104 protein-coding genes and 1 pseudogene are annotated in these 114,361 nt (G+C 72.9%); 46 read left to right on the top strand and 59 right to left on the bottom strand.

All coding sequences use genetic code 11. The features are described from left to right. Positions 1-492, top strand: coding sequence for a GNAT family N-acetyltransferase (locus O7546_RS24405; protein ID WP_194801314.1), 492 nt, complete (start codon positions 1-3; stop codon positions 490-492). A 20-nt stretch (positions 493-512) separates the two neighbouring features. Here the strand turns inward: O7546_RS24405 and O7546_RS24410 are convergent, their stop codons facing one another. After that, positions 513-794, bottom strand: coding sequence for a hypothetical protein (locus O7546_RS24410; protein WP_194801315.1), 282 nt, complete (start codon positions 792-794; stop codon positions 513-515). A 166-nt stretch (positions 795-960) separates the two neighbouring features. On the opposite strand from O7546_RS24410, the gene O7546_RS24415 reads away from it, so the two are divergent. From O7546_RS24415 to O7546_RS24425, 3 genes are read left to right on the top strand one after another with little or no spacing between them, the layout of a single operon-like run. Further along, positions 961-1,320, top strand: a complete 360-nt coding sequence (locus O7546_RS24415; protein WP_128137275.1) for a GntR family transcriptional regulator — start codon at positions 961-963, stop codon at positions 1,318-1,320. After that, a complete protein-coding gene (locus O7546_RS24420; RefSeq protein WP_194801316.1) occupies positions 1,317-2,195 on the top strand; it encodes an ABC transporter ATP-binding protein in 879 nt (292 codons plus the stop codon). Before O7546_RS24415 ends, O7546_RS24420 begins: the two co-directional genes overlap by 4 nt. Continuing rightward, entirely contained in the window at positions 2,192-2,887 is a 696-nt protein-coding gene (locus O7546_RS24425) for an ABC transporter permease (RefSeq protein WP_194801317.1), read from the top strand. The genes O7546_RS24420 and O7546_RS24425 overlap by 4 nt, the downstream gene beginning before the upstream one ends. Positions 2,888-2,959: 72 nt before the next feature. Here the strand turns inward: O7546_RS24425 and O7546_RS24430 are convergent, their stop codons facing one another. The 5 genes from O7546_RS24430 to O7546_RS24450 form a co-directional block, all read right to left on the bottom strand. Continuing rightward, positions 2,960-3,523, bottom strand: a complete 564-nt coding sequence (locus O7546_RS24430; protein ID WP_194801318.1) for a dihydrofolate reductase family protein — start codon at positions 3,521-3,523, stop codon at positions 2,960-2,962. Between the two features lie 115 nt (positions 3,524-3,638). Next, entirely contained in the window at positions 3,639-4,013 is a 375-nt protein-coding gene (locus O7546_RS24435) for a DUF6193 family natural product biosynthesis protein (protein WP_269697634.1), read from the bottom strand. A 65-nt stretch (positions 4,014-4,078) separates the two neighbouring features. Next, the gene (gene ychF, locus O7546_RS24440) at positions 4,079-5,164 is read right to left on the bottom strand and encodes a redox-regulated ATPase YchF (protein ID WP_194801320.1); all 1,086 of its coding nucleotides are present in this window, start codon (positions 5,162-5,164) and stop codon (positions 4,079-4,081) included. A 61-nt stretch (positions 5,165-5,225) separates the two neighbouring features. Continuing rightward, complete coding sequence (locus O7546_RS24445; protein ID WP_194801321.1) at positions 5,226-5,969, bottom strand: peptidase E; 744 nt, start codon at positions 5,967-5,969, stop codon at positions 5,226-5,228. A 30-nt stretch (positions 5,970-5,999) separates the two neighbouring features. After that, entirely contained in the window at positions 6,000-6,512 is a 513-nt protein-coding gene (locus O7546_RS24450; RefSeq protein ID WP_194801322.1) for a MarR family transcriptional regulator, read from the bottom strand. Positions 6,513-6,605: 93 nt separating this feature from the next. On the opposite strand from O7546_RS24450, the pseudogene O7546_RS24455 reads away from it, so the two are divergent. Next, positions 6,606-7,379: pseudogene (locus tag O7546_RS24455) on the top strand (EamA family transporter); the annotation flags it as partial. A gap of 98 nt (positions 7,380-7,477) precedes the next feature. Here O7546_RS24455 and O7546_RS24460 read toward each other — a convergent pair. Next, on the bottom strand, positions 7,478-7,942 hold the full coding sequence (locus O7546_RS24460; protein WP_228532298.1) for a hypothetical protein: 465 nt from the start codon (positions 7,940-7,942) through the stop codon (positions 7,478-7,480). A gap of 242 nt (positions 7,943-8,184) precedes the next feature. On the opposite strand from O7546_RS24460, the gene O7546_RS24465 reads away from it, so the two are divergent. From O7546_RS24465 to valS, 5 genes are all read left to right on the top strand, one after another. Next, positions 8,185-9,636 (top strand): AlkA N-terminal domain-containing protein, encoded by a 1,452-nt coding sequence (locus O7546_RS24465; protein ID WP_194801324.1) that lies wholly within the window; start codon positions 8,185-8,187, stop codon positions 9,634-9,636. Next, positions 9,633-10,145, top strand: coding sequence for a methylated-DNA--[protein]-cysteine S-methyltransferase (locus O7546_RS24470; RefSeq protein ID WP_194801325.1), 513 nt, complete (start codon positions 9,633-9,635; stop codon positions 10,143-10,145). Before O7546_RS24465 ends, O7546_RS24470 begins: the two co-directional genes overlap by 4 nt. Positions 10,146-10,182: 37 nt before the next feature. Then, complete coding sequence (locus O7546_RS24475) at positions 10,183-12,003, top strand: ABC transporter ATP-binding protein (RefSeq protein ID WP_194801326.1); 1,821 nt, start codon at positions 10,183-10,185, stop codon at positions 12,001-12,003. Positions 12,004-12,089: 86 nt separating this feature from the next. After that, positions 12,090-13,922 carry an ABC transporter ATP-binding protein gene (locus O7546_RS24480; protein ID WP_228532317.1) on the top strand — a complete coding sequence of 611 codons (1,833 nt, stop codon included), beginning with the start codon at positions 12,090-12,092 and terminating at the stop codon, positions 13,920-13,922. Positions 13,923-13,992: 70 nt separating this feature from the next. Continuing rightward, the gene (valS, locus tag O7546_RS24485; RefSeq protein ID WP_194801328.1) at positions 13,993-16,557 is read left to right on the top strand and encodes a valine--tRNA ligase; all 2,565 of its coding nucleotides are present in this window, start codon (positions 13,993-13,995) and stop codon (positions 16,555-16,557) included. 50 nt (positions 16,558-16,607) lie between these two features. Here the strand turns inward: valS and O7546_RS24490 are convergent, their stop codons facing one another. From O7546_RS24490 to O7546_RS24510, 5 genes are all read right to left on the bottom strand, one after another. After that, positions 16,608-17,045, bottom strand: a complete 438-nt coding sequence (locus tag O7546_RS24490) for a hypothetical protein (protein ID WP_194801532.1) — start codon at positions 17,043-17,045, stop codon at positions 16,608-16,610. Between the two features lie 150 nt (positions 17,046-17,195). Beyond that, positions 17,196-17,906, bottom strand: a complete 711-nt coding sequence (locus O7546_RS24495) for an ABC transporter permease (RefSeq protein WP_013288490.1) — start codon at positions 17,904-17,906, stop codon at positions 17,196-17,198. Further along, positions 17,906-18,865 (bottom strand): ABC transporter ATP-binding protein, encoded by a 960-nt coding sequence (locus O7546_RS24500; RefSeq protein ID WP_194801330.1) that lies wholly within the window; start codon positions 18,863-18,865, stop codon positions 17,906-17,908. The genes O7546_RS24495 and O7546_RS24500 overlap by 1 nt, the downstream gene beginning before the upstream one ends. Next, positions 18,862-19,740 carry an ABC transporter permease subunit gene (locus tag O7546_RS24505; protein ID WP_194801331.1) on the bottom strand — a complete coding sequence of 293 codons (879 nt, stop codon included), beginning with the start codon at positions 19,738-19,740 and terminating at the stop codon, positions 18,862-18,864. Before O7546_RS24505 ends, O7546_RS24500 begins: the two co-directional genes overlap by 4 nt. After that, positions 19,733-20,647 carry an ABC transporter ATP-binding protein gene (locus tag O7546_RS24510; RefSeq protein ID WP_194801332.1) on the bottom strand — a complete coding sequence of 305 codons (915 nt, stop codon included), beginning with the start codon at positions 20,645-20,647 and terminating at the stop codon, positions 19,733-19,735. The genes O7546_RS24505 and O7546_RS24510 overlap by 8 nt, the downstream gene beginning before the upstream one ends. 162 nt (positions 20,648-20,809) lie before the next feature. Between O7546_RS24510 and O7546_RS24515 the strand changes: the two genes are divergently transcribed. The 4 genes from O7546_RS24515 (at position 20,810) to galT (ending at position 26,049) form a co-directional block, all read left to right on the top strand. Continuing rightward, positions 20,810-22,357, top strand: coding sequence for a glycosyltransferase family 2 protein (locus O7546_RS24515; RefSeq protein ID WP_269697636.1), 1,548 nt, complete (start codon positions 20,810-20,812; stop codon positions 22,355-22,357). 128 nt (positions 22,358-22,485) lie between these two features. Further along, positions 22,486-24,015, top strand: a complete 1,530-nt coding sequence (cysC, locus tag O7546_RS24520) for an adenylyl-sulfate kinase (protein ID WP_194801334.1) — start codon at positions 22,486-22,488, stop codon at positions 24,013-24,015. Between the two features lie 175 nt (positions 24,016-24,190). Beyond that, positions 24,191-24,979, top strand: a complete 789-nt coding sequence (locus O7546_RS24525) for a DeoR/GlpR family DNA-binding transcription regulator (RefSeq protein WP_194801335.1) — start codon at positions 24,191-24,193, stop codon at positions 24,977-24,979. Further along, a complete protein-coding gene (galT, locus tag O7546_RS24530; RefSeq protein WP_281600080.1) occupies positions 24,976-26,049 on the top strand; it encodes a galactose-1-phosphate uridylyltransferase in 1,074 nt (357 codons plus the stop codon). The genes O7546_RS24525 and galT overlap by 4 nt, the downstream gene beginning before the upstream one ends. Before the next feature lie 199 nt (positions 26,050-26,248). Here galT and O7546_RS24535 read toward each other — a convergent pair whose 3' ends face one another. Next, positions 26,249-27,466, bottom strand: a complete 1,218-nt coding sequence (locus tag O7546_RS24535) for an NADP-dependent isocitrate dehydrogenase (RefSeq protein ID WP_120573189.1) — start codon at positions 27,464-27,466, stop codon at positions 26,249-26,251. Between the two features lie 139 nt (positions 27,467-27,605). Between O7546_RS24535 and O7546_RS24540 the strand changes: the two genes are divergently transcribed. Next, positions 27,606-28,412, top strand: a complete 807-nt coding sequence (locus O7546_RS24540; RefSeq protein ID WP_281600081.1) for an MBL fold metallo-hydrolase — start codon at positions 27,606-27,608, stop codon at positions 28,410-28,412. 127 nt (positions 28,413-28,539) lie between these two features. On the opposite strand, the gene mdh is transcribed toward O7546_RS24540, so the two are convergent. Both mdh and O7546_RS24550 read right to left on the bottom strand, forming a co-directional pair. Then, positions 28,540-29,490: a malate dehydrogenase gene (gene mdh, locus O7546_RS24545; protein ID WP_013288499.1), complete on the bottom strand. Its 951-nt coding sequence runs from the start codon at positions 29,488-29,490 to the stop codon at positions 28,540-28,542. A gap of 98 nt (positions 29,491-29,588) precedes the next feature. Then, positions 29,589-30,452, bottom strand: a complete 864-nt coding sequence (locus O7546_RS24550) for a bifunctional methylenetetrahydrofolate dehydrogenase/methenyltetrahydrofolate cyclohydrolase (protein WP_194801339.1) — start codon at positions 30,450-30,452, stop codon at positions 29,589-29,591. Positions 30,453-30,845: 393 nt separating this feature from the next. Here O7546_RS24550 and O7546_RS24555 point away from each other — a divergent pair, with 393 nt between their 5' ends. From O7546_RS24555 to O7546_RS24575, 5 genes are all read left to right on the top strand, one after another. Beyond that, positions 30,846-32,444: an ABC transporter substrate-binding protein gene (locus tag O7546_RS24555; RefSeq protein WP_281600082.1), complete on the top strand. Its 1,599-nt coding sequence runs from the start codon at positions 30,846-30,848 to the stop codon at positions 32,442-32,444. Positions 32,445-32,532: 88 nt separating this feature from the next. After that, a complete protein-coding gene (locus O7546_RS24560; RefSeq protein WP_135241983.1) occupies positions 32,533-33,471 on the top strand; it encodes an ABC transporter permease in 939 nt (312 codons plus the stop codon). Further along, positions 33,464-34,420, top strand: a complete 957-nt coding sequence (locus O7546_RS24565) for an ABC transporter permease (RefSeq protein WP_187691290.1) — start codon at positions 33,464-33,466, stop codon at positions 34,418-34,420. The genes O7546_RS24560 and O7546_RS24565 overlap by 8 nt, the downstream gene beginning before the upstream one ends. Before the next feature lie 6 nt (positions 34,421-34,426). Next, positions 34,427-35,464 carry an ABC transporter ATP-binding protein gene (locus O7546_RS24570; RefSeq protein ID WP_194801342.1) on the top strand — a complete coding sequence of 346 codons (1,038 nt, stop codon included), beginning with the start codon at positions 34,427-34,429 and terminating at the stop codon, positions 35,462-35,464. Further along, the gene (locus O7546_RS24575; protein WP_194801343.1) at positions 35,448-36,476 is read left to right on the top strand and encodes a dipeptide ABC transporter ATP-binding protein; all 1,029 of its coding nucleotides are present in this window, start codon (positions 35,448-35,450) and stop codon (positions 36,474-36,476) included. The genes O7546_RS24570 and O7546_RS24575 overlap by 17 nt, the downstream gene beginning before the upstream one ends. A gap of 223 nt (positions 36,477-36,699) precedes the next feature. Here O7546_RS24575 and O7546_RS24580 read toward each other — a convergent pair whose 3' ends face one another. The 3 genes from O7546_RS24580 to purN all read right to left on the bottom strand — a co-directional run bounded on the left by O7546_RS24580 (position 36,700) and on the right by purN (position 39,420). Beyond that, positions 36,700-37,077, bottom strand: coding sequence for a hypothetical protein (locus O7546_RS24580; RefSeq protein WP_281600083.1), 378 nt, complete (start codon positions 37,075-37,077; stop codon positions 36,700-36,702). Between the two features lie 151 nt (positions 37,078-37,228). Further along, complete coding sequence (purH, locus tag O7546_RS24585; protein WP_281600084.1) at positions 37,229-38,803, bottom strand: bifunctional phosphoribosylaminoimidazolecarboxamide formyltransferase/IMP cyclohydrolase; 1,575 nt, start codon at positions 38,801-38,803, stop codon at positions 37,229-37,231. Then, on the bottom strand, positions 38,800-39,420 hold the full coding sequence (gene purN / locus O7546_RS24590; RefSeq protein ID WP_281600085.1) for a phosphoribosylglycinamide formyltransferase: 621 nt from the start codon (positions 39,418-39,420) through the stop codon (positions 38,800-38,802). Before purN ends, purH begins: the two co-directional genes overlap by 4 nt. A gap of 179 nt (positions 39,421-39,599) precedes the next feature. Here purN and O7546_RS24595 point away from each other — a divergent pair, with 179 nt between their 5' ends. Together O7546_RS24595 and O7546_RS24600 are read left to right on the top strand one after the other, a co-directional pair. Continuing rightward, positions 39,600-39,893 (top strand): CD225/dispanin family protein, encoded by a 294-nt coding sequence (locus O7546_RS24595; protein ID WP_194801347.1) that lies wholly within the window; start codon positions 39,600-39,602, stop codon positions 39,891-39,893. Positions 39,894-39,928: 35 nt separating this feature from the next. Further along, positions 39,929-40,465, top strand: a complete 537-nt coding sequence (locus O7546_RS24600; RefSeq protein WP_281600086.1) for a hypothetical protein — start codon at positions 39,929-39,931, stop codon at positions 40,463-40,465. Between the two features lie 73 nt (positions 40,466-40,538). On the opposite strand, the gene O7546_RS24605 is transcribed toward O7546_RS24600, so the two are convergent. Further along, positions 40,539-41,825, bottom strand: a complete 1,287-nt coding sequence (locus tag O7546_RS24605; RefSeq protein WP_194801349.1) for a DUF6350 family protein — start codon at positions 41,823-41,825, stop codon at positions 40,539-40,541. 159 nt (positions 41,826-41,984) lie between these two features. On the opposite strand from O7546_RS24605, the gene O7546_RS24610 reads away from it, so the two are divergent. Continuing rightward, positions 41,985-42,254 (top strand): DUF4190 domain-containing protein, encoded by a 270-nt coding sequence (locus O7546_RS24610; RefSeq protein ID WP_135241993.1) that lies wholly within the window; start codon positions 41,985-41,987, stop codon positions 42,252-42,254. Positions 42,255-42,310: 56 nt separating this feature from the next. On the opposite strand, the gene sucD is transcribed toward O7546_RS24610, so the two are convergent. The 3 genes from sucD to O7546_RS24625 all read right to left on the bottom strand — a co-directional run bounded on the left by sucD (position 42,311) and on the right by O7546_RS24625 (position 45,237). Next, on the bottom strand, positions 42,311-43,198 hold the full coding sequence (sucD, locus tag O7546_RS24615) for a succinate--CoA ligase subunit alpha (protein ID WP_194801350.1): 888 nt from the start codon (positions 43,196-43,198) through the stop codon (positions 42,311-42,313). A 2-nt stretch (positions 43,199-43,200) separates the two neighbouring features. Beyond that, positions 43,201-44,379 (bottom strand): ADP-forming succinate--CoA ligase subunit beta, encoded by a 1,179-nt coding sequence (sucC, locus tag O7546_RS24620; RefSeq protein ID WP_013288514.1) that lies wholly within the window; start codon positions 44,377-44,379, stop codon positions 43,201-43,203. Between the two features lie 453 nt (positions 44,380-44,832). Then, positions 44,833-45,237 (bottom strand): cobalamin B12-binding domain-containing protein, encoded by a 405-nt coding sequence (locus O7546_RS24625; protein ID WP_013288515.1) that lies wholly within the window; start codon positions 45,235-45,237, stop codon positions 44,833-44,835. Between the two features lie 402 nt (positions 45,238-45,639). Here O7546_RS24625 and O7546_RS24630 point away from each other — a divergent pair, with 402 nt between their 5' ends. After that, the gene (locus O7546_RS24630) at positions 45,640-46,350 is read left to right on the top strand and encodes a M23 family metallopeptidase (protein ID WP_281600087.1); all 711 of its coding nucleotides are present in this window, start codon (positions 45,640-45,642) and stop codon (positions 46,348-46,350) included. 251 nt (positions 46,351-46,601) lie between these two features. Continuing rightward, positions 46,602-47,375 (top strand): M23 family metallopeptidase, encoded by a 774-nt coding sequence (locus tag O7546_RS24635; protein ID WP_281600088.1) that lies wholly within the window; start codon positions 46,602-46,604, stop codon positions 47,373-47,375. Between the two features lie 58 nt (positions 47,376-47,433). On the opposite strand, the gene O7546_RS24640 is transcribed toward O7546_RS24635, so the two are convergent. The 3 genes from O7546_RS24640 to pcrA all read right to left on the bottom strand — a co-directional run bounded on the left by O7546_RS24640 (position 47,434) and on the right by pcrA (position 51,899). Next, positions 47,434-48,873: a hypothetical protein gene (locus O7546_RS24640; RefSeq protein WP_194801353.1), complete on the bottom strand. Its 1,440-nt coding sequence runs from the start codon at positions 48,871-48,873 to the stop codon at positions 47,434-47,436. After that, entirely contained in the window at positions 48,870-49,400 is a 531-nt protein-coding gene (locus O7546_RS24645; RefSeq protein ID WP_269697639.1) for a SigE family RNA polymerase sigma factor, read from the bottom strand. Before O7546_RS24645 ends, O7546_RS24640 begins: the two co-directional genes overlap by 4 nt. A gap of 105 nt (positions 49,401-49,505) precedes the next feature. After that, positions 49,506-51,899: a DNA helicase PcrA gene (pcrA, locus tag O7546_RS24650; RefSeq protein ID WP_194801355.1), complete on the bottom strand. Its 2,394-nt coding sequence runs from the start codon at positions 51,897-51,899 to the stop codon at positions 49,506-49,508. A 277-nt stretch (positions 51,900-52,176) separates the two neighbouring features. Between pcrA and O7546_RS24655 the strand changes: the two genes are divergently transcribed. Beyond that, positions 52,177-52,524 (top strand): chorismate mutase, encoded by a 348-nt coding sequence (locus O7546_RS24655; protein WP_194801356.1) that lies wholly within the window; start codon positions 52,177-52,179, stop codon positions 52,522-52,524. A gap of 73 nt (positions 52,525-52,597) precedes the next feature. On the opposite strand, the gene O7546_RS24660 is transcribed toward O7546_RS24655, so the two are convergent. From O7546_RS24660 to O7546_RS24690, 7 genes are all read right to left on the bottom strand, one after another. Continuing rightward, positions 52,598-53,614 carry a dipeptide ABC transporter ATP-binding protein gene (locus O7546_RS24660; protein ID WP_194801357.1) on the bottom strand — a complete coding sequence of 339 codons (1,017 nt, stop codon included), beginning with the start codon at positions 53,612-53,614 and terminating at the stop codon, positions 52,598-52,600. Beyond that, on the bottom strand, positions 53,607-54,635 hold the full coding sequence (locus O7546_RS24665) for an ABC transporter ATP-binding protein (protein WP_194801533.1): 1,029 nt from the start codon (positions 54,633-54,635) through the stop codon (positions 53,607-53,609). The genes O7546_RS24660 and O7546_RS24665 overlap by 8 nt, the downstream gene beginning before the upstream one ends. A 25-nt stretch (positions 54,636-54,660) precedes the next feature. Continuing rightward, positions 54,661-55,644, bottom strand: coding sequence for an ABC transporter permease (locus O7546_RS24670; RefSeq protein ID WP_269697640.1), 984 nt, complete (start codon positions 55,642-55,644; stop codon positions 54,661-54,663). Between the two features lie 75 nt (positions 55,645-55,719). Continuing rightward, positions 55,720-56,646, bottom strand: a complete 927-nt coding sequence (locus O7546_RS24675) for an ABC transporter permease (protein WP_194801359.1) — start codon at positions 56,644-56,646, stop codon at positions 55,720-55,722. A 146-nt stretch (positions 56,647-56,792) separates the two neighbouring features. Then, positions 56,793-58,436, bottom strand: coding sequence for an ABC transporter substrate-binding protein (locus O7546_RS24680; protein ID WP_281600089.1), 1,644 nt, complete (start codon positions 58,434-58,436; stop codon positions 56,793-56,795). Between the two features lie 584 nt (positions 58,437-59,020). After that, positions 59,021-59,698, bottom strand: a complete 678-nt coding sequence (locus O7546_RS24685) for a response regulator transcription factor (RefSeq protein ID WP_030501521.1) — start codon at positions 59,696-59,698, stop codon at positions 59,021-59,023. A gap of 1 nt (position 59,699) precedes the next feature. Further along, positions 59,700-60,950 carry an ATP-binding protein gene (locus tag O7546_RS24690; RefSeq protein ID WP_194801534.1) on the bottom strand — a complete coding sequence of 417 codons (1,251 nt, stop codon included), beginning with the start codon at positions 60,948-60,950 and terminating at the stop codon, positions 59,700-59,702. 178 nt (positions 60,951-61,128) lie between these two features. Here O7546_RS24690 and O7546_RS24695 point away from each other — a divergent pair, with 178 nt between their 5' ends. The 3 genes from O7546_RS24695 to O7546_RS24705 all read left to right on the top strand — a co-directional run bounded on the left by O7546_RS24695 (position 61,129) and on the right by O7546_RS24705 (position 64,806). After that, positions 61,129-62,988 (top strand): PspC domain-containing protein, encoded by a 1,860-nt coding sequence (locus O7546_RS24695; RefSeq protein ID WP_269697641.1) that lies wholly within the window; start codon positions 61,129-61,131, stop codon positions 62,986-62,988. Then, the gene (locus O7546_RS24700) at positions 62,985-63,404 is read left to right on the top strand and encodes a hypothetical protein (protein ID WP_194801363.1); all 420 of its coding nucleotides are present in this window, start codon (positions 62,985-62,987) and stop codon (positions 63,402-63,404) included. The genes O7546_RS24695 and O7546_RS24700 overlap by 4 nt, the downstream gene beginning before the upstream one ends. Positions 63,405-63,558: 154 nt before the next feature. After that, the gene (locus O7546_RS24705) at positions 63,559-64,806 is read left to right on the top strand and encodes a phosphatidylserine decarboxylase (RefSeq protein WP_194801364.1); all 1,248 of its coding nucleotides are present in this window, start codon (positions 63,559-63,561) and stop codon (positions 64,804-64,806) included. A 57-nt stretch (positions 64,807-64,863) separates the two neighbouring features. Here the strand turns inward: O7546_RS24705 and O7546_RS24710 are convergent, their stop codons facing one another. The 3 genes from O7546_RS24710 to O7546_RS24720 all read right to left on the bottom strand — a co-directional run bounded on the left by O7546_RS24710 (position 64,864) and on the right by O7546_RS24720 (position 68,136). Next, positions 64,864-65,778, bottom strand: coding sequence for a phosphatidylcholine/phosphatidylserine synthase (locus O7546_RS24710; protein WP_281600090.1), 915 nt, complete (start codon positions 65,776-65,778; stop codon positions 64,864-64,866). A gap of 345 nt (positions 65,779-66,123) precedes the next feature. Beyond that, positions 66,124-67,035: an NUDIX domain-containing protein gene (locus tag O7546_RS24715; protein ID WP_281600091.1), complete on the bottom strand. Its 912-nt coding sequence runs from the start codon at positions 67,033-67,035 to the stop codon at positions 66,124-66,126. Between the two features lie 153 nt (positions 67,036-67,188). Beyond that, positions 67,189-68,136, bottom strand: coding sequence for an NUDIX domain-containing protein (locus O7546_RS24720; RefSeq protein ID WP_120573154.1), 948 nt, complete (start codon positions 68,134-68,136; stop codon positions 67,189-67,191). Positions 68,137-68,280: 144 nt separating this feature from the next. Here O7546_RS24720 and O7546_RS24725 point away from each other — a divergent pair, with 144 nt between their 5' ends. Then, positions 68,281-68,625 carry a PspC domain-containing protein gene (locus O7546_RS24725; RefSeq protein ID WP_194801367.1) on the top strand — a complete coding sequence of 115 codons (345 nt, stop codon included), beginning with the start codon at positions 68,281-68,283 and terminating at the stop codon, positions 68,623-68,625. Positions 68,626-68,631: 6 nt separating this feature from the next. On the opposite strand, the gene guaA is transcribed toward O7546_RS24725, so the two are convergent. After that, positions 68,632-70,188: a glutamine-hydrolyzing GMP synthase gene (guaA, locus tag O7546_RS24730; protein WP_269697642.1), complete on the bottom strand. Its 1,557-nt coding sequence runs from the start codon at positions 70,186-70,188 to the stop codon at positions 68,632-68,634. A gap of 80 nt (positions 70,189-70,268) precedes the next feature. Beyond that, entirely contained in the window at positions 70,269-71,951 is a 1,683-nt protein-coding gene (locus O7546_RS24735) for a GMC family oxidoreductase (RefSeq protein ID WP_194801369.1), read from the bottom strand. Between the two features lie 141 nt (positions 71,952-72,092). Here O7546_RS24735 and O7546_RS24740 point away from each other — a divergent pair, with 141 nt between their 5' ends. Further along, entirely contained in the window at positions 72,093-73,193 is a 1,101-nt protein-coding gene (locus tag O7546_RS24740) for an LCP family protein (RefSeq protein WP_194801370.1), read from the top strand. 3 nt (positions 73,194-73,196) lie between these two features. Here O7546_RS24740 and O7546_RS24745 read toward each other — a convergent pair whose 3' ends face one another. From O7546_RS24745 to guaB, 4 genes are all read right to left on the bottom strand, one after another. Then, positions 73,197-74,654, bottom strand: coding sequence for a M1 family metallopeptidase (locus O7546_RS24745; protein ID WP_269697644.1), 1,458 nt, complete (start codon positions 74,652-74,654; stop codon positions 73,197-73,199). Between the two features lie 87 nt (positions 74,655-74,741). Continuing rightward, positions 74,742-76,136 carry a M1 family metallopeptidase gene (locus O7546_RS24750; RefSeq protein WP_269697645.1) on the bottom strand — a complete coding sequence of 465 codons (1,395 nt, stop codon included), beginning with the start codon at positions 76,134-76,136 and terminating at the stop codon, positions 74,742-74,744. Between the two features lie 98 nt (positions 76,137-76,234). Continuing rightward, on the bottom strand, positions 76,235-77,353 hold the full coding sequence (locus O7546_RS24755; protein ID WP_013288539.1) for a GuaB3 family IMP dehydrogenase-related protein: 1,119 nt from the start codon (positions 77,351-77,353) through the stop codon (positions 76,235-76,237). Positions 77,354-77,383: 30 nt separating this feature from the next. Continuing rightward, entirely contained in the window at positions 77,384-78,946 is a 1,563-nt protein-coding gene (guaB, locus tag O7546_RS24760) for an IMP dehydrogenase (RefSeq protein WP_194801373.1), read from the bottom strand. A gap of 196 nt (positions 78,947-79,142) precedes the next feature. Here guaB and O7546_RS24765 point away from each other — a divergent pair, with 196 nt between their 5' ends. Continuing rightward, positions 79,143-79,547, top strand: coding sequence for a DUF5319 domain-containing protein (locus tag O7546_RS24765; RefSeq protein WP_194801374.1), 405 nt, complete (start codon positions 79,143-79,145; stop codon positions 79,545-79,547). Positions 79,548-79,559: 12 nt separating this feature from the next. Here the strand turns inward: O7546_RS24765 and O7546_RS24770 are convergent, their stop codons facing one another. Further along, positions 79,560-80,378: a response regulator transcription factor gene (locus O7546_RS24770; RefSeq protein ID WP_194801375.1), complete on the bottom strand. Its 819-nt coding sequence runs from the start codon at positions 80,376-80,378 to the stop codon at positions 79,560-79,562. A gap of 252 nt (positions 80,379-80,630) precedes the next feature. On the opposite strand from O7546_RS24770, the gene O7546_RS24775 reads away from it, so the two are divergent. Next, on the top strand, positions 80,631-81,014 hold the full coding sequence (locus O7546_RS24775; protein WP_194801376.1) for a WhiB family transcriptional regulator: 384 nt from the start codon (positions 80,631-80,633) through the stop codon (positions 81,012-81,014). 136 nt (positions 81,015-81,150) lie between these two features. Here the strand turns inward: O7546_RS24775 and O7546_RS24780 are convergent, their stop codons facing one another. From O7546_RS24780 to groES, 3 genes are all read right to left on the bottom strand, one after another. Then, positions 81,151-82,758, bottom strand: a complete 1,608-nt coding sequence (locus tag O7546_RS24780; RefSeq protein ID WP_194801377.1) for a molybdopterin-dependent oxidoreductase — start codon at positions 82,756-82,758, stop codon at positions 81,151-81,153. A 124-nt stretch (positions 82,759-82,882) separates the two neighbouring features. After that, on the bottom strand, positions 82,883-84,526 hold the full coding sequence (gene groL, locus O7546_RS24785) for a chaperonin GroEL (protein WP_194801378.1): 1,644 nt from the start codon (positions 84,524-84,526) through the stop codon (positions 82,883-82,885). Between the two features lie 70 nt (positions 84,527-84,596). Beyond that, complete coding sequence (groES, locus tag O7546_RS24790) at positions 84,597-84,911, bottom strand: co-chaperone GroES (RefSeq protein ID WP_018222648.1); 315 nt, start codon at positions 84,909-84,911, stop codon at positions 84,597-84,599. Positions 84,912-85,165: 254 nt separating this feature from the next. Here groES and O7546_RS24795 point away from each other — a divergent pair, with 254 nt between their 5' ends. The 7 genes from O7546_RS24795 (at position 85,166) to O7546_RS24825 (ending at position 92,423) form a co-directional block, all read left to right on the top strand. Further along, positions 85,166-86,365, top strand: coding sequence for a class I SAM-dependent methyltransferase (locus O7546_RS24795; protein ID WP_269697646.1), 1,200 nt, complete (start codon positions 85,166-85,168; stop codon positions 86,363-86,365). Between the two features lie 56 nt (positions 86,366-86,421). Then, on the top strand, positions 86,422-86,901 hold the full coding sequence (ybaK, locus tag O7546_RS24800; RefSeq protein WP_194801380.1) for a Cys-tRNA(Pro) deacylase: 480 nt from the start codon (positions 86,422-86,424) through the stop codon (positions 86,899-86,901). 204 nt (positions 86,902-87,105) lie between these two features. Next, positions 87,106-88,209: a substrate-binding domain-containing protein gene (locus O7546_RS24805; protein ID WP_120573139.1), complete on the top strand. Its 1,104-nt coding sequence runs from the start codon at positions 87,106-87,108 to the stop codon at positions 88,207-88,209. Between the two features lie 102 nt (positions 88,210-88,311). Then, positions 88,312-89,124: an ATP-binding cassette domain-containing protein gene (locus tag O7546_RS24810; protein WP_120573138.1), complete on the top strand. Its 813-nt coding sequence runs from the start codon at positions 88,312-88,314 to the stop codon at positions 89,122-89,124. Further along, positions 89,121-90,380: an ABC transporter permease gene (locus tag O7546_RS24815; protein ID WP_194801381.1), complete on the top strand. Its 1,260-nt coding sequence runs from the start codon at positions 89,121-89,123 to the stop codon at positions 90,378-90,380. Before O7546_RS24810 ends, O7546_RS24815 begins: the two co-directional genes overlap by 4 nt. A gap of 31 nt (positions 90,381-90,411) precedes the next feature. After that, complete coding sequence (locus O7546_RS24820; protein ID WP_194801535.1) at positions 90,412-91,587, top strand: ROK family protein; 1,176 nt, start codon at positions 90,412-90,414, stop codon at positions 91,585-91,587. 98 nt (positions 91,588-91,685) lie between these two features. After that, the gene (locus O7546_RS24825; protein WP_194801382.1) at positions 91,686-92,423 is read left to right on the top strand and encodes a DUF4142 domain-containing protein; all 738 of its coding nucleotides are present in this window, start codon (positions 91,686-91,688) and stop codon (positions 92,421-92,423) included. A 53-nt stretch (positions 92,424-92,476) separates the two neighbouring features. Here the strand turns inward: O7546_RS24825 and O7546_RS24830 are convergent, their stop codons facing one another. The 6 genes from O7546_RS24830 to tsaB all read right to left on the bottom strand — a co-directional run bounded on the left by O7546_RS24830 (position 92,477) and on the right by tsaB (position 98,452). Next, the gene (locus tag O7546_RS24830; protein ID WP_194801383.1) at positions 92,477-94,237 is read right to left on the bottom strand and encodes an ABC transporter ATP-binding protein; all 1,761 of its coding nucleotides are present in this window, start codon (positions 94,235-94,237) and stop codon (positions 92,477-92,479) included. Beyond that, the gene (locus tag O7546_RS24835) at positions 94,234-95,940 is read right to left on the bottom strand and encodes an ABC transporter ATP-binding protein (RefSeq protein WP_194801384.1); all 1,707 of its coding nucleotides are present in this window, start codon (positions 95,938-95,940) and stop codon (positions 94,234-94,236) included. The genes O7546_RS24830 and O7546_RS24835 overlap by 4 nt, the downstream gene beginning before the upstream one ends. Before the next feature lie 70 nt (positions 95,941-96,010). Next, positions 96,011-96,265: a hypothetical protein gene (locus O7546_RS24840; RefSeq protein WP_091426737.1), complete on the bottom strand. Its 255-nt coding sequence runs from the start codon at positions 96,263-96,265 to the stop codon at positions 96,011-96,013. 17 nt (positions 96,266-96,282) lie between these two features. Then, the gene (gene tsaD, locus O7546_RS24845) at positions 96,283-97,329 is read right to left on the bottom strand and encodes a tRNA (adenosine(37)-N6)-threonylcarbamoyltransferase complex transferase subunit TsaD (protein WP_194801385.1); all 1,047 of its coding nucleotides are present in this window, start codon (positions 97,327-97,329) and stop codon (positions 96,283-96,285) included. Positions 97,330-97,334: 5 nt separating this feature from the next. Further along, entirely contained in the window at positions 97,335-97,778 is a 444-nt protein-coding gene (gene rimI / locus O7546_RS24850) for a ribosomal protein S18-alanine N-acetyltransferase (protein WP_194801386.1), read from the bottom strand. Further along, positions 97,775-98,452 (bottom strand): tRNA (adenosine(37)-N6)-threonylcarbamoyltransferase complex dimerization subunit type 1 TsaB, encoded by a 678-nt coding sequence (gene tsaB, locus O7546_RS24855; protein ID WP_194801387.1) that lies wholly within the window; start codon positions 98,450-98,452, stop codon positions 97,775-97,777. The genes rimI and tsaB overlap by 4 nt, the downstream gene beginning before the upstream one ends. Before the next feature lie 171 nt (positions 98,453-98,623). Between tsaB and O7546_RS24860 the strand changes: the two genes are divergently transcribed. Continuing rightward, complete coding sequence (locus tag O7546_RS24860) at positions 98,624-99,352, top strand: helix-turn-helix transcriptional regulator (protein ID WP_194801388.1); 729 nt, start codon at positions 98,624-98,626, stop codon at positions 99,350-99,352. Here O7546_RS24860 and ung read toward each other — a convergent pair. After that, entirely contained in the window at positions 99,341-100,039 is a 699-nt protein-coding gene (ung, locus tag O7546_RS24865) for a uracil-DNA glycosylase (protein WP_194801536.1), read from the bottom strand. The genes O7546_RS24860 and ung overlap by 12 nt on opposite strands. 180 nt (positions 100,040-100,219) lie before the next feature. Here ung and O7546_RS24870 point away from each other — a divergent pair, with 180 nt between their 5' ends. Then, positions 100,220-101,602 carry a lipase family protein gene (locus O7546_RS24870; protein ID WP_194801389.1) on the top strand — a complete coding sequence of 461 codons (1,383 nt, stop codon included), beginning with the start codon at positions 100,220-100,222 and terminating at the stop codon, positions 101,600-101,602. On the opposite strand, the gene tsaE is transcribed toward O7546_RS24870, so the two are convergent. The 4 genes from tsaE to O7546_RS24890 form a co-directional block, all read right to left on the bottom strand. Next, positions 101,599-102,081 (bottom strand): tRNA (adenosine(37)-N6)-threonylcarbamoyltransferase complex ATPase subunit type 1 TsaE, encoded by a 483-nt coding sequence (gene tsaE / locus O7546_RS24875; protein ID WP_194801390.1) that lies wholly within the window; start codon positions 102,079-102,081, stop codon positions 101,599-101,601. The two genes, O7546_RS24870 and tsaE, sit on opposite strands and share 4 nt — an antisense overlap. Continuing rightward, positions 102,078-103,163 carry an alpha/beta hydrolase gene (locus tag O7546_RS24880; RefSeq protein WP_194801391.1) on the bottom strand — a complete coding sequence of 362 codons (1,086 nt, stop codon included), beginning with the start codon at positions 103,161-103,163 and terminating at the stop codon, positions 102,078-102,080. Before O7546_RS24880 ends, tsaE begins: the two co-directional genes overlap by 4 nt. Beyond that, a complete protein-coding gene (gene alr / locus O7546_RS24885; RefSeq protein ID WP_194801392.1) occupies positions 103,160-104,278 on the bottom strand; it encodes an alanine racemase in 1,119 nt (372 codons plus the stop codon). Before alr ends, O7546_RS24880 begins: the two co-directional genes overlap by 4 nt. An 84-nt stretch (positions 104,279-104,362) precedes the next feature. Further along, on the bottom strand, positions 104,363-105,832 hold the full coding sequence (locus O7546_RS24890; protein WP_281600092.1) for an NAD(P)H-hydrate dehydratase: 1,470 nt from the start codon (positions 105,830-105,832) through the stop codon (positions 104,363-104,365). Positions 105,833-106,048: 216 nt separating this feature from the next. On the opposite strand from O7546_RS24890, the gene O7546_RS24895 reads away from it, so the two are divergent. Beyond that, positions 106,049-106,351, top strand: coding sequence for a type VII secretion target (locus O7546_RS24895; RefSeq protein ID WP_194801394.1), 303 nt, complete (start codon positions 106,049-106,051; stop codon positions 106,349-106,351). Further along, complete coding sequence (locus O7546_RS24900; protein ID WP_281600093.1) at positions 106,348-107,967, top strand: alpha/beta hydrolase; 1,620 nt, start codon at positions 106,348-106,350, stop codon at positions 107,965-107,967. Before O7546_RS24895 ends, O7546_RS24900 begins: the two co-directional genes overlap by 4 nt. Before the next feature lie 65 nt (positions 107,968-108,032). Here the strand turns inward: O7546_RS24900 and glmS are convergent, their stop codons facing one another. Beyond that, positions 108,033-109,946 carry a glutamine--fructose-6-phosphate transaminase (isomerizing) gene (glmS, locus tag O7546_RS24905; protein ID WP_135242042.1) on the bottom strand — a complete coding sequence of 638 codons (1,914 nt, stop codon included), beginning with the start codon at positions 109,944-109,946 and terminating at the stop codon, positions 108,033-108,035. Positions 109,947-110,218: 272 nt separating this feature from the next. Here glmS and O7546_RS24910 point away from each other — a divergent pair, with 272 nt between their 5' ends. Next, positions 110,219-111,163, top strand: a complete 945-nt coding sequence (locus tag O7546_RS24910) for an MmpS family transport accessory protein (RefSeq protein ID WP_194801396.1) — start codon at positions 110,219-110,221, stop codon at positions 111,161-111,163. A gap of 31 nt (positions 111,164-111,194) precedes the next feature. Beyond that, positions 111,195-112,379 carry a pyridoxal phosphate-dependent aminotransferase gene (locus tag O7546_RS24915; RefSeq protein WP_281600094.1) on the top strand — a complete coding sequence of 395 codons (1,185 nt, stop codon included), beginning with the start codon at positions 111,195-111,197 and terminating at the stop codon, positions 112,377-112,379. A gap of 44 nt (positions 112,380-112,423) precedes the next feature. Here O7546_RS24915 and glmM read toward each other — a convergent pair whose 3' ends face one another. Together glmM and rpsI are read right to left on the bottom strand one after the other, a co-directional pair. Continuing rightward, positions 112,424-113,779 (bottom strand): phosphoglucosamine mutase, encoded by a 1,356-nt coding sequence (gene glmM, locus O7546_RS24920; RefSeq protein WP_194801398.1) that lies wholly within the window; start codon positions 113,777-113,779, stop codon positions 112,424-112,426. Between the two features lie 116 nt (positions 113,780-113,895). Then, positions 113,896-114,360 (bottom strand): 30S ribosomal protein S9, encoded by a 465-nt coding sequence (gene rpsI, locus O7546_RS24925; RefSeq protein WP_018784602.1) that lies wholly within the window; start codon positions 114,358-114,360, stop codon positions 113,896-113,898. Position 114,361 lies beyond the last annotated feature (1 nt).

Below are 114,361 nucleotides of genomic sequence, written 5' to 3' on the forward strand. Positions count from 1 at the left end.
ATGACAGTCACCGTCGTCGCCATGAACGACTCGCACGCCGACGCCGTGCTGGAGATCTACCGCCTCGGCATCGACGAGGGCAACGCCACGTTCGAGACCGCGCCGCCGGACTGGGCGCGGTTCACCGCCACCCGGATGCCCGGCCACCGCTGGGTGGCGCTCGACGAGGCCGGCGACGTGCTCGGCTGGGCGGCCTGTTCGGCGGTCTCCGAGCGCAGCGTCTACGCCGGGGTGGTCGAGCACTCCGTCTACGTGCACCCGCGGGGGCGCGGACGCGGGGTCGGCCGGGCCCTGCTGGAGGCGCTGATCGCCTCCACCGAGGCGGCCGGGATCTGGACCATCCAGTCCGGCGTGTTCCCGGAGAACACCGCGAGTCTCGCGCTGCACGCGGCGTGCGGCTTCCGCGTCGTCGGCACCCGCGAGCGGGTGGGCCGCCACCACGGCACCTGGCGCGACGTGACCCTGATCGAGCGCCGCAGTCCCCGAATCTGACCCCTTGGTCACCGGGTCGGTCAGGCGCCGACCAGGTGACGGCGCACCAGGGCGTCCCGCTCCAGGACCAGGTCGATCATCTGCCAGAACTCGGCGATCCGGGGATGGGTCAGGCCCTCCTCGCGGCTGAGCTTGCGGCCGAAGACCGGGCTGTCATCCGCGACCTCACCACCGTTGACGAGCGTCGCGGCCGGCCCCGGCGAGCCGGCCACCGGCCCGAGCCGGCAGCCGAACGTGACGTGGTCGTCGAAGTCGTCGCGGCCCCAGCTGCCCAGGATCGCGTCGATCCAGACCTCGTGCACGCCGTCGTGGTGGTAGCAGCTCGCGAAGTAGACGGCCGCCGTCGCGCCGTCGGTGCGGATGTGGGCCCGATCCTCAGTGTCACGGCGCGAACCCTAGCGAGGACTTGACGGTTCTGCCGCCCAGGTGCGATGGTTAGTTACATGAGTAATGAACCAAAGAACCGGGATGGATGACGGCCGGCCGATCTTCGTCCAGATCGCGGAGCTGATCGAGAACTCGATCATCGACGGGACGTACGCGGAGGAGACCCAGGTGCCGTCGACGAACGAGCTGGCGGCGTTCCACCGGATCAACCCGGCGACCGCCGCCAAGGGGATCAACCGCCTGGTCGATGACGGGCTGCTCTACAAGCGCAGGGGGATCGGAATGTTCGTGGCAACGGGGGCCGTCGAAACACTCCGGGAACGCCGCCGGCGCGAGTTCTCCGACCAGTACGTGCGGCCCCTCATCGAGGAGGCACGCAAGTTGGGCATCGGCACCGAGGAGCTGAAGAAGCTCATCGAGACAGGGGAGGAACAGCGATGAGCGTCGTGGCGGCAGCCGGCCTCACGAAGCGGTTCGGCGACGTGACCGCTCTCGACGACGTCACCTTCACGCTGACCGGAAACAAGATCTACGGCCTGCTCGGCCGCAACGGCGCCGGGAAGACGACGCTGATGCAGCTGATCACCGGCCAGAACAGCGGCACCAGCGGCGACCTCACGCTCTTCGGCGAGCGCCCGTACGAGAACGAGCGGGCCCTGTCGCAGGTGGCCTTCATCAAGGAGAGCCAGACTTACCCGGCCGCCTACCAGGTCCGGCACGTCCTGAGCCTGGCCAAGCGGCTGTTCCCCAACTGGGACGAGGACTTCGCACAGTCCCTCGTGGACGACTTCGACCTGCCGCGCAAGCGCAACGTGCGCAAGCTGTCCCGCGGCATGCTGTCCGCGCTGGGCGTGACGATCGGCCTGGCCGCACGCGCGCCGCTGACCTTCTTCGACGAGCCGTACCTCGGTCTCGACGCGGTCGCCCGGCAGCTCTTCTACGACCGGCTGCTCGCCGACTACGCCGAGAATCCACGCACCGTCGTGCTCTCCACCCACCTCATCGACGAGGTGGCCGACCTGATCGAGCACGTGCTGCTGCTCGACCGCGGCAAGCTGCTGCTCGACGCACCCAGCGACGAGTTGCGCGGCGAGGTGATGGAGGCGTCCGGCCCGGCCGCGGTGGTGGACGAGTTCGCCGCCGCGTACCGGGTGCTGCACCGCGAACAGCTCGGCGGCGCGGTCCGCGCGTCGCTGCGCGGGTCGTTCGACAACGCCGAACGGATGCGCGCCAAGAAGCTCGGCATCGACCTGGCGCCGGTGTCGCTCCAGCAGGCAGTGGTGCGCCTGACGACGGAAAGGACGAAGACCCGATGACTCGCATCCTCGACGTCGCCCGGATGCACACCATCGCCTGGATCGGCCAGCTGGCCTGGCCGTGGGGCATCATGGCCATCTCGCTCGGCGTCAACCTGCTGATCTTCGCCTCGATCGACGAGGCGGCGCCGGGCAAGAACACCACAGGCGGTCTGGCCAGCCTCTACATCGTCTGCTCGATCGTCGCCGCCGCCTCGATCAGCCAGGTGTTCCCGTTCGCGCTCGGCATGGGCGTCACCCGGCGCACCTTCTACCTCGCCACGGTGCTCGTCAACGTGGTGCAGGCGGTCGCCTACGGCGTCCTGCTCTACCTGCTCAACCTGATCGAGGGCGCCACCGGCGGCTTCGGGATCGAGCTGCGGTTCTTCCGGATCCCGTACATCGACGTCGACAACGGGCTGTTGCAGATCGCCGTCTACGCGGTGCCGTTCCTGTTCCTGAACTTCCTCGCCGTCTTCGTCGCCGTCTGGTACGTCCGGTTCGGCATGAACGGCCTGCTCGGGGCCGGCGCGGCCCTGATCCTGGTGACCGGCCTGCTCGTCGCGTTGATCACCTGGCAGGGATGGTTCGGTGACATCTGGCAGTGGCTGAGCAGCCAGCACCAGGTCAGCCTGCTGGTGGGGTGGCCCGCCCTGATCGCCGCTTTGGCCGCGCTCGGCGGCATGGCGGCCATCCGCCGGGCGAACGCCTGACGGTACGCAGACGGCGACCGCCGGTCCGCGAGACGCGGGCCGGCGATCGTCCGTGCGATGGGTTCCGGGCTCTCAGCGCCTGGTCTCGTACCTGGTCAGGAGCACGCCACCGGAGAACGTCCGGGTCTCCACCAGGGTCAGGTTCACCCAGTTGTCCAGGGCGGCGAAGAACGGCTTACCGCCACCCACCAGGACCGGGTGGGTGGCGAGCACGTACTCGTCGATCAGCCCGCCCCGCATGGCCGCCGCGGCGAGGGTGGCGCCACTGATGTCCATCGGACCACCGTCCTCGGCCTTCAGCCGGCTGATCTCGGTGACCGCGTCGCCGGTGACCAGGCGGGTGTTCCAGTCGACCGGCCTGGTCGTCGAGGAGAACACCACCTTCGGCATGTCCCGCCAGCGACGGGCGAACTCGGCGTGCGCCGCTGTGACGTCCGGCTGCTGATCGGCGGTCGGCCAGTGGGAGCTCATCGCCTCCCACAGTCGCCGCCCGTAGAGCGCCGTGCCGGTCGCCGCCACCCGGTCGGACCACCACTGGAACCACTCGTCGCTCGGCACACCCCAGCTGAGATCGTCGCCGGGCGCGGCGACGTAGCCGTCCAGGCTCACGTTCATGCCGAAGGTCAGTTTGCGCATCGTGCCAGCCTCCCGTGGTCGGTACTCGACGTACAGACCAGCACGGCGCCGGGAAACCATCGGTCAGGCCACGCCGAGCGCCGGCCCACCAGGATTCAGACGTCGAAGCGGATGGTCAGCGCTGGTCGCCGCCTGACGGAATTTCACACGTCGAGCCGGAAATCACCGGGGCCGGCGGCAGGTTCTCGACTACCAGCTCTACGGCTTCTTCCGCCGTTGCGGCCAAGCCGATGATCCGCTCATAACCGGCGGCAATGACCTGGTAAGGAGGGCCGCCGCAGGCGATGAGGGGCAGATCGTGGGCAGGGGTATCGGGCCAGCTCCAAGCGGTCCTGAAGAACTTGATCGTCCCGTGCGTTGCCATAGGGAAGAGGGCGCGCAACGTGGGGTGCCCATAGGCTGCCCGGAAGACCGGATCATCCACCCACCAGCCCTGCGTGTCCTCCATGAGCGCGCGCCAAACGTCGTCCGCCGACGTCTCCGGTTCCATCGGAGCATCCTTGCACGAGCAGCCAACTGCTCGATGATTCTGCTGATGCAGCGCTCAGTCCAGAATCAGACGTTGAAGCGGAACTCCACCACGTCGCCGTCCTGCATGACGTACTCCTTGCCCTCGATCCGGACCTTGCCGGCGGCCTTCGCCGCCGCCATAGATCCGGCCTCGACCAGGTCGTCGTAGGAGACCACCTCGGCCTTGATGAAGCCGCGCTGGAAGTCGCTGTGGATCACCCCGGCGGCCTCCGGCGCGGTCGCGCCGACCGGGACGGTCCAGGCCCGCGCCTCCTTGGGACCGGCCGTCAGGTACGTCTGGAGCCCGAGCGTCCGGAAGCCCACCCGGACGAGCTGGTTCAGGCCCGGCTCGGACTGCCCGATCGACTCCAGCAGTTCGCGGGCCTCGTCCTCGGGCAGGTCCACCAGCTCGGACTCGATCTTGGCATCCATGAAGATCGCCTCGGCGGGCGCGACCAGGCCGCGCAGCTCGTCGAGGAACTCCTCGTTGCCCAGCTCGGCCTCGTCGACGTTGAAGACGTAGAGAAACGGCTTGGTGGTGAGCAGGTGCAGCTCACGCAGGTGCTCCAGCTCGACCTTCGCGGCGGCGGCGCCCGCGTACAGGGTCACGCCGTTGTCGAGGACCTCGACCGCCTTCTTGGCGGCCTCGACGGCGGCGGCCCGGTCCTTGCGGAGCTTGGCCTCCTTCTCCAGCCGGGGCAGCGCCTTCTCCAGCGTCTGGATGTCGGCCAGGATCAGCTCGGTGTTGATCGTCTCGATGTCGTCGGCCGGGGAGACCTTGCCGTCGACGTGCACCACGTTCGGGTCGGAGAAGGCGCGCACCACCTGGCAGATCGCCGAGGCGTCGCGGATGTTGGCGAGGAACGCGTTGCCCCGCCCCTGCCCCTTGGAGGCGCCCCGAACCAGGCCGGCGATGTCGACGAACGAGACCGGCGCCGGCAGCACCTTCTGCGAGGAGAAGATCTCGGCCAGCTTGGTCAGCCGCTCGTCGGGCAGCCCGACCACGCCGACGTTCGGCTCGATGGTGGCGAACGGGTAGTTCGCGGCGAGCACGTCGTTCTTGGTCAGCGCGTTGAACAGGGTGCTCTTGCCCACGTTGGGCAGGCCGACGATGCCGATGGTGAGACTCACGACGAACCAGCTTACGCGCCTCGCCGACACCGCCGGGCAGGCAGGTGCGCGAAGCCGGTCACTACGGCGCGGCGGACAGCAGGCGTGGCTCGATCCGGGTCTCCCGGACGGTGCCGTCCTCGGCGCGGACCAGCTCGTACGCGGCCACGCCGGGCCGGTCCGCCACCGCCTCGGCCAGGCGGGTGCCCCGGTAGATCAGCCCCACCCCGTCGTCGGTGCAGTGGCTCGCGGGCAGCGTGCCGTCGGCGACCAGCCGGTGCATCAGCGGGCGGCGCTGCTCCTCGCTGTCGTAGTGCACGCCGTTGCCGTACGGGAGCCAGCCCAGCCCTTCGGTGAACGGCCGCAGCGCCGGGCCGTAGCTGTCGGTGGCGCCGCCGGTGTGCCAGCAGATCGAGCCGGCGGACACCCCGCCGAGCACCACTCCGGCCTGCCAGCACTCGTGCAGGATCTCCGGCAGGCCGTGCACCCGCCAGACCGCGCAGAGGTTCGCCACGCTGCCGCCGCCGACCCAGACGATGTCCTGCGCGAGCAGGTGCGCGCGGATGTCCTCGACGTTGGGCATCGGGTAGAGCGCCAGGTGGGAGGTGCGGAACCGGGTGCCGGCGAAGGCCCCGTAGAAGACGGTGAACCCGGTCGGTTGGTCGCCGGTGGCCTGGCCGAGATAGCAGACGCGCGGCGCGTCACCGGCCCCGGCCAGGTCGGCCATCAGGTCGAACAGGGAGCTGGGCCGCGCGTCCCAGGGGCCACGGCGACGGCTGGTGAAGCCCATGCTGGTGGCGACGATCGTCGGTTCGGTGGCGGGCACGGGCGTCCTTCCGGGCGGCGGCGGTGCTGATCATTGTGCCGGATCCGCGGGCCCGGTCTCGGCTGCCGCGAGCAACGCGCGCAGCAGATCGGCCAGCCGGTCCTGGTCGGCCGGGGGCAGCGCGTCGAGAATCCGCCGCTGCACGGCGAGCCCGGCCTCGGCCGACTCCTCCACCACCCGTCGGCCGGTGTCGGTGAGCGTCACCCGCAGCGCCCGCCGGTCGGCCGGATCCGGCGAGCGCCGTACCAGGCCGGCCCGTTCGAGCCGGTCGAGCCGCCCGGTCATGCCGCCGGAGGTGAGCATCAATGAAGCGGCGAGCGCCTTCGGCGCCAGCGTGTACGGCTCACCGGAGCGCCGCAGCGCGGCGAGCACGTCGAACTCGCCCCGGCCGATGTTCCAGCCCGCGTACACCTTCTCCTGGCCGTCACCGACCAGCCGGGCCAGGCGGTAGATGCGGCCGAACACGGCCATCGGCTCGGGCCGCATGCCGGGGCGTTCCCGCCGCCACTGCTCGACGATCGCGTCCACCTCGTCGCCTGTCACGGCTGCCGATTGTGCCGCACGTCCCACTTCACCTTTTCACTCGGGCCTGATTAGCTTAGCACTAAGATACTTACGCCTGAGAAAGAGGCCGACATGAACCCCCGCTGGACCGACGTCGCGTTCACCGCCGCCGCACCCGTCACCTGGGGCACCACGTACCTGGTCACCGCCGAACTCCTTCCGCCGGACCGGCCGCTCTGGGCCGGGGCGATCCGCGCCCTGCCGGCCGGCCTGCTGCTGCTCGCCCTGACCCGCAGGCGACCACACGGCCTCTGGTGGGGGCGGGCCGCCGTGCTCGGCGCGCTGAACATCGGGGTGTTCTTCCCGCTGCTGTTCCTCGCCGCGTACCGCCTGCCCGGCGGCACCGCCGCCGTCCTCGGCGCCGCGCAGCCGCTGCTGGTGGCGGTGCTGACGGTCGCGCTGCTCCGCGACCGCCCCACCCGGCCGGCACTGGTCGCCGCCGTGGCCGCCCCGCTCGGCGTCGCCCTCGTGGTGCTGCGGCCGGGCGCCGGCCTCGACCCGCTCGGCGTCGCCGCCGGGCTGGCCGGTGCAGTGGCGATGGCCACCGGGCTGGTGCTCACCCGCCGCTGGGGCCGGCCGCCCGGCGTGGGCGTCCTCGCCGCGACGAGCTGGCAGCTCGCCGCCGGTGGCCTGATGATCGTGCCGGTAGCCGCCGCCGTCGAGGGCGCGCCACCAGTGCCCGACGGGCCGGCCCTTCTCGGGTACGCGTGGCTCGGGCTGGCCGGCACCGCCCTGGCGTACGTGCTGTGGTTCCGGGGCGCGGCGCGACTGCCGGTGTCCCGCGTGTCGGTGCTGGGCGCGTTGAGCCCGCTCACCGCCGCGGCGCTCGGCTGGGTGGTGCTCGGCGAGGCGCTGGACCCGGTCCAGCTCACCGGTTTCGCGGTCGCAGTGGCGGCGATGGTGCTGGCCCAGATGCCGGACCGGACGGCGATCCCACCCGGCGCTCAGCCGGCCCGCAGCCGCCGCCAGTCGTCCGGCCACGCCTCGGCGGCGACGCCCTCGGGCAGCGCACCGGCCGGTAGCTGCGCCGCTGCTGCGAGCGGCAGCGTGAACCGGTGCGCGGCGGCGGGGCCGGCCGCGTACGACCGGTCGAGCAGCCACCGCACCTCGTCGGCGGTCCAGCCCAGGCCGGAGCGGGCGGCGATCTCGCGGACCAGCCGTACGCCGACCCGGGTGTCGTCGTCGTAGAAGCGCATGCACCAGTGGTGGGCCCACATGCCGAGCGCCCGCAGCCCGTCCGGGTCGAGGGAGCCGGCCAGCCGCCCGCAGGCGGTGTCCGCGAAGGGGCGACCGGGGTCACCGGCCCGATCACGCTCGATCGCGCCGTACGCGGCCGGCGCCACCACCCGCATCCGCTCGTAGAAGCCCTCCACCACCGCGGCGTCCAACGGTGCTCGCCCCGATCGCATCAGCGGACACCCCGCCCGGCCACGCTCGCCATGCCCCGCACCTCTTCTTGAGTTGGTGGCGGGACGCTACCGACCACTTACGACACTTTCTCGGGTCCGCCGGCCATGATCCACGCCACCTCGGCGGAGTGGTGCCGTCCCGGGGCCGGGGACACCGCCACTTCCCCGGGCTGGCGCGACTCCCGCACGTCATGTCTGAATCCCGCCAGCCGAGCCCGGGAGCTGCGAGGCAGGATCGTGGCATGGAACTGGACTTCGAGCGGTGCTACCGAGCCGTCGACAGCCGCGACCCGCGGTTCGACGGCTGGTTCTACACCGGTGTGACGTCGACCGGGATCTACTGCCGGCCGTCCTGTCCGGCGATGACGCCTAAGCGGCGCAACGTCCGGTTCTTCCCGTCCGCCGCCGCCGCGCAGGGGGCCGGGCTGCGGGCGTGCCGCCGGTGCCGGCCGGACGCGGCACCGGGCTCGCCCGAGTGGGACGTCCGGGCCGACCTGGTCGGCCGCGCCATGCGGCTGATCGCCGACGGCGTGGTGGACCGGGACGGCGTGCCCGGGCTGGCCACCCGGCTGGGCTACACCGAGCGGCACCTGCACCGGATGCTCCGGGCCGAGCTGGGTGCCGGCCCGCTGGCGCTGGCCCGGGCCCAGCGCGCGCAGACCGCCCGGATCCTGATCGAGACCACTGGCCTCGGCCTGGCCGAGGTGGCCTTCGCCGCCGGGTTCGGCAGTGTCCGGCAGTTCAACGACACGGTCCGCGAGGTCTACGGCGGCACCCCGTCCGAGCTGCGGGCCGGCCGTCGTGGCCCGGCCGCTGCCACCGGTGCGGGCACGCTCTCGCTGCGGCTGGCCTACCGGCCCCCGCTGCACGCGGGCGCGCTGCTGGACTTCCTCGCGCTGCGCGCGCTGCCCCGCGTCGAGGTGGTCCGCGACGGCACCTACCACCGGGGGCTGCGCCTGCCGCACGGTCCCGCCACGGTGGCGCTGACCCCCGCCGACGGCCACATCGACGCGACGCTGCGGCTGGCCGACATGCGCGACCTGGCCCCCGCGGTGGCCCGCTGCCGCCGCCTGCTCGACCTGGACGCCGACCCGGTGGCGGTGGACGCCACCCTGGCCGCCGACCCGGCGCTGGCACCGGCCGTCGCGGCCGAGCCCGGCGTCCGGCTGCCGCACGCGGTCGACGGTTTCGAGCTGGCCGTCCGCGCCGTCGCCACCCAGCAGGTCTCGCTGGCCTCGGCGCGGACCACGCTCACCCGCCTGCTCTCCGCCACCCGGGCGGCGAGCGGGGCGGCCGCCGACGATCCGGCGGACGGTCTGGTGGCGTTCCCCGGTCCGGCGGAGGTGCTCGCGGCGCCGGACACGGCGTTCCGGATGCCGGCGGCCCGCCGGGAGACGCTCCGCGCGCTGGCCCGCGCGGTCGCCGACGGCGAACTCGACCTGGAACCCGGAGGCGACCGGGAGGAGACGGTCCGGCTCCTGGCCGCGGTGCCCGGCATCGGCCCGTGGACCACCGGCTACCTGGCCATGCGCGCACTCGGCGACCCCGATGTCGCGCTCGCCACCGACCTGGGCGTACGCCGTGGCGCAGCGGCGCTCGGCCTGTCCGACGACCCGAAGACCCTGTCCGCGTACGCCGACCGCTGGCGCCCCTGGCGGTCGTACGCGACCATCCGACTCTGGAGAGCAGCATGAGCACTGTGGACAGCACCGTCATCGACACTCCCGCCGGCCCGTTGAGCGTGCTCGCCGGCCCCGACGGGGCGGTACGCGCGGCGGGCTTCACCGCCGACCCGGCGGTCCTGCTGCCGCTGATCCATCCGAGCCTGCGCGGCGAACTGCGGGAACGGGCCGACCTCGGCCCGGTGACCGCCGCCGTACGGGCCTATCTGGACGGTGACCTGGCCGCCATCGATGCGGTAGCGGTGGAGCAGCACACCGGCGGCGCATTCCTGACGCACGCCTGGCAGGTGCTGCGCGACGTCAAGCCCGGCGACCCGGTCACCTACACGGGGTTCGCCGCGCTGGCCGGGCGACCGGCGGCGATCCGGGCCGCCGCGGCGGCCTGCGCGCGCAACGCCGCCGCGCTGTTCGTGCCCTGCCACCGGGTGCTGCGCACCGACGGCACGCTGGGTGGATACCGCTGGGGGCTGGACGTGAAGAAGTGGCTTCTCGGGCATGAGGGACGGGTGACGGCTAGCTGACAGCAGGACTGTCACCCCCGGGGGCTACCGTCGGGTAGTGCCCGCGTCCAGCGACGGCAACCCCGCGGCGCATACCGGCGCCCGGTCCCAGCCGCTGCGCAACCTCTGGCGGCTGCGGCCCTACCTGCGCCCGTACGCGATGGAGTTCGCCTGGCTGCTGATCGCGGCGCTGGCGGCCACCGCGGCGAGCCTGGCCGTGCCGCTGGTGGTGCAGCGGGTGGTGGACGGGCCGGTGGCCCGGCACGACGAGGCCGGGCTGCTCCGGCTCGGCGCGCTCGCGCTGCTGCTCGGTGTGGCCGAGGCGGTCCTCATCTTCATCCGCCGCTGGACGCAGTCGTCGTCCTCGGTCGGCATGGAGGCCGCCATCCGCGCCGACATCTACGCCCACCTGCAACGGCTTCCGGCCGGTTTCCACGACCGCTGGCAGTCCGGCCAGTTGTTGTCCCGGATCACCAGCGACCTGTCGGTGATCCGGCGGTTCCTCTCCTTCGGGCTGCTGTTCCTGGTGCTCAACCTGGTCACGTACGCGGCGGTGGTGGCGCTGCTGATCCGGCTGCACCAGTGGCTGGGGCTGCTGGTCGCGGCCAGCGCCGTACCGCTGTTCCTGATCAGCCGCCGCTTCGCGCGCCACTACCACGCGGCGTCACGCCGCATGCAGGACCAGCAGGGCGACGTCGCCACACTGGTCGAGGAGACCGCGCTGGGGTTGCGCACCATGCGGGCGTACGGGCGCGGGCCGGAACTGGCGGCCCGGTTCGCGGTCGGCGCGCGCCGGCTGCACGACACCGGGATCGGCAAGGCCCGGCTGCTGGCGCGGACCTCCGCGCTGTTCGACCTGGTACCCAACCTGACGCTCGGCGCGGTCCTGGTGGCCGGCGCCGCAGCGGTCGCCGACGGCGTGCTGTCCATCGGGGAGCTGGTCGCGTTCGTCAGCCTTCAGCTCATGCTGATCTGGCCGGTGCAGTCGCTGGGCTGGATCATCGCCAACGGCCAGGAGGCCGCGACCGCCGCCGACCGGATCCAGGAGGTGCTGGACACGCCGCCGACCATCGTGGACGCCCCGCACGCCCGGTCGCTCGACCGGGGCGAGGTGCGCGGCCGGCTCCGCTTCGAGGGGGTCCGCTTCCGCTACCCCGGCACGTCCGGCCCGGTGCTGCGCGACCTCGACCTGGCGGTCGAGCCGGGCGAGACGATGGCGCTGGTCGGCGTCACCGGCTGCGGCAAGAGCACGCTGCTGTCGCTGGTCCCCAGGCTGCACGAGGTGACCGGCGGCCGGATCACGCTCGACGGCTACGACGTACGTGACCTGCGGCTGGACTCGTTGCGCCGGCTCGTCGCCGTGGCGTTCGAGGAGCCGACGCTGTTCTCCATGTCGATCTGGGAGAACCTCACGCTGGGCCGGCCGGACGCGAGCGAGGACGAGGTCCGCGCCGCGCTGACGCTGGTCCAGGCGGACTTCGCGTACGAGCTGCCGTGGGGGCTCGCCACCCGGGTCGGTGAGCAGGGGCTGTCGCTGTCCGGCGGCCAGCGGCAGCGCCTCGCGCTGGCGCGTGCGGTGCTCGGCCGGCCCGCGGTGCTGGTGCTCGACGACCCGCTGTCCGCGCTCGACGTGCACACCGAGGCGCTCGTCGAGGCGGCCCTGCGCCGGGTGCTGCGGGACACCGCGACCACCACCCTGCTGGTGGCGCACCGTCCGTCGACGGTGGCGCTGGCGGACCGGGTGGCCCTGCTCGACGACGGCCGGATCGTCGCCGTCGGCACCCACTCGGAGCTTCTGGCCCGGGTGCCCGCCTACCGGGCGGTGTTGTCCGCCGAGCCGGAGCGCCGGAGCGACGGCCTCGGCCTGGTGCGCTCGTGACCGGCCGCGCGCCGCGGGTACCCAGGCCCCGGGACGCGCGCAGCGGTGACGGGTCGACCGGCGCGCGCCACGGCGACGGTGACGACCTGTCGCGCTGGCGTGGGCGGGCCACCGACCCGGACGCCGACCGCAGCCGGGCCGAGGACTCGTCCCCGGAGGCGGTGACCAGGCTGCGCGCCCGCAGCCGGCTGCTGCTGCGGCTGCTGCTCCGCCCGCACCGGCGTGCGCTCGGGCTGGCGGTGGTGTTGCTGCTGGCCCAGAACGCCGCCGCGATGTCCGGGCCGTACCTGGTCATGCTCGGCATCGACAGGGGCATCGGGCCGCTGCGGGCCGGGGACCCCGGCCCGCTGATCGCCGTCGCCGCCGCGTTCGTGGTCGCCACCGCGATCGAGTACGCGGCCCGGCGCGCGTTCCTCACCCTCGCCGCCCGGATCGGCCAGGCCGTCCTGCTGGACCTGCGCCGTCGGGTGTACGGGCACTTCCTGCGCCTCGACGTCGGGTTCCACGAGCGCTACACGTCCGGGCGGATGGTGTCCCGGCTGACCAGCGACCTGGAGTCGATCGCCGAGCTGGTCGACGGCGGCATCGACAAGCTGGTGATGGCCGGGCTCTCCGTGCTGTCGGTGGCGGGCATCCTGCTCTGGCTGGACCTGCCACTGGCGGCGGTGACGCTGCTCGCCTTCCCGTTCCTGTTCGTGCTGTCGCGCTGGTTCGCCCGCGCGTCGGCCGGGGCGTACCGGCGCACCCGGGAGGCGGTGGCGCTGGTCATCGTGCACTTCGTCGAGTCGCTGCGCGGGATCCGGGCCGTGCAGGCGTACCGGCGGGAGGACCGCAACGACCGCATCTTCGGCGCGGTGAACGACGACTACCGGCGCTCCAGCCTGAGCGCGTTCCGGCTGATCGCGATCTACTCGCCGGGCATCCGGCTGATCGGCAACCTGACCGCGGCGGTGGTGCTCGGGTACGGCGGCTGGCGGGTGCTGGGCGGCGGCGTCGAGGTGGGCGTGCTCGCCGCGTTCCTGCTCTATTTGCGCCGGTTCTTCGAACCGATGGAGGAGCTGAGCCAGTTCTACAACTCGCTCCAGTCGGCGACCGCCGCGCTGGAGAAGCTGGCCGGGGTGCTGGACGAGCGTCCGGCGGTGGCCGAACCGGCGCAGCCGGTGCCGCTGCCGGCCGGTCCGCCGCGCGGGGCGGTGACCTTCCGTGCCGTCGACTTCGGCTACCGCCGCCGGACGCCGATCCTGTCCGGCCTCGACCTGACCGTGCCGCCGGGGCAGACAGTGGCGCTGATCGGGCCGACCGGCGCCGGGAAGTCGACAGTCGCCAAGCTGGTGGCCCGCTTCCACGACCCGGACGCGGGCGCGGTCCGGCTGGACGGGGTGGACCTGCGCGACCTGGCCGATGCCGAGCTGCGCCGGGCGGTGGTGCTGGTGACCCAGGAGACCCACCTGTTCAGCGGTTCCGTGGCCGACAACATCAGGTTCGGCCGTCCCGACGCCGACGACGAGGCGGTGGTCGCGGCCGCGCGGGCGATCGGCGCGCACGACTTCATCGCCGCGCTGCCCGACGGGTACGCCACCGACGTGCACCGGCGTGGCGGACGGCTCTCCGCCGGGCAGCGGCAACTCGTCGCGTTCGCCCGGGCGTTCCTCGCCGATCCCCGGGTGCTGATCCTGGACGAGGCGACCTCGTCGCTCGACGTGCCGACCGAACGGCTGGTGCAGCGGGCGCTGCACAACGTGCTGCGCGACCGCACCGCCCTGGTGATCGCCCATCGCCTTTCCACAGTGGAGACCGCGGACCGGGTGCTGGTGCTCGACGACGGCCGGATCGTGGAGGACGGCCCGCCGGCCGAGCTGATCGCCGCCGACGGCCGCTACGCCGCCCTGCACCGCCAGTGGCGCGACTCCCTCCTCTAGCTCTCCCGCGGGGACGCGCGGGGTGGGGAAAGTCGTGGAGTGCGACGGGCGCGCTGCCTACCATCGGCTGATGACCGACACCACGAGGAGCGCCCGCGGCGGCGTCCCCGAGCGTCCGAGCCTGGACGGCCTCGAGGAGACCTGGGCCCGCCGCTGGCAGTCCGACGGCACGTACGCGTTCGACCGCACGAAGGAGCGGTCGGACGTATACGCGATCGACACTCCCCCGCCGACCGTGTCGGGCGAGCTGCACATGGGGCACGTCTTCTCGTACACGCACACCGACACGGTGGCCCGGTTCCAGCGGATGCGCGGGCGGACCGTGTTCTACCCGATGGGCTGGGACGACAACGGGCTGCCCACCGAACGCCGGGTGCAGAACGTGTATGGCGTGCGCCCCGATCCGGCGCTGCCGTACGACGGGGGCTGGCGCCCGCCGGCCGCACCTGTGGACGACGCGGCCCGGAAGAACCCGACGCCGATCTCCCGGCGCAACTTCATCGAGCTGTGCGAACTGCTCACTGTCGAGGACGAGAAGGCGTTCGAGGCGCTGTGGCGGCGGCTCGGGCTGTCGGTGGACTGGTCGCTGACGTACACCACGATCGGGTCGGCGGCCCGTGCGGCCAGCCAGCGCGCGTTCCTGCGCAACCTGGCCCGGGGTGAGGCGTACCAGGCCGAGGCGCCGACGCTGTGGGACGTCGGGTACGGCACCGCCGTCGCGCAGGCGGAACTGGAGGACCGGGAGCGGCCGGGCGCGTACCACCGGCTGCGGTTCACCGGACCGGACGGCCGCGAGGTGCTGATCGACACCACCCGCCCGGAACTGCTGCCGGCCTGCGTGGCGCTCGTCTGCCACCCCGACGACGAGCGGTACGCGGACCTGGTCGGCGCCGCTGCGCGTACCCCGGTGTTCGGGGTCGAGGTGCCGGTGCGCGCGCACCCGCTGGCGGACCCGGCCAAGGGCACGGGCATCGCGATGGTCTGCACGTTCGGTGACCTGACCGACGTGACCTGGTGGCGTGAGCTGCGGCTGGACACCCGCGTGGTGATCGGCCGGGACGGACGCCTGCTGCCGGAGCCGCCGACCGGCGTGCCGGCGGAGCCCTACGCGGCACTGGCCGGGCAGACGGTGAACGGCGCCCGGCGGACGCTCGTGGAGCTGCTCGCGGACGCGGGCGACCTGGTCGGCGAGCCGCGCCCGATCACCCACCCGGTGAAGTTCTACGAGCGCGGCGACCGGCCGCTGGAAATCGTCTCGACCCGGCAGTGGTATCTGCGCAACGGCGGCCGCGACGCGGACCTGCGCGAAGATCTGCTGGCCCGGGGGCGGGAGCTGCGCTGGGTGCCGGAGCACATGCGGCACCGCTACGAGCACTGGGTGGGCGGCCTCACCGGTGACTGGCTGGTCAGCCGGCAGCGGTTCTTCGGCGTGCCGGTGCCGGTGTGGTACCGGCTCGACGACACTGGCGAGCCGGACTGGTCCCACCCTCTCACACCGGACGAGGCGACGCTCCCGATCGATCCGACGAGCGAGCCGCCGCCCGGATACGAGGAGTCGCAGCGCGGCGAGCCGGGCGGTTTCACCGGCGACCCGGACGTGCTGGACACCTGGGCCACCTCGTCGCTGACCCCGCAGATCGTCGGCGGCTGGGAGACCGACCCGGACCTGTTCGCCCGGGTCTTCCCGATGGACCTGCGCCCGCAGGGGCACGACATCATCCGGACCTGGCTGTTCGCCACGGTGGCCCGCTCCCACCTGGAGCACGGCACGCTGCCGTGGCACACCGCTGTGCTCTCCGGCTGGATCCTCGACCCGGACCGCAAGAAGATGTCGAAGTCCAAGGGCAACGTGGTCACGCCGATGGCGCTGCTGGAGCAGAACGGATCCGACGCGGTCCGCTACTGGGCCGCCAACGGCAAGCCGGGCATGGACCTCGCCTTCGACCCGGCCCAGGTCAAGGTGGGGCGCCGGCTGGCCACCAAGCTGCTGAACGCGTCACGGTTCGCGCTCGGGCTGGGTGCCGCCGACGAACTGCGGGCCGCGGCGACCCAACCGCTCGACACCGCGATGCTCGCCGATCTGTCCGGCGTGGTCGCGACCGCGACCACCGCCTTCGACGGGTACGACCACACGGCCGCCCTGATGGCCACGGAGGCGTTCTTCTGGCGGTTCTGCGACGACTACATCGAGTTGGTGAAGGAACGCGCCTACGGCACCGGGCCGGCCGCCGACTCGGCCCGGGCGGCGCTGGCGACCGCACTGTCGGTGCAGTTGCGCCTGTTCGCGCCGGTGCTGCCGTTCGTCACCGAGGAGGTCTGGTCGTGGTGGCGGTACGGGTCGGTGCACCGCGCGCCGTGGCCGACCACGTACGAGGTGGGCCGCGCGATGGAGGCGCCGGGTGACCCGGAACTGCTGCGGCTGGCCGCTGACGCGCTGGGTCAGGTGCGCCGCGCCAAGTCGGAACGGAAGCTGTCGATGAAGGCGGACGTGCCGCTGGCCGAGGCGCTCGGGCCGGCAGCCGTGCTGGAGCAGCTCGGCACCGTCGCCGACGACCTGCGCGCGGCGGGCCGGATCGCGAAGCTGGACCTGCTGCCCGACCGCACCACCGAACTGGTCGTCGCCTGCGCGTTCTGACAGCGAGGGGCGGCCGGCGTGACGCCGGCCGCCCCTCGGCGGTGCATGCCTCAGTCAGCCGCGCAGGCCGCCTTGAGCTTGTCCCGGGCGGCGGTGAGATCCGCCTTGCTCGGCGCCTTACCCGGCGCCTTGGCCCAGGTGTCGGCGAGGTCGGTCATGGCGGTGGCGACCCCCTTCACCGCGGCGTTCACCTCGTCGCTGCTGGTGAAGGCGTGCGTGTAGAGCGTGGCCGCGCCCGCCGAGTACTGGGCGCTGACCGCCGAGTGGCCGGCCGGCGGGCCGATCTTCTCCGCCTCGGCCACCTCCTTCAGGGCGGCCGTGATGTCCTTCTCCGCCGTCGCGCAGGTCTTCCTGGTGGCCTCGTCGAGGCCCGCCGGCGCCGGGGTCACCGGCGGCACGGAGGTGGCGGCGGGTACGGACGGCGCCGCCGGCCCGGCCGAGGGCTTGTCGTCGCCGCCGTCGCAGCCGGACATGACGATCAGCGCCACCGCGGCTGGGGCCAGCAGGGCGAGTCGAGCCGAACGCAATGTGTCTCCCCGTGTCGGTGTTCGTAGCCGCCGCAAACTAACAGACCGGACACGGCAGGGCAGAACCCGTTTTCCGGCGCTCGTACCGGAGAACGGGTTCCGCCCCGCAGTTCAGCTCGTCTCGCCGGCCACGCTGAACGAGCGCAGGCGGTCGATCGCCAGCACGGTGAACCCGACCGCCACCAGGGCGGTGAGCACCGCCGCGACCGGCACCGAGACGGTGGTGCCGAGCAGCGGCGTCGGCGCCATCCGGTCGGCCAGGGCGATCACCCACTGCTGGATCGACAGCACCCGGGTGCCGCCGACGAACCGGCCCAGCAGCCCTTCCCAGATCAGCACGTAGACCAGGCCGAGCAGCACCGGCCGCCGGGTCACCAGGCTCAGCGCCAGGAACAGCGCCGAGTACGCCAGCGCGCCCGCCGCCGAGGCGGCGACCAGAGCGAGTCCGAGGCGTACCGAATCGGCGAGCACGCCCGCGACGTAGATCGGGACGCCGACGGTGACCGCTGTGACGCCGGCCGCGACCGCCAGCTTCGGCAGCACGATCTGCCAGCGCGGCAGCGGCTTGGTGAGGATGTGCACGACGGTACCGTCGTCGATCTCCGCGCCGAGCACGCCGGTGCCCACGATCAGGGCCACCACCGGCAGCACCACCGCGAGGCCGAGGCCGACGAGCACCGGCGGGCCCCACTGGCCCGGGTCGACGCCGAGCGACCGGCAGAGCACTGCCAGGCCGATCAGGACCAGCGGCAACGGCAGCAGCATGAGGAACCGGCTCCGGCCGAACAGGCCACGCGCGGTGATCCAGGTGACTGTCGACATCATGCCTCCACCAGATACGAGAAGACGCTCTCCAGCGACTCGTCCTCCGGCAGGAGCTGCCGGACCCGGATGCCGTGCCGGAGCGCGATCCGGGGCAGTGCCCGGGTGAACGCGCCGTAGTCGCCGGCCTTGACGGTCAGGCCGGTACGGCCCAGCTCGACGCCGGAGACCGACGCCTCGGCCATCAGCGCCACCGCCAGCGCCCGGTCGTCGGTGGAGCGGACCGCGAACACGTGCGGCCGGTTGGTCATCAGGCGGCGGATGGTCCGGTAGTCGCCGGAGGCGGCGAGCCGGCCGGCCACCATCACCTGGACCGTGCCGGAGACCTGCTCGACCTCCTCCAGGATGTGCGAGCTGAACAGGATGGTCCGCCCCGCGTCGCCGAGCCGGTGCAGCAGCGCCATCATGTGCAGCCGCTGGCGCGGGTCCATCCCGTTGAACGGCTCGTCGAGCAGCAGCACCTGCGGGTCGTGCACGAGCGCGGCGGCGACCCGGGTGCGCTGCCGCATGCCCTTGGAGTAGGTGCCGATCCGCCGGGTCTGCGCGTCCTCCATCTCGACCAGCTCGATCGCCCGCTTCGTGGCGGCCTCCGGGTCGGGCAGCCGGTGCAGCTTGGCGCTGGCGAGCACGAACTCGTACGCGCTGAGGAACGTGTGCACCGCCTCGCGCTCGCTGACCAGGCCGAGCCGCCGGTAGACGGCGGGGTTGCGCCAGGTCGGCTCCCCGTCCAGCGTCACGGTCCCCCGCGACGGGGACAGGAAGCCCGCCATCATGTGCAGCAGCGTGGTCTTGCCGGCGCCGTTGGGGCCGAGCAGGCCGGTCACGCCGGGGCCGAGCCGCATGGTGACGTCGTTGACCGCCACCACGTTGCCGTACCAGCGGGAGACACCGGCCAGGTCGAGCGTGCTCGTCGCGGCGGCGGGCGCGCCGGCCGTCGACTGGGTGCTGATCGCCGTCATCGGGCGGCCACCTTCCGGTATCGCAGGAGCAGCAGGCTGACGCAGGCGGCGACCAGCAGTACGGCCACCACGGCGTAGACCGGCCCGAAGTCGCCGATCGGCATGCCACCCCGTCCCTGGGTCAGCCGGTCGCCGAGCGCCCAGTTGCCCACGCCCCCGACGAGCGTCGGCGGGGAGGCCACGAAGGCCAGCTCGTTGATCGTCTGCGAGGGCAGGATGGACAGCACGCCGACGACCGGCGTGGTCATCAGGAAGACCGCCACGATGCCGCCGGCGGCGAACGCGCGCTTGCCGGTGAGCGAGGCGACGAGCAGGGCGATCGAGGCGAACACCACCGCCCACAGCCCGGCGTAGAGCAGCCCGGGCAGCAGGTCGAGCAGTTCGTCCCACACCCCGCCGATACCCCGCTTCGTGGTGAACGCGGCGCCGAGGAACATCACCAGCTGCGGGCCGCCGAGCAGCAGCCAGAGCGCGGTGACGAGCGCCAGCAGCTTGGACAGGGCGTAGTCGCCGCGCGGCAGCGGCCGGGAGAAGTACAGCGGCAGCACGCCGCTGCGCAGGTCGCGGGAGACCAGCTCGGGCGCGGCCACCGCGGCGAAGAAGATGACCAGCCAGCTCATCGCGTCGGCGAACTGGGCGTACGTCATCACCACCTCGCCGATCTGGCTGCGCACCGCGGTCACCCCGGCGGCCACCACTGTCACCACGGAGACGACGAGCCACGGGAAGATCTTGGCCTTGGCGCTGCGGCCCAGCCCGAAGACGGTACGCACGCCGTGCAGGTAGAGCGCGCCGAAGACCTGCCGGCGGCCGAGCCGCGGGCCGGTGTAGCGCTGGTAGCCGATGTCGTGGATGACCCCGGTCGCGTCAGACATGGCTGGGCTCCCTCGCGGCGAAGAGTTCGGCCACCCGGTGCCGCCGCTGGTCCAGCCGGTGCAGCGGCAGGTCCAGCTCGGCGACCGCGCCGAGGATCTGGTCGTAGGTGGCGTCGTCGGCGAGCGGGACGAGCAGCAGTCGCCCGTCGCGGGTCACCGGCAGGTCGAGCGCGGCGAGCCGGGCGGCCAGGTCGTCCGTGCCCTCGCTCACCTCGACGGCGAGCACGTCGGTGGCGGTGGTCATGGCGGACACCCGGTCGGCGCGCAGCAGCCGGCCGCCGTCGATGGCGACGAGCGTGTCGCAGATCCGCTCCACCTCGCCGAGCAGGTGCGAGCAGACCACCACCGAGATGCCGAACTCGGTGCCGATCCGGTGGATCAGCGCGAGCATGGCGTCCCGGCCGGCCGGGTCGAGGCCGTTCGTCGGCTCGTCGAGCAACAGCAGATCGGGATCGTGTACGAGCGCCTGGGCGAGCTTGACCCGCTGCTTCATGCCGGTGGAGTAGCCACCGACGGCCCGGTGCCGCTCCTCGTGCAGACCGACGTGGCGCAGCGCCTCGGAGGCCCGTTCCCGGGCGACGGTGCGCGGCAGCCCGCTGATCCGGCCCAGATGGGTGACCAGCTCGGCGGCGGACAGGTCGGGCGGGAGGGCGTCGTGCTCGGGCATGTAGCCGACCCGGGCACGGACCGCGGCGGGGTCGGTGGTGGGGTCGAGGCCGAGCACCTGTACCCGGCCGCTGGTCGGCGGGAGCAGACCCAGCAGGATCTTGATCAGAGTGGACTTGCCGGCGCCGTTCGCGCCCACCAGCCCGATGATCCCCGGCTCGACCGACACGGTGAGGTCGGCCAACGCGGTGACCCGGCCTCCGTACGTCTTGGTCAGCGACTCGGTCGCGAGCAGTGTCACGCCGTTCAGCGTAGAACTCCGGCGCCTCGCCGGAGCCGCTCCTGACCCCTGCGATCCCCTGATCCTCGGCCCTCGCAGCCCCTAGGTGGCGGGAACGGGGTAGCGGGGTGGCGACCGCTCCGGGATGCTGCCACCGGGTGAGGCGACTCGACGGGGGGCGGCATGACCGACGGTACGGACCGGACCATGGTGAGCGTGGTGGTGCCCACGTACAACTGCGGCGCGAACCTCGATCCGCTCGTCGCTTCGCTGCCGAAGCAGGGGCTGCCGCCCGGTTCGTACGAGGTGATCTTCGCCGACGACGGATCGACCGACGGCACCCCGCAGCGCCTGGACGAGCTGGCCGCCGCCGACCCGCACGTACGGGTCCTGCACCTGGAGCACTCGGGCTGGCCGTCGCACCCGCGCAACCGAGGGCTGGAGCAGGCGCGTGGCGAGTACGTCTTCTTCGCCGACGACGACGACTGGTTCGGCGACGAGGCCCTGGCCCGCCTGCACGCCTGTGCCCGGGAACACGACGCGGACATCGTCATCGGGCGGATGATCGGGCACCGGCGGGGCGTACCGCGGGAGCTGTTCCGGGAGAACCGGTTCGGCGTCACGCTGGCGAACGCGCCACTGGCCGACAGCATGACCTGCCACGCGCTGTTCCGGCGGTCCTTCCTGGACCGGCACGGGCTGCGGTTCCCGGAAGGCCACCCGCGCCGCCTGGAGGACCACCGGCTGATGGCGGCGGCCTACCTGCTTGCGGGGCGCGTCTGCGTACTGGCCGATCACCCCTGCTACCACCACGTCCGCCGGGCGGACGCGGGCAACGTCACCGCCACCCGGATGGACCCGGCCGAGTACTACGCGGCGCTGCGGGAGGCGCTGGACATCGTGGACGCGAACCGGTCGCCCGTCGCGACCCGCCTCCGCCTGCAGCGGCGCTGGCTGCGCAAGGAGATGCTGAGCCGGCTGCGCGGGCAGACCCTGCTGAGCGCACCGGAGCAGTGGGCCGATCAGGTGGCCGGCGAGGTGGGCCGGCTCGTCGAGGAGCGCTTCACGCCGGAGGCGGTCGCCGGGTTGCCGCCGATGTTCCAGGTGATCGCGCACCTCGCCGCGCAGGGCCGGGTGGCGGACCTGCGCCGGCTGGCGGAGTGGGAGGTGAGCGTCCGGGCCCACGTCTCGGTCGGCGGATGGCGGGTCCAGGGGCGGACGCTGACCGTCACCGTCGACGCCCACCTGCGCGCCGGTGACGAGCCGCTGCGCTTCGACGACCAGGGGCTGCCGGTGCTCCCGGTGGCCGACGCGGTGCCGGCCGGGGTCGTGATGCGGGCCGGCGGGGCGCGGACCGACGTCGTCGTCCGCCGGCGGGAGACCCGGGAGGAGTTCTTCCTGCCGGTGGCCGCCACCACCGAGCGGGCCGACACCGGCGAGGTGCGCCACCGCAGCACCGCCAGCGTCGACTTCGCGGAACTCAACGGTGGCCGGACCCGGGGCACCTGGGAGGTCCGGGCCCGGGTGATCCAGGCCGGCTGGGCGCCGGACGTCCGCCTGCCGCTCGTGGTGCACTGCGCGGCTGACGGCGGCCCGCCCCGGGTGGAGGACTCGCGCCGGCTCCCGTCCCGGATCCGTCGCGCGGTCCGGCGGATCCGGGACCGCGCGCTCGGCCGGTCGGCGCGCGCCGGCAGCCGTTCGCACGATCGGCCGGCCGCCGCTCGCCGTTAGGATTCGATGACCCCGGTTCGCCCTCGGCACCGTCGCCGGACACGCGATCACCGGGAGGCCGGGTGGCGCTCTCGACCGATCGCCGGTGGGCTGCGAAACTGTGTGCCGGCCGGTGAGTTGGGGGTTCGATGAGCAACGGGTGGCTGCTGCCCGAGGACGTTCTGCGGGATGCGCCGTCGTACGCGCCCAGACCCGCTGAGCTGGCCGATCTCCAGTTGTTGCTGAGTGGGGCGTACGCACCGCTCACCGGTTTCATGAGCCGGGCCGACCTGGCCTCGCTGAACCGGCGCGGCCGGCTGGCCGACGGCACGCCGTGGCCGGTGCCGGTGACGCTCCAGGTGCCGGCGGCGCTCGCCGACGGGCTGGACCCGGCCGACCCGGCCCGCCGCGCGGTGGTGCTCACCGACGGTGAGGGCGCACCGGTGGCGGCGATGGACGTGACCGACGTCTGGCCGGGCCGCGAGGGCATGGTGGGTGTCGGTGGCGCGGTGCGCCGCTTGGGCGACGGCGGCCACGGGCCGTTCCAGCGGCTGCGGCGCGGCCCCGACGAGGTACGCGGACTGCTGCCGCCGGGCCGGGTGCTCGGCGTGTTCGCCGACCGTCCGCTGCACCGGCCGCAGCTGGCGCAGATCGCGCATGCGGCCCGTACGCTCGGCGCGCACCTGCTGGTGATGATCCCGATCGGCGAGGAGTCGATCGCCGGGCTGCCGGCCGAGGCGCTGGTGCGCAGCGTGTTCGCCGCGCGCGACCGGATGCCCCCGGCGACGCTGGTGGCGGTGCCGCTGGCCCGGCGGCGCGACGAGATCAGCGACGCGCTGCTGCGGGCCCGGGTCGCCGCCGCGTACGGGGTGACCCACCTGCTGTCCACCGAGGGCATGCTCTCCGGCGCCGGCCTGCGCGTGCTGGTGCCCCGCGAGCTGGCCTACGACAACCGGGACGGGCAGTGGCGCTGGCGTGAGGACATCCCGCCGCGCAACCGGCGGCTGGCGCTGAGCACGCGGGAGATCGACGACCTGCTGGACCGGGGCTTCCCGCTGCCCGAGTGGCACACGCCGCCGGCGGTGGCGAAGGAACTGTCCCGGGCGCGCCCGCCGCGGCGGCACCGGGGCCTGGTGATTTTCCTGACCGGCCTGTCCGGCTCGGGCAAGTCGACCATCGCGCGCGGGCTGGCCGACGTGCTCCGCGAGCAGGGCGACCGCACCATCACGCTGCTCGACGGCGACGTGGTGCGGCGGGAACTCTCCGCCGGGCTGGGGTTCAGCAAGGCCGACCGGGATCTCAACGTCCGCCGGATCGGCTGGGTGGCGGCGGAGATCGCCCGGCACCGGGGCGTCGGCATCTGCTGCCCGATCGCGCCGTACGCGGCGGCTCGCGCCACCGCCCGGGAGATGGCCGAGACGGCCGGGGCGGGGTTCCTGCTGGTCCACGTGGCGACGCCGCTCGCGGTCTGCGAGCAGCGCGACCGCAAGGGCCTGTACGCCCGCGCCCGGGCCGGCCTGATCACCGGGATGACTGGCATCGACGACCCGTACGAGGAGCCCACCGACGCCGACCTGGTGGTCGACACCTCGGATCTGAGCGTCGAGGAGGCCATCGGGAAGGTGATGGAGCACCTCACCGAGACCGGCTGGGTGGAGCCCCGCCTCCAGCCCGCCTGATCTCCTGACGCCGGACGCGTCCGGCCTGCGAGCACCTCGACCGCCGCCGTCCGGCCTTCCGGACGGCGGCGGTTTCGCATAGGCGTAGCTGCGCGGTAGTGTTCGTCTTTGTTGGAACACGTTCGACCGCGTGGAGTGCCCACGTGAGTCGGTGAGGCGCGGAGGTGAGCCGGGGATGCTGGCGCGGCAGCGGCAGACGGCCATCCTGGAACGACTGCGCCGCGCCGGTGGCGTCCGGGTCACCGAGCTGGCGGCCGAGTTCGGCGTCTCCGACATGACCATCCGGCGCGACCTGGACACGCTGCACGAGGCGGGCCTGCTCGCCAAGGTGCACGGCGGCGCGACACCGGCCGGTCCCGGCTCCACCGACGAGCCCGGCTTCCACGCCAAGTCCGTCCGCCAGTCCGCCGAGAAGGCCGCAATCGCCGAGCACGCCGCGGGACTGGTCCGGCCCGGCGCCGCCATCGCGCTGTCCGCCGGCACCACCACCGCCGAGCTGGCCCGGCGACTGGTCGACGTGCCCGGCCTCACCGTGGTCACGAACTCGCTTCCGGTGGCGGAGGCCCTGCACGTCGGTGGCCGGCCGGACCAGACGGTGGTACTCACCGGCGGCGTCCGCACGCCGTCGGACGCGCTCGTCGGTCCGCTCGCCGTGGCCGCGATCGCCGCGCTGCACCTGGACCTGCTCTTCCTGGGCGTGCACGGGATCAGCGAACGGGCCGGTTTCACCACGCCCAACCTGATGGAGGCGGACACGAACCGGGCGCTCGTGGCCGCAGCGGACCGCCTGGTGGTGCTCGCCGACCACACCAAGTGGGGCACCGTCGGCATCTCGTCGATCGTGCCGCTGGACGCGGCGGACGTGCTGATCACCGACGACCGGTTGGCACCCGAGGCCCGACGGGTACTCGACGACAGGGTGGGTGAGCTGGTGACGGTGCCCACGACGAGGGGGGCGGAGTGAAGCGTACGCAGATCGCGCTGGCCGACGGCCGCGAGCTGATCTACTTCGACGAGCGGGACGACGCGGTCCGCGACCAGCCGGACCGGCGGGACCTGCCCCCTCCCCCGCCCGCCTCGCAACTGCGGTACGACCCGCTGACCGACGAGTGGGTGGCGGTGGCGGTGCACCGGCAGACCCGCACGTTCCTGCCCCCGGCCGACCAGTGCCCGCTCTGCCCGTCGCGGGGCGAGCGGCACAGCGAGATCCCGGCGCCCGACTACGACGTGGTGGTGTTCGAGAACCGGTTCCCGTCGCTGAGCCAGCGGGTGGCCGACGAACCGGCCGAGATCACGCCGTTCACCCCGGTACGCCCCGGGCGCGGCAGGTGCGAGGTGGTCTGCTTCACCGACGACCACAACGCCTCGTTCGCCCGGCTCTCCCCGCGCAGGGTCCGGACGGTGCTCGACGCGCTCGCCGACCGCACCACGGCGCTGAGCGCGCTGCCCGGCGTGGAGCAGGTCTTCCCGTTCGAGAACCGGGGCGTGGAGATCGGGGTGACGCTGCACCACCCGCACGGGCAGATCTACGCGTACCCGTTCGTCACGCCGCGCACCCGCACCATGCTGGCCGCCGCCCGGCGGTACGCCGACCGCACCGGGGGCAACCTCTACGCCGACGTGCTGGCCACCGAACGCGCCTCCGGGGAGCGGGTGGTGACGAGCAACGAGCACTGGACCGCGTACGTCCCGGCAGCGGCGCGCTGGCCGTTCGAGGTGCACGTGGCGCCGCACCGGCCGGTGCCGGACATCCCGGCGCTCGACGACGCCGAGCGGGACGCGTTCGGGCCGCTCTACCTGGACCTGCTGCGCCGCTTCGACGGGCTGTTCGATCTGCCCATGCCGTACATCGCGGCCTGGCACCAGGCGCCGGTACGGATCGACAGGGAACTGGGCCACCTGCACCTTCAGCTGTTCAGCATCCGGCGGGCCAAGGACAAGCTGAAGTATCTGGCCGGGTCGGAGTCCGGCATGGGCGTGTTCATCAACGACATCGCCCCCGAGAGAGCCGCCGAGCTGCTCCGCACCGCCTGACCCGGGCGCGCGGGTCCCGCAACAGGGCGCGGGGGGCCCGGGACAGGGCCCCCCGCAAGGGAAGGGACGGCTGGACGAGACTGGCATCGCGTCCACCCGGTACAACGAGCCCGGCCCGGACCCGGTGACGCACCGAACCCGGACACGACGGAGCCCGCCGGCACGTGCCGGCGGGCTCCGTGGTGATCGACGGGAGTGATCAGGCGGCGAGCTTGCGCGCCAGGTTCTCGTCGAGCGCGTTCATGAACTCGTCGGTGGTCAGCCACGGGGCGTCCCGCGAGATGAGCAGCGCGAGGTCCTTGGTCATCTGGCCGCCCTCGACGGTGTCCACGATGACCTTCTCCAGCGTGTTCGCGAACTCGGTGACCGCCGGGGTGCCGTCCAGCTTGCCCCGGTGGGCCAGGCCCCGGGTCCAGGCGTAGATCGAGGCGATCGGGTTGGTCGAGGTCTTCTCGCCCTTCTGGTACTGCCGGTAGTGCCGGGTGACGGTGCCGTGCGCGGCCTCCGCCTCGACAGTGCGGCCGTCCGGGGAGAGCAGCACCGAGGTCATCAGGCCGAGCGAGCCGAAGCCCTGCGCGACGGTGTCGGACTGCACGTCACCGTCGTAGTTCTTGCACGCCCAGACGTATCCGCCCTCCCACTTGAGCGCGGCGGCGACCATGTCGTCGATCAGCCGGTGCTCGTAGGTGAGGCCGGCGGCGTCGAACTCGGCCTTGAACTCGTTCTCGAACACCTCGGCGAAGATGTCCTTGAACCGGCCGTCGTACGCCTTGAGGATGGTGTTCTTGGTGGACATGTAGACCGGGTAGTTGCGGTCCAGGCCGTACCGGAACGAGGCGCGGGCGAAGTCCCGGATCGACTCGTCGTAGTTGTACATGCCCATGGCGATGCCGCCGCCGGGGAAGTTGGCGACCTCCATCTCCATCGGGGTGCCGCCGTCGGCCGGGGTGTAGGTGATGGTCACCGTGCCCGGGCCGGGGACGACGAAGTCGGTGGCCTTGTACTGGTCTCCGTGCGCGTGCCGGCCGATGATGATCGGCTTGGTCCAGCCCGGGACGAGCCGCGGCACGTTCGACATGATGATCGGCTCGCGGAAGACCACGCCGCCGAGGATGTTGCGGATGGTGCCGTTCGGCGACCGCCACATCTTCTTCAGGCCGAACTCCTCCACCCGGGCCTCGTCCGGGGTGATGGTGGCGCACTTGACGCCGACGCCGTGCTCCTTGATGGCGTTGGCGGCGTCGACCGTGACCTGGTCGTCGGTGGCGTCACGGTGCTGGATCGACAGGTCGTAGTAGTGCAGGTCGACGTCGAGGTAGGGCAGGATCAGCTGCTCCCGGATCTGCTTCCAGATGATCCGGGTCATCTCGTCGCCGTCGATCTCCACGACCGGGTTGTTTACCTTGATCTTCGCCATCGGCCGGCGCTCCTCTCGGGGGACACGTGCTCAAGCAGTACGAGCGTACTGGAAACTGACCGGCAGTCCCCAGGCGGCCCGGGTGGACCGCCGGAAAAGCGGGCTGCGCCGCGCCTCGGCCCGCTGGCATCATCGTCCGATGCCGCACAGCCGCACCATCGGGTCTATCACGGTCACCGCGCTCTCCGACGGCGAGGGGCCCTTCTTCCAGCCCCGCGGCGAGGCGTTTCCCGGTGCCACCCAGGCGCACTGGGCGGCGGCCGACCGGCTCGATCCTGGTGCCGTCACCGACGACGGCAGGTGGTGGCTACGGTTCCGCGCGTTCGCGGTGCGGTCCGGCGACGGGCCGGTCACGCTTGTCGACGCCGGCATCGGCCCGGCCGACTCGCTCGCCGCGAGCTGGGCGCCGGTGCCGGGCCGGCTGCCGGTCGAGCTGGCCGAAGCCGGGATCGACCCGGCCGACGTCCGCACAGTGGTCCTCACCCACCTGCACACCGACCACGTGGGCTGGGCCGGCGCGCTGTTCCCGAACGCCGATCACCTGATCCAGCGGGCCGAGCTGGACGCGCTGGAGCTGTTCCACCCGGAGCTACCGGCCCGGCTGCTGACGCCGTTGCGCGCCGCCGGCCGGCTGCGGGTGGTCGACGGCGAGACGCCCCTCACCCCGGGGGTACGGCTGCTGCACACGCCCGGCCACACGCCGGGTCACCAGTCGGTGCTGGTCGAGGCGGACGACGAGCGCCTCCTGATCACCGGCGACCTGCTGGTGCACGCGATCCAGTTGGTCGACCCGGAGCTGGCGTACGCCCGCGAGGTGGACCCGGACGAAGCCCGCCACTCCCGCACGACCCTGCTGACAACCCTCTCCCCCGCCACCCTGGCGACCCCCCACCTGACCGCCCCCTTCACCCCCCACCCACCCCCACCCACCCCCGGTCGATCATGAAGTTGACCGCCTTGTCGATCTCCATTTCCGCCGCCAACTTCATGATCGACGGGGTGGGGGGGTCGGGTCGGACGGCAGAGGGCCCGCCGGCGGAAGCCGGCGGGCCCTCTGCGCGATGGGACGGGGGTCACATGCTGGCGACGTCGCCCTGCTTGGCGCGGACGGCCTCGGCGGCCTCCTTCAGCGCGGCCAGCTCGTCGGCGTCCAGGTCGGTCTCGACGACCCGCTTCACGCCCTCGGCGCCGATCTCGGCCTCGACGCCCAGGTAGACGCCGGAGATGCCGTACTCGCCGTCGACCCAGGCGCAGACCGGCATGACGGCACCGGAGTCCTCGGCCACTGCCTTCGCCATCCGGGCCGCGGCGGCGGACGGGGCGTAGTACGCCGAACCGGTCTTGAGCAGCGCGACGACCTCGGCGCCACCGTTGCGGGTCTTGACGACCAGCTCCTCGATCTGCTCGGCCGGCATGACGTCACGCAGCGGCTTGCCGTTCACGGTGCTCTTCGACGGCACCGGGACCATCGTGTCGCCGTGCGAGCCGAGCGTCAGGGTCCGTACCGACTTCACCGGCACGCTCAGCGCCTCGGCGACGAAGTTGGTGAAGCGGGCGGTGTCCAGCATGCCGGCCTGGCCGAGCACCCGGTTCTTCGGGAACTGGGTGGCGAGCTGGGCCAGCGCGGTCATCTCGTCGAGCGGGTTGGACACCACGATGACGACGGCGTTCGGGGCGTACTTGGCGACGTTCTCGGCGACCTGCCGGACGATCTTGGCGTTCGTCTCCAGCAGGTCCATCCGGCTCATGCCCGGCTTGCGCGGCAGGCCGGCGGTGATGACGACGACGTCCGAGCCCTCGATGGCCTCGTAGCCCTCGCCGTTCGGGCCGGTGGTGACGCCCACGACCTTGGTCTCGAAGCCCTCGACCGCGCGGGACTGGTTGAGGTCGAGCGCGAGACCCGCCGGCTTGCCCTCCACGATGTCGGTGATCACGACGGTGTCGAAGACGTCGTACTCGGCCAGGCGCTGTGCGGTGGTCGAGCCGTAGAAGCCGGCGCCGACGACAGTGACCTTCTTACCCATGGTCGTCCCACTCCCTGATACCAGTCGGTTTTCCGGACCGTATCAGCCATCCTGGCACCGATCAGGTCAGGGGCGGACGGTTATGACCTGGGTGGGTGTCAGCCCGCCCGCTCGGCCCGTTCGACCACGTTCGTCAGCAGCATCGCCCGGGTCATCGGACCCACGCCGCCGGGCATCGGCACCAGCTTGCCGGCGACCTCGGCCACCTCCGGGTCCACGTCGCCGGTGTAGCGGCCCTTGCCGTCCTCACCGATGACCCGTGTGATGCCGACGTCCACCACCGTCGCACCCGGGTTGACCATGTCGGCGGTGAGCAGCCCGGGCACGCCGGCAGCCACGATGACGACGTCGGCGGCGCGGGTGTGCGCGGCCAGGTCGAGCGTGCCGGTGTGGCAGAGCGTCACTGTGGCGTTCTCGCTGCGCCGGGTGAGCAGCAGGCCCAGCGGGCGGCCGACCGTGTTGCCCCGGCCGACGACAGCCACGTTCGCGCCGCGCAGCGGCACGTCGTGCCGGCGCAGTAGCTCCACGATGCCGCGCGGGGTGCAGGGCAGCGGCGCGTCGTACCCGAGGACGAGCCGGCCCAGGTTGACCGGGTGCAGCCCGTCGGCGTCCTTGTCCGGGTCGATCGACTCCAGCGCGCGCTGGGTGTCGAGGTGACCGGGGAGCGGCAGCTGGACGATGTAGCCGTGGCAGGCCGGGTCGGCGTTCAGCTCGGCCAGCGCCGCGTCGAGCTGTTCCTGGGTGGCGTCTGCGGGCAACGCGACCCGCAGCGAGGCGATGCCGACCTCGGCGCAGTCGCGGTGCTTTCCGTTGACGTACGCCTGGGAGCCGGGGTCCTCCCCGACCAGCACGGTGCCCAGGCCGGGGGTGATGCCGCGTTCCGCGAGCGCCTTGACCCGGGCTCGTAGCTCGTCCTTGATCTCCGCCGCGGTGGCCTTGCCGTCCAGGATCGTCGCCGTCACGCCGTGATCGTCTCACGCCCGCGGGCAGGCCCGGACGACGACAGCCGACGATCACGCTCCGCAACGTGCCCTGAATCACGGAGAGTGACCAGCCATTGCGACGTGGCTGCCCGGACACACCCGGACAGGCAGGGACCGGACAGGCAGGCCGGACGTCGCAGACGCGCTCGACCGGGCCCCGATCGGACCATTTAGGGTGAATAAAAGACCAGTTAGAAGCGGGTTTTAGCACGCGCGGGCAGCAGCGACAAGGCTCGTCGAACACGATCCGTCATCAGTTGACCACGCACTAGTTGTCGACGAGCCGGATCGCGACCTACCGTTACCGCTCGTTGCGCAGAGTCACCCAGCGCCGGGACGACCGCGCAGCGTGAGGAGATGAGGAGACCCCCAATGCGTGTTCGTAGGCTCGCGGCCTGGGCCGCGCTCCCGCTCGCGGTGACGCTGGGCCTGACGGCCTGCGGCTCGGGCGGTGGCGGCGGCGGTGCCGGCGACTCCGACGCGGCCGTGCGGATCGAGATCGCCGAGCCGCAGCACCTCGTGCCGACAAACACCAACGAGACGAGCGGCTCCCAGGTCCTGTCGGCCCTGTTCAGCCCGCTCGTCGACTACGACGAGGCGAACAAGCCGCACGAGGTGGCCGCCGAGGAGGTGACGACGTCCGACAACAAGGTCTGGACGATCAAGCTGAAGCCCGGCTACACGTTCCACAACGGCGAGAAGGTCATCGCCGACAACTACATCGACGCCTGGAACTACGGCGCGTACGCGCCGAACGGCCAGAACTCCAGCTACTTCTTCGAGAAGGTGGCCGGCTACGACGACCTCCAGGGCGAGAGCCCGAAGGCGACGACGATGAGCGGGCTGAAGAAGGTAGACGACCTGACCTTCACCGTGACGCTCAGCCAGCCGTACGTGGACTTCAAGTCCATGCTCGGCTACACCGCCTTCTACCCGCTGCCCAAGGCGGCCTTCTCCGCGCCGGGCGTGCTCGCCGAAGGCTACGAGCAGGCGCCGATCGGCCAGGGCCCGTTCAAGATGAAGGGCAGCTGGCAGCACGACGCCAAGGTCGAGGTGGAGCGCTACGACGCGTTCCCGGGCCAGCAGCCCAAGGTCGGCGGCGTCGAGTTCCGCATCTACCAGCAGCCGACCGCTGCGTACGCGGACGTGCTGTCGGACAACCTCGACGTGATCAAGACGATCCCGACCGAGAACCTGTCGACCGCCGAGACCGACCTGGGCGACCGCTTCCAGCAGAGCCCGGCCTCGTCGCTGCAGGTGCTGGCCTTCCCGACGTTCCAGGAGGAGTTCAGCAAGCCCGAGGTGCGCAAGGCGATCTCGATGGCGATCGACCGGGACGAGATCACCAAGTCGATCTTCAAGGACTCGCAGCAGCCGGCCCGCTCGTTCGTCTCGCCGGTGGTCGCCGGTTACCGGGAGAACACCATCGGTACGGCGGGCGCGTTCGATCCGGTCAAGGCCAAGGCCATGTACGAGGCCGCGGGCGGCCCGAAGAAGATCGAGCTGTCCTACAACGGCGACGGCGGCCACAAGGACTGGATCGACGCCACCTGCAACCAGCTCAAGGCCAACCTGGGCGTGGACTGCGTGGGCACCGCCGAGCCGAAGTTCGCGGACCTGCTGACCAAGCTCAAGCAGAAGCAGCCGGTCGGCCTGTTCCGGATGGGCTGGGTCATGGACTACCCGTCCATGGAGAACTACCTCGGCCCGCTGTACAGCACCACCGGCTCGTCGAACTACTACGGCTACAGCAACCCGGAGTTCGACAAGCTGCTCGCCGAGGGCGCCCGCGCGGCGACCGAGGACGAGGCGATCAAGAAGTACCAGGCGGCGGAGGACCTGCTCGCGCAGGACATGCCGGTGATCCCGCTCCGGTACGGGCAGAACAACTTCGGCCACTCGACCAAGGTCAAGAACGTCCACGTGGACCTCTTCGACCGGGTGGACCTGCTGAAGATCGAACGCGCCTGACACCCCACTGACGGGCCGGGCCACCCCCACGGGTGGCCCGGCCCTCGCATTGGCACGCATTTAGCCCGGTTTCGGCAGACTTGCCAGCATGCTCCGGTTCATCCTGCGGCGACTGCTCCAGATGGTCCTCGCCTTCTTCGGGACCACTCTGATCGTCTACGCGCTGATGTTCGCCGGGCAGGGCGACCCGATCCAGGCCCTCGCCGGGGAGCGGCCGGTGACCGCCGCGCAGCGGGCCTATCTGACCGAGAAGTACCACCTGGACGCGACGGGCGTCGGCGGCTTCTTCTACCGCTACTTCGACTATCTGGGCGGCCTGGTCCAGGGCGACCTCGGACAGTCGCTGACCGGGCGGCAGATCAGCGACATCCTCGCCGCCGCCTGGCCGGTCACCGTGAAGCTGGCAGTGATCGCGATGGCGGTGACGGTGATCTTCGGGGTCACCGCCGGCGTGATCGCGGCCATCCGCCGCTCCGGCGTGTTCGACCACGCCACGCTCGTGCTCACGCTGCTGGTGCTCGGCATACCCACCATCGTGCTCGCGCCGCTGGCGCAGTACTTCCTCGGCGTACGGTGGCCGATCTTCCCGCCCACCGCCGGAGCGCAACCCTCCTTCTACGCGCTGCTGCTACCCGGCATCGTGCTCGGCTCGCTGTCCCTGGCCACCGCGCTGCGGCTGACCCGTACCTCGGTGACCGAGAACCTGCGCGCCGACTACGTCCGCACCGCCCGCTCCAAGGGCCTGCGGCGACGCCGGATCGTCGGCGTGCACGTGCTGCGCAACTCGCTCATCCCGGTGGTCACCTTCCTCGGCGTCGAACTGGGCAACCTGATGGGCGGCGCGATCATCACCGAGGGCGTGTTCAACGTCCCGGGCGTCGGCTTCAACCTGTTCCGCGGCATCCGCACCGAGGACGGCCCCCTGGTGGTCGGCATCGTGAGCGTGCTCGTCGTGGTCTACCTGCTGTCCAACCTGGTGGTGGACGTGCTCTACGCCGTACTCGACCCGAGGATCCGCTATGAGTGACTTCGAGACGGTGGCGGCGACGGAGAACCAGGCCGCACGGCGCGGTGTCTCCGGCGAACCGGGCACACCCGGCCGGGCCGGGCGGCCGGACCGGGCCCGCAGCCTGGCCGGTGACGCCTGGCGGGACCTGCGCCGCAACCCGGTCTTCTGGATCAGCCTGCTTTTGGTGGTGCTGGTCGCCGCGATGGCGGTGGCACCAGGGCTGTTCGCCGCCAACGACCCACGCGACTGCGTGCTGTCGCGGCAGCACGCCGGGCCGTCCGGCGGGGCGATCTTCGGGTACGACTTCCAGGGCTGCGACACGTTCGCCCGCGCGGTCTACGGCGCCCGCGCCTCGCTGCTCGTGGGCGCGTTCTCCGCGCTGATCACCGGCGTGATCGCCCTCGTCGTCGGCATGGTCGCCGGCTACTTCGGCGGGTGGGTCGACGCGGTGCTGTCCCGGGTGATCGACATCGTGCTCGGCATCCCGCTGCTGCTCGCCGCGATCGTGCTGCTCAAGCGCGTCAGCACGAGCGGCGAGACGGTACGCCTGTTCGCGGTGATCCTCGTCCTGGCGCTGCTCGGCTGGACCACCGCGGCCCGGGTGGTCCGCTCCTCGGTGATCACCGCCCGGGAGCAGGACTACGTGGCGGCGGCCCGGATGCTCGGGGCCGGCAACGGCCGGATCATGTGGCGGCACATCCTGCCGAACGCGCTCGCCCCGGCCATCGTGGTGCTCACCATCGCGCTCGGGTCGTTCATCGCGGCCGAGGCGACGTTGAGCTTCCTCGGCATCGGCCTGAAGGCACCGACCATCTCCTGGGGCATCGACATCGACGCCGGCCGGGTGCACATGCGTGAGTCGGCGACGCCGTTGATCGTGCCGTCGACGTTCCTCGCCCTGACCGTGCTCGCCTTCATCATGCTCGGCGACGCGATCCGCGACGCCTTCGACCCGAAGCTGCGGTGACAACCCATGACCCAGTCGTCGGTCCGGCCCACGCCGGCCTCACCCACCCCGCCCGGCGGGCACCTGCTGGAGGTACGGGACCTGCACGTCGAGTTCCGCACCCGGGAGGGCGTGGCCCGCGTGATCAACGGGGTGACGTACCACCTGGACGCCGGTGAGACGCTCGCGGTGCTGGGCGAGTCCGGCTCCGGCAAGTCCGTCACCGCTCAGGCGATCATGGGCATCCTGGACACCCCGCCCGCGTACGTGCGCGCCGGGCAGATCCTCTACCAGGGGCGGGACCTGCTCACCCGGCCGGAGGAGGAGCGCCGGCAGATCCGCGGCGCCGAGATCGCGATGATCTTCCAGGACGCGCTGTCGGCGTTGAACCCGGTCTTCCCGGTCGGCTGGCAGATCGGCGAGTCGCTGCGCGAGCGGGCCGGGATGTCGCGGGCCGACGCGCGCAGGCGCACCGTCGAGCTGATGGACCTGGTCCGGATCCCGGCCGCGGCGAAGCGGCTCGGCGACCACCCGCACCAGTTCTCCGGCGGCATGCGGCAACGCGTCATGATCGCGATGGCGCTGGCGCTCGACCCGAAGGTCCTGATCGCCGACGAACCGACCACGGCGCTGGACGTCACCGTGCAGGCCCAGATCATGGACCTCCTGGCCGACCTGCGGCGGGACCTCGGCATGGCGCTCGTCCTCATCACCCACGACCTGGGCGTGGTCGCCGGTGTGGCGGACCGGATCGCGGTCATGTACGCGGGCCGGATCGTCGAGCACGCCGACGTGCACGCGCTGTACCGGGCGCCCGCCCACCCGTACACGAAGGGGTTGCTGGAGTCGATCCCGCGCCTGGACGTGCGCGGCCAGGCGTTGTCCAGCATCCGCGGCCTGCCGCCGAACCTGATGGCGATCCCGTCCGGCTGCCCGTTCCACCCCCGGTGCCCGTACGTCCAGCCGGTCTGTGTGGACGAGGTGCCGCACGACCTGGTGCTCGCCGACGGGCGGACCAGCGCGTGCCACTTCGCCCAGGAGGTGCACGATGACCGCGACGGCTGAACCCGCCAAGGTGCGCGGCGAGACGATCCTCGCCGTCGACCACCTGGTCAAGCACTTCCCGATCAGCCAGGGCGTGCTGTTCAAGAAGACCATCGGCCAGGTCAAGGCGGTCGACGGCGTCTCGTTCGAGCTGCGGCGCGGTGAGACGCTCGGCGTGGTCGGCGAGTCCGGGTGCGGCAAGTCCACGCTGGCCCGGCTGCTCATGCGCCTGGAGACGCCCACCGCCGGGCGGGTCACGCTGGAGGGGCGCGACCTGCTCCGGGCCACCGGTGCCGACCTGCGCCGGCTGCGGCGGAACATGCAGATGGTGATGCAGGACCCGTACACCTCGCTGAACCCGCGCATGACCGTCGGCGACATCATCGGCGAGCCGTTCGAGATCCACCCGGAGGCGGCACCGAAGCGCAGCCGGCGGCAGCGGGTGCAGGAGCTGCTGGACGTGGTCGGGCTCAACCCGGAGCACGTCAACCGCTACCCACACCAGTTCTCCGGCGGTCAGCGGCAGCGCATCGGCATCGCCCGGGCGCTCGCGCTGCGGCCCGAGATCATCGTCTGCGACGAGCCGGTGTCGGCCCTGGACGTGTCCATCCAGGCCCAGGTGATCAACCTGCTCGAACAGCTCCAGGACGAGCTGGGGCTGTCGTACATCTTCATCGCCCACGACCTGTCCGTGGTGCGGCACATCTCCGACCGGGTCGCGGTGATGTACCTGGGCCGGATCGTGGAGATCGGCACCGAGGAGCAGATCTACCAGCGCGCGACCCACCCGTACACCCAGGCGCTGCTGTCCGCGGTGCCGGTGCCCGACCCGGAGGCCCGCGACCGGCGGACCATCATCCGGCTCACCGGCGACGTGCCCAGCCCGGCCGAGCCGCCGTCCGGCTGCCACTTCCGGACCCGCTGCTGGAAGGCCGAGGAGGTCTGCGCGACGCAGGACCCGCAGGCGGTACCCCGCGCGGCGGACCCGCACCCCAGCGCCTGCCACTTCGCCGAGGTGCGCACCGAGGCGTGAGCGTGACGAAGGCCCCGTCCCCCGGAGGAAGAGGGGGCGGGGCCTCCGATGCGGGCACGCGTGCGGACGGCGGACCCGGGACGAACCCGAGGCGGCCCGGCGGCGTGAGGCGCGCCGCCGTACCGGCGGACGGCAGCTCGCGGCGGAGACCGCCGGGTCGACGCGGCGGTGTCCGGTGCGGCGCGAGCGCGCGTCCCGGTGCGGGCTGCGGGTTCGGTGCGGCTCAGGCGGCCGGCGGGGCGCGCGCGGCGAGCGGGCCGCACGGCGGCAGCGGCACGACCTGCGGCCGGGGCGCTGGTACGACGGGCTCCGGCACGGCCGGGCCGGCCACGCGCGGGAGCGCGGCCGGGGTCAGGTCGTCCGGCCCGTCGGCGTAGCCGAGGCCGCCGCTGTGGTCGTGCCACGGCCCGGCGGCAAGCTCCGACCAGGAGATTCCGGGGTACGCGGTACGCAGCGCGGCCGGGCTCGTCCCGCTCGTGGAGGCAGTGGCCGGCGCTGCGGCGGCCGGTGCGACGACGGCGGGTGCGGCTGCCGCTCCGAGTCCGGCCAGGACGAATGCCAGCGTGACGACGACGGCGGTCAACCGGTCGCGAACGCGCATGGCACACCTGCCGGGCTCACAGACAGCGGAGACGCTCGATCGTCGCCGCGCACACGCTAGCAACCGCCTCCCGCGGCGGGCAACGGCCCGGCGTCCGGGTGCGCCAGTCGTGTGGACGACTGACACACCCGGACGGTCACGGCCGGACTCGTCAGTGGAAGAAGTGCCGGGTGCCGGTGAGGTACATGGTCACGCCGGCCGCCTTGCAGGCCGCGATGGTCTCCTCGTCCCGGATCGAGCCGCCCGGCTGCACGATCGCCCGGACCCCGGCGTCGATGAGGATCTGCGGGCCGTCGGCGAACGGGAAGAACGCGTCCGAGGCGCAGACCGAGCCGCGGGCCCGCTCGTCACCGGCCCGGCTGACCGCCAGCCGCGCCGAGTCCACCCGGTTCACCTGTCCCATGCCGACACCGACGGTGGCACCCTCGCGGGCCAGCAGGATCGCGTTGCTCTTGACCGCGCGGACCGCCCGCCAGGCGAACACAAGGTCGCGCAGCGTCGCCTCGTCGGCCGGGTCGCCGGTCGCGAGCGTCCAGCCGGACGGGTCGTCGCCCGGCGCGTCGACGGCGTCCCGCGTCTGCACCAGCACGCCGCCGCTGACCTGCCGCCACTCGGCGGGTCGTACGGCGAACTCGGGCGCCCGCAGCAGGCGGAGGTTCTTCTTGGCCCGCAGCAGCTCCAGCGCGTCCTCGTCGAAGCCGGGCGCCACCAGCACCTCGGTGAAGATCTCCGCGACCTGGCCGGCCATCGCCGCGTCGACCGGCCGGTTCACCGCGATCACGCCGCCGAACGCGGAGACCGGGTCGCAGGCGTGCGCCTTGCGGTGCGCCTCGGCCACGTCGGCGCCGACGGCGATGCCGCACGGGTTGGCGTGCTTGATGATCGCCACCGCCGGCTGGTCCGGGAAGTCGTTGGCGGCACGCCAGGCGGCGTCCGCGTCGACGTAGTTGTTGTAGGACATCTCCTTGCCGTGCAGCTGCTCGGCCTGGGCCAGCCCGGCCGGCGCGCCCGGATCGGTGTAGAGCGCCGCCGCCTGGTGCGGGTTCTCGCCGTACCGCAGCACCGCCTGGCGGCGCAGCGCCAGCCCGGCGAACTCCGGCCAGCCGTCCTCGGCCGGCGACACGGTGGTGGCGAACCAGTCGGCCACCGCGACGTCGTAGTCGGCGATGTCGGCGAACGCGCGGGCCGCCAGCGCCCGGCGCCGGGCCGGCGTGAAGCCGCCCTCGGCGAGCGCCGCCACCACCGCCGGGTACGCGGCCGGGTCGGTCACCACCGCCACCGAGGCGTGGTTCTTCGCCGCGGCCCGCACCATCGCCGGGCCGCCGATGTCGATCTGCTCGACGCACTCGTCGGTGCCGGCGCCGGAGGCGACGGTGGCCTGGAACGGGTACAGGTTGGAGACCAGCAGGTCGATGCCGGCGATGCCGTGCTCGTCGAGCTGGGCGGCGTGCGCGTCCTTGCGCAGGTCGGCGAGGAGGCCGCCGTGGATCTTCGGGTGCAGCGTCTTGACCCGCCCGTCGAGGATCTCCGGGAAGCCGGTGACCTGCTCGACCGGCGTCACCGGCACCCCGGCGCCGGAGATCGTCGACGCGGTGCTCCCGGTCGACACGATCTCCACGCCGGCCTCGTGCAGGGCGCGGGCCAGCTCGGCGAGGCCGGTCTTGTCGTAGACGCTGACCAGCGCGCGCCGGATCGGGCGGCGGCCGGCGTCCTCAGTGGCGTTCACGGGATGGTGACCTTTCTGCCGGTGATCGTCCAACCTTCACGGACCAGGCGGCCGACCTGCTCGACGAGCTGGCGCCGCTCGGCGGACTTGATGCGCTCGGTGAGCGTGTCCTCGTCGTCGTCGTCGTGCACCGGCACGGCGACCTGGGCCACGATCGGGCCGGTGTCCATGCCCGCGTCGACGAAGAACAGGGTGGCCCCGGTGACCTTCACGCCGTACGCCAGCGCGTCGCGGGGGCCGTGGATGCCGGGGAACGCCGGCAGCAGCGTGTTGTGCGTGTTGAGATAGCGGTCGCCGAACGCGGCCAGGAACTCCGGGCCGACCAGCTTGAGGAACCCGGCGCTGATGACCAGGTCGGGCCGGTGCTCGGCGACCTGCGCGGTGAGCGCCTTGTCCCAGTCGGCGCGGGTGGGGTGGTCCTTGACCCGCTCGACGAAGGACGGCACGCCCGCGGCGGCGGCCCGGTCCAGGCCGGCGATCCCGTCCCGGTCGGCGCCGACCGCGACCACCCGGGCGCCGTACCCGGGGTCGGCGGTGGCGTCCAGCAGCGCCTGGAGGTTGCTGCCGGAACCGGAGACGAGGACGACGAGGCGGGCGACGGACGCGGGCTCGGTCACCGGGCAACCCTATCGGGCAGGTCAGGCGGCCCGGCCGCGGGGCGGCGGCTCATCGGTTGACCTCCCGGGTGGCGTGATCGCGGTACGCTGCCGGTCGCCCGGTGTCCGGCCTCGCGCCCGGCCCGCACCCCCACGAAGAATCCGGCACGCCGCGTGCCGTCGGACCGAGGAGTACCTCCATGCAGCCCGGATACCCCCCGCAGCAGCCGCAGCAGATCGACAACAACATGACGATGTCCATCGTCGCGATCTTCCTGTTCTGGCCGCTCGCGATCCCGGCCATCATCAACGCGTCGAAGGTCAACCCGCTGATCCAGCAGGGTGACTACGCCGGCGCGCAGGCCGCCGCGGCCGAGTCCAAGAAGTGGTCCAAGTGGGCCCTCATCGTCGGCCTGGTCTGGATCGGCCTCATCGTGGTGTGTTGCCTCTTCGGCGGCCTGGCTGGTCTCGTCGGCGGCAGCAGCACAAACTGACGGACAACCCGAACCGATCTGAGGAGCACCCAGACATGCAGCCCGGTTACCCCGGACAGGACCCGTACGGCCAGCAGCCGAACCAGGACCCGAACGCTCAGCCGCACGACCCGTACGCCCAGCCGCCGCAGGCCCCGCAGTACGGGCAGCAGCCGCAGTACGGCCAGCAGCCCACCTCGGGCCAGCCGTACGGCCAGCCCACCTCGGGTCAGCCCGCCTACGGCCAGGACCCGTACGCGCAGCAGCAGCCGTACGGTGCCGCGCCGCAGTACCCGGGTGCCGGCTACCCGGCCGGGGCGGGCCAGGCCCCGAACAACACGCTGGGCCTCGTGTCCATGATCCTCGGTATCGCCTCGATCCCGATGGTCTGCTGCTTCTACCTCGGCATCCCGCTGGGTATCGCGGCGGCGGTCACCGGCTACCTGGGCCGCCAGAAGGCCGCGCAGGGGCTCGCCAACAACGACGGTCAGGCCAAGACCGGTCTGATCTGCGGCGCGATCGGCGCCGGCCTGGGCATCATCCTGATCATCCTGGGCATCGTCGCAAACGTCAGCCTGCCCGCCCAGCCCTGATCGTCAGTCGTCCAGGGGCGTCCACCTTCCGGTGGGCGCCCCTGACGCGTCTCCGGGCCCCGGAGGCGGCGCGTCAGCGGGTGCGGGTCAGCGTGCGGGTGGCGGCGGCGCCGAGTACCGCGCCCACCCCGATCACGAGCGTGGCCACCGCGGCCACCGCCCACGGTGACGGCCCGACCTCGGCCAACCGGCCACCGCCGAGCGACCCGCCGGAGGCCGCCGCGAACAGCCCCAGCAGCGCGCCCGCGACCGGTCCGGCGAGCGCGGCCGGCAGCAGCAGCGCCGGCCAGCCCACCTCGGCCCGTTCCTCGGCCGCCGCGCGCAGCAGCCGCCGGGCCAGCAGCCAGCCGGCCGCCATCGCGGCCAGCACCGGCACTGCGAGCAGCGCGCCACCCAGCCCGTCCATCGGGCCCCGCGGCAGGCCGGCCAGCAGCGGTACGGCCGGCAGCGCACCCACGGAGACCTCGCTCGTACGGACGGCGGTGTCGGTGCCGACCGCGAACCCGGGACCGAGCAGATAGCTCGCCGACCAGGCGGTCGCGTTCGGCGCGTAGGCGAGGCTGACCAGGGTGATGCCTGCCTGACCGGCCACCCCGGTCCGGTACGCCCCGATCATGTCGGCCGCGTCGCCGCCACCGGTGGCCACCGCCAGCCCGGCCGCACCGGCACCCGCGCCGCACAGCAGCAGCGCCGCCACCAGTCCGGTACGCAGACCGTCGCGCACCGGCGGTGGGCAGCGCTCGACCAGCACCGCCCAGACACCTGTGGTGCGCAGCGCGCCGACCAGGGCGGCGGACACGCCGAACGCGGCGAACGTGAGCGCGGCGGTGACCGGAGAGACCCGCAGGCCGCCGGCGTCGACGGCGAACGCGGCGAGTGCGCCGAGCAGCGCGTACGCGATGCCGACGGCGACCGCGACGGTGAGCGCCTGGCGCGGTGAGCCCGCGCCGCGCGCGCCGACGGCCCGGCTGACGTGCACCCCGGCGCGGGTGAGCCGCCAGACGGCGAGCGCGCTGAGCGCGAGCGGCGCCAGGCCGAGCGGACCGGCGGTGGTCTGCAGCGGCACCCCGTGGCCGAGCAGCCAGCCGGCCAGGCCGGCGCGGAGCGCGCCGCCGAGCGATCCGGCGTCCTCGCTGAGCTGGGCGAGGCCCAGCACGGCGGAGACCGGCAGCCAGGAGGTCAGCGCCGCCCAGAGCGCGGCCACCCCGGCGGCGACCGGCAGCGGGGCCCGGCTGCGGGGCTCGGTACCCGATCGGGGCGCGGGCACGCGCGCGGCCGGGCGGGCACGGCCGGGCGGCCGGGCGCCGGCGGGGGGACCGGTGGCCGGACGGCGGGGCTGGTCAGGGGTGACGCGTGACATCGTGTCTACTCTGGCACGCCGCGGGAAGGACGGCAGTCCGATACCGGGCCGGTTGCCTGGCGAGTTCGCCGAACCCCGGCCCCGGCGGTGCTGATCCGGTCTAGCCTCGGCCTCAGACGCGACCGTTCCCGTCGCGGTGCCGACCGCTCGGAGGAAGCCGTGCACGCTCCGTATCCGCCGCCCCCGCCGCCACCGGCCGTCGGCCGGGACCGGACCACGCTCTGGGGCGTCCTCGGCATCGTCTTCGGCCTGTTCTGCTGCGGCATCCTGGGCATCGTCTTCGGCGCGCTGTCGATCCGCGACGCCCGGCGCAACGGCAGGTCGCAGTTGCTGGGCTGGCTGGGCATCGCCTTCGGTGTGATCAACATCGTCGCCAGCGCCATCGTGCGCGCCCGGGGCAACTCGTACTACCCGTACTGGTACCGCTGAACGCGAGAGGGCCGACCGGTTGCCCGATCGGCCCTCTCGGCGTGTCGCTCGGCCGCTCAGCGGCCGGACATGAGCTCCCGCATCAGGTTGGCGGTCTCGGTCGGGGTCTTGCCGACCTTGACGCCCACCGCCTCCAGCGCCGCCTTCTTGGCGTCGGCGGTGCCCGCCGAGCCCGAGATGATCGCGCCGGCGTGACCCATGGTCTTGCCGGGCGGGGCGGTGAAGCCGGCGATGTAGCCGACCACCGGCTTGGTGACGTTGGCCTTGATGAACTCGGCCGCCCGCTCCTCGGCGTCGCCACCGATCTCACCGATCATGACGATCGCGTCGGTCTCCGGGTCCGCCTCGAAGGCGGCCAGGGCGTCGATGTGGGTGGTGCCGATGATCGGGTCACCGCCGATGCCGACGCAGGTGGAGAAGCCGATGTCGCGCAGCTCGTACATCATCTGGTAGGTCAGCGTGCCGCTCTTGCTGACCAGACCGATCCGGCCGGAGCCGGTGATGTCGGCCGGGATGATGCCGGCGTTCGACGCGCCCGGCGAGGCGATGCCCGGGCAGTTCGGGCCGATGATCCGGGTGCGCTCGCCCTTGGCCTTGTTGTACGCCCAGAACGCGGCGGTGTCGTGCACCGGCACGCCCTCGGTGATCACCACGGCCAGGTCGATGCCGGCGTCGATCGCCTCGACCACGGCGGCCTTGGTGAACTGCGGCGGCACGAAGATGACGGTGACGTCGGCACCGGTGGACTTCATCGCGTCCGCGACGGACGCGAAGACCGGCAGCTCGGTGCCGTCGAAGTCGACAGTGGTGCCGGCCTTGCGCGGGTTCACGCCGCCGACCACGTTGGTGCCGGCGGCGAGCATCCGCCGGGTGTGCTTGGAACCCTCGGAACCGGTCATCCCCTGCACGATGACCTTGGAGTCCTTGGTCAGCCAGATAGCCATTGTCAGACCCCCGCAGCTGCCAGCTCGGCGGCCCGCTCGGCCGCGCCGTCCATGGTGTCGACCCGCTGGATCAGCGGGTTGGCCGCGCCGTCGAGGATCGCCCGGCCGGCCTCGGCGTTGTTGCCGTCGAGGCGCACGACGAGCGGCTTGGTGGCCTTCTCGCCGCGCTGCTCCAGCAGTGCCAGCGCCTGCACGATGCCGTTGGCTACCGCGTCGCAGGCGGTGATGCCGCCGAAGACGTTTACGAAGACGCTCTTGACCGACGGGTCGGACAGGACGATCTCCAGCCCGTTCGCCATCACCTCGGCGCTCGCGCCGCCGCCGATGTCGAGGAAGTTGGCCGGCTTGACACCGCCGTGCCGCTCGCCCGCGTACGCGACCACGTCGAGCGTGGACATGACCAGGCCCGCGCCGTTGCCGATGATGCCGACCTCGCCGTCGAGCTTGACGTAGTTGAGGTCCTTGGCCTTCGCGGCCTGCTCCAGCGGGTCCACCGACGCCTGGTCGACCAGGGCCTCGTGGTCCGGGTGCCGGAACCCGGCGTTCTCGTCGAGGGTGACCTTGGCGTCCAGGAGCAGCAGCTTGCCGTCCTTGGTGGTGGCCAGCGGGTTCACCTCGACGAGCGTGGCGTCCTCGGCCACGAACGCCTGCCACAGCTTGACCGCGACCTCGACCACCTGGTCGGCGATCTCGGCCGGGAAGCCGGCCGCGGTGACGATCTCGCGTGCCTTGGCCTCGTCCACGCCGGTGTTGGCGTCGATCGGCGCCTTCACGACCCGCTCCGGGGTCTCGGCCGCGACCTGCTCGATGTCCATACCGCCGGCCACGCTGGCGATGCAGAGGAAGGTGCGGTTCGCCCGGTCGAGCAGGTACGAGAAGTAGTACTCCTCGGCCACGTCCGCGGTCACGGTGATCATGACCTTGTGGACGGTGTGACCCTTGATGTCCATGCCGAGGATGTCGGTGGCCCGGGCCACCGTCTCCTCCGCGCCCTCGGCCAGCTTCACGCCGCCGGCCTTGCCGCGGCCACCGACCTTCACCTGCGCCTTGACGACCACCCGGCCGCCGAGGCGTTCGGCGATCGCGCGGGCCTCCTCCGGGGTAGTGGCGACGCCGCCGGCGAGCACGGGCAAGCCGTGCCGCTCGAACAGGTCCCGCCCCTGGTACTCGTACAGGTCCACGATTGCGCGTCCCGTCCCGTCTCCGCGGCGCGCCGTCGCGCCGCCACCAGCTTCGGAAAATCAGTTTGACGCCTGTCATCAGATGAGACAGGCCATTTGCCGCAGCCTAACGAGATGGGAACGGGCGGCAACCGAGCGGGTGCGGGGTGTGCGGTAATGCACAGGCCGTCGTCCGGCCGGGCCGGGCACGGCCGCCCCGGCGGGCGCGGGCGTCAGCCGTCCGGGGGATCTCCGGACCGGGGCGTAACCGCCCGTCGGGGGCGTCGTTGAGTGTGATGTCGGCGCGCTGGTCAAGCGCGGCGACGGGAGCGGCCGATGCCCTGTCGGTCGAGGGGTGGCGGCGGGGCATCGTGCATAGAGGGGCCGGGCGTGTGAGGGGTGCGTCCGGCCCCTCCCCCGTGCCCGGAGCCGGGAACGCGGCGGCCGGACAGCGACGGCCGACGACGCGGCGGGTCAGCCGACCGGCTGGGCGACGTTCTCCCGTACCCACTCGACGATCGACCCGGTGGTGGCACCCGGGGTGAAGATCTTCGCGACGCCGAGCCGCTCCAGCTCCGGGATGTCGGCCTCGGGGATGATGCCGCCGCCGAACACCACGATGTCGGTGGCGTCGCGCTCGGTGAGCAGTTCGACGACGCGCTTGAACAGCGTCATGTGCGCGCCGGAGAGCACCGACAGGCCGACCGCGTCCGCGTCCTCCTGGATGGCGGTCTCGACGATCTGCTCGGGCGTCTGGTGCAGGCCGGTGTAGATGACCTCCATGCCGGCGTCACGCAGGGCACGGGCGACCACCTTCGCTCCCCGGTCGTGGCCGTCCAGGCCGGGCTTCGCGACGACGACCCGGATACGAGAGCTCATCTGCGCACACCTTTCACCGGCACTCCTGACCTGAACGAACGGTAACCCGGCCGGACGGGAGGCGGGAAGCGGGGCCGGACCTTCCCACATACGAGCCGCCCCCCTACCGCCCACCCGGGTACGCGGAAAGCCGGACACCTCCGCCGTTCGGTCACTGTCCGCGACGAATGGGCAGTCGACGGGCCATCCGACTGGCGGCACGAGATATGACAAGGCCGGATGGAATTGGACATAACGAATCGGCATTTCGGCGCTTCGGCTTGTGACAGGAGTGGCTGTTGGCTAACGTGTCCACGGTTGTCATCAGGTCCACGGACGGGTGACGACGCGACACCGGAGGTTCGACAGAGCTTCACCGAACGGTCCGGAGTCGCATCGGATCCCCGACAACGGAGGGTGTGCGTGCGCCAGCGCCTGTCGTCTGAGCCCGATCGCTATCGCGGCCGCCGCCGCGTACCCACCCCCCCGCGGAGCCGCTACGCCGCGGTGGTCACCACCGCGTTCGTCGGCGCCGGCATCGTCGCCATCGGCGCGAACGCCCTTCCCGACGCCAAGAGCGTCAACCCGTCGGTCCTGGACGAGCTCCGGCAGGCCTCGGTCGCCAGCCAGGACGCCGCCGCCCGCGCCGACAGCGCGGACGTCCCCTCCCGTTCCGACCGCTCCGACCGCAAGGCCGCCGAGCAGGACCCGTGGCTCCTGCCGCTGCACGGCTACGACTTCAAGTCCCCCTACGGCATGCGCTGGGGCAAGCTGCACACCGGCATCGACCTGGTCGCCCCGGAGGGCACGCCCTACAAGGCGGTCCACGCCGGCACCGTCACCAAGGCCGGCTGGTTCGGCGGCTACGGCTACGCCGTCATCGTCCAGCACTCCGACGGCAGCGAGGCCATCTACGGCCACTCCTCCGCGGTGACGGTCAAGGAGGGCCAGGAGGTGAAGGCCGGCGACCAGCTCGGCCTGGTCGGCAACACCGGCCACTCCTACGGCTCCCACCTGCACCTCGAGATCCATGTCAAGGGCCAGCCGCAGGACCCGGTGGCGTTCCTCAAGGATCGCGGAGTGGACATTCAGCTCGAAGTCGAGGCGCTTTACAGCGACGCAGCCGCGTCCTGACGCTCCGTAACGCCTCTTAACCGCCCGGACCGCACGGTCCGGGCGGTTTCGTCTGTGCCGATGTCTGCCACGTCACACCGACGAGTGTGAGCGGGAGCACAACCACCGAAGATCGTCTCTTCGGCCGAACCGGCCGGCCGGTGGAAAACCGGACGTGCCGCGACGGCCACGCGCCACCGCCTCCGCACCCCCATACCCGCTGCGACCTGCACCGACACCAGTATTTCGAGGTCACGTGCCCCTCGAAACCGATGAAGGATTCCGTGCAGCACAGCAGCCCCACCCCGGACAACGCTCCCGCCCGGCACCGGCGCCCGCGCCGAGCCCGGCGCGCCGTCTACGTGGTCACCGGCGCGGTGGCAGTGCTCGGCCTCGGCATCGGTGGCGTGGTCGTCACCACCGCCCCGTCCGACCCCACCCCGGCCGCCGTCGACCTCGGCGTGGCGGCCCGCGCCGACGACGCCGCCCGCGCCGACCGCTCGGCCCGTGAGCCGGTCACCCCGTCCGCCGTACCGGCCAGCCCGTCGCCGAGCCCGAGCGCGAGCACGACCACCCCGGCGCCGAAGAAGACGGCGACCGCGAAGCCCAAGCCGAAGCCCAAGAAGACGACTGTGGCGAAGAAGCCCAGCTGGGTCGTCCCGATGAAGGGCGCCGACATCACGTCCTGCTACGGGCCCCGCTGGGGCACCCAGCACGCCGGCATCGACTTCGCCATGCCGGCCGGCACGCCGATCCACGCCGCCGCGGCGGGCACCGTGGTCAAGGCCGGTGACGTGGGCGACGGCTACGGCATCTCGGTCTTCATCGACCACCACAACGGCTACCTGACCCACTACGCCCACCAGAGCCGGCTCGCAGTCGCCGTGGGCGACACGGTCAAGGCCGGTCAGGTCATCGGGTACGAGGGCTCCACCGGCGACTCCACCGGCCCGCACCTGCACTTCGAGGTGCACCAGGGCACGATGTGGAACCAGATCGATCCGGCGCCGTTCCTGCGTGCCCGGGGCATCGACGTGGCCTGCTGACGCGGGCGATCCGTCGGCGTGGCCGAGCCGTCTCCGGCTCGGCCACGCCTCCATTTCGTCAGGGGGTCACCCGGGTGGCCGGGCTGTCGCCGGGCAGGCCCGACATGTCCGCCTCGACCGGCGGCACCGGAGTGGCGCCGAGGACGCTGCCGTCGGTGGCGTACGCGGTGAGCGTGGCCGGCTGGTCCGGCGGCACCCGGGTGGTGCCGGCGTTCGACGCGTCGAGCGTGACGGTGGCCGGGGGTTCACCGCCGACCGTGACCGTGACGCGGGCCGCGTCCGGCGGGGCGATCACCCGCACCTGGTCGGTGGGCGGACGGGTGCCGTCGTCGGCCCGGATCCGCCAGCCGATCGGCCTCCGGTCGGCGCCCTCGGCCGGCAGCAGCAGCCGCAGGTCGGTCCCCCAGCCGGTGCGGTGGTCGCCGTGCGTGGCGTACGCGATCACCCCGCCGCCCGCGGGCTGCACGGTGAGCAGCACGGCGGGCCGGCCGCCCTCGCTGCCCGACCAGCGCACCCGTACCGTCGTCCCGGCCGCCGGCAGGCGACTGTCGAGGAGTGCCCATCCGACGACTTCGCGCAGGTCGGCGTCGGCCAGCGGCGCGCCTCGGGCACCCCGCCGGGCAGCGGTGAGCAGGACGTCCATCTCCCGCGCGGTCGGGTCGATCCCGGCGTACGGGCCGCCGCCCAGGCCGCCCTGGAAGAGCACGTTGTTGTCGCGGCTCACCCGGACGACGGGTTCGCGCCGCAGCGGCCCGGGAGGCAGGACGGCGAACCCGACCCCGCTGCCGTCCGCCCTGGCGATGTCCTCGTACTCCAGCGTTCCCCTCGGCGTGTACCGAGGGTCGCCACTGATCGTGACAGCGGACTCCACGGGCCCGACGACGACAGCGAATCCGCCCCCGTCCGGACCGGCCTGCATCAGAGTCATGACCGGGTCGTCGACGCCCTCGCTGTGACCGGCGTAGCGCATCTGCCCGGCGCCGGCCCCGGCCGGGCCCACGTACCAGACCAGCGCCGCCTTGGTGAGCAGGCCGAACCGCAGCGGCACCGCCACCAGCGCGACCCGGCGGCCCGGCCGGTCACTGCCGTAGAGCAGACGGATCCGGTCGCGATCGCCGACCTTCCAGAAGCCGTCCGGCTTCGAGCCACCCAGTACGGTGGGGGTGCCCATCGCCGGATCGGCGCTGATCCGCTCCCGTAGCGCGTCCAGCCAGGCCCGATCGCCGGCCAGCGCGCCCCGGGGCGGCGCGTCCAGCAGCGCCGCCGGGGCGGCGGCGACAGCGATGCCGGGCGCCCAGCCCGGGAGGGGCACCAGGTTCGCCTGGACCCCGACGAGCGCGGCCACGACCGCCGCCACCGCCGCCCGGATCAGCCGGTTGCGCCGGTGCCGTCGCTCGCGCCTGGCGAACCCCGGCCACGGATCATCGGGTACGCCGACACCGTGCGCGGCCTGCCGCAGCGCGGGACCGAGCGTCGAACGGACGAAGCTCTCGGTCATGCCGGATCCTCCTGAAGCCGTACCGGGGACGCGGGGGCGGGTGCGGCGAACTCGGCCCGCAGCCGGGCCAGCCCGCGCGACGCCTGGCTCTTCACCGAGCCGACGGAGCAGCCGAGGACCCGGGCGGTGTCCGCCTCGCTGAGATCCTCGAAGTAGCGCAGCACCAGAACGGCCTGGGTTCTGGGCGGTAACCGGCGCAGCGCGGTGAGCAGCAGTCGCCGCTGCTCCACCTGCGCGTACGCGTCAGGCACCGGCGCGTTGTCGGAGGTCAGCAGCGGCACCTCCAGCGGCCGCCGCCGGCGCCGCCAGGAGATGGCCGTGTTGACCATCGCCCGGCGTACGTAGACCTCGGGCGCGTCCCGGCGCAGCACCCTCCCCCAGCGCCGATGGGTCTTCTCCAGCGCCGACTGCACCAGGTCCTCGGCCGTCCCCCGGTCGCCGGTCAGCAGGTAGGCCGTGCGGAGCAGCCTTGCCCACTGTCGTTGGACGAACAGCCGGAACTGCTCGTCGTCCTCGTCGCGGCTCACGCCACCTCCAGGTCGCATCCGTCTCGCGTCCACGAGCGGATGCAGAGGAAGACGCGACCGGTGCCGCCGGGGGTTGAGTGTCGCCTGGTTATGACCGCCCGGTGCTCAGAGCTTGTCGATCGGGGCGTGCCGCAGCACCAGCCACATGGTCTGGTCGCCGAAGTCGATCTGGACCCGGGCACCAGGCCCGGCACCCTCCACCGCCAGCACCCGGCCCAGGCCGTACCGCTGGTGGTTGACCCGGTCCCCGGCCGAGACCTTCGGGGCCTGCTTCAGCTCGCTCGCGGTGGCCAGGCGGCTGGCGTCCACGCCCAGCCGCTTCGCCAGCTCGGTCGCCTTGGGCGTGCCGCCGGCGAAGCCGCCGCGGCCCAGCCGGTCCGCCCGGCCACCGACACCACCGCCCCCGCCACCCCACGAGGTGTACGACCCTTCGGTGCGCTCCCAGCGGACCAGCTCCGGCGGCAGCTCCTCCAGGAACCGCGACGGCGGGTTGTAGGCGGGCGCGCCCCAGGCGGACCGGGTCACCGCGCGGGACAGGTAGAGGCGCTGGCGGGCCCGGGTGATGCCCACGTACGCCAGCCGCCGCTCCTCCTCCAGCTCGCGGGTGTCGCCGAGCGAGCGCAGGTGCGGGAAGACGCCGTCCTCCAGGCCGGTCAGGAAGACCACCGGGAACTCCAGGCCCTTGGCGGTGTGCAGCGTCATCAGGGTGACCACGCCTTGGTGGTCCGGGTCGTCGGAGGGGATCTGGTCGGCGTCGGCGACCAGCGCCACCTGCTCCAGGAATCCGGCCAGCGTGGCCCGCTCGTCGTCGGCGCCGAGCGCCTCGATCCGCTCGGTGTACTCCCGGGCGACGCTCACCAGTTCCTGGAGGTTGTCCACCCGGCCGGCGTCCTGCGGGTCGAGGCTCTCCTCCAGCTCGGCGAGGTAGCCCGAGCGGGTCAGCACCGCCTCCAGCACCTCCTCCGGGGTGCCGGTGTCGGCCAGCTCCCGCGCCGCGTCGAGCAGCGCGACGAACTCGGCGATGCCGTTCGCCGCCCGGGTCGAGATGCCCGGCGCGTCCTTGGCCCGGCGCAGCGCGGCGCCGAAGGAGATGCGGTCCCGGGCACTCAGCGCCTCCACGCACGCCTCGGCCCGCTCGCCGATCCCCCGGCGCGGGGTGTTGAGGACCCGGCGCAGGCTCACCGTGTCGTCGTCGTTCACCACCGCGCGCAGGTACGCGAGCGCGTCGCGGACCTCCTTGCGCTCGTAGAAGCGCACCCCGCCGACCACCTTGTAGGGCAGGCCGACCCGGATGAACACCTCCTCGAACACGCGGGACATGGCGTTTGTGCGGTAGAACACCGCCACGTCACCCGGGCGGGTCTCGCCGTCGTCGACCAGCCGGTCGATCTCCCGGGCCACCCAGTCGGCCTCGGCGTGCTCGGTGTCGGCGACGTACCCGACGATCTGCTCGCCGGACCCGGCGTCGCTCCACAGCCGCTTCGGCTTGCGCGAGGTGTTGCGGTCGATCACCGCGTTTGCCGCGTTGAGGATGGTCTGGGTCGAGCGGTAGTTCTGCTCCAGCAGGATCGTGCGGGCGTCGGTGAAGTCCCGCTCGAACTCCAGGATGTTGCGGATGGTCGCGCCACGGAACGCGTAGATCGACTGGTCGGCGTCACCGACCACGCACAGCTCGGCCGGCGGGATCCCCTCGGTGCCGGAGACCAGCTCCTTGATCAGCACGTACTGGGCGTGGTTGGTGTCCTGGTATTCGTCGACGAGCACGTGCCGGAACCGGCGCCGGTAGCTCTCCGCCACGTGCGGGTGCGACTGGAGCAGGTGCACCGTCGTCATGATCAGGTCGTCGAAGTCCAGCGCGTGCGCCTCGCGCAGCCGCCGCTGGTAGAGCGTGTACGCCTCGGCCAGCGCGCGCTCGTTCGGCCCCTTGGCGCGGCCGGCGAACTCCTCCGGGTCGACCAGCTCGTTCTTCAGGTTCGACACCTGGGCGGCAAGGCCCCGGGCCGGGTAGCGCTTCGGGTCCAGGTCCAGCTCGCGGGCGACCATCTGCATCAACCGGCGCGAGTCGTCCGCGTCGTAGATCGAGAACGTCGACTTAAGGCCGGCGTGCTCGTGCTCGGCCCGCAGGATGCGTACGCAGGCGGAGTGGAACGTGGAGACCCACATGAGCCGGGCGCGCGGGCCGACCAGCGCGGCCACCCGCTCCTTCATCTCGCCGGCGGCCTTGTTGGTGAACGTGATCGCGATGATCTCGCCGGGGTGCACGTCGCGGGCGGCGAGCAGGTAGGCGATCCGGTTGGTCAGCACCCGGGTCTTGCCGGAGCCGGCACCGGCCACGATCAGCAGCGGGGAGCCGGCGTGGGTCACCGCGTCCCGCTGGGGGCCGTTCAGGCCGTCGAGGAGGGCCTGCGGGTCCGACCCGGCGCCCGCGGAGCGGCGGGCCGGGGTGGGCCGGGACTCCGGCGCGGGCGGGGATGTGGGAATGTCGAAGAGAGGATGCATCGCAGCCCGAGTCTATGCCGCCGGGCGGACACTTCCCCGCCCGCGCCACCGCTCGACGTCTCACCTGTTGGTGCGTCTTCTTGCGCGCCCGCCCAGGTGGTCGGCATACTCGACGACGTGTTCGATCAGCGCTCCTACTTTTACTACGGCACCGGGAGTCCGGCAGCCGTGGGTCGCGCCTGATCACAGACCTACGAACCGCCCCGGGCTCCCCAGAGCCCGGGGCGTTTTCGTTCCGGGATCCGGGTACCGGGCCCGAGCCCCGAGAGGGACGACGATGATGACTGACGTGGTGGACGGCAGCCTGGCGCGCGACGGCCGGCCGGCCGGCGGCGACCCGACCGGTGCCGCGGCGGCCCGGACCGGCACCGACGACGCGGCGGCGGCGGAGCGGATCGGTGAGATCCGGCGGCGCATCGACGAGATCGACCGCACCCTCATCGCGCTCTGGCAGGAGCGGGCCGCGCTCTCCCAGGAGGTCGGCGCGACCCGGATGGCCTCCGGCGGCACCCGGCTGGTGCTCTCCCGCGAGCGGGAGATCCTGGAACGGTTCCGCGCCGAGCTCGGCGCCGACGGCACGCAGCTCGCGCTCCTGCTGCTGCGCGCCGGTCGCGGCCCGCTGTGACGCGGTGACGTCCCCGGATACGACGAACCGCCTGCCGGCGTCGAGCTGACGCCGGCAGGCGGTCCGGAACGGATCAGGCCACCTCGTGGGTGACGACGATCTCCCGCTTCTCCGCGAAGTGGCAGGCGCTCGGGTGGTCCGAGCCCGACCGGATCTGGAGCAGCGGCACCTCCTGGGCGCAGACGTCCTGCGCCTTCCAGCACCGGGTGCGGAACCGGCAGCCCGAGGGCGGGCTTACCGGCGACGGCACGTCGCCCTGGAGCCGGATGATCGCCTTGCTCTCGCGCACGGTCGGGTCCGGCACCGGCACCGCCGACAGCAGCGCCTGGGTGTACGGGTGGGTCGGCCGCTCGTAGATCTCGTCCTCGGTGCCGATCTCCACCATCTTGCCCAGGTACATCACGGCGACCCGGTCGGAGAGGTGCCGCACCACGGACAGGTCGTGGGCGATGAAGACGTACGACAGCCCGAACTCGGCCTGGAGCTTCTCCAGCAGGTTCATCACCTGGGCCTGGATCGAGACGTCCAGGGCCGACACCGGCTCGTCGCAGACGATCACCTCGGGCCGCAGCGCCAGCGCCCGGGCGATGCCGATGCGCTGCCGCTGGCCGCCGGAGAACTGGTGCGGGTACCGGTTGATGTGCTCCGGGTTGAGGCCGACCAGGTCGAGCAGCTCCTTGACCTTGCCGCGCCGGCTGCCGCGCGGAGCCACCTCGGGGTGGATCTCGAACGGCTCGCCGATCAGGTCACCCACAGTCATCCGGGGGTTCAGCGAGGTGTACGGGTCCTGCATCACCAGCTGGATCTGCCGGCGCAGCCGCCGCAGCGCGCCACCGGAGAGCTTGGAGATGTCCTGGCCCTTGTAGAGCACCTGACCGGAGGTCGGCTTCTCCAGGTTCATCAGCACGCGGGCGAGCGTCGACTTGCCGCAGCCCGACTCGCCGACCACGCCGAGCGTCTCGCCAGCCTTGAGGTCGAAGGAGACGCCGTCGACCGCCTTGACCTGGCCGATGGTCTTCTTGAACACCACGCCCCGGGTCACGGGGTAGTGCTTGACCAGGTCGCGGACCTCGATGATGTGTTCAGTCACGGTTCACCAGTTCCTCGGCGAAGTGGCAGGCGCTGGCCCGGCCGTTGCCCAGTTGCAGCAGCGGCGGGACCTTCTCCCGGCACACCGGCTGCGCCATCGGGCAGCGCGGGTTGAACGCGCAGCCCGTCGGGATGTTCATCAGGTTCGGCGGGAGGCCCTTGATGGTGCGGAGCTCCTGCCCCTTCTCGTCCATCCGCGGGATCGAGTTGAGCAGGCCGAGCGTGTACGGGTGTCCCGGCTTGCGGTACAGGTCGTAGACGTCGGCTTCCTCGACGATCCGGCCGGCGTACATGACCGCGATCCGGTCCGCGACGTCGGCGACCACGCCGAGGTCGTGGGTGATCAGGATCATGCCCATCTGCCGTTCCCGCTGGAGTTCGCCCAGCAGGTCCATGATCTGGGCCTGCACCGTCACGTCCAGCGCGGTGGTCGGCTCGTCGGCGATCAGCACCTCGGGGTCAAGCGCCAGCGACATGGCGATCATGGCGCGCTGCCGCATACCGCCGGAGAACTGGTGCGGGTAGTTGCTGAACCGGCCCTTGGCGTTGGGGATCTTCACCTGGTCGAGCATCTCGATCGCGCGCTTCTTGGCGTCCGAGCGGCTCATGCCGCGCCGGATGCGGAACTGCTCGGCGATCTGGAAGCCGACAGTGAAAACCGGGTTGAGGGCCGAGAGCGAGTCCTGGAAGATCATGGCGATGCCCTCGCCACGGATCCGCCGCCGCTGCTCGGGGGACATGGTGAGCATGTCCTTGCCGTGGAAGCGGACCTTGCCGCCGGTGACGAAGCCGGGCGGGGTGTCCAGGATGCCCATGATGGTCTGCGCGGTGACGCTCTTGCCGGAGCCGGACTCGCCGAGCACGGCGAGGGTCTCCCCCGCGTCGACGTGGTACGTGACTCCGTTGATGACCTTGGCGACGCCGTCCCGGGTGCGGAACTCCACCCGAAGGTCGTCGACCTCGAGCAGGCGGCCCGAGGGGCGGCCGGATCCGTCGGCGCCCGGCGAGGACTGCTCGGACACGAGAATGTCGGACAACTCAGTTCCCCTATCGGAGCTTCGGGTCGAGGGCCTCGCGGACCGCCTCGCCGAGCATGACGAAGCTCAGCACTGCGGTGACGAGGAACGCGGAGGGGAAGAACAGCAGGAACGGCGAGACCCGGATGTAGTTCTGCGCCTCGCTGATCATGATGCCCCAGGAGACCACCGGGCTCTTCAGGCCGATGCCCAGGAACGAGAGCGTGGCCTCGGCGCCGATGAACGAGCCGACCATGATCGTGCCGTAGACCAGCAGCGGGGCCAGGCAGTTCGGCAGCAGGTGCTTGAGGATGATCCGGCCGGTGCCGGCGCCGAGCGCGCGGGCCGCGACGATGTAGTCGGCCTCCTTGGTGGCGAGCACCGAGGAGCGCATCAGCCGCATCACGACCGGCCAGCTCAGCACGCTCAGGGACAGGATGACCAGGCCCATGATCGTCCACTCGCCGTTGTCGCTGCCGGACCCGTTGAACGTGGTCAGGATGACGATCGAGCCGAGCACGAACGGCAGGCCGAAGAAGATGTCCGCCACGCGGGACAGCAGCGCGTCCACCCAGCCGCCGCGGTAGCCGGCGATGATGCCCATCGCGCCACCGACGAGAAGCGTCAGGACGGTGGAGACCACCGCGACCACGATCGAGGCACGGGCGCCGTAGATGACCCGGGCGTAGACGTCACGGCCCTGCACGTCGTAACCGAACCAGGCGGAGGACGAGGGCTCGACCCGGCTGCGCTCCAGCGTGCCGTTCACGGCGTCGCCGGAGGTGAACAGGAACGGGAAGGCCGCCATCACGAGGAACAGCACGATGAAGGTCGCCGAGATCCAGAACAGCGGCTTGCGGCGCAGGTCGATCCAGGCGTCGCCGAGCAGGCCACGGGGCTTCTGCTGCTTCGCGCTCTCCGGCAGGCCGGCGTTTGTGGGAGCGCCCGAACCGGCCTCGGTGGGCATGGTCGCGGGCGGCGTCGACACGATCGACGCGGTACTCGGGTCACTCATGCCCGCACCTCGCTGCGCTCGGCGCGGGCGTGGTTGCCCGCGCAGACTGCTGGGAAGAATCGTTCGCTGCGACGGTCACTCATAGCGGATCCTCGGGTCGAGGGCGGCGTAGAGCAGGTCGACCACCAGGTTCATGATGAGATAGACGAGCACCAGCACCACCACGATGCCGACAACGGTAGCGCTCTCCTTCGTCACGATCGAGCGGAGCACCTGGCGGCCGATGCCGTTGATACCGAAGATGCCCTCCGTCACGATCGCGCCGCCCATCAGGGCGCCGAGGTCGGTGCCGAGCAGGGTGACGACCGGGATGAGCGAGTTGCGCAGCAGGTGCACGCCGACCACGCGGCGCATGGGCAGGCCCTTGGCGATCGCGGTACGCACGTAGTCGGCACGCCGGTTCTCGGCGATGCTCGTACGCGCCACCCGGGCGATGTACGCCATCGATGCGCTTCCGAGCACGAAGCCCGGCACGATCAGTTCACTGAACCGCATCTCGTTGGACACGGTCGGGTTGATGATGCCCCACTTCACACCGAGCAGCCACTGCAGCACGAAGCCGATGACGAAGACGGGCAGGGCGATCAGGAAGAGGGTGGAGACCAGGACCAGGTTGTCCAGGAAGCCGTTGCGCCGCAGGCCGGTGAGAATGCCCGCGCCGAGACCGATCACGGCCTCGATGGCGAGGGCTACCACCGCCAGCTTCAGGGTGTTCGGGTACGACGTGGCGATGATGTCGCTGATCTCGCGACCGCCGAACGTGATCCCGAAGTCCCCCTGCACGAGGTTCTTCATGTAGCTCGCGTACTGCACCCAGATCGACTCGTCGAGGTTGTACTTCTCGGTCATCATGGCCCGGTAGTTGGGCGGGCAACCGCGGTCGCCGCACTTACCGGCGAAGGGGTCACCGGGCACGGACCAGACGAGCCAGTAGATCAGGAACGTCGTACCGATGAACACCGGCACGAGTTGCAGCAGCCGTCTCAAGAGATAACGGCCCATGGGGTGGTCCTCCAGACAGGGAGCGCCGGGGCGGGCCGGCGCGGCGGCGACAACGTTGCGAGGGGTTCGTTGTACACCCCCTCGCGGAACGGCCCCGGGTCGGGCTCACCGGTAGGCGAGCCCGACCCGGGGTCAGACCGTTCGGATCAGAGCTCGACCGAGGTGATGTCGAGCTCACCGACGTTGGACAGCTCCAGCTTCTTGATCTTCTCCGAGTGGCCGGACTGCTGGCCACCGAAGTAGATCGGCATGGAGGGGACGTCCTGGTCGATCAGCTTGACGGCATCAGCGAACTTCTTGTGGGCCTCCTCGAGGCTGGGGGCCGCGGAGGCCTCCTTGGCGAGGGCGTCCACCTGCGGGTTGCTGTACTTGCCGTCGTTCGAGGAACCACCGGTGACGTAGAGCGGGTTGATCCAGTTCTCGACGTCCGGGTAGTCCTGCTGCCAACCGGCCCGGTAGGCACCGGTCATCTTGTAGGCGTTGATGTTGGCGCGGAAGACCGCGAAGGTCGGCACGCCGACGGCAACCGCGTCGATGTTCAGGTTGGTCTTGATCTGCTGCGCGACGGCCTCCATCCACTCCTTGTGGCTGGCGTCCGCGTTGTACGACAGGGTCAGCTTGCCCTGGAAGCCACCGGCCTCCTGGAGGAGCTGCTTGGCCTGGGCCACGTCGAACTTGCAGGCGGTGCAGTTGCCCGGCTCGGCGCCCGGGGTCAGCGGGTTGGCCCAGCTGTCGGCCGGCTTGCGGTTACCGAAGAAGATCTTGTCGGTGATCGACTGCCGGTCGATGGACAGCGAGATCGCCTTGCGCAGCTTCGGGTTCTGGAAGCGCTTGTCGTAGATCGGGAAGGCGATGATGCCGGTCGACGGGGTGGTCGAGGCCATGGCCCGGTCGCCCAGGTCGGTCTTCCACTTCTCACCGGCCAGCGCGGAGACCGGAACCTGCTGCTGGAAGTCCAGGTTGCCGGCGAGCAGGTCGTTGTACGCCGCCGTGTCGTCCTGGTAGATCTTGACGGTGACGTCCTTGATCTTCATCTTGTCGCGCAGGCTGTAGTCGTCGAAGCGGGTCAGCTTGATCTCGACGTCGTCCTGCCAGGAGACGAGGCTCACCGGGCCGTTACCGATCGGCTTCTTGCCGAAGTCGGCCGGGGTGGACGAGAAGAACGCGTCCGGCAGCGGCATGAAGGCGCTGTAGCCCAGCTTGGTCGGGAACACGGCGGTCGGCGCGGAGAGCGTGACCTCGAAGTTCCAGTCGTCGACGACCTTCAGGCCGGACATCTCCTTGGCCTTCGGCTCCGGGGCCTTCTGCGGGCCGTCCGGGCCGTCCGGGTCCTCGGTGAAGACCTCGTCGAAGCCCTGGATGTCGGAGAAGAAGGAGGCGTTCTGCGCGCCGTTCGGGCCGTACGCAGCCCAGTTCCAGGCCTTGACGAAGCTCTCGGCCTTGACGGTGGTGCCGTCGTGGAACTTGGTGTTCTGCTTGATCTTGATCTTGAAGACCTTCGAGTCGCTCGTGTCGATCGACTCGGCGAGCAGGTTCTGCGGCGCCCCACCGTTGTTGGGGTACTCGACCAGGCCGCTCCACAGCCAGTCGACGACCTTGCCGCCACCGGTCTCGGTGGTGTTCGCCGGAACCAGGGGGTTCTCCGGCTGGGTGCCGTCGATGACGATCGCGCCGTCCTTGCTGGCGCCGGCGTCGCCACCGTCGTTGTTCCCGCTGGAGCAGCCGGACGCGACGAGCGCGAATGCCGCGCCCACCGCGAGCGCGCCGCTCGCCCGCTTCGAGACTCTCATTCCGAGGGGCCTCCTCTTTCTAACCTGGTTCCGTCGTGAGTTTCACGCACGTCTTTGGGGGTGACACCACCGGCGACCCGAACCGCAGGACACCGGTTTACCGCAGAGGAATTCGGGACACCCCAGGGGTACCGATCCGCCGGGCGCCACACCCTGGACGAGGCACCGCGCAGGGTCGGCGGCCACGCAGCGGCGCGAAAGACGGCGTCACGTGGTCGACGGGCCCGACGAGGTGCCTCACACCGGGGGGTGAGGTGCTGCCACTGTGACACCAACCGGCCCTTTCCGTGAAGGTGCCGTTATCAAGCCGTTAGTTGGTCGCCACGTTGCCGATACTTGAGAAAAGATCACAAAGCGCACGGACGATAGGGCCCTGAACAGGCAAGACGGGCATAGAAGGGTCGACAAGCATCCCTGCGCCAGGGAGGTTGTGACGTTCACCGCGCCGGTCTCGGCGCCTCCCACGGGCAGGCGACTGTCGCGTTTTCTGTCCGTCCGGATGATGCCACGCCGACTGAGCGGGCGACAGCGTCACCCAGGGGTACGAGGCCGCCGAGGCCCCGCCCCCGGCGGACGCGGGATTCCTAGACCAGCCGGCGGTCGGCGGCCCAGCGGGACAGCTCGTACCGGTTCGACATCTGGAGCTTGCGCAACACGTTGGAGACGTGCGTCTCGACCGTCTTGATCGAGATGTACAGCTCCTTGGCGATCTCCTTGTACGCGTAGCCCCGGGCGAGCAGCCGCAGCACCTCGCGCTCGCGGTTGGTGAGCTGGTCCAGCTCGGGATCGGCCACCGGCGCGTCCGGCCGGGAGGCGAACGCGTCGAGCACGAACCCGGCCAGCCGCGGGCTGAACACGGCGTCGCCGTCGGCCACCCGCCGGATCGCGTCGGTCAGCTCCTCCGGCGAGATCGTCTTCGTGACGTACCCCCGCGCGCCGGCGCGGATCAGGCCGATCACGTCCTCGGCGGCGTCGGAGACGCTCAGCGCCAGGAACCGCACCTGCGGGTGGGTACGCCGCATCGCCTCCAGCACCGCGCGGCCGCCGCCGTCGGGCATGTGCACGTCGAGCAGCACCACGTCCGGCGCGGTGGCCGCGATCCGGGTCACCGCCTCGGCCACCGAGCTGGCCTCGCCGACCACCTCCACCCGCGCCCCCAGCTCGGCGCGGACGCCGGCCCGGAACATCGCGTGGTCGTCGACGAGGAACACCCGCAGCGGCCCGCGCGGAGCCGTACCCTCGACCGGTTCCTGCTCGGACATGTCACTTGTCCCTTTCCGCCGTGGAGCCGGAGCCGCTGATCGGCAGGATCAGCCGGACCTCGGTCCCTTCACCCGGCTCGGACCGGATCTCCGCCCGGCCGCCGTGCCGCTTCATCCGTCCGATGATCGAGCCCCGGACGCCGTGCCGGTGATTCTCCACCGTATCCGGGTCGAAGCCCTTGCCCCGGTCCCGGACGAACACGCTCACCTGCTCCGGCTCCACCTCGGCGTACAGCGAGACGGTCTGCACGCCGGCGTGCCGGGCCGCGTTGACCAGGGCCTCCCGGGCGGCGGCCACGATCGCGCCCACCTTCTCGTCGGTCTCCCGGTCGCCGACCACCACCACCTCGACGGTGATGGCGAACGTGTCCTCCACCTCGGCGGCGGCCTGCTCCAGCGCGGCCGCGAAGCGCTCGGTGGGCGACGCGGTCGGTTTGTAGAGCCAGTTGCGCAGCGAGCGCTCCTGACCGCGGGCCAGCCGCTGCACCGTCTTGACGTCGCTGGCGTTGCGCTGGATCAGGGCCAGCGTGTGCAGCACCTGGTCGTGCACCATCGCGGCCAGTTCGGCGCGCTCCTGCTCCCGGATGCGGCCCTCCCGCTCGGAGCGGAGCTGGTTCCAGGTGCGCCAGAGCACCGGACCGGTGACCACACCCACGCCGGCCAGCCCGACCAGCGCGAAGATCACGCCGTTGAGCACCGCGTCGAAGTTCTGCGCCGGCGAGTAGACGGCGGCCACGCCGATGATGCCGACCGCGACGAGCACGCCGCCGCCGATGAAGCGCAGCACGAACGCGCGCCTGTCGCTCTCCTCCACCACCGCGCCCAGCCAGGGCACCGCCGAGTCGCCCCACTGCCGGCGGCGCTCCGGGGCGGCCTGGTGCCAGATGACGCCCGCGCCGACCGCGATGATCGCCACCAGCCAGCCGGCGGTGCCGGCCGCGCCCACCGAGTTGAACGCCACCACCTGGAGCAGCAGCACGCCGAGCCCGATCACCACGAACGGCAGCAGCTGGGCCGGGTCACGGCGGGGCGGGACGGCGGTGTCGCCGGGGCGGGGCGGGACCACTGCCCAGAAGGCGGCGTAGAGCAGCAGCCCGAGCCCGCTCAGCCCGAGCAGCACCATGAACGCCACGCGTACCCGCAGCACCGGGATGCCCAGGTGCTCGGCGATGCCCGCGGCCACGCCGGCGGCCAGCCGGTGCTCGGTGGCCCGGTAGAGGCGCGGGGCGTGCGGGGCGGGGGTGCTGCTGATCGGAGGCTCCCAGGTCGAGGCGGATGTGCCGGCGGCGCGCCGACGCTCAGATCGTCACACGGTTGCGAGGCCGCGGACCACGGGGACGCCCCGGAGTTTCACCGGCGGCGGATCTCAGGGTGGGGTCAGGGTCGGGTCCGGAGGCTGCTCGGGCGGCCGGGGCAGCAGTATCGAAGGCATGAACGAGGACGCTGCCCGTCCGCCCCGCCCCTGGGCGGCAGCACAGGACACCCCGCCGCCGCCCCCGCCGGGACCGGCGCCCGCCACCGACCAGGCGAGCCCGCCGCCCGGCGGCACGCCGTTCGCCGGTCCACCACCCGGTGGGTACGCCCCACCGCCCGGCGCCGCCGGCTTCACCACCCGGTACGGCCTGGTACGCCCCCGCGAGGGCCGCTACCTGGCCGGGGTGTGCGCCGCCATCGGCCGGGCCACGAACACCGATCCGGTGCTGTGGCGCGTGCTGCTGGCCGTGCTCGGCTTCTTCGGCGGCATCGGCATCATCGTGTACGTCGCAGGCTGGCTGATCATCCCTGGCGAGGGCGACACCGCCTCCCCGGTGGAGGCCATGCTCGGCCGGGGCCGGTCCAGCATGTCGCCGATCACGGTGATCGTGCTCGGCATCGTGGTGGCGCTCGGCTTCGCCTACGTGGTCACGGACGGGTTCCGGGCGATCCTGCTCGGTGCGGTGATCCTGATCGGCGGCGCGCTCCTGCTCAACCGCGAGCAGCGCGGCCCGGCGCAGCGGCCGGCTCAGCCGGTGCCGCCGCACGGTCCCCCGCCGGGTCCGGTGCCGCCGGTGGCCTGGCCCGCGCCGCCGGCCCCGGCGCCGGGTACGTGGACCGCGGCTCCCCCCGCGGCCCCGTGGACCGGCACGCCCGCCGGACCGGCACACCCCGGCGCGGCGCCGTCCGGCGGCCTGCCCGTCGAGCCCGGCTACCCGCCGGCCGGCCGGCCCGAGCCGGGCTATCCCCCGGTGCCCGCCTCCCCGGCGCCCTCCGCCGAGCGGGGCTACCCGCCGGCGTCCTCCCCCGAGCCCGGTTCCGAGCCGGGGCGCCCGGTCACGTCCGAGGCGGAGCGCGAGCCGGGCCCCTCCGGGCCCGCTACCGGCTACCCGACGCTGCCGGCGCCGGGCTGGCCCGCCGCGGCAGGGACCCGGCCGGGCCCGTCCGAGCCGACGACGGTAGGGATGCGGCACGTGACCGGGCCGGTCGCCGACACCGCCGCCTGGCCCGCGTACGGCGGGAACCCGGGCGCACGCGACGCCGGTGCCCGGCTGGACGAGCCGGTCGCCGTGCCGCCGCCCGCGCCGGTCGGCGCACCGCTGCCGCCCGGCGGGTACCGGCCGCCGTTCGCCCCGCACGGCCCCTACGCCGGATCGCCGCCAGTCACGCCACCGGTACGGCCGCCGCGACCGCCGAAGCGGCCCAAGGAGCGCTCGCCGCTCGGCGCGATCACGTTCTCGCTGATCTTCCTGGCGCTCGGCGTGGTGGCGATGCTCGACCTGCTCGACGTCTTTCCGGTCGGCGCCGCCGGCTACTTCGCCGCGGTGCTCGCGACCATCGGCCTCGGCCTGCTCGTCGGCACCTGGTTCGGCCGGGCGCGGTGGCTGATCGCCCTGGGCCTGGTGACCGCGGCGGCGCTCGGCATCGCCACGGTCGCCGAGTCCTACGACCGGGTACGCGGCATCGACGGCAACGTCACCTGGGCCCCGACCGACCTGCGCGACCTGGCGAACCGGTACGAGAACAACCTCGGTGACGCCACGCTCGACCTGCGCGGGATCGACTTCGACAAGCAGGACGTACAGGTGACGGTCGACGTGAACCTCGGCAACGCGACAGTGGTCGTACCGCCGGACGTCGACGTCACCACGGTGGCCGACGTGAACGCCGGCGACGCCACCGTCTTCGGCCGGAGCAGCGGCGGGCTCGGCGGTCGTCAGTGGGAGACCACCGATGTCGGCGCCGACGGTCCCGGTGGGGGCAAGCTGCGCCTCTTCGTCCACGTGAACGCCGGCAAGCTGGAGGTGACCCGGTGAAGGCACACCGTACCGACGTGGTGTCGTTCGCTTTCGGACTCGTCTTCCTCGGCCTGTCCGTCTGGTGGCTGCTGGCCCGGATCCTCGGTCTCTCCGTACCGCCGGTCGGCTGGTTCCTGGCCGGTGGGCTGGTGCTGATCGGCCTCCTCGGACTGATCGGCGCGCTGCGCTCGGGTCGCGCACCGGAGCAACCCGCGACGCCGCCCACGCCGGACGTCACGGTCTCGGCGCCGTACGGCTCCCCCGCCGCCGGCCCGGAGACGGCCGCCGGCCCGGGGACGCCCGACGGCGCCGACGAGTGGGCCATCGAGGCCACCACGGACTCCGCGGAACCGGCCACCCGCGAACTGCCGGCGCTCGATCCACCGGCCGACGAGGCGGCTCCCCAACGCCGTACGCCGGGGGATCCGGCCTGACCGCGCCACTGCGGCGCCCTTCGGACGCGGCCTATGCTGGTCGGCGGAGATCTCGCCTCCGCCGGCCGGCCCCGCCCCCGACCATGCCGGAGCCGCCGGTCGGGTCGCCGGAGCCGCCCCGTCCGTTCGCTATCTCGTCAGGAGCCCGTCCGACATGACCCAGTCCCCCGCCGTGCGTGTCACCGGTCCCACCGGTGCGGTCCGCATCGGCGAGCGCGCCGCCCGCACGCTCGTCAGCGAGTTCGCCCGGCGTAACGACCCGAAGGCCGGCCTGCTGGTCGGCGCGACCCCGGAGTCCGCGGTGCTGGCCGCCGCGGTCGAGGCACTGCTGCCCGGCGACCGGCTCACCGTGGTGCCGGCGGAGGGCGCCGCGGCGGCCGCGCTGCGCGACCACGTCACCGCGCAGGGCCGCTGGGTCGCCGACCGGGTACGCGTGGTCGACACCCTCGCCGAGGCGGACGCCGCCGCGGTGGTGGTCGTCGCCGAGCCGTTCACCGGCAGCGCGGACGAGGCGCGCGTCGCGATCGACGGGCTGGCGAAATACCTGGCCGAGGGCGCGGTGCTGAGCGTCGCCGCGCCGCTGTTCCGCACCGAGGGCGCCGACGGCGAGCTGGACCGGCAGGGCGTGCTCCACGGCGTACGCAGCGACCTGGTGCTGCGCAACACCCCGCCGGTACGCGTGCACCACCTGCGGTTCACCCCGGCACCGGTGGCGCTCGCGGCCTCGCTGTCCCCGGCGTACCGGCCGTCGAGCGTGCCGCTGACCCGGGGCATGCACATCGACTCCAACGGCGTGGCCGCGGCGGGCATCACGCTCGGCCTGGCCGCCCTGGCCCGGGCCGCGCGGCCGAAGTCGAAGCTCTGGCTGCTGCCGGCGCTGGCCGCCGCGCCGGTGGCCGCGTTCTTCCGGGACCCGGAGCGGGACGTGCCGGAGGACCCGTCGGCGGTCGTCGCCTCGGCGGACGGTCAGGTGCTGTCCGTGCAGCGCCTGCAGGACGAGCGCTTCGGTGACGGCGAGTGGCTGCGGATCGCGGTGTTCCTGTCGGTGCTGGACGTGCACGTCAACCGCTCCCCGGTGGCCGGCAAGGTGGTCGACTACTTCGTCGCCGACGGCGGGTTCGTCAACGCCATGAAGCCTGATGCCGAGCACAACGTGGCGGCGTACACGGTGCTGGACACCGACCACGGCACCGTCGTGGTGGCGCAGCGCACCGGGCTGATCGCCCGCCGGATCGTGCAGCGGGCGCCTGTCGGCTCGCTGCTGGCCCGGGGTGAGCGCTTCGGCCTGATCCGGTTCGGCTCGCGTACCGACGTCTACCTGCCGGCCGACGCCGCGGACCCGCTGGTCGGTCCGGGCGACAAGGTGGTCGGCGGTGCGACGGTGATCGCCCGCTGGCGCTGAGCGCCGGACACGAAGAAGGGGCGCCGCTGCAGCGGCGCCCCTTCTTGCGTTCTCGGATCAGGCCGTACGGCGCTGATGCAGCCAGAGCAGCGGCCCGCTGACCAGGTAGCCCACCACCACGAACGCGAAGGTGAGCCGGATGTCGACGAGCGCGCCGATCACCGGGGCCAGCCAGAGCCACGGCGGCAGCTTCAGCAGCCGGGCGAGCTTCGCGTACGGGAAGCTGGACACCATGGCGAAGGCGAGCAGCGCCACGCCGGCCACCATGACCAGGCCGGGGACCGGCACGCCGATCGCCACGGTCAGGGCGAGCACCGCCGCCGCCATGGTGGTCGGCACGCCGCAGAAGAAGCGGCCGTCCTTCGGCGAGACGTTGAACCGGGCGAGACGGATCGCCGCGCAGGCGGCGACGAGCGCGCAGGAGACCGCGGCGGCCGCCGGGGGCACCGAACCGGCCAGCGAGGCGTAGACCACTACCGGCGCGGCGAGGCCGAACGAGCACATGTCGGCGAGCGAGTCCATCTGCGCGCCGAACGGGCTGGCCACCCCGAGCTTGCGGGCCAGCGCGCCGTCGAGGCCGTCGAACGCGACGCACGCGATCAGGCAGATCGCGGCGAGCTGCACGTCACCGCGCATGGCCAGGAAGATGGCCAGCATGCCGAGCATGAGGCTGCTCAGCGTGCACGCGTTGACGAGCGCGAACTTGGCCCGGCGGGCGGCGGTGCGCTCACCCGGCAGGAGCGGGATCGACATCGCCGGGGACTCGTCGTCGACCGGGATGGCCGGGGCGAGCGCCGGGCTCACCGGGCGTACCGCTTCGATGTCGGTGTCGAGCCGGCCGTAGCGGATGCGCTGGCGGTCGGAGTAACGGTGGTCGGGGGTGACCAGGTCGGTCCCCGAGACGGCCGCGCCGTCCCGGCGGCCCACCCGGACCAGCAGCACCTGGCGGGCGAACGTGCTGCTGCGGCGCAACCTGCCCGCCCAGCGACGCCCTGCGGGGCGCGGACTGTCAGTCGTACGACGCCGGCGCCATGGGGCTCTCGGCACGTTTCCTCCATCACCGGATCGGCTGGCCGCCCACGGTGGGGCGGGTGTCCGGCTGTCTCGTGCCGGACCTTTCGGGTCCGGCAGCCCTTTTGCGGAGTACACCATTGCACAGGGGACAGGGGCTTGGCGATAGCTGCCGGCGGTACTTATATCTCCCTTAACCGCGCGAACCGCCCACTCATTCCCATCTCGGGCCTCAACGCCCGTTTTCGTCGGTCAGCCGTACTTCCGACTGTACCGGAGGTCACCCAGGGCGGCTCGGCGAGCGATTCAGCTCACCCGCTGCCCGGTGGCCCGGGCCGCCACGTCGGTCATCGACAGACCGGTGACCTGCTCCCTGTCGAACCAGGCGGCCCGCGCGGTCGAGCCGCCGGCCAGCTCGGTCACCACCGCGTCGGTCGGCGCGTCCACCCGTACCCGGTAGATCACCCGGACGCCGTGCCAGTCCAGCGGGCGGCCCTCCGGCCCGAGCGCGGCCGGATTGTGCAGGTTGTCCACGGCGATCAGGTCGACCACCCGGCCCAGCTGCCCGGCCTCCTCGACCAGCTCGCGCAGCAGCCCGGCGGCCGGTTGCTCGCCGTGGTCGGTGCCGCCCCCGGGCAGGTGCCAGCGACCCGCGCCCGGATACCCGTCGGCGATCATGGTGAGCAGCACCCGGTCGGCCGGGTCGGTGACCAGCCCGTACGCGGCGAAGCGCTGCCGGCGGTCGACGGACGGCCCGGCCGGTCCGCCGGGCAGCGCCCGGGGCAGGCCGGTCGGCAGCGGAGTCACCGGCAGGCCGAGCAGCTCGGCGGTGAACGGCATCAGCGCCCGGGTGGCGGCCTCCTCGGGGGCGAACCAGCCGACCTCGTCGCTGCCGCCGGCCGGCTCGGGCCGCAGCCGTCCGCCGCGCGCCTCCACCTCGAAGATCAGCCGATCGGTGTGCAGCGCGATCCCCAGGTCGGCGAACGCGGCCACGTCGGCCACCGCGGCCCGGATCGTGCCGGGCGCCACGGTCAGGCCGGTCTCCTCGGCGAACTCGCGTACCACGGTGTCGGCCGGGTGCTCCGCGTGCTCGACGCTGCCACCGGGCAGCTGCCACACCCCCGGGTACGGGCACTGCGCCGAGCCACGCGCCAGCAACACCCGCCCCTCGGAGTCCCGCAACACCCCGTAGGCCCCGACCCGCCGCAGCTGTTCCACCCGCACCACTCCCCCGCACCCGAGCGACCCACTCCGTCGATCATGAGGTTAGCGGTACCGAGGCGGACATTTCGCGCCGTCAACTTCATGATCGCCGGGGTGAGGGCCCGGGGTGGGGCCCGGGTGAGGGGCCGGGGTGGGGCCGGGGCGGGGCTAGAGGAGGTGGGCGGCCTGGACTGCTTCGGCCGTCACCTCGGTGAGGCGGTCGGTGGGGAGGGCGCCGAGTTCCTCGCGGCGGAACCAGCGGGCCTCGCAGGTGGAGCCGCCGATGTCGGCCACGGTGGGCGGGGCGGGCTGGTCGACCACCACCCGGTAGAAGGCGCGTACGCCGTGCCAGTCGATCGGGTAGCCCTCCGGGCCGAGCGAGGCGGCGTCCCGGTGGCTGGCCACCCCGAGCAGCTCGACCAGGCGGCCGGTCTGACCGGTCTCCTCGACCAGTTCGCGGATCAGCGCCGCGCCCGGCTGCTCGCCGTAGTCGGTGCCGCCGCCGGGCAGGTGCCAGCAGCCGGCACCCGGGTAGCCGTCGGACACCCGGGTCAGCAGTACGCGCTCCTCCGGGTCGGTCACCACCGCGTACGCGGCGAAGCGCTGCGCCCGGTGCAGCCCGTCCGGGCCGGGGACGGCGTAGAACGAGGGGAACTCGGGCACCTCCTCCGGCACGATGTCGTCGGTGGAGGTGGGCAGGCCCAGGGCACGTGCGGTGAACGACCGCAGCGGAAGCTCCCGGGCCTCGTCGAGGGTGAACCAGCGGGCCAGGTCGGTCGGGCGGTCGACCCGCTCGGTGAGCGTCCCGCCGCGGACCGACACGGTGTAGAGCAGCCGGTCGGTGTGGATCGTGATGCGCCGCTCGGGCAGCGCCCGCATGTCGGCGAGCACGTCCTGGAGGCCGGCGACCGCCACCGAGAGCCCGGTCTCGGCCGCGGTCTCCCGGACGACTGTGTGTTTGGGGTCCTCACCGTGGTCGACCGCGCCTCCGGGGAGCGACCAGGTGCCGGGGGTGCCGGAGCGCTCCGATGCGCGGACCAGCAACACTCGGCCGTTTGAATCAGCACAAACTGCGTATGCCGCGATCCTGCGGAGCGGCTCCAGCGAGGTGGTCACGGGAGCAAATTCTCCCCGGAGCGGGTTACCGACATCGAAAAGAGTCAGATTCCTGACTCTCCGCTGGCGTCTCAGGGACGGTTCAGGGTAAGCGTCCGGGCGGTCACCGAGGTCGGCCGCCGCAGCGCGCGGGACCGTTGACACATGACCTTCCCGAACCCCTCCCAGGCCCCGTACAAGCAGCTCCGCCGACCGGTCAGCGACCGCATGATCGCCGGTGTGGCGAGCGGCCTCGGCCGCTACTTCGCCGCCGACCCCACGCTGATCCGGGTGATCTTCGCGACCGCCACGGTGCTCACCGGCGGGCTCGCCGCGCTCGCGTACCCGATCATGTGGTTCCTGATGCCCGAGGAGCCGGCCGGCGCGCCCGCCTGGCCGCACCCGCCGGGGACCGCGCCCGGCTGGCCGCCGGTCCCGCCGGCTACGCCGACCGAGCCGCGGACGCCGGGCGGGCCGCAGACCGGACCGCAGACGCCGCCGGCGGCCTGAGCCGCGTCACTCCCACTCGATGGTGCCCGGCGGCTTGCTCGTCACGTCCAGGACCACGCGGTTGACCTCGGCGACCTCGTTGGTGATCCGGGTGGAGATCCGGGCCACCACGTCGTAGGGCAGCCGGGACCAGTCGGCGGTCATCGCGTCCTCGCTGGAGACCGGGCGCAGCACCACCGGGTGACCGTAGGTGCGCCCGTCGCCCTGCACCCCGACGCTGCGGACGTCGGCCAGCAGCACCACCGGGAACTGCCAGACGCCCCGGTCCAGACCGGCCGCGGTCAGCTCCTGCCGGGCGATCAGGTCGGCCTTGCGGAGCACGGCGAGGCGCTCCTCGTCGACCGCGCCGATGATCCGGATGGCCAGGCCGGGGCCGGGGAACGGGTGCCGCCAGACCATCGCCTCTGGCAGTCCCAGCTCCAGGCCGATCGTGCGGACCTCGTCCTTGAACAGCGTGCGCAGCGGCTCGACCAGGGAGAACTTCAGGTCCTCGGGCAGGCCGCCGACGTTGTGGTGGCTCTTGATGTTCGCGGTGCCGGTGCCGCCGCCGGACTCCACCACGTCCGGGTAGAGCGTGCCCTGCACGAGGAATTCCACGTCGCCGTGCGCGGCGATCTCCCGCGCGGCGGCCTCGAAGACGCGGATGAACTCCCGGCCGATGATCTTGCGCTTCTGCTCCGGGTCGGTCACCCCGGCGAGCGCGCTCAGGAACCGCTCCCGCGCGTCGACCACCTTGAGCTTGATGCCGGTCGCCGCGACGTAGTCCTTCTCGACCTGCTCGGCCTCACCGGCCCGCAGCAGACCGTGGTCCACGAACACGCAGGTGAGCTGGTCACCCACGGCGCGGTGGACGAGCGCCGCGGCGACCGCCGAGTCGACGCCGCCGGAGAGGCCGCAGATGACCTCCTTGTCGCCCACCTGCTCGCGGATCCGGGCGACCTGCTCGTCGATGATGTTCGACGGCGTCCAGGTGGGCGCGATGCCGGCGATGTCGTAGAGGAAGCGGGTGAGCATCTCCTGGCCGTGCGCGGTGTGCCCGACCTCGGGGTGGAACTGCACGCCGGCGCGGCGGCCGGCCAGGTCCTCGAACGCGGCGACCGGGGCGCCCGCCGACTCGGCGGTGACGGTGAAGCCCTCCGGCGCCTCGGTGACGCAGTCGCCGTGGCTCATCCAGACCGGCAGGTCGGCCGGCAGGTCGCGCAGCAGCACGCCCGGCTCGGTCAGGCGCGGGCGCAGCGGGGTGCCGCCGTACTCGCGGTTGCCGGTGCGCGCGACGGTGCCGCCGAGCGCCTGGGCCATGGCCTGGAAGCCGTAGCAGATGCCGAAGACCGGTACGCCGGTCTCGAACATGCCGGCGTCGATCTGCGGGGCGCCCGGTGCGTAGACGCTGGACGGGCCACCGGACAGGATGATCGCGGCCGGGTTCTTCGCCAGCATCTCGGACACCGGCATGGAATGCGGGACGATCTCCGAGTAGACCTTCGCCTCGCGGACACGGCGCGCGATGAGCTGGGCGTACTGGGCTCCGAAGTCCACCACGAGGACGGGGCGAGGCGTGCTCATGTGCGCAAAGCCTACCGACAGTCACCGGCCGCGCGGACGCGCCCCGGCGGTGTGGCGGGGTGAACCTTGCGACGGCCTCCTCAGCGCAGGGCGGCGGGGGCGTGCGCGGGGACGGCGGGCCGCCGCGGCGGGACCGGCTCCACCCGGGTGTACGCCGACCCGAGCGCCGGACGCGGGTCCACCTCGTCCTTGTTCGGCCAGTACGACATGGCCCGCTCGGCCTGCGCGGTGATCGTCAGCGACGGGTTGACGCCCAGGTTCGCCGAGACCGCCGCGCCGTCCACCACGTGCAGCCCCGGGTGGCCGTACACCCGGTGCCAGGGGTCGATCACGCCCTCGTCCGGGGTGGCGCCGATGACCGCGCCGCCGAGGATGTGCGCGGTCACCGGGATGTTGAACGGCTCGGTGACCGCCCCGCCCGGGGTGCCGCCGATCTCCTCGGCGAGCAGCCGGGCCGCGGTGTTGCCGGCCGGGATCCAGGTCGGGTTGGGCGCGCCGTGGCCGGGGCCGGAGACCAGCCGCCCCCGGCGGTAGCGGGTGGTCAGCGAGTTGTCGACCGACTGCATGACGAGCGCGATCACGGTGCGCTCGGACCACCGGCGTACCGACAGCATCCGCGCCGCCAGCACGGGCTGCCGGACGATGCTGCCCAGCCAGCGCCGGGCGCGGCGGGGACCGCCGTCGACGAGCAGTGACTGGAGCAGGCCCATCGCGTTGGAGCCCTTGCCGTACCGGACCGGCTCGATGTGGGTCTGCGGGTCGGGGTGGAACGAGCTGGTGATCGCCACCCCCTCGGTGAAGTCGAGGCCGCGCTTCCGGGCCGCGCCGGGCGCCACCGAGGCGCCGAGGATGGCCTCGGAGTTGGTGCGGGTCAGCTCGCCCAGCCGGGGCGAGAGCGCCGGCAGCGCGCCGGTCGCCTTCATCTCGTGCAGCAGCCGCTGGGTGCCGAGCGCGCCGGCCGCGAAGACCACCTGGTCGGCGTGGATCACCTCGCGCCGCTTGCGCAGCCAGGCGCCGGTGCGTTCGGTGTGCACCGCGTACCCGCCGGCCGGGTCCGGGCGGACGGCGGTCACGGTGGTCAGCGGGTGCACCTGCACGCCGAGCCGCTCGGCCAGCCAGAGGTAGTTCTTCACCAGCGTGTTCTTGGCGCCGTGCCGGCAGCCGGTCATGCACGATCCGCAGTGGCTGCACCCGGTGCGGTCCGGTCCGGCCCCGCCGAAGTACGGGTCGGCCACCCGCTCGCCGGGCCGCCCGATGTGCACCCCGACCGGCGTCGGGTGGTAGGTGTGCGCCACCCCCATCCGCTCGGCCACCGCGCGGACGGCCTGGTCCGCGCGGGTGTCGATCGGGTACGTGGTGACGCCGAGCATCCGCTTCGCCTGGTCGTAGTGGCGGGCCAGCTCGTCGCGCCAGTCGGTGATGTCCCGCCACTGCGGGTCGGCGTAGAACGCGTCGAGCGGCTCGTAGAGCGTGTTCGCGTAGACGAGCGAGCCGCCGCCCACACCGGCGCCGGAGAGCACCAGCACGCCGCCGCCGGCCTTGCGGTCGGCCGAGCGCAGCAGCGTAATCCGCTGGAGCCCGAAGCAGCCGAGCCGGGGCGCCCAGAGGAACCGTCGCGCCCGCCAGGACGTACGCGGGAACTCGTCGTCGGCGAAGCGCCGCCCCGCCTCCAGGACGCCCACCGTGTAGCCCTTCTCGGCCAGCCGGAGCGCGGTGACGCTGCCGCCGAAGCCCGAACCGATGACGAGCACGTCGTAACGCATGAACGCATCATTACCGACCGGTAGCTATGGCGCCAGCGAGTGTTTTTCGCAGATCATGCAGAGCGCTCGATTCGCCGGGATTCCCGCCGCTGCAACCTCCGGCGGCTCCCGGCGCGTCGAACACCACGGGGAGGAACGAACGTGACGAGACGACGCCTGCTGGGCCTGGCCGCACTGGTCGCGGCGCTGCTGGTGGCCACCGGAGCGGTGGTGACCACCCGGCTGGTGGCGAACCGCCCGGCCGCCCCGGTCGCCGGCCCGAGCACCGCGCCGCCGCCCTCACCGACGCCCGCCCCGACCACCGCCAGCCCGACACCCCCGCCCGGCGCCGACCTGAAGGGCCCGCTCAACCTGCTGCTCGTCGGCGTGGACACCCGGGTCAGCATCCCCGGCTGGGAGCCGCACGCCGACGCGGTGCTGCTGCTGCACGTACCGGCCGGGCTGGACCGGGCGTACCTGTTCTCGCTCCCCCGCGACCTGGTCGTGGACATCCCCGCCTACCCGAAGGCCCGCTACCCGGGCGGCCGCACCAAGCTCACCCACGCGATGAGCTACGGCAGCCGGGTGCCGGGCGACAAGCGCAACCCCAGCACCGCCCAGGGGTACGAGCTGCTGCGCACCACCGTCTCCCGCTACACCGGTCTGCGCATCGACGCCGGCGCGGTGATCACGTTCGGCGGCTTCGACAAGCTGGTGGACACGCTCGGCGGGGTGGACCTCTACGTCGACCAGCGGGTCGAGTCCCGGCACCGCCGCCCGGACGGCACCATGCGGACGCTGACCGGCGGCGGCTACACCGGGCCGCAGATGGTCTACCAGAAGGGCACCCGGCACCTGACCGGCTGGCAGGCGCTGGACTACGCGCGGCAGCGCTACACCGCGGGCGGCGACTACACCCGGCAGCGGCACCAGCAGCAACTGCTCCGGGCGCTGGCCCGCAAGATCCTCGACCAGGGCACGGCCCGCGACCCGCAGCGGGTCGAGCAGGTGGTGGCCGCGCTGGGCAGGACCCTGGTGTACGCCGGGGGCGGCCGGAAGCTGATCGACTACGCGTACGTCCTGGGTGGCCTGCCGGCCGACCGGCTCACGCTCGTCGTGCTGCCCGGCGCCGGGGTGAGCAGCGGCGGCGCGTACCGGGGTGAGCAGCTCAAGCCGCTCGGCCGTGACTTCCTCAGCGCACTGCGCGGTGGGCGGGCCGACGCGTTCCTGGCCGCCCACCCGTCGCTGCGCGTCAAGAACTGACGCCTACAGCGGTTTCGGGGCCGGCGGGCGCTCGGTGCCGTACAACCACGGGTCGAAGACCTTCGCCAGCTTCCTGCCGGTGATCCGCTCGGCCAGCGCCACGAAGTCGGCGGTGGTGGCGTTGCCGTTCTTCCGCTCCGCGGCCCAGGTGCGCAGGATCGCGAAGAACGCGGTGTCCCCCACCGCCACCCGCAGCGCGTGCACGGTCATCCCGCCCCGGTCGTAGACCGAGCGGCTGAACAGGTTCGCGACGCCCGGCTTGCCCGGCGGCGTACGCCACACCTGCCCGCCGGCGTTCGCGTACTTCTGCTCGAACGTGCGCTGCACCGTGGTCGAGCCGGTGTGCTCGGCCCACAGCCACTCGGCGTACGTGGCCAGCCCCTCGTTGAGCCAGATGTCCTGCCAGCGCTGGATCGACACGCTGTTGCCGTACCACTGGTGGGCCAGCTCGTGCGCGACCACGCCGGTGTTGTCGCCCTGCCGGAAGAAGCTCGCCGAGTAGACCGGCCGGCTCTGCGTCTCCAGCGCGTACCGGATGCGATCGTCGGCGATCACCACGCCGCCGTACGAGTCGAACGGGTACGGACCGAAGACGCTCTCCAGGTAGTCGGCGACCTCGATAGTGCGCGCGAGGGACCGGTCCGGCGCGCCCTCCGCCACCAGTGTGGTGACCGCGTTGTAGACCGGCCGTCCCTTGTGCTCCCCGGTGGTGACCCGGAACTTCCCGATCGCCACCGTGGTCAGGTAGCTGGCCGCCGGCGCGGTCTCCGACCACTTCCAGGTGGTCCAGGCGCCGCTTGTCGTCTTCCCCTTCGGCACGCCGTTGGAGACCGCCGTCAGTCCCTTCGGAACGGTGATCTCCATGTCGTAGGTGGCCTTGTCCGAGGGGTGGTCGTTGACCGGGAACCAGGTGCTGGCCGACTCCGGCTGACCGAGCGCGATCGCCCCGTCGACGGTGTGCAGCCAGCCGCCCTCGCCCAGCGACTCGGTACGCAGCGGCTCCGGCCGGCCGTCGTACCGGATCTCGGCGGTGAACCCGTTGCCGGAGGTCAGCCCGATCGCCGGGGTGATCACCAGCTCGTCCTCGGACCGGCTGTGCCGGGCGGCGGTGCCGTCCACTGTCACCGAGCGGACGGTCAACCCGGCCAGGTCCAGGTTGAACGCGGACAGGTCGGCGGTGGCGGTGGCCCGCAGTGTGGTGGTGCCGCTGAGCTTGTCCGTCTCCGGGTCGTAGCGCACCTTCACGGTGTAGTGCGCGACGTCGTACCCGCCGTTGCCGTAGCTCGGGAAGTACGCGTCACCGGCGCCGTCCGCGCCCGGCGCGAAGCTGCGCGAGGCCGCCGGCGCGGGGGTGGCCGGGGACGTCGGGCCGGGGTCCAGCTCGGCCGAACCGCAGCCCGCGACCAGCAGCGTGCCGCAGGTCAGCAAGCCGATCCGTCGTCGTGCGCCGCGCCGCGTCATCGCCTCGATCCTCCCGGGCCCGTTCGGCGGCCCCGCCCACGGGCCGCTCCGACCGCGGCAGCCTACCCAGCGGCGGTCACGCGTTCGTCACGGCAGTCCCGGCGGCGTGCCACCTACCAGCCAGGCGTCCAGCAGCGCCCGCAGCGGACGTCCGGACGTGCGTTCGGCGTACCCGACGAAGTCGGCGGTGGTGACGTTGCCGTCGCGGTGCTGCGCCAGCCAGCCGCGCAGCACGCGGTAGAACGTCTCGTCGCCGAGCGCGCGGCGCAGCGCGTGCACCGCGAGCGCGCCCCGCTGGTAGACCGCGTCGCCGAACATCCCGGCCCGGCCCGGGTCGACTGTGGGCTTCGACCAGTCGGTGTCCGCGTACCGTTGCGCGACTGTCTGCGCCACGGTGCGCCCGCCGTCGTGCTCGGCCCAGAGCCATTCGGCGTACGTGGCGAAGCCCTCGTTGAGCCAGATGTCGCTCCACCGGGCCACCGAGACGCTGTCGCCGAACCACTGGTGGGCCAGCTCGTGCGCGACCACCTCGGTGTTCGGCAGGCCGTCGCGGAAGAACGCCGGCCCGTAGACCGGGCGGCTCTGCGTCTCCAGCGCGTACCGGATGCGCTCGTCGGCGACCACCACGCCGCCGTACGCCTCAAACGGGTACGGCCCGAAGTGCCCGGCCAGGAAGTCCGCGACCTCGCCGGTGCGGGCCACCGACGCGGCGGCCGGACCGTCCGCGGGCAGCGCTGCGGCGACGGCGGTGACGAGCGGCTTCCCGGCGTGGGTGCCGCTGCTGACCCGGTAGTCGCCGATCACCAGCGTGCTCAGGTAGCTGGCCATCGGCGCGCGCTCGGACCAGCGCCAGGTGGTCCAGCCGCCGTTCGACGTCCTGCCCTCCGGCACGCCGTTGGACAGCGCGGCGAGGCCGTCCGGCACGGTGACCGCGAGGTCGTATGTCGCCTTGTCCGACGGGTGGTCGTTCACCGGGTACCACGTGCTCGCCGACTCGGGCTGGCCGAGCGCTATCGCACCGTCCGGCGTGGCGTGGAATCCGCCGTCGCCGAGCTCGGCGTTGGGCAGCGGCTGCGGCACCCCGCCGTACGTCACCTCGACGGTGAACCGCTTTCCCGACGGCAGCCCGCGCGGCGGGGTGACGATCAGCTCGGCGCCGTCGTGGCGGTGCTTCGCCGTCTCCGCGTCCACCCGCACCTGCTCGACGTCCAGCCCGGCCAGGTCGAGCTGGAAGCGGGACAGCGCCCGGGTGGCGGTGACGGTCAGCGTGGCGGTGCCGGTGAGCCGGTCGCTCGCCGGGTCGTAGCGCGCGTCCAGCGCGTAGTGGCCCACGTCGTAGCCGCCGTTGCCGGCGCCTGGCACGTACGGGTCACCGGCGTCCGCCGCACCCGGCCGGAACCCGTTGTCGTCACCGCCGGTGCAGCCGCCCAGCGCGAGCGCCGCCGCCACCAGCCCTGCCGCCCAGACCCGCCCCCGTCTCACCCGGCGAGCCTAGACGCGCGACGGCGCGGGCGGGGCCGGAACACGTCCGCGCCGCCGCCCGCGCCGTCACGCGGTGCTCAGCCGGTGCTCAGCGGTGCTCAGCGGTCGAGGACGAGCCCGACCTTCTGGAACTCCTTCAGGTCGCGGTAGCCGCACTTGGCCATCGCGCGGCGCAGGCCGCCGAAGAGGTTGAGCTGGCCGTCCGGCTCGTCGGCCGGGCCGAACAGCAGCTTCTCCATCGAGCCGAGCGGCTCGCCGGCCACCTCGAACGCGCCACGGGGCAGCGACGGGTGGCTGGCCGCGGAGTGCCACCAGGCACCGCCGGCCGGGGCCTCCTCGCACAGCGACAGCGGCTCGCCGAGCATCACCGCGTCCGCGCCGCAGCCGAGCGCCTTGGCGATGTCGCCGGAGGTCTGCATGTCGCCGTCGGCGATCAGGTGCACGTACCGGCCGCCGGTCTCGTCCAGGTAGTCGCGGCGGGCCGCGGCGGCGTCGGCGATGGCGGTGGCCATCGGCACCCGGATGCCGAGCACCGACTCGGTGGTCGACCAGTCGTCGCCGCCGATGCCCACGATCACGCCGGCCGCGCCGGTACGCATCAGGTGCAGCGCGGTCTTGTAGTCGGTGCAGCCGCCGACGACGACGGGCAGGTCCAGGTCGGCGATGAACTCCTTGAGGTTCAGCGGCTCGTCGGTGGTCGAGACGTGCTCGGCCGAGACGAGCGTGCCCTGGATGACCAGGATGTCCACGCCGGCGTCGAGGATCACCGGGGCCAACGCCAGGGTGTGCTGCGGGGAGACCCGCACCGCCACCGTGCCGCCGCCCTCACGCAGCTCGCGGACCCGCTCGGCGATCAGGTCGGGCCGGATCGGCTCGGCGTAGACCTCCTGGAGGCGCTTGGTCGCCCGCGCGTCCTCGCCGAGACCGGCCAGCTCCTCCAGGATCTTGGCCGGGTTCTCGTACCGGGTCCAGAGGCCCTCGACGTTGAGCACGCCAAGCCCGCCGAGCTGGCCGAGCCGGACCGCCGAGGCCGGGCTCATGGTCGCGTCGGAGGGATGCGCGACGCACGGGATGCCGAACTGGTACGCGTCGAGCTGCCACGCGGTGGAGACGTCGTCGACGTCCCGGGTGCGGCGGCTCGGCACGATGGCGATGTCGTCCAGGTGGTAGCCGCGCTGCGCGGTCTTGCCCAGCCCGATCTCGACCACGTCACGCATGAGGGACTCCAGGTGGTTGGGGGTGGTGGGTCAGCGGGAGTGGTAGTTGGGCGCCTCGACTGTCATCTGGATGTCGTGCGGGTGGCTCTCCTTGAGCCCGGCCGCGGTGATCCGGATGAGCTGGCCACGCCGGTGCAGCTCCGGGATGCTCTCCGCGCCCACGTACCCCATGGCGGCGCGCAGCCCGCCGGTGAGCTGGTGGGCGACAGCGGACAGCGGCCCCCGGTAGGGCACCTGACCCTCGACGCCCTCCGGGACCAGCTTGTCCTCGGCGAGCACGTCCTGCTGGAAGTAGCGGTCCTTGGAGTAGGACTTGCCCTGGCCGCGCGACTGCATCGCGCCGAGCGAGCCCATCCCCCGGTACGCCTTGTACTGCTTGCCGTTGATGAAGATCAGCTCGCCGGGGCTCTCCTCGCATCCGGCCAGCAGGCTGCCGAGCATCACCGTGTCGGCGCCGGCGACGAGCGCCTTGGCGATGTCGCCGGAGTATTGGATGCCGCCGTCACCGATCACCGGCACGCCGGCCGGGCGGGCGGCACGGGCCGCCTCCATGATCGCGGTGATCTGCGGTACGCCGACTCCGGCCACGATCCGGGTGGTGCAGATGGCGCCCGGGCCGACGCCCACCTTGACGCCGTCCGCGCCGGCCTCGACGAGCGCCTTCGCGCCCGCGTACGTGGCGATGTTGCCGCCCACGATGTCGATGGTGACGTCCCGCTTGAGCCGGGTGACCATCTCCAGCACGGCGCGCTGGTGGCCGTGCGCGGTGTCCACGATGACGACGTCCACGCCGGCGTCGACGAGCGCGCGGGCCCGCTTGTAGCCGTCCTCGCCCACGCCGACCGCGGCGGCGACCCGGAGCCGGCCCGCGTCGTCCTTGGTGGCGTTCGGGTACTGCTCGCTCTTGGTGAAGTCCTTCACCGTGATCAGGCCGCGCAGCTTGCCGCCCGCGTCCACGATCGGCAGCTTCTCGATCTTGTGCTGGCGCAGCAGGCCGAGCGCGTCGTCCTTGCTCACGCCGACCGGCGCGGTGATCAGCGGGGTGCGGGTCATGATCTCGCGCACCGGCGTGGCCGGGTCGGAGACGAACCGCATGTCGCGGTTGGTGACGATGCCGACCAACTGGCCCTGCCCGTCCACCACCGGTACGCCGGAGATGCGGTAGCGCCCGCAGAGCGCGTCCACCTCGCGAAGCGTGTCGTCCGGGCTGGCGGTCACCGGGTTGGTGATCATGCCGGACTCGGAGCGCTTCACCAGGTCGACCTGAAGCGCCTGGTCCTCGACGGAGAGGTTGCGGTGCAGCACGCCGATGCCGCCCTGGCGGGCCATGGCGATCGCCATCCGCGCCTCGGTGACGGTGTCCATCGCGCTGGACAGCAGCGGCACGGTCAGTTCGATGTTGCGGGTGAGGCGGGTGCGGGTGTTGACACGGCTGGGGACGACGTCCGACTCGCCCGGCTGCAGCAGGACGTCGTCGAAGGTCAGCCCGAGCGGCACCACGCGGGCCGAACCCGCAGGCAGCTCGGGCAGATGGCCACCCAGCTCCCCGCCGTCGGCGCCGGCCGGGATCTCGGTGCTGGGCGAATTCTCCACGATTGCTCCCCTGAGCTGGTCGAACGGGCTGCAGCGAGGCGGCGCGCGGGGGCACCGGCAGGCGCCGGGTGACGGCGCGTCGCCTCATCGTACCCACCTACCCGTCCGCGCCCGGGCAGCGGCGGGCCAAGGGTAGGCAGGGCCACAGCACGGGCTGGGGCGGGCTTTCCGGCGGCTCGGGGTCTACGGTGAGGGGGTGCACGACGAGCCCATCGACCCGTTCAACGGCGACCCGGCCGATCCGGCTGCCGGCCTGCACGATCCCGGCGACGACGACGCGCTCGACCCGCTGACCGAGGTCGAGCGCCAGGACGTCCTGGAGGATCTCGCCGATCTGGAGATCTACCAGGCGTTGCTCCAGCCGATCGGCGTGCGCGGCCTGGTGATCGAGTGCGAGGACTGCCGCGAGCCGCACTACTTCGACTGGGACCTGCTCCGCGGCAACCTGCGCCACCTGCTCAACTCGGGGCGTCCCCGGGTGCACGAGCCGGCCTACGACCCGGACCCGGACCACTACGTGAGCTGGGACTACGCCCGCGGGTACGCCGACGGCGTGCACGACACCCTCACCGAGGGCACCGACGACTCCGCGCAGGAGTGATCCCCGCGCGGGTCAGGCGACCAGGCCCGCCCGGAACCCGGCCGCCACGGCGTGTGCCCGATCGCGCGCGCCGAGTTTGCGGAACAGCCGCCGGGCGTGTGTCTTGACCGTGTCCTCGGAGACGAACAGCTCCCGCCCGATCTCCGCGTTGCTCTTGCCCTCGGCCATGCCGAGCAGCACCTGAAGCTCCCGCTCGGTCAGCCCGATCGCGCTGCGCGGCGTCCGCGCGGGCCGCTGGACCGCACCCGCCCGGGGCGCCTCCGCGCCGTCGGCCGCCGCCGGGTCGTCCGGGTCCTCACCCCGCTGCACGGGCACCACGGTGGGCAGGCCCGCGGCGTCCACCGGGGCCGTCGCCGGCCAGCCGGGACCGCCCTGGGTACGCCCCGGCGCCGCCGGCCGGGTCGGCCCGCCCACCGCCGCCGCGTCCCGGGCGGTGTCCGCCACCCGGTTCCTGTTGCTCCGCCCGGGGGCGGACAGCAGCAGTAGCGCCTTGGCCACCGCGCTGGTCAGGTCGTGGTCGGCGTTCTGGATCAGGCCCCGCGCTCCGGCGCTGATGGTGGCCGCCGCCGACTCCGACTCCTCGGCGCCGAGCAGCAGCACCGCCGCCTGCGGGGCGCGGGCCAGCACCCGCCGGACGAAGCCGGCGCTGTCCGGCCGGGTCAGCGCGGTGTCGGCGAGCACCACGTCCACCGGACGCTCGGCGAGCCGCAACATCACCTCCGGATCGGAGACGGCCGTCCGGACGACGCCGGACAGCCCGAGCCGCGCCGCCGCGGAGGTCAGATGCTGGGCCGCCAATGGTGTCCGAACGCACACAAGAACACTACGCACAGTGGTCTCCTCTCCGACTCAGAGCAGACCATGCGGAGGTGGGGTCGGGAGGGGGTTCCGGGCAATCATCCGAACTTTTCCGACAGATGGGGCATATGCCGCCGAGTGTCCGACGTTTTCGATCACAGATGTGTGAGGCGCGGACCGCTCGGGTACCGAGGGGTTCATCCGGAACCGGCATCCCGCGCGGACCGCCGCCCGGTAGCTGGCAACGAACATTCTCCGCGGTGCCGCGCGGGAGGAGGGGTGCTGATGTCGAACGTACGTAGGCTGCCTGGACCGATCGACGAGCTCTGGGACTGGCAGCGGCTCGGAGCCTGCCGTGGCCGCGACAGCGCGCAGTTCTTCCACCCGGACGGCGAGCGCGGCTCCTCCCGGCTGCGCCGCGAGACCGGCGCCAAGTCGGTCTGCCGCGCCTGCCCGGTGCGCGCCGAATGCGCCGCCCACGCGCTCTCCGTACGCGAGCCGTACGGCGTCTGGGGCGGGTTCAGCGAGTCGGAGCGGCTGCGGCTGCTCGCCCTCGGCTGGGAGGACCTGGCCGACCGCCGGCAGACCAAGGTGGACATCGCCCGACTGGAGGCGCGCCTCGGCCGGCCGCACAACACCGCCGTGCCGGACCAGCGCAAGGTCGCCTGACCCGGTTCCACGACCCCCGATGCCGCGCCCCGAGTTACGGGGCGCGGCGTCGTGTCGTGGCACCCCACGCGTAGATCTTGGAAGCTTTGCGCCCCTATTGCGGGGCGCCGAGGAGCGGGGACGCGGAGTCGGTGGGTCAGGCGACGGTGACCCTGACTGTGTGCCATCCCGTCGCGCCGTCGGGGGCTACCGGGGCACGCTGTTCCGTCTGCGTCTCGCCAGTCGTGTCGGTCGCCCGCACCTGGAGCGAGTGCTCGCCCGGCGTCGCGTCCCACCGCCAAGACCACTGCACCCAGGTGTCCGCCGACACGGCAGGCGCCAGTGTCGCCTCCTGCCAGGGGCCAGCGTCCACGCGTACCTCGACGCGGCTGATGCCGAGGTGCTGCGCCCACGCCACACCGGCCACCGTCACCGGGCCGGCCTCCGGGCGGCTGCGGGGCCGGGGCGTGTCGATCCGGGACTGCGTCTTGATCGGTCCCTGCGCGGACCAGCCACGCGGCACCCAGTACGCGTCGAAGTCGGCGAAGCTGGTCAGCTCCAGCTCGGTGAGCCACTTGCAGGCCGACACGTACCCGTAGAGCCCCGGCACCACCATCCGCACCGGGAAGCCGTGCTGGATCGGCAGCGGCTCGCCGTTCATGCCGACCGCGAGCAGCGCGTCCCGGCCGTCGCGCAGCACCGAGGTGGGCGTGCCACAGGTCCAGCCGTCGACCGCGCGGCCGACCACCTGGTCCGCGCCGTCGGCCGGGCCGGCCTCGTCGAGCAGTTCCTTGATCGGTACGCCGAGCCAGCGCGCGTTGCCGATCAGGTCGCCGCCCACCTCGTTGGAGACGCAGGCGAGCGTCACGTACCGCTCGACCATCGGGCGGGCCAGCAGGTCGTCGAAGCTCAGCTCGATGGGGTTGCGCACCCGCCCGTGGATCCGCAGCCGCCAGGTGACCGGGTCCACCTGCGGCACCACCAGCGCGGTGTCGATCCGGTAGAACTCCCGGTTCGGCGTGACGTACGGCGCCAGCCGGGGCAGTGACAGGTCCGCTCCGGCCGGCACCTGCGGGGCGGGCGCCACCGGGGCGGGCAACGTCACCGCCTCCCGGGCCGCCGACACGCCGCGCCGGCCCGCCAGCCAGTGCCCGCCCAGCCCGGCCACCGCCGCCGCACCGGTGAGCAGCCCGGCGCCGCGCAGGAAACGCCGCCGCGACTCCGCGTCGTCGTCGTGCCGGACCGGCTCCCAGCCACCCGGGGTCTTCTCCTCCCCCGCGAGCGCGGCGACCGCCGGAGGCGGTGCCGGCTGCGCGGCCGCGCCCCGGCCGGGCCCCAGTGGTCCGGCCACGAACGCCCAGAGCGTCAGCGCGCCCAGTCCGCCGCCGACCAGCGAGGGCAGCGCGTCGAACGCGTCCGCGCCGGCCCGGGTCAGCGCGGCAGCGACGCCGAGCACCGTGAACGCGGCGACGCCGGCCAGGCCGATCACCAGCCGCCGGGCCGCCGCCAGGCCGAGCAGCGCCCCGAAGGCGGCCAGCAGCAGCGCCGTCCCGGCCAGCAGGGCGATCTTGTCGTACGTGCCGAAGACGTCGATGGCGAACTGCTTGAGCGGCTCGGGCACCAGGTCGACGACGAGTCCGCCGACGGCGACGAGCGGCGCGGACCGGGGACCGGTCAGGACCGCCACGGGTTCGGCGGTGCCGAGTGCCACCACTGCGGCGACGACACCGGCCAGCGCCGCGCGGCGGCGGGAGAGGGTGCTCACGGCACCCAGTCTGATCGACCCGCCGGTCCGGCTGCCAATCCCGTCAGCGTTCCGTAAGGACATACGCGTCAGGGCACACCACCGGGTCGGCGGTGTGCCCTGACGTCGGGCCGTGCTGCTCGGGTCAGAAACCCGGGCCGTGCTGGTGGCCGTGGCCGTGCGAGTGGCCGTGCCCACCGGCGGCCGGCTCCGGCTCGGCCGGCTTCTCCACCACGAGGCTCTCGGTGGTGAGCAGCAGGCCGGCGATCGAGGCGGCGTTGCTGACCGCGTTGCGGGTCACCTTCACCGGGTCGATGATGCCGGACTTGGCCAGGTCGACGTACTCGCCGGTGGCGGCGTCGAGGCCGTGGCCCCAGTCCTGGCCGACGACCTTCTGCACCACCACGTAGCCGTCGTGGCCGGCGTTCTGGGCGATCCAGCGCAGCGGCTCGACGAGCGACTTGCGCACGATCGAGACGCCGACCTTCTCGTCACCGGTGAAGCCCAGGTCGTCGTCGAGCGCCGGCAGGATCTGGGCCAGGGCGGCGCCGCCACCCGGGACCGTACCCTCCTCGACCGCGGCCTTGGTCGCGGCGATGGCGTCCTCGATGCGGTGCTTGCGCTCCTTCATCTCGACCTCGGTGGCCGCGCCGACCTTGATCACGGCGATGCCGCCGGAGAGCTTCGCCAGCCGCTCGGCCAGCTTCTCCCGGTCCCACTCGGAGTCGGAGGCCTCGATCTCCTTGCGGATCTGCGCGACCCGGTCGGCGACCTCGGCGGACTGGCCGCCACCGTCGACGACAGTGGTGTTCTCCTTGTCGACCACGACGCGGCGGGCGGTGCCCAGCACCTCCAGGCCGACCTGGTCGAGCTTGTAGCCCAGCTCCGGGGCGACCAGCTCGGCACCGGTGAGGATCGCCATGTCCTGGAGCATCGCCTTGCGGCGGTCGCCGAAGCCGGGGGCCTTGACCGCGCAGACCTTGACGGTCTTGCGCAGCGCGTTCACCACGAGCGTCGACAGGGCCTGGCCCTCGACGTCCTCGGCGACGATGAGCAGCGGCTTGTTGTTCTGGAGGACCTTCTCCAGCAGCGGCAGCAGCTCCTCGATCGCCGAGATCTTCTGGGTGGTGATCAGGATGTACGGGTCCTCCAGGACCGCCTCCTGCGCCTCCAGGTCGGTGACGAAGTTCGGGGAGATGAAGCCCTTGTCGAACTGGAGACCCTCGGTCACCTCCAGCTCGGTGGTGAGCGCGGAGCCCTCCTCGACGGTGATGACGCCGTCGCGGCCGACCTTCTCCATCGCCTCGGCGATCAGCTCGCCGATCGCGGCGTCCTGCGCGGAGACGGTCGCGACGTGCGCGATCGACTCCTTGCTGGAGACCTCGACGGCCTTGCCGAGCAGCGCCTCGGAGACCTTGGCGGCCGCCGCGTCGATGCCCCGCTTCAGGCCGGTCGGGTTGGTGCCGGCGGCCACGTTGCGCAGGCCCTCACGGACCATCGCCTGGGCCAGCACGGTGGCGGTGGTGGTCCCGTCGCCGGCGACGTCGTTGGTCTTGGTCGCCACCTCCTTGACCAGCTGCGCGCCGAGGTTCTCGTACGGGTTGGTGAGCTCGATCTCCTTGGCGATGGTCACGCCGTCGTTGGTGATCGTGGGCGCACCGAACTTCTTGTCCAGGACGACGTTGCGCCCGCGCGGGCCGAGGGTGACCTTCACCGCGTCCGCGAGGGCGTTGACACCGTGCTCCAGCAGGTGCCGGGCGTCGTCCGAGAAGCTGAGGATCTTCGCCATCAGTATCCCTTCGAAGCGACGTTGCCCCGGCCCGGCGAGCCGGACCGGGGCAACGACACTGATCGGTTGCTTACTTCTCGATGACCGCGAGGACGTCGCGGGCGGAGAGCACCAGGTACTCCTCGCCGGCGTACTTGACCTCGGTGCCGCCGTACTTCGAGTAGAGGACGGTGTCGCCGACCTTCACGTCGATCGGCACGCGGTTGCCCTTGTCGTCGATCCGGCCCGGGCCGACAGCGAGGACGGTGCCCTCCTGCGGCTTCTCCTTGGCGGTGTCGGGGATCACGATGCCCGAGGCGGTGGTGGTCTCGGCCTCGTTCGCCTGGACCACGATGCGGTCCTCGAGCGGCTTGATCGCAACCTTGGTCGCGGTAGTCACGGGCATACCCTCCCGGGTACTTGGTGTCGTTGCCGGCCGGCACGCCGACCAGCGTCAATCTGCCACATGCCACCGGGCGGGGCCGTCGTCGCGGGTGCCGGTCCGCCTGGCGCTCAACCCCCGGGCACGAGGCTCGGGCGTTGGCACCCTCAGGGTGAGAGTGCTAATCGCAGGTTATTCCTCGGCTAGCACTCCGTCAAGGAGAGTGCCAACGCGTCGCCCTCCGTGTCGCGCCGGAACCGGGCCGGGAGAATGAGCGCGTGGATCTCGACCAGCTCGCCGCGCTGCGTACCCCCGAGGGGTCGGCGGCGCTCGCCGCGGCCGAGCGGGTGGCCGGCGGCGACCCGCTGGCGGCGGCGGCCGCGCTGCGCTCGGCCGGCATCCCCGGCGGGCTCGCGGCGGCGGCACTGACCCAGGCGGAGCTGCGCCGCCGGGCGGCCGGCAAGTTCGGCCCGGTCGCGGCCGGGATGTTCCTCACCCGGGCCGGGCTGGAGCAGGCCACCCGGCGCGCGGTCGCGGACCGGCGCGCCGCGCGGCTGCGCGCCGCGGGCGTGACCACGCTGGCCGACCTGGGGTGCGGGCTGGGCGCCGACGCGCTCGCCGCGGGCCGCGCCGGCATCCGGGTGTACGCGGTGGAGGCCGACCCGCTCACCGCCGCGATGGCCGCCGCCAACGCCGAGGCGGCCGGGCTCGCCGACCTGGTGACCGTCTCCTGCGGTGACGCCACAGCGTTCGACGTGCGCCCTGTCGACGCGGTGTTCTGCGATCCGGCGCGGCGGCGGGCCGGCACCGGGCGGCGCGTCTTCGACCCGAACGCCTACTCCCCGCCGTGGGACTTCGTCACCGGCCTGGCCGCGCGGGTGCCGCGGACCGTGGTGAAGGTGGCGCCGGGGCTCGACCACGCGCTGATCCCGGCGGGCGCCGAGGCGGAATGGGTGAGCGTGGACGGCGACCTGGTCGAGGCCGCGCTCTGGTGCGGTGACCTGGCCGAGGTCCCGCGCCGCGCCACAGTGCTGCGCGAGCGCGACGACGCGGTGTCGCTCCTCACCGGCACGGGCGGGCAGGAGGCGCCGGTGGGACCGGTCCGGCGGTTCCTCTACGACCCGGATCCGGCGGTGGTCCGGGCGCACCTGGTCGCCGAGCTGGCCACCGACCTCGACGCGACGCTCGCCGACCCGTCGATCGCCTACCTGTACGCCGACGAGGCCCGGCCCACCCCGTTCGCCCGCTGCCTGGAGATCACCGACGTGCTGCCGTTCTCGCTGAAGCGGCTGCGCGCGCTGCTGCGGGAGCGGCGGGTCGGCCGGGTCGAGATCCGCAAGCGCGGGTCGGCGCTGGAGCCGGAGAAGCTACGCCGTGACCTGCGGCTCTCCGGCGAGGCGGCGGCCGACCTGGTGCTGACCCGGGTCGCCGGCGGCCCCACGGTGCTCGTCTGCCGGCCGGTTCCGGCGGGCGGCTGACCCGCGGCGCGCGGTTTCGGCTCGCGGCGGGCCGGCGACCGGGCTAGCTTGATCCGGTGGCGGGCCCTGGCACTCCGGCGATCGCGTTGCTGAGCAAGCGGAAGATCGCCCACAGCACCCACACCTACGACGTCTCGCCGGACGCGCCGAACTACGGCGCGCTCGTCGCGACCGCGCTCGGGGTGGCACCGGAGCGCGTGTTCAAGTCGCTCGTCACCGAGGTCGACGGCGGGCTGACGGTGGCGGTGGTGCCGGTGACCGGCGAGCTGGACCTGAAGGCGCTCGCCGCCGCGGCCGGCGGCAAGCGGGCGACGATGGCGGACCGTACGACGGCCGAGCGGGCGACCGGATACGTCCGCGGCGGCATCAGCCCGCTGGGGCAACGCAAGCGGCTACCGACCGTCATCGACGCCTCCGCGCTGACACACCCGACCGTGTACGTCTCGGCGGGCCGCCGAGGGTTGCAGGTGCAGCTCGCGCCGACTGATCTGGTGGCGCTCACCGGGGCGACGACGGCATCGATCGCCGCCGCCTGAGCGGGCTCGTGACGGTACGTGTGGGAGCGTTCCCGGAGCGCGCTCTCCCGGCGGTGTCCCGCGGGTGACAACCGCGTTGCTGAATTGTTACCGCCGCCAACAAACTTCTGACCTCGGCAGTCTTGCGGTGCATGGGAAGCGGGGAATACGTTGCCGGGCACAACAAAACATCACCACTCCCCCACCTCCGAAAGGACCCTGCACATGCGCAAGGGCTTCCTCACCTTCGCGGCCGTCGGTCTCCTCGCGACCGGCAGCATGGCCGCCTGCGGTGACAACGGCGGTTCTTCCGACGAGGCCGGCGGCTCCAACGCCAAGAAGCCGAAGATCGGCGTGATCCTGCCGGACAGCAAGTCCTCCGCCCGCTGGGAGGGCGCGGACCGCAAGTACCTGAAGGCGGCGTTCGACGCGGCCGGCGTCGAGTCCGACATCCAGAACGCGCAGAACGACAAGACCGCGTTCCAGACCATCGCCGACCAGATGATCACCAGCGGCGTCAACGTCCTGATGATCGTCAACCTGGACTCCGGCACCGGCAAGGCCGTGCTCGACAAGGCCAAGTCGCAGGGCGTCGCGACCATCGACTACGACCGGCTGACCCTGGGCGGCTCCGCCCAGTACTACGTCAGCTTCGACAACGAGGCGGTCGGCAAGCTCCAGGGCGAGGGCCTGAGCAAGTGCCTGACCGACAAGGGCGTCAAGAACCCGTCGATCGCGTACCTCAACGGCTCGCCGACCGACAACAACGCCACCCTGTTCAAGAACGGGTACGACTCGGTACTCAAGCCGAAGTTCGACTCGAAGGAATACACCAAGGTCGCCGACGACCCGGTACCCGCGTGGGACAACGCGCAGGCCGCCACCATCTTCGAGCAGCAGATGACCAAGGCCGGCGGCAAGATCGACGGCGTGCTCGCCGCCAACGACGGTCTCGGCAACGCGGCCATCTCGGTGCTGAAGAAGAACAAGCTCAACGGCAAGGTCCCGGTGACCGGTCAGGACGCCACCAAGGAGGGCCTGCAGAACATCCTCGCCGGCGACCAGTGCATGACCGTCTACAAGGCGGTCAAGAAGGAGGCGGACGCCGCCGCCGAGCTGGCCATCGCGCTCGCCAAGGGCGAGAGGAAGGACACCGGCCAGACGGTCAAGGACCCGGAGGGCAACCGGGACGTGCCGGCCGTGCTGCTGGAGCCCAAGGCCATCTACAAGGACAACGTCAAGGACGTGGTGGCCGACGGCTACGTCACCAAGGAAGAGCTCTGCACCGGTGCCTTCGCGAAGCTCTGCACCGACGCCGGCGTGAGCTGACCCACCCGCCTCAGGCGGCGCCGCCCGGCACGGGAGACCCGTGCCGGGCGGCGCCCGCGCCGGACGGGATCCGAGACCTCCCTCCGCCCAAAGGAGAACCCCGTGTCCGCAACCCCCCTGCTGGAGCTACGCGGGATCGACAAGAGCTTCGGTCCCGTCCAGGTGCTGCGCGACGTCGCCTTCGCCGCGCACCCCGGCGAGGTGACCGCGCTCGTCGGCGACAACGGCGCCGGCAAGTCGACCCTGGTCAAGTGCATCAGCGGCATCCACCCCACCGACGCCGGCGAGTTCCTCTTCGACGGGCGGCCGGTGACCATCAACAGCCCCCGGGACGCCGCCGCGCTCGGGATCGAGGTCGTCTACCAGGACCTCGCGCTCTGCGACAACCTCGACATCGTGCAGAACATGTTCCTCGGCCGGGAGAAGCGCAGCGGCATCGTGCTCGACGAGCCGACAATGGAGCAGATGGCCGCCGAGACGCTCGCCGGCCTGAGCGTGCGCACCGTGAAGTCGCTGCGCCAGCACGTCGCCAGCCTCTCCGGCGGCCAGCGGCAGACAGTCGCCATCGCCAAGGCCGTGCTCTGGAACAGCCGGCTGGTCATCCTGGACGAGCCGACCGCAGCGCTCGGCGTCGCGCAGACCGCCCAGGTGCTGGAGCTGGTGCGCCGGCTGGCCGACAACGGCCTGGCCGTGGTGCTCATCTCGCACAACATGAACGACGTCTTCGCCGTCTCCGACCGGATCGCCGCGCTCTACCTCGGCCAGATGGTCGCCCAGGTGAAGACCACAGACATCACCCACTCGCAGGTGGTCGAGCTGATCACCGCCGGCCGATCCGGCAGCCTCGGCCTCACCGGCGAGCCGGGCGGCAACGGCGCCGCGCCCGCCGACACCACCCCAGGAGCCGTCCGATGACCGCCATCGTCGTGAAGAAGGAAGGCCCGGCCGGCGTCGCGCCGACACCGACCCTGAACAGCCACGTGAACAACTACTGGCGCCGCGTACGCGGCGGCGACATCGGCGCGCTCCCCGCTGTGGTCATGCTCGTGGCGCTGGCGGTGGGCTTCTCGATCGCCCGCCCGTCGTTCTTCACCGCCGGCAACCTGGCGAACCTGTTCACCCAGGGCGCGGCGGTCACGCTCATCGCCATGGGCCTGGTCTTCGTCCTGCTGCTCGGCGAGATCGACCTCTCCGCCGGCTTCGCCAGCGGCGTCTGCGCCGCGATCCTGGCCAACGTCGTCACCGTGCTCGGCTACCCCTGGTACGTGGCGGTCCTCGCCGCCGTCGTCACCGGTGTGGTGATCGGCACCGTGCTGGGTCTGCTGGTCGCCAAGGTCGGCATCCCGTCCTTCGTGGTCACGCTCGCCGGGTTCCTCGCCTTCCAGGGCGTCGTGCTGACGCTGATGGACGAGGGCGCCAACATCGCGATCCGCGACGACGTGCTCGTCGCGATCGCCAACCGCAACCTCACCCCCGCGCTGGGCTGGGCGCTCGCCGCGGTGGCCGTCGCCGGGTACGCGGCAGTGCAGTTGCTGCGATACCGCAACCGGGCCGCCCGTGGCCTGCTCACCGACCCGCTCACGGTGGTCGGCGCGCGGATCGGCGGCCTGGCCGTGATCCTCGGCGTGGCGGTCTACGTGCTCAACCTGGAGCGCAGCCGCAACGTGCTGATCACCTCGCTCAAGGGCGTGCCGATCGTGGTGCCGATCATCGCGGTGCTGCTGATCGTCTGGACGTTCGTGCTCCAGCGCACCAGCTACGGACGGCACATCTACGCGGTCGGCGGCAACGCCGAGGCGGCCCGCCGGGCCGGCATCAACGTCGACCGGATCCGCATCTCCGTCTTCGTCATCTGCTCCTCGATGGCCGCCATCGGCGGCATCGTGGCCGCCAGCAGGGGCAACTCCGTCGACCCCAACACCGGTGGCAGTAACGTACTGCTCTACGCCGTCGGCGCGGCGGTGATCGGCGGCACCAGCCTCTTCGGCGGCAAGGGCCGGGTCCTCGACGCCGTGCTCGGTGGCGCGGTGGTCGCGGTCATCGACAACGGTATGGGACTGATGGGATACAGCTCGGGCGTCAAGTACGTGGTCACCGGCGTGGTGCTGCTCGCCGCGGCGACCATCGACGCGCTGTCGCGTCGGCGGGCCGCCGCCACCGGCAACCGCTGAGCAGGGGCACGGAAACACGATGGCAGTGGCAATGCGCGCGGGCCCCAGTCAGGACGAGATCCGTCGGCAGAACCTGGGCGCATTGCTCCGCTACGTACACGTGCACGGCGCCACCACCCGCGCCGAGCTGACCACCGCGCTCGGCCTCAACCGCAGCACCATCGGCGCGCTGACCGCGGACCTGGCCGGCGCCGGTCTGGTCAGCGAGGGGACGCCGAAGGAGACCGGCCGGGCCGGACGACCGTCACTCGTCGTCCGGCCCGAGTCGGGTCGGGTCTACGCGTACGCGTACAGCGTCGAGGTGGACCGGCTGCGGGCCGCGCGGGTCGGGCTCGGCGGTGAGGTGCTCGACCGCCGGGAGATGGACCGGCCGCGCAACCTGGTCGCCGGGGAGGCCGCCCCGCTGCTCGCCGGCGCGGTCAAGGAGATGCACCAGTCGGTGCCGCCGGACGCGATCTGCGTCGGCGCCGGGGTGGCGGTGTGCGGCATGGTCCGCCGGGAGGACGGACTGGTCCGGCTCAGCCCCACCACCGGCTGGGTGGACGAGCCGATCGGTGCGGCGCTCGCCGTCGAGCTGGGGATAGACGTACCGATCACGGTGGGCAACGTGGCCGACGTGGCCGCGTACGCCGAGCACGCCCGGGGCGCGGCAGTCGGCTGCGACAACGTCATCTACATCTACGGCGACGTCGGCGTGGGCGCGGGCATCATCGCCGGAGGGCGGCGGCTGAGAGGGCACGGCGGCTACGGCGGCGAGGTCGGCCACATGGTGGTGGTCCGCGACGGGGTGCGCTGCGACTGCGGCCGGCGCGGCTGCTGGGAGACCGAGATCGGCGAGCACGGGCTGCTGCGCGCCGCCGGCCGGTCCGAGGCGCGCGGCCGGGACGCGCTGCTCGCCGTCTTCGACGCCGCCGACCGTGGTGACGCCCGCGCCCAGACCGCGGTACGGCAGGCCGGCGACTGGCTCGGCTTCGGCGTCGCTAACCTGGTGAACATCTTCAACCCGGAGATGGTCATCTTCGGCGGCACCATGCGCGACCTCTATCTGGCCGCGGCGGCGCAGGTGCGCAGCCGGCTCAACTCCAACGGGCTGCCCGCGTGCCTGGAGCACGTGCGGCTGCGTACCCCGAAGCTCGGTGACGACGCGGCGCTGATCGGCGCCGCCGAGCTGGCGTTCGAACGACTCCTCGCCGACCCGCTGAACTGATCGGCCCGCCGATCCGTACCAGTGTGCGGACGGGCGGCCGGCTTGCGCGGCCGTCCACGACCCCGCGTACCGGTCCGGACCGAGGAGGCACCGCAACCATGGCATCGCTGGAATCCGCACGCCGCAAGCTGGCGCACCGGGTGGTACTGCTGCTCGCCGCGCTGGGCGCGGGGATCGGCGTCGTTCCCGGGACGGCGCAGGCCGCACCCAACCCCGGCGTGCAGATGAACGCCGCCGACATGACGCTGCTCAACGGTGTACGGCTGGCCGGGCTGTGGGAGATGCCGGCCGGGCAGATGGCGGCCGAGAAGGGCCAGTCCGCCCGGGTACGCGAGGTCGGCGCGGAGATCGCCAAGCAGCACGCGGAGCTGGACCAGTTGGTGGTCGAGGCGGCGAACAAGCTGGGCGCCACCCTGCCGACGGATCCGACGGCCGAGCAGAAGGGGTGGCTGACCGAGATGCAGAACGCCACCGGCGCCCGGTTCGACCAGATCTTCGTCACCCGGCTGCGGGTCGCCCACGGCAAGATCTTCCCGGTGATCGGCGCGGTCCGGGCCAGCACCCGCGACCCGATCGTGCGCAAGCTGGCCGAGGATGCCAACACGTTCGTCAACGACCACATGACCATGCTGGAGAGCACCGGGCTGGTGCGCTGGCAGCAGTTGCCGCCGGCCGCGCTGCCGCCCGCGCAGAGCGACTCGCTCGTCGCCGCCGCCCAGGCCAACGTGGGCAGCGGCGGTGGACTCCAGGTGGGCACCGGCGTGGTGTGGGCGGTGTTCCTGATCGCGCTCGGCACCGGCGGGTACGCGACCTGGCGGCTGACCCGCCGCTCGTGACCCCCGGCCGTCGAGCGGGCCCCGGCACGTCTGCCGGGGCCCGTCGCGCGTTCTCAGCCGTGCCAGGAACGCCACAGCGCGGCGTACGAGCCACCGGTCGCGACCAGCTCGTCGTGCGACCCCAGCTCGGTGATCCGGCCGTCGGCGACCACCGCCACACGGTCCGCGTCGTGCGCGGAGAAGAGCCGGTGCGCGATGGCGATGACGGTACGGCCGTGCAGCACCGCCGCCAGCGACCGTTCCAGGGCCCGGGCCGCTCGCGGGTCGATCAGCGAGGTGGCCTCGTCCAGCACCAGCGTGTGCGGGTCGGCGAGCACCAGCCGGGCCAGCGCGAGCTGCTGCGCCTGCGCGGGGGTGAGCGGGTGGCCGCCCGCGCCGACCGCCGTGTCGAGCCCGTCCGGCAGGGCCAGCGCCCAGTCCAGCGCGTCGACGGCGGCCAGCGCCGCGCGTACCCGCGCCGGGTCGGCGTCCGGCCGGACCATCGCCACGTTGTCGGCGAGCGTGCCGATGAACACGTGGTGCTCCTGACTGACGAGCGCGACGTGGGTACGCAGCTCGGCCAGGGGCATTCCGGCGAGTGGACGGCCGTCCACCGTCACCGTGCCGGCGCGCGGCGCGTGCACGCCGGCCAGCAGCCGGCCTAGCGTCGACTTGCCCGCCCCGGACGGGCCGACCATCGCGAGCCGCTCCCCCGGCCGGGGTTCCAGCGTCACGCCGTGCAGCACGTCGTGTCCCGGGCGGTACGCGTACCGGACGTCGTGCGCGGCGAGCCGGCCCTCACCGCCCGGGGCGGCAGCGCGCTCGTCCGGCGTGGCGGATGCCTTGGCGCGCTCGTCCGGTTCGGCGGCCACCCCGAGCAGCCGGGCCAGCGAGGCGCCGCCGACCTGGAACTCGTCCAGCCAGCCGAGCAGCCGCTCGATCGGGTCGGTGAGCTGCTGGGCGTAGAGCGTGGCGGCGGTGACCTGGCCGAGGCTGGCCCAGCCCTTCAGGTGGAACCAGCCGCCGATGAGCAGGGTCGCCACCATCGGCACCAGGTAGCCGAACTCGGCCACCGGCCAGAACACGGTACGCAGGTGGAGCGTGTAGCGCTCGGCGGCGTACGACCGGCGGATGTCGGCGTCGCCGCGCGCCCGGCGGCGGGCCGCCTGCCGCAGCGCCTCGGTGGTCCGCGCCCCCTCGACCGTCTCGCTGATCCCGTCGGTGATGTCCGAGTAGGCGGCGTTCTCCCGCAGGTAGCCCTGCGGCGCGCGGCGCAGGTACCAGCGGGTGCCGGCCCACAGCACCGGCACCGCCAGCAGGCTGGGCAGCGCCAGCAGCGGGCCGGTCAGCACCAGCGCGCCGAGGATCAGCAGCACGGTCAGCGCCGCGATGAGCGTCTCCGGCCCGGCGAACCGGACCGTACGGGACAGCGCGGCGACGTCCCGCGAGGTACGGGTGAGCAGGTCGCCGGTGCCGGCCCGCTCCACTGTGGCGAGCGGCAGCGCGAGCACTCGGTCGACGAACTCCTCCCGCAGCTCGGCGAGCACCCGCTCACCGAGCCGGGCCGAGGCCAGGTGCGCGAAACGGACCAGCACCGCCTGCACCACCACGAACGCGGCGATGGCCGCGACGACCCGGTCCACGGTCGTCGCGGCGATGCCCTGGGAGATCCCCTCCACCAGGTCACCGAGCAGGCGCGGGGCGACGAGCCCGGCGCCGGCGGCGAGCGCGTGCAGACCGAGCGCGGCGGCCAGGCCACGCGGGTGACGGCGGATCAGCTCGCGCACGTACCGGCGGACCTGGGCGGCGTCGGCGACGGGCAGCGCGTTGCTCATCGGTCCTCCTCCCGGCTCACCGTGGCGGCGTAGCGCGGCTCGGCGGCGAGCAGTTCCTCGTGCCGGCCCTCGGCGACGACCTTGCCGTCCTCGACGAAGACCACGTGGTCGGCGTGGCCGAGCACCAGCGGGCTCGTGGTGCAGACGAGCGTGGTCCGGCCGTGGCGGGCCGGGCCGAGCCGTTCGGCGATGCGCGCCTCGGTGTGCGTGTCCACCGCGCTGGTCGGCTCGACCAGGATCAACGTCTCCGGGTCGGCGACGAGCGCGCGGGCCAGCCGCAGCCGTTGCCGCTGCCCGCCGGAGAACTCCCGGCCGCGTTCGGCGACCTCGCCGTCCAGGCCGCCGGGCAGCGCCTCGACGATGTCGGTGGCGCTCGCCGCGGCCAGTGCCCCCTCGACGGCGCCGGGCTCGGCCCGGTCGTGCGGGTCCAGCTCCGTGCGCAGCACGCCGCTGAACAGCTGCGCGTCGTTGTCGGCCACCAGGATCCGCTCCCGCACCGTCGCCAGCGCCACGTCCCGCAGCGGTACGCCGTGCAGCGTGACGTCCCCGTCGGCGTACCGGCCGAGCCGGTCGGCGATCTCGGTGGCGTCCTGCGGGGTGGCGGTGGCCAGCGCGGTGAGCCGGCCCGGTCGCAGGACGAGTCCGGAGCGTGCGTCCGTCAGCTCGCCCGGCCCGGCCGGCACCGGCACCGGGGTGGCCGGGTCGGTGAACTCCGGCGCGAGCCGCAGCAACCGGACCACCCGGCGGGCCGCGACGTGTCCCCGGGTCAGCTTGTCGGCCGCCTCGGTGAGGTTGCGCAGCGGGCTGACCAGGAACGCGGTGTAGCCGTAGAACGAGACCAGCTCGCCGGCGCTGATCTCGCCGCGCAGCGCGAACCGGGCGCCGAGCCAGGTCACCAGCACCACGAAGACGCCGGGCAGCAGGATCTGCGCGGCCTGCAACAGCGACTCGACCCGGGCCACCCGCAGCCCGTCCGCGCGCAGCGCCTGCGACCGTTGCCGGTAGCGCTCGGACAGCACCGGCTCGCCGCCGACTCCGCGCAGCACCCGCAGGCCGGAGACGATGTCCGCGGCCCGGGCGGTGAGCCGGCCGGTCGAGTCCCGGTACGCGGCCTGCTGCCGGTGCAGCGGGCGGATCAGCAGCGCCACGAGCGCCATCAGCAGCGGCACCCCGAGCACCACGACGAGGCCGAGCGGCTGGGAGGCGTTGAGCAGGATCACCGCGACGGTGACGATGCCGACCACCGAGCCGGCGCCGCGGGCGGTGATGTCGACGGCACTGCCGATGTGCTCGATGTCGGCGGTGCCGATGCTCACCACCTCGCCCGCCGCGACCCGCCGGGGCAGCGCGGCGCCGAGCCGGTTGGTGGCATCCACGGTGACCTGCACGGTGCGGTAGGCGGCGCCGAGCCAGTTGTGTACGGCGCAGCGGTGGCGCAGGATCCCGGCGACGGCCTGCACCAGACCCAGCCCGAGCAGGGCCAGACTCCAGCGCACCAGCGCGTCCGGGTCGCGTTGGGCCAGGCCGGCTTCCACGGCGCGGCCGAGCACGGCCGGCACCAGTGCCTGGGCCAGCATCCAGATCACGCCGAGCGTGAGACCGGCACCGAAGATGACGGGGTGCCGCCCGGCGAGCCACACCAGGTATCGGGTGGCCGACCGCGCGTCAGGGGTGCCGGGGTCGCCGGCCGGTGAGAAGCGCATGACCCACCGACGCTAGGTGCCGGGGTGATCCGGGCGCCAACCAATTCCGGCCGCCGTGACGGCCCTCGCGTCAGCGGTCGACCTGGGTGAAGTCCCAGCTGTGCGGCGGGCGGGCGATCAGGCGTGCGGGCGGCTCGGGCAGTTCCCGGGGGTTGTTGCGCCACTTGGAGATGACCACGAGCCGGTGGTCGGTGGAGGAGAACACCTCACTGGAGACGTGCATCGGGTCGTGCTCGAACTCGGGCAGCGCGGTCTCGCAGACCCAGGTGATCAGGTCGGCGAAGCCGTACGGCTCGGCCTTGGCCTCCCACATCCGGACGATCATGTCGGTCTCCTCCCCGCTCACACGCTGACCACTGTCAGCGGCATCGCCGAGTCGGCCGGCAGGTCCAGCCGGCTCGGCGCGACGCCTGCGGCCACCAGGTGGGAGCCGAGCGCGGCCACCATCGCGCCGTTGTCCGTGCAGAGCTTCGGCCGGGGCGTACGCACCCGGATGCCGTGCCTGCCGGCCCGCTGCTCGGCCATCACCCGCAGCCGGGAGTTGGCCGCCACACCGCCGCCGATGACAAGCGTGTCGATGCCGCTGGTGCGGCAGGCGTCGATCGCCTTGCCGACCAGCACGTCGCAGACCGCCTCCTGGAAGGACGCGGCCACGTCGGCGACCGGCACCGGCTCACCGGCCCGCTGCCGCGCCTCCACCCAGCGGGCCACCGCCGTCTTCAGGCCGGAGAAGGAGAAGTCGTACCGGTGCCCGACCAGGTCCTTCGCGGCGGTCAGCCCGCGCGGGAAGGCGATCGCCGCCGGGTCACCGGCCCGCGCCTCGCGGTCGATGTACGGCCCGCCGGGGAACGGCAGCCCGAGCAGCCGGGCCACCTTGTCGAACGCCTCGCCGGCCGCGTCGTCGATGGTGGCGCCGAGCGGTACGACGTCGCGTGCGAGGTCGTCGACGCGCAGCAGCGAGGAGTGCCCGCCGGAGACCAGCAGCGCGATCGCGGGCTCGGGCAGTGGTCCGTGTTCGAGCGTGTCCACAGCGACGTGCGCGGCGAGGTGGTTCACGCCGTACACCGGCTTCTCCGCCGCCACCGCGTACCCCTTGGCGGCGGCGACCCCGACGAGCAGCGCGCCGGCCAGGCCCGGCCCGGAGGTCACGGCGATGGCGTCGATGTCGGCGATGGTGACGCCCGCTTCGCGCAGCGCCCGGTCCATGGTCGGCACGATGGCCTCCAGGTGGGCGCGGCTGGCCACCTCGGGCACCACGCCGCCGAACCGGGCGTGCTCCTCGACGCTGGAGGCGAGCGCGTCGGCGAGCAGCGTGTGCCCGCGCACGATGCCCACGCCGGTCTCGTCGCAGGAGGTCTCGATGCCGAGGATCAGGGGTTCGTCAGCCATGCGCGTCAGTCCTCGTTGCGCTGCATGACCAGCGCGTCGGTGTTGCTCGGTTGGTAGTAGCCGCGCCGTACGCCGATCGGCTCGAACCCGTAGCCGGCGTAGAGCCGTTGCGCGGGCGCGTTGTCCGCGGCGACCTCCAGCAGCGTGCTGCGGACGCCGCGCCGGGCCGCCTCGGCGAGCAGCGCCTCCAGCAGCAGCCGGCCGATGCCCCGGCGCTGGGCGTCCCGGCGGACCGCGACGTTCTGCACCCACGCCTCGTCGGGCGGGGACACGGCCAGCCCGGCGTAGCCGAGCACAGCGCCGTCGTCGTCGGTGGCGACCAGGTAGAAGTGCCCGTTGGCGAGTTCGTTCCAGAACATCGCCGCCGACCACTGCTCGGCGCCGAACAGGTCCGCCTCGATGGGCAGCACCTCGTCGATGTGCCACCAGCGGAACCGGCCCAGCCTCATGGCAGGACCGGCTTGTGGCCGGTGGCCGCGACCGCGTCCGGCCGGCGCAGGTAGAGCGGGGTCAGCGTCTCGCCGGGCGCGCCCGCGCGGATCCGCGGCGCGGCGAGACGGGCCAGCGCCAGCGGGTCCGGGTAGCGCGGCTCGTCGCGTACCGGCAGCCCCAGCACGTCCGCGTACCGGTGCGCGCCGTCGCCCACCGCGACGGTGACCGCGAGGTCGCGCGCCCGCTCCGCGACCACCGCCGGGGCCGCCACCTCCGGCCCGGCCAGGCGCTGTCCGGCGCCGTCGTAGACGGCCCAGTAGATCTCCCGGCGCCGCGCGTCGCTCGCCGCCAGCACCGGCTCGCCGGCGGCCGCCGGGTGGCCGAGCCCGTCCAGCGAGCAGACGCCGTACGTGGGTACGCCGAGCACCTGACCCACGGTGGCGGCGGTGACCAGCCCGACGCGCAGCCCGGTGAACGGGCCCGGGCCGAGGCCGGCGACGATCGCGGCCAGGTCGGCGGGACGCGCGCCGACATCCGCCAGCACGGCGTCGACCTGCGGCGCGAGCAGCTCGCCGTGGGCGCGGGCATCGACTGTGCGCCGGGACGCGCGGACCGCGACGCCGTCCGCCGAGACCTCGGCAAGGGCCGCGGTCACCGCGGGCGTCGAGGAGTCCACCACGAGTACGAGCACGGTAAGCCAGCCTAGCCGTCCGCCCCGCCCGTGCCCGGCACGCCCTCACCGCTCGCCCACTCACGGTGCGTAGCGCCCGGACTAAGGAGAAGAGGTGAGTGCCTTATGCCTCTGGGTCATAAATATGACTCAGAGGCATAAGACTTAGAAGAGGACTGCCATTCTCCGGAGATGACGGAGAGTCGCCTCGTTCGAGAGATCGCCAGCACCCTGCGACGTGAACGCGAACAAGCAGGCCTCACCCAGCAGGCGCTGGCCGCTCGGTCCGGGCTCAGTCAGGCGGCCATCGCCCGGATCGAACGCGGCGACCGGCTGCCGAGCCTGACCACCGCGGAACGCCTGCTCGCCGCGCTCGGCCGGCAACTGCGGATCGCGGTCGAGCCGCTGGACAGTCACCTGGACGCCGCGCTGGACGAGATGGCCGGGACGGTGCTTGCCGAGCGGATCGAAGATCTCCGGCTGGACCGGCTCATGGACGCCTTGGGCGACCTGCCGTACGTGCTGTCGGGCGGCATGGCGGCACTGCTGCAGGGCGCGCCGCTGCCGGTGGACGCGGTCGAGATCGCGGTGCGCTGGCGGGACTCGCCGCAGTTCAGCGCGCTCCTCGAGCGGATCCACGCGCAGCGTTGGAACGCCCGATGGCAGGAGTGGGGCGGCATCCACACGGAGCCCGAGGAGCCGGGCGAGCACCGTTGGCTGACCCGCTACGGCGAACTACGGGCCCGGATGTGCGACGACCTGCCCGAGCCCATCGAGGTCCGCCTCGGTGACCGCACGTACCCGGTCGAGCCGCTGGTCGAGGTGGAGGTGACCGACCGGCGCACGGCCGAGCTGCTGTCCCGGTACCGCCGGCGCCTCGCCGCAGCGTCGGGCGAGGCGCCGGGCGGGTCAGCCGGCTGAGCGCTCCCAATCGATGGTGGGCAGCCCCGCGTCGGCCAGCGCCTTGTTCGCGGCGCTGAACGGGCGGCTGCCGAGGAAACCGCGCGGGTTCATCGGGCTCGGGTGCCCGGCCTCCAGCACCACGTGCTGCGGGTTGGTCACCAGCGCCGCCTTCTTGCGCGCGTAGCCGCCCCAGAGCAGGAACACCACGCGCTGGTCGAGCGCGTCGAGCGCCCGGATCGTGGCGTCGGTGAACTCCTCCCAGCCCTTGTTGGCGTGCGAACCGGGCGTGGCCTGCCGGACCGTCAGCACCGAGTTGAGCAGCAGGACGCCCTGCGCGGCCCAGCCGTCGAGGTTGCCGCTGCGCGGCTTCGGCACGCCCAGGTCCTCGCCCAGCTCCTTGAAGACGTTGCGCAGCGACGGCGGCACCGCCACCCCCTCGCGCACGCTGAAGCTCAGCCCGTGCGCCTGGCCCGCCTTGTGGTACGGGTCCTGCCCGAGGATCAGCACCCGGGTGTCGGCCGGCCCGCACAGCCGGTAGGCGGAGAAGAGGTCCTCCAGCGGCGGGAAGACAGTGGCGGTCGCGTACTCCCGGGTGACGAACTCGGCCAGCGCCGCGGTGCGGGCCGGGTCCAGGTGGGGCGTGAGCACGGCACGCCAGGCCTCCGGCAGCAGCGCCGGCAGGTCCAGGGTGGGGGCGTCGGGCATCGGCAACCTCTCCTCGTCGGTCGCCACCTTCTTACCAGCCACGACCGACACTCCCGGTCGGCGGCGGGGCCGGTACTGGACGAGAAAAGTTACCGGAGCGTAACCTACCGGCAAGTTACTCACGCCACACCGCCACTGCTAGCTTGCATCCACCACCATCGATGCTCGCTAGGAGTGCCCGTGAGCAGGAGAAACACCCGTCCCCGCACGCCCGCCGCCGCTATCTCCCCCCGCCGCGCGCTCGGCCTCCGGATGCTGGCCGTCGCCGCGGCGGCAGCCACCTACCTGGCCGGATCAGGCGCAGCCGCAGCCGCAGACGGCACCACGCCGGTGGTCTCCCGCGGCGTGACGATCCCCGCCTTCTACCACCCGCCCGCCGACCTGCCCGCCACCAACGGCACGCTGATCCGTACCGAGCCGCTGCCGCTCGGGCTCAGCATCCCCGGGCTCGACGGCCGCCCGATGCCCGGCACCGCCACCCGCCTGATGTACCGGTCCACCGACTCCAACGGCCGGCCCGTCGGTGTGACCGGCGCCTACATCGAGCCGTCGGCGGCGTGGCGGGGCACCGGGCCACGCCCACTGGTCGCCGTCGCCTCCGGCACCATGGGGCAGGGCGACCAGTGCGCACCCTCGTTCGCCCTGCAACACCCGCTCACCCTCACCGGCGACACCCTGTCCGTCGGCTACGAGGCCCTGGCGATCTACCGCCTGCTCGCCACCGGCGCCGCGGTGGTCGTCACCGACTACGTCGGGCTGGGCGCGACCGACCGGCTGCACACGTACGTCAACCGCCTCGACGAGGGCCGCGCCCTGCTCGACGCGGCCCGCGCCGCCCGCGCGGTGCCGGGAGCATCGGTCACCGACCGGTCCCGCGTCGGCCTGTACGGCTACAGCCAGGGCGGCGGCGCCAGCGCGGCGGCCGCCGAACTCCAGCCCACCTACGCGCCGGACGTGCCGCTCGCCGGCACCTACGTCGGCGCGCCGCCGGCCGACCTGACCGCCGTCATCGGCGGCATCGACGGCAGCGCGCTGGCCGGGGCGCTGGGCTGGTCGCTCAACGGCTTCGCCCAGTCCGACCCGGCGGTGCGGGACGTCATCGAGGCGAACATCAACGACGCCGGCCGGGCGGCGCTCGCCGACACCTCGACCATGTGCGTCGGTGACGCGATCCTCCGGTACGCGTTCACCAAGAGCAGCAGGTGGATCACCGGCGGCCGGTCCCTCACCACTGTCATCGCCGCCTCGCCCGAGGCGGCCGCCGTCCTCGACCGGCAGCGCATCGGCACGCTCAAGCCCGCCGGCCCGGTACGCGTGGCAACAGGCGTCCAGGACGACATCGTGCCGCACCGGCAGGCCCGCCAACTGGCGGTCGACTGGTGCCGCAAGGGCGCCGACGTGACCTACCAGGCCGTCAGCCTGCCCAACCTCGGTGACAAGCTCCTCACCAACCACCTGGCGCCACTCATCACCGATCAGGGCGACGCGGTGGCCTGGCTGACCGACCGGCTCGCCGGGCGCACCGCCTACTCCAACTGCTGGACGATGCCCCTCCAGCCCTAGGACAGTTCGGCGACCCGGGCGGCCCAGTCGCCGCCGACCGGCTCCAGCGTGACCGCCCGGGTGTCGTCGTCGCGGCGGTCGATGCGTACCCGCAGGTGCGCGTCGACCAGCTGCTCGACCATCCCCTCACCCCACTCCACCACGGTGACCGCCTCGTCCACCGAGGCGTCCAGGTCGAGGTCGTCGATCTCCGCGCGCGGGTCGGCGGCCTCACCCAGGCGGTACGCGTCGGCGTGCACGAGCGTCACCCGGCCGCCCCGCGCCGGGTCGGGCCGGTGCACCCGGGCGATGACGAAGGTGGGCGAGGTGATGTCCCCGCGTACGCCGAGGCCGGCGCCGATGCCCTGGGTCAGCGCGGTCTTGCCGGCCCCGAGCGGGCCGCTGAGCAGCAGCAGGTCGCCGGCGCGCAGCACACCGGCAAGCCGCCGCCCGAACTCGTGGGTGTCGTCGACCGTCTTCAGCTCCACGATCACCGTCATAGCGAATCCAGGAACCTCTCCAGCGCCGCGTTCACCTCGTCGGCGTGCTCCAGCATCACCACGTGCCCGCTGTCGTCGATCTTCACGAACTCGGCGTGCGGCAGCCGCCGGACGATCTCCTCGGAGTGCGTCACCGGCGTGATCATGTCCTTGTCCCCCACGATCACCAGCACCGGCGTGCCGGCCAGCGCCGCCAGCGCCGGGAACCGGGAGTGGGTGGCGATCGTGCGCAGGTAGCGGGTGACCGTGTCGGCCGAGGTGCGCGAGTTCATCATCTCGACGTACGACACCAGGGCCGGGCTCGGCTTCGACGTGCCGAAGCCGTACTTGCGGGTGAGCAGCCAGGCTACGTTCGAGGTCGACCGGCGCGCCCGGTCGATCACGGTGCCGCCGTACCGGGTGGCGTTGCTCATCATGTAGAGCACCGGCGAGCCGACGCGGCCGAGCAGCGCGGGCGCCACCAGCTTGGTCTCCGCCGCGAGGCCGCCCGACGTCGCCATCAGCACGGTGCCGACCACCCGGTCACCGAACATCTCCGGGTACAGCTCGGCCAATGCCATGATCGTCATGCCGCCCATCGAGTGCCCGACCAGCACCAGCGGACCCTCCGGGGCCACCTCGTCGAGCACCCGGCGCAGCGTGTGGCCCAGCGCGGTCAGGTCGTACTCGCCGCTCTCCAGCCGGCCGGAACGGCCGTGCCCCGGCTGGTCGTACGCGACCACCCGGTAGTCGCCGCGCTCGGCGAGCCGCTTGCGCTGGAAGTGGAACGTGCCCATGTCCAGGCAGAACCCGTGCACCAGCACCACCGTCGGGTGCCCGGCGACCGGACGGGCCGGCTCGACCACCTCCACGTGGATGTCGGTGCCGTCCGGCATCTCCAGCCGGTACGCCTCGTCGTAACGCTGCTCGCCGAAGACCTCGTCGGCGTACCGATCGGTGGGGTCGTTCTTGAGCCGGCGGACCAGCACCCGCTCGCTGACCACGCCCGCCGCGAGCCCGGCGGCGGCCACACCGACGGCGGCGCCGACCAGCCCGGCGACCTTGCCGGCGGCGGTACGCGGTCGCGGCAACCGGACACTCATGCGCGCTCACCGTCGTAGACGCGGGGCACGCGCACGCCGCCGAAGCGGGTCACGATCTCGTAGTTGATGGTGCCGACCGCCTCGGCCCAGTCGTCGGCGGTGGGCTCGCCGTCCGCACCACTGCCGAACAGCGTCACCACGTCACCGGCGGTCACCTCGTCGTCGCCGCAGTCGACCACGAACTGGTCCATGCAGACGCGCCCGGAGATGGTCCGGCGCTTGCCGGCGAGGTGCACCGGGCCGGTGTTGGAGGCGTGCCGGGGCACCCCGTCGGCGTAGCCGAGCGGCACCACCGCGAGGTTGGCCTCCTGCTCGGTCAGATAGGTGTGCCCGTAGGAGACGCCGGTGCCGGCCGCGACGCGCTTGGTGAGCATCACCCGGGCGCGGGCGGTCATGGCGGGACGCAGACCGAACTGCTCGCCCGCGACCGGCGACAGGCCGTAGACGGCGATGCCGGGCCGGACCAGGTCGAAGTGGGTGTCCGGCCGGGTCAGCGTGGCGGCCGAGTTGGCCAGGTGCCGGTAGCGCGGACGCAGCCCGGCGCGCGTCACCATCTCCAGCCCTTCGTGGAACACAGCGAGCTGGCGGTCGGTGGTGGGGTGGCCGGGCGAGTCCGCGTACACGAAGTGGCTCCACACGCCGACCACCTCGACCAGGCCGTCGGCCTGGGCCTTCGCGGCGGCCTCCAGCAGCGCCGGCCAGTCGGCGACGGTGGCGCCGCCCCGGGCCAGCCCGGTGTCGATCTTGAGGTGCAGCCGGGCCGCGCGGTCCGCCCGGCGGCTCGCCTCGATCATCTCGTCGAGCTGGGTGAGGCTGGCGCAGCCGAGGTCGACGCCGACGGTGATCCCGTCGTGCAGCGGCAGGCCGGGGTCGAGCAGCCAGGCCAGCACCGGCGCGGTGATGCCCGCCTCACGCAGCCGCAACGCCTCGTCCAGCGTGCAGACGCCGAGCTGGTCCGCGCCCGCGTCGAGCGCCGCCCGGGCGGCGGGCACCATGCCGTGGCCGTAGCCGTCGCCCTTGACCACCGCCATCAGCTCGGCGCTGGTGCCGGCCTTGAGCCGGGTCACGTTCTCCCGGATCGCGTCCAGGTCGACGCGCACCTCCGACTGCCACATGTCCTCAGCCTACTTCCGTCAGTGATCATCGGCGCCGTGAGCCGTGCGGGCGGTGCCCGTCGCCACCGGGCACCGCCGCCCGGATCAGCCCAGCCGGGCCAGTACCGGACGCAACGCCGCCGCCACGTCGGGCGCGGTCACCGGACCGCCGCGCGCCGCCTCCCGGCCGGCCAGCCCGTGCAGGTACGCCGCGGCGGCCGCCGCCCGCTCCGGCGCGAGCCCGGCGGCGAGCAGCGAGCCCAGCAGCCCGGCCAGCACGTCGCCGGTGCCACCGGTGGCGAGTACCGGGGTGCCGGTCGGGTTCACGTACGCGCGGCCGTCGGGCGTACCGATGATCGTGTGGTCGCCCTTGAGCAGCACCACCGCGTTCATCCAGGCGGCCAGCCGCAGCGCTGCGGCGACCCGGTCCTCCCCCGGCATCTCGCCGCAGAGCCGGGCGTACTCCCGGTCGTGCGGCGTCACCACGATCGGCGCGTCCCGGCCACGCAGCCGATCGGCCAGCTTGCCGTCGACGAGCAGCGTCAGCGCGTCCGCGTCGAGCACCACCGGCACCGGCGCGGCGAGCACCGCGCGCAGCTCGGCGGCGGAGTCATCGCCGGTGCCCAGGCCGGAGCCGCAGACCCACGCCTGCACCCGGCCGGCGTCGGCGACCCGGCCGGTGGCGATCACCGACGGGTGCTGGTGCAGCACCTCGCCCTTGGCACTCCCGGCGTAGCGGACCAGTCCGGTGGGACCGGCGAGCGCCCCGGCGACCGAGAGCACCGCGGCGCCCGGGTAGGTGGCCGAACCGGTGGCCACCCCGACCACGCCCCTGGTGTACTTCTCCGACGACGCGCCCAGCGCCGGCCACCAGTCGACGACGTCCGCCTGCTCGATCACCTGGAGCGCCGGTGTGCCGCGCAGCCACGGCGTCAGCCCGATGTCGACCAGCTCGACCTCTCCGGCCAGCTCGGCGGCCGGGCCGACGACCAGTGCGGGCTTGAGCGCGCCGAAGGCGACCGTCACGTCGGCGCGAACCGCCCGGGGCCGCCCGGCGTCGGTGAGCGGGACGTGGCCGGTGTCGACAGCGACGCCGCTCGGCACGTCGACCGCGACCACGGTGGCGGGCGTGCCGTCGCGCCCGCGCTGCCCGGTCAGGCTCGCGGCCAGCTGTTCGGCCGTCTCGCGGAGCCCTCCGGTGCCGCCGATGCCCACGATGCCGTCGAGCACCAGGTCGACCACCGCGGGCGGCCGGTCGGCCACGCCCCCACCGGCGGCGCGCAGGGCGGCCAGGCCCTCGGCGTGCGCCCGGCCCGGCGCGAGGAGCAGCGCGGTCACCGCCGCGCCCCGGCGGGCCAGGTGCGCGCCCGCGAAGAGAGCGTCGCCGCCGTTGTCGCCGGACCCGACGAGCAGCAGCACCCGGGCGCCGTAGACACCACCCCGGTCGGCGAGCAGCAACGCGCAGCGCCGGGCCAGCCCGGCCGCGGCCCGCTGCATGAGCGCACCGGGCGGGAGGGTGGCCAGCAGGCCCGCCTCCGCCGCGCGAACGTCCGCGACCCGCCACACCTGTCTCATGCCACCCCGCCCCGCTCGTCGCGCCGGCTCAGCTTCCGCCCGCGGCTCCCCCGATCACGGCCTCACCCTACCGGCGGTACGCGCCGCGGACCGCCTGGCGGAAACGCCCTGTGGAAAACCCCGGCCGTTGTCCACAGGGGTCGGCGGCCACCGCCGGGTGCCGCCTAGCGTCCCGGTGTCCGGAGCCGGCCGGTGGCGCCGGGCGAGGGAGGTCACGTGGTGGAGAGACCGTTCGACGTCGACCCGGAGCTGCTGCGCAGTGTGGCGCGCGAGCTGGCCGACGACGCGTACCGGCTGGCTTGCGGGCCGGGCGCCGCGCCGGAGTCGTTGCTGGTGGCGGCAACGGAGGGCTGGCGATCCGGTGCGGCGCTGGCCGACCTGGAGGCGGCGGTGCGGCGCTGGTCCGGCGCGCTCGGCGCCCGGGTGGCCGACACCGCTCAGGCGTTGCGGCGCGGCGCGGACGGCTACGAGGCGGTAGACGAACGCGCCGCCCGCCGCCTCACCGGGGTGCTCCGGTGAGCGGCGGGAGTGCTGACGCCGCCACGCCGGTCGGCTACGCGCAGCTCTGGCGCGCCGACCCGGGCACCTGGTCCGCCGCCGGGACGGCATGGCGGGGCCTCACCACGCCGGTACGGCGGCGCGCCGACGCGCTGACCGCCCGGATCGGCACGCTCCGCCCCGGGTGGTCGGGTGCCGCCGCGACGGCGGCGCAACGGCGGATCGGGGACCTGCGCACCGACCTGACCGACGTGCTGCCCGCCCTGCTCGAGGTCGACCAGGTGCTCGCCGAACTCGGTGCCCGGCTGGGCGCGGCGAAGGCGCGGCTCGGCGCCGAGGTGGCCCGCGCCGGGTCGGGTGGCCTGCTCGTCGACCGCACCGGAGCGGTCCGGCCCGATCCGGCGCGCCCGGTGGCACAGGCCGGACCGGCGGTGATCCACGCGCGGGCCGGGATCCGGGGCGCGCTGACGCTCGCCGACGCAGCCGACCGGGAGGCCGCCGACCGGCTCGCGGAGCTGACCACCGCCTCGGTACGCGGCTGGGTCAGCGTGCCGCCCGCGTACCGGCCCGGGCTCGGTGCCGGTCCGGCCGAGGTGAGCCGCTGGTGGGCCGGTCTGAGCGCGGCCGAGCGACGCTGGCTGGTCGGGCGGGAACCGGGCCGGATCGGTCGCCTCGACGGGCTTCCGGCCGCCGCTCGGGACCAGGCGAACCGGCTGCTGCTCGGTGACCGGCGGGAGCTGTTGCTCGTACGGCGGCTCGCGCTGCTGCCCCCGCTTCCGGCCGGGCCGTTGGAGGCGTCCCGCCGGGTCCGCCTCGCCGCTGTCGAGGCGGCGCTACGCGGGTTGGACGGGCTCACCGAGCGGCTGGCCGCGGGCGGGGCGCCCCGGGCGTACCTGCTGGGGCTCGACCCGGCCGGCGACGGCCGCGCGGTGGTGGCGCTCGGCAACCCGGACCGCGCCGCCTCCGTGCTCACCTACGTCCCGGGCATGACCTCGGATCTGGCCGACGCGCCGGCCGAGCTGGGCCGCGCGGCCCGGGTGTTGCAGCGATGCGCGGCGCTCGGGCCGGGCGAGGAGGCGGCGGCGGTGCTCTGGCTGGACTACGACGCGCCGGACTTCCTCACCGAGGCGGCCGGCGCCCGGCAGGCCGAGGACGCCGGCCCGGCGCTGCACCGGTTCCAGGACGGGCTGCGGACCGCGCACGAGGGCCAGCCGGCCCGGCAGACGGTGCTCGGACACAGCTACGGCTCGCTCGTGGTCGGCGCCGCCGCCCGCGACCACGGGTTGAGCGCCGACGCGCTGGTCTTCGTCGGTTCGCCCGGCGTCGGCGTGGACCATGCCGCCGAGCTGCGGATGCCCGCCGGTCAGGTCTGGTCGTCGACCGCGCCGGACGACGTGATCCGGCTGGCCCGCCCACCGGACGAGCTGGCCCGCCGCGCGCTGTTCGCGGGTACGCCACTCGGTCCGGCGCTCGCCGTGCTCGACGGGCCCGGCGAGCGGCTCTGGTTCGGCGCCGACCCGAGCGCGCCGGGCTTCGGCGGCCGGCGCTTCCGGAGCGCCCCGCACGGCCACACCGGCTACTGGGATCCGGACAACCCGGCGCTGGACGGCATGGCCCGGATCGTGCTGGGCCGATGACCGGGCCGGATGCGACGCGGTCCCCCCACCCGTGGTGCGGGCGGAGGGACCGTGGACGAGATCGGCTACTCGACGGTGACCGACTTGGCCAGGTTCCGGGGCTGGTCGACGTCGTGCCCGCGGGCGGCGGCGATCTCGGCGGCCAGCACCTGCAACGGCACCGTGGTCACCAGCGGCGCCAGCAGCGTCGGCGTACGCGGCACGTAGATCAGGTGGTCGGCGTAGCGGACCACCGCCTGGTCGCCCTCCTCGGCGATCACGATGGTGCGGGCGCCGCGCGCGCGTACCTCCTGGATGTTGGAGACGACCTTGTCGTGCAGCATGCCCCGGCCGACCGGGGAGGGCACGATGCAGATCACCGGGGTGCCCTGGTCGATCAGCGAGATCGGGCCGTGCTTCAGCTCACCGGCGGCGAAGCCCTCGGCGTGCATGTACGCCAGTTCCTTGAGCTTCAGCGCGCCCTCCAGCGCCACCGGGTAGCCCACGTGCCGGCCGATGAACAGCACCGTCGGCTCGGACTTCAACTCGCGGCCCAGCTCGCGGACCGGCTCGATCCGGTCCAGCAGCTCCCGCAGCTTGCCCGGCATCTCCTGGAGCTGGGCCACCACCGCGCCCACCTCGTCGGCGAACTTGATGCCGCGCACCTGGGCCAGATGCAGGCCGATCAGGTAGCAGGCGACGACCTGGGTGAGGAACGCCTTGGTGGAGGCGACAGCGATCTCCGGGCCGCCGTGGGTGTAGAGCACCGCGTCGGACTCGCGCGGGATGGTCGAGCCGTTTGTGTTGCAGATCGCCAGCACGCGGGCCTTCTGCTCCTTGGCGTGGCGCAGCGCCATCAGCGTGTCCATCGTCTCGCCGGACTGCGAGATCACCACGATCAGCGTGGAGCGGTCGAGCACCGGGTCGCGGTAGCGGAACTCACTTGCCAGCTCCACCTCGCAGGGGATGCGGGTCCAGTGCTCGATGGCGTACTTGGCGACCAGGCCGGCGTGGTACGAGGTGCCGCAGGCGACGATGAAGATCTTGTCGACGTCGCGCAGGTCCTGCTCGCTGAGACGGACCTCGTCGAGGGCGATCTCGCCGGTCTCGGTGAGCCGGCCCAGCAGCGTGTCGGCGATGGCCTGCGGCTGCTCCTCGATCTCCTTGAGCATGAACCAGTCGTAGCCGCCCTTCTCGGCGGCCGACGAGTCCCAGTCGATGTGGAAGTCGGTGCCGCTGGCCGGCTGGCCGTGGAAGTCGGTGATGTCGATGCTGTCCGGGGTGATCAGGACGATCTGGTCCTGCCCCAGCTCGACTGCGTCCCGGGTGTGCTCGATGAACGCGGCGACGTCGCTGGCCAGGTAGTTCTCGCCGTCGCCCCGGCCGACCACGAGCGGCGAGTTGCGCCGGGCGCCGACCACCGCGCCGGGGATGCCGGCATCGACGGCGAGCAGCGTGAACGCGCCCTCCAGGCGCCCGCAGACCACGCGCATGGCGGCGGCGAGGAGCTGCGGGCTGTCGGTCTCACCGGCCGAGCGCAGGTCGGCCAGCGCGCGGGCGATCAGGTGCGCGGCGCACTCGGTGTCGGTGTCGCTGGCGAACTCGACACCCTCGTCCTCCAGTTCGGCGCGGAGCTTCGCGAAGTTCTCGATGATGCCGTTGTGGATCACCGCGACGCGGCCGTCCGGGGAGAGGTGCGGGTGGGCGTTGCGGTCGGTCGGGCCGCCGTGCGTGGCCCAACGGGTGTGGCCGATGCCGGTGGTGCCGTCGCCGATGCCGATCGGGCTGGCGGCGCAGTCCTCGGGGTTGTCGGCCGCGCGCTCGGAGAGGACCTTCTCCAGGTTCGCGAGCTTGCCGGCCTTCTTCTCGGTCAGCAGCTCGTCCTCGCAGACCACGGCGACACCGGCCGAGTCGTAGCCGCGGTATTCGAGACGCCGCAGTCCGTCAAGCACGATGCCGAGCGCCGGGCGCGCGCCGGCGTAACCCACGATTCCACACATGGTCCGCAGCCTAACCGAGTTTCGCTCATCGCGCGTGCTCGGAAGGGCGGTTAACGATCACTGAATTTGAGCGAACCGAGCGTCGAGGATGCGATTACCGGACAAAGCACCATCCAGGTCGTTCCGCCCGTCCGGACCGGTTCGGGACGCCGGGCGCGGACCGCCGGCCGGGACCGCACGGCTGGTCGCCACCGCCTACATTGAGGCCGGGCGCCGTCCCCCGGCCCCACCGTTCCGCGGTCGTCCGCGCCGTACCCCTGTGAGCTGAGCCCATGTCCGAGACGACCCCCTCCCCCGAACCGGCCCCCGGACCGGCCGACCCGACCGCCGCGCCGGCCACGCCGCAGCCCTCCTCCTGGACGCCGCCGGACCCGCTGGCCGCCCCGCAGCCGTGGACGCCGCCCGAGCCCTGGTCGCCGCCGCCCGCTCCGAGCCCCTGGGCGGCCACCGGCCCGGGGAGCGCGTCAGCCGGAACCGGTCCGGCCATGCCACCGAGCGGGACGGGACACCCGGTGGGCGAACCGGGGTGGGCGGCTCCGGCCGACCCGGCCGCCGCGCCGCGCCCGCCCGTCCCACCGACCTCCGGCGACCCGCACATCCCGGGTGCGCCCGGGTGGCCGTCCCAGCCCGGCGTGCCCGACTTCCCGGCACAGCCGGCCTGGACACCTGGCACCTACCCGCCCGGCCCCTACCCGCCGCCGTACGCGTATCCGGGCATGCCGCCGCGCCGCGGTGGCGGCGGTGGCTGGGTGGCCGGCCTGGTGATCGGCCTCGTCACCGTGCTGGCGATCATCGTCTGCGGCTGCGTCGGGCTGTCCTTCCTCGGCCGGGGCCTGGACGACGGGACGGCCTCCGGCGACCGGTACGACGAGCCGTTCTACGGCGAGCCCGACGGGTGGGCCGACGAGCCGACCGCGCCGCCGGCCCGGCCGGCCACCACCCCGTCCGGCGGGCCCGGCAAGTTCACCGTGCTGTACGAGGTGACAGCCACCGACGGCGAGGCCGAGGTGCAGTTCTACGACGCGGACGCCAACTTCCACCAGCCCGGCGCCGTGGACACCCCCTGGCGGCTGAGCTTCACGGCGAACGACCGCGAGCGGGTGCAGATCATCGCCAGCCCGGTCGGGTCCGGCGACGTGACCTGCCGGATCACCGTCAACGGCAAGGTCGTCTCCAAGGACTCGGGCGAGTACGGCGCGACCTGCTTCGGCTGGTGAGCACTCGGCGGCGGGCCGTAGGCTCGCAGCCGTGACGACGACCGATCCCCTGGTGGCCCGGATGCGGCCGTTCGGCACCACCGTCTTCGCCGAGATGTCCGCGCTCGCAGTGCGTACCGGCGCGGTCAACCTCGGGCAGGGCTTCCCGGACACCGACGGCCCGCCGGAGATGCTCGCCGCCGCGGCCGAGGCGCTGCGTACCGGCCACAACCAGTACCCGCCCGGTCCGGGCATCCCCGCGCTGCGCGCCGCCGTCGCCGAGCACCAGCGCCGGTTCTGGGGCCTGGAGTACGACCCGGACGGCGAGATCGTGGTGACCGCCGGGGCGACCGAGGCGATCGCGGCGAGCATCCTCGCGCTGTGCGAGCCGGGTGACGAGGTGATCTGCTTCGAGCCGTACTACGACTCGTACGCCGCCTCGATCGCGCTGGCCGGGGCGGTCCGCCGCCCGGTGACGCTACGGCCCGGGCCCGACGGCAGGTACGCGTTCGACCCGGACGAGTTGCGCGCCGCGTTCGGGTCGCGTACCCGGCTGGTGCTGCTGAACTCGCCGCACAACCCGACCGGCAAGGTCTTCACCGCCGACGAACTGACGGCGGTGGCCGAGCTGTGCCGGGAACACGACGTGTACGCGGTCACCGACGAGGTCTACGAGCACCTGGTGTTCACCGACGCCGCCGCGCCGCACGTACCACCGGCCACGCTGCCGGGGATGTGGGAGCGGACGCTGCGCATCTCGTCGGCCGGCAAGACGTTCTCCTGCACCGGCTGGAAGGTCGGCTGGGTGAGCGGCCCCGCGCCGCTGGTGGCCGCCGTGCTGCGGGTGAAGCAGTTCCTGACGTTCGTCAACGCCGGACCGCTGCAACCGGCGGTGGCGGTGGCGCTCGGGCTGCCGGACGCGTACTTCACCGGGTTCCGGGACGACATGCAACGTCGCCGGGACCAGCTCGCCGCCGGGCTGGCCGACGCCGGGTTCGGTGTGCTCCCGCCGGAGGGCACCTACTTCGTGACCGCCGACGTCACGCCGCTGGGCGGCCGGGACGGGGTGGAGTTCTGCCGGGCGCTGCCGGAGCGCTGCGGCGTGGTGGCGGTGCCGACGCAGGTGTTCTACGACGACGTGGAGGCCGGTCGCCGGCTGATCCGGTTCGCGTTCTGCAAGCGGCCGGAGGTGCTGGCCGAGGCGGTGACCCGGCTGCGTGGTCTGCGCGGAGACTGAACCGCCCGCTGGAGGGAGTTTCCCCAGCGGGCGGGCGGCGTGGCTCAGGCGACCGGGCTCGCGGTCCGCACGTGCTCGGCGATGCGCTCGGCGACCTCACGCGCGGTGTCCTCGGTGGCCGCCTCGACCATGACCCGCACCAGCGGCTCGGTGCCGGACGGGCGCAGCAGCACCCGGCCGGTCTCGCCCAGCTCCGCCTCGGCGCGCTCGACCTCGGCCCGGACGGCCGGTGCGGCGGCGCCGACGGTACGGTCCCCGACCGGCACGTTGATCAGCACCTGGGGCAGCTTGGTGACCACCGCGGCAAGCTCGGCCAGCGAGGTGCCGGTCGCGGCCATGCGGGCCATCAGGTGCAGGCCGGTCAGCACGCCGTCGCCGGTGGTCGCGTACGCGGGCAGCACGATGTGGCCGCTCTGCTCGCCCCCGAGCGCCAGGCCGGAGGCGCGCAGCTCCTCCAGCACGTACCGGTCACCGACCTTGGTCTCGACCAGCCGGATGCCGTGCTCGGACATGGCCAGGCGGAGACCGAGGTTGCTCATCACGGTGGCGACCAGGGTGTCCTGGGTCAGCTCGCCGGCGTCCCGCATGGCCAGCGCGAGGATCGCCATGACCTGGTCGCCGTCGACCTCGTCGCCGTCGGCGGTGACCGCGACGCAGCGGTCGGCGTCGCCGTCGTGGGCGATGCCGAGGTGGGCGCCGTGCTCGACCACTGCGGCGCGCAGCGCCTCGATGTGGTTCGAGCCGCACTCGTCGTTGATGTTGAGCCCGTCCGGCTCGGCGTGGATGGCGATCACCTCGGCGCCGGCCTCCCGGTAGGCGACCGGGGCGACGTCGGCGGCCGCGCCGTTGGCGCAGTCGACCACGACCTTGATCCCGTCGAGGCGGTGCGGCACGGTGCCGACCAGGTGCTGCACGTAGTGGTCGGCGCCGTCGAGCAGGTCGTGCACGCGGCCGACACCTGCACCGACGGGACGCTTCCAGGCGGTGGTGGCGTTCGCCTTCACCGCCTCCTCGATCCGCATCTCGATCTCGTCGGGCAGCTTGTGCCCGCCGGCCGCGAACAGCTTGATGCCGTTGTCCGGCATCGGGTTGTGCGAGGCGGAGAGCATCACGCCCAGGTCGGCCTTGGCCTCGGCGGTGAGGAACGCCACCGCCGGGGTGGGCAGCACGCCGACCCGGACCACGTTGGCGCCGGCGCTGGTGAGCCCGGCGACCACCGCCGCCTCCAGCATCTCGCCGCTGGCCCGGGTGTCCCGGCCGACCACCGCGAGCGGCGGATGGCTCTTGTCGGTCTCGGCCAGCGTGTGGGCCGCGGCCACCGCGACCGCAAGCGCCAACTCCGGGGTGAGATCCGCGTTCGCCCGCCCGCGTACGCCGTCCGTGCCGAACAACCGGCCCATACCCGCCAACCTCCGTGGAACTGCCGATGAGAGGAGAAAACGCGGAACGGCCGGTCCGCCTCCCGGATGGGGAGGCGAACCGGCCGTCCGTCAGAAGTACAAGACGCTTGTGGTGATCAGCGCTTCGAGTACTGGGGAGCCTTGCGGGCCTTCTTGAGGCCGTACTTCTTGCTCTCCTTGACCCGGGCGTCACGGGTCAGGAAGCCGGCCTTCTTCAGGGCCGGGCGGTCGTCGGGCTCGCTGACGATCAGCGCCCGGGCGATGGCGAGCCGCAGCGCGCCGGCCTGGCCGGTGGTGCCGCCGCCACGCAGGTTGGCGATCACGTCGAACGCCTCGGGCTTCTCGGCGGTGACCAGCGGGTCCTTGATGAGCTGCTGGTGCACCTTGCTCGGGAAGTAGGCCTCGAGGTCGCGGCCGTTGCAGGTGATCTTGCCGGTGCCCGGGACGATCCGGACCCGGACGATGGCTTCCTTGCGCCGACCCACGGTCTGGATCGGGCGGTCACCACGGGGCGCGCGCGCGACGGGCGCCGGCGCCTCGGTGGCCTCGGGGGCGACCTCGGTGGCGGTGATGTCGGTCATG

Origin of the sequence: Micromonospora sp. WMMA1976, from assembly GCF_027497335.1 — a bacterium.
Lineage (GTDB): Bacteria > Actinomycetota > Actinomycetes > Mycobacteriales > Micromonosporaceae > Micromonospora > Micromonospora aurantiaca.

Excerpts from the sequence above, each read along its gene's own strand:
- O7546_RS24890 (WP_281600092.1), bottom strand. The coding sequence starts at position 105,832 with ATGAGACAGGTGTGGCGGGTCGCGGACGTTCGCGCGGCGGAGGCGGGC.
- O7546_RS24820 (WP_194801535.1), top strand. The coding sequence starts at position 90,412 with ATGCGCGCGGGCCCCAGTCAGGACGAGATCCGTCGGCAGAACCTGGGC.
- mdh (WP_013288499.1), bottom strand. The coding sequence starts at position 29,490 with ATGGGTAAGAAGGTCACTGTCGTCGGCGCCGGCTTCTACGGCTCGACC.
- O7546_RS24425 (WP_194801317.1), top strand. The coding sequence starts at position 2,192 with ATGACTCGCATCCTCGACGTCGCCCGGATGCACACCATCGCCTGGATC.
- O7546_RS24695 (WP_269697641.1), top strand. The coding sequence starts at position 61,129 with ATGAACGAGGACGCTGCCCGTCCGCCCCGCCCCTGGGCGGCAGCACAG.
- O7546_RS24580 (WP_281600083.1), bottom strand. The coding sequence starts at position 37,077 with ATGCGCGTTCGCGACCGGTTGACCGCCGTCGTCGTCACGCTGGCATTC.
- O7546_RS24655 (WP_194801356.1), top strand. The coding sequence starts at position 52,177 with ATGATGACTGACGTGGTGGACGGCAGCCTGGCGCGCGACGGCCGGCCG.
- O7546_RS24840 (WP_091426737.1), bottom strand. The coding sequence starts at position 96,265 with ATGATCGTCCGGATGTGGGAGGCCAAGGCCGAGCCGTACGGCTTCGCC.
- O7546_RS24420 (WP_194801316.1), top strand. The coding sequence starts at position 1,317 with ATGAGCGTCGTGGCGGCAGCCGGCCTCACGAAGCGGTTCGGCGACGTG.
- groES (WP_018222648.1), bottom strand. The coding sequence starts at position 84,911 with ATGCCCGTGACTACCGCGACCAAGGTTGCGATCAAGCCGCTCGAGGAC.
- O7546_RS24495 (WP_013288490.1), bottom strand. The coding sequence starts at position 17,906 with ATGTCGACAGTCACCTGGATCACCGCGCGTGGCCTGTTCGGCCGGAGC.
- O7546_RS24465 (WP_194801324.1), top strand. The coding sequence starts at position 8,185 with ATGGAACTGGACTTCGAGCGGTGCTACCGAGCCGTCGACAGCCGCGAC.
- valS (WP_194801328.1), top strand. The coding sequence starts at position 13,993 with ATGACCGACACCACGAGGAGCGCCCGCGGCGGCGTCCCCGAGCGTCCG.
- O7546_RS24860 (WP_194801388.1), top strand. The coding sequence starts at position 98,624 with ATGACGGAGAGTCGCCTCGTTCGAGAGATCGCCAGCACCCTGCGACGT.
- ung (WP_194801536.1), bottom strand. The coding sequence starts at position 100,039 with ATGCCCGACGCCCCCACCCTGGACCTGCCGGCGCTGCTGCCGGAGGCC.
- sucD (WP_194801350.1), bottom strand. The coding sequence starts at position 43,198 with ATGGCTATCTGGCTGACCAAGGACTCCAAGGTCATCGTGCAGGGGATG.
- O7546_RS24535 (WP_120573189.1), bottom strand. The coding sequence starts at position 27,466 with ATGGCGAAGATCAAGGTAAACAACCCGGTCGTGGAGATCGACGGCGAC.
- O7546_RS24435 (WP_269697634.1), bottom strand. The coding sequence starts at position 4,013 with ATGGAACCGGAGACGTCGGCGGACGACGTTTGGCGCGCGCTCATGGAG.
- tsaE (WP_194801390.1), bottom strand. The coding sequence starts at position 102,081 with ATGACGGTGATCGTGGAGCTGAAGACGGTCGACGACACCCACGAGTTC.
- O7546_RS24675 (WP_194801359.1), bottom strand. The coding sequence starts at position 56,646 with ATGGGCCGTTATCTCTTGAGACGGCTGCTGCAACTCGTGCCGGTGTTC.
- O7546_RS24635 (WP_281600088.1), top strand. The coding sequence starts at position 46,602 with ATGAAGGATTCCGTGCAGCACAGCAGCCCCACCCCGGACAACGCTCCC.
- glmS (WP_135242042.1), bottom strand. The coding sequence starts at position 109,946 with ATGTGTGGAATCGTGGGTTACGCCGGCGCGCGCCCGGCGCTCGGCATC.
- O7546_RS24815 (WP_194801381.1), top strand. The coding sequence starts at position 89,121 with ATGACCGCCATCGTCGTGAAGAAGGAAGGCCCGGCCGGCGTCGCGCCG.
- O7546_RS24640 (WP_194801353.1), bottom strand. The coding sequence starts at position 48,873 with ATGACCGAGAGCTTCGTCCGTTCGACGCTCGGTCCCGCGCTGCGGCAG.
- cysC (WP_194801334.1), top strand. The coding sequence starts at position 22,486 with ATGAGCAACGGGTGGCTGCTGCCCGAGGACGTTCTGCGGGATGCGCCG.
- guaA (WP_269697642.1), bottom strand. The coding sequence starts at position 70,188 with ATGAGCACGCCTCGCCCCGTCCTCGTGGTGGACTTCGGAGCCCAGTAC.
- O7546_RS24595 (WP_194801347.1), top strand. The coding sequence starts at position 39,600 with ATGCAGCCCGGATACCCCCCGCAGCAGCCGCAGCAGATCGACAACAAC.
- O7546_RS24575 (WP_194801343.1), top strand. The coding sequence starts at position 35,448 with ATGACCGCGACGGCTGAACCCGCCAAGGTGCGCGGCGAGACGATCCTC.
- O7546_RS24805 (WP_120573139.1), top strand. The coding sequence starts at position 87,106 with ATGCGCAAGGGCTTCCTCACCTTCGCGGCCGTCGGTCTCCTCGCGACC.
- O7546_RS24565 (WP_187691290.1), top strand. The coding sequence starts at position 33,464 with ATGAGTGACTTCGAGACGGTGGCGGCGACGGAGAACCAGGCCGCACGG.
- O7546_RS24500 (WP_194801330.1), bottom strand. The coding sequence starts at position 18,865 with ATGACGGCGATCAGCACCCAGTCGACGGCCGGCGCGCCCGCCGCCGCG.
- O7546_RS24600 (WP_281600086.1), top strand. The coding sequence starts at position 39,929 with ATGCAGCCCGGTTACCCCGGACAGGACCCGTACGGCCAGCAGCCGAAC.
- O7546_RS24825 (WP_194801382.1), top strand. The coding sequence starts at position 91,686 with ATGGCATCGCTGGAATCCGCACGCCGCAAGCTGGCGCACCGGGTGGTA.
- rpsI (WP_018784602.1), bottom strand. The coding sequence starts at position 114,360 with ATGACCGACATCACCGCCACCGAGGTCGCCCCCGAGGCCACCGAGGCG.
- O7546_RS24560 (WP_135241983.1), top strand. The coding sequence starts at position 32,533 with ATGCTCCGGTTCATCCTGCGGCGACTGCTCCAGATGGTCCTCGCCTTC.
- O7546_RS24725 (WP_194801367.1), top strand. The coding sequence starts at position 68,281 with ATGACCTTCCCGAACCCCTCCCAGGCCCCGTACAAGCAGCTCCGCCGA.
- O7546_RS24755 (WP_013288539.1), bottom strand. The coding sequence starts at position 77,353 with ATGCGTGACGTGGTCGAGATCGGGCTGGGCAAGACCGCGCAGCGCGGC.
- O7546_RS24405 (WP_194801314.1), top strand. The coding sequence starts at position 1 with ATGACAGTCACCGTCGTCGCCATGAACGACTCGCACGCCGACGCCGTG.
- O7546_RS24570 (WP_194801342.1), top strand. The coding sequence starts at position 34,427 with ATGACCCAGTCGTCGGTCCGGCCCACGCCGGCCTCACCCACCCCGCCC.
- O7546_RS24460 (WP_228532298.1), bottom strand. The coding sequence starts at position 7,942 with ATGCGATCGGGGCGAGCACCGTTGGACGCCGCGGTGGTGGAGGGCTTC.
- O7546_RS24430 (WP_194801318.1), bottom strand. The coding sequence starts at position 3,523 with ATGCGCAAACTGACCTTCGGCATGAACGTGAGCCTGGACGGCTACGTC.
- O7546_RS24470 (WP_194801325.1), top strand. The coding sequence starts at position 9,633 with ATGAGCACTGTGGACAGCACCGTCATCGACACTCCCGCCGGCCCGTTG.
- O7546_RS24880 (WP_194801391.1), bottom strand. The coding sequence starts at position 103,163 with ATGAGTGTCCGGTTGCCGCGACCGCGTACCGCCGCCGGCAAGGTCGCC.
- O7546_RS24515 (WP_269697636.1), top strand. The coding sequence starts at position 20,810 with ATGACCGACGGTACGGACCGGACCATGGTGAGCGTGGTGGTGCCCACG.
- O7546_RS24685 (WP_030501521.1), bottom strand. The coding sequence starts at position 59,698 with ATGTCCGAGCAGGAACCGGTCGAGGGTACGGCTCCGCGCGGGCCGCTG.
- O7546_RS24525 (WP_194801335.1), top strand. The coding sequence starts at position 24,191 with ATGCTGGCGCGGCAGCGGCAGACGGCCATCCTGGAACGACTGCGCCGC.
- rimI (WP_194801386.1), bottom strand. The coding sequence starts at position 97,778 with ATGAGGCTGGGCCGGTTCCGCTGGTGGCACATCGACGAGGTGCTGCCC.
- O7546_RS24625 (WP_013288515.1), bottom strand. The coding sequence starts at position 45,237 with ATGAGCTCTCGTATCCGGGTCGTCGTCGCGAAGCCCGGCCTGGACGGC.
- alr (WP_194801392.1), bottom strand. The coding sequence starts at position 104,278 with ATGTGGCAGTCGGAGGTGCGCGTCGACCTGGACGCGATCCGGGAGAAC.
- O7546_RS24605 (WP_194801349.1), bottom strand. The coding sequence starts at position 41,825 with ATGTCACGCGTCACCCCTGACCAGCCCCGCCGTCCGGCCACCGGTCCC.
- O7546_RS24775 (WP_194801376.1), top strand. The coding sequence starts at position 80,631 with ATGTCGAACGTACGTAGGCTGCCTGGACCGATCGACGAGCTCTGGGAC.
- O7546_RS24910 (WP_194801396.1), top strand. The coding sequence starts at position 110,219 with ATGTCCGAGACGACCCCCTCCCCCGAACCGGCCCCCGGACCGGCCGAC.
- O7546_RS24745 (WP_269697644.1), bottom strand. The coding sequence starts at position 74,654 with ATGACGCGGCGCGGCGCACGACGACGGATCGGCTTGCTGACCTGCGGC.
- tsaD (WP_194801385.1), bottom strand. The coding sequence starts at position 97,329 with ATGGCTGACGAACCCCTGATCCTCGGCATCGAGACCTCCTGCGACGAG.
- O7546_RS24505 (WP_194801331.1), bottom strand. The coding sequence starts at position 19,740 with ATGTCTGACGCGACCGGGGTCATCCACGACATCGGCTACCAGCGCTAC.
- O7546_RS24680 (WP_281600089.1), bottom strand. The coding sequence starts at position 58,436 with ATGAGAGTCTCGAAGCGGGCGAGCGGCGCGCTCGCGGTGGGCGCGGCA.
- O7546_RS24540 (WP_281600081.1), top strand. The coding sequence starts at position 27,606 with ATGCCGCACAGCCGCACCATCGGGTCTATCACGGTCACCGCGCTCTCC.
- O7546_RS24705 (WP_194801364.1), top strand. The coding sequence starts at position 63,559 with ATGACCCAGTCCCCCGCCGTGCGTGTCACCGGTCCCACCGGTGCGGTC.
- O7546_RS24735 (WP_194801369.1), bottom strand. The coding sequence starts at position 71,951 with ATGCGTTACGACGTGCTCGTCATCGGTTCGGGCTTCGGCGGCAGCGTC.
- O7546_RS24670 (WP_269697640.1), bottom strand. The coding sequence starts at position 55,644 with ATGAGTGACCCGAGTACCGCGTCGATCGTGTCGACGCCGCCCGCGACC.
- glmM (WP_194801398.1), bottom strand. The coding sequence starts at position 113,779 with ATGGGCCGGTTGTTCGGCACGGACGGCGTACGCGGGCGGGCGAACGCG.
- groL (WP_194801378.1), bottom strand. The coding sequence starts at position 84,526 with ATGGCGAAGATCCTCAGCTTCTCGGACGACGCCCGGCACCTGCTGGAG.
- O7546_RS24415 (WP_128137275.1), top strand. The coding sequence starts at position 961 with ATGGATGACGGCCGGCCGATCTTCGTCCAGATCGCGGAGCTGATCGAG.
- O7546_RS24555 (WP_281600082.1), top strand. The coding sequence starts at position 30,846 with ATGCGTGTTCGTAGGCTCGCGGCCTGGGCCGCGCTCCCGCTCGCGGTG.
- pcrA (WP_194801355.1), bottom strand. The coding sequence starts at position 51,899 with ATGCATCCTCTCTTCGACATTCCCACATCCCCGCCCGCGCCGGAGTCC.
- O7546_RS24830 (WP_194801383.1), bottom strand. The coding sequence starts at position 94,237 with ATGAGCAACGCGCTGCCCGTCGCCGACGCCGCCCAGGTCCGCCGGTAC.
- O7546_RS24835 (WP_194801384.1), bottom strand. The coding sequence starts at position 95,940 with ATGCGCTTCTCACCGGCCGGCGACCCCGGCACCCCTGACGCGCGGTCG.